The organism is Rhizobium sp. PP-F2F-G48 (assembly GCF_004342335.1).
Taxonomy (GTDB): Bacteria; Pseudomonadota; Alphaproteobacteria; order Rhizobiales; family Rhizobiaceae; genus Ferranicluibacter.
Window position 1 is genome coordinate 57,154 of the sequence record NZ_SLVH01000001.1, and the last position, 113,128, is coordinate 170,281.

106 protein-coding genes and 1 riboswitch (2 of these 107 running past the window's edge) are annotated in these 113,128 nt (G+C 63.8%); of the genes, 49 read left to right on the plus strand and 57 right to left on the minus strand.

Annotated elements, in window-relative coordinates; genetic code table 11:
* The 8 genes from C8J36_RS00255 to betA form a co-directional block, all read right to left on the minus strand.
* A protein-coding gene (locus tag C8J36_RS00255) for an amidohydrolase (RefSeq protein WP_132531315.1) crosses the window boundary here: on the minus strand, positions 1-621 show its 5' portion. It extends 537 nt beyond the left edge of the window; the window shows 621 of its 1,158 coding nt (coding positions 1-621); it begins with the start codon at positions 619-621; the stop codon falls past the left edge of the window.
* Positions 622-743: 122 nt separating this feature from the next.
* Entirely contained in the window at positions 744-1,190 is a 447-nt protein-coding gene (gene cueR / locus C8J36_RS00260) for a Cu(I)-responsive transcriptional regulator (RefSeq protein ID WP_132531318.1), read from the minus strand.
* Entirely contained in the window at positions 1,187-3,697 is a 2,511-nt protein-coding gene (locus tag C8J36_RS00265; protein ID WP_132531321.1) for a heavy metal translocating P-type ATPase, read from the minus strand. The genes cueR and C8J36_RS00265 overlap by 4 nt, the downstream gene beginning before the upstream one ends.
* Positions 3,698-3,858: 161 nt before the next feature.
* Positions 3,859-4,065, minus strand: a complete 207-nt coding sequence (locus tag C8J36_RS00270) for a heavy-metal-associated domain-containing protein (protein ID WP_132531324.1) — start codon at positions 4,063-4,065, stop codon at positions 3,859-3,861.
* Between the two features lie 84 nt (positions 4,066-4,149).
* Entirely contained in the window at positions 4,150-5,688 is a 1,539-nt protein-coding gene (cysN, locus tag C8J36_RS00275) for a sulfate adenylyltransferase subunit CysN (RefSeq protein ID WP_082476794.1), read from the minus strand.
* On the minus strand, positions 5,688-6,641 hold the full coding sequence (cysD, locus tag C8J36_RS00280; RefSeq protein WP_132531327.1) for a sulfate adenylyltransferase subunit CysD: 954 nt from the start codon (positions 6,639-6,641) through the stop codon (positions 5,688-5,690). Before cysD ends, cysN begins: the two co-directional genes overlap by 1 nt.
* 38 nt (positions 6,642-6,679) lie before the next feature.
* On the minus strand, positions 6,680-7,447 hold the full coding sequence (locus C8J36_RS00285; RefSeq protein WP_132531330.1) for a phosphoadenylyl-sulfate reductase: 768 nt from the start codon (positions 7,445-7,447) through the stop codon (positions 6,680-6,682).
* A 150-nt stretch (positions 7,448-7,597) separates the two neighbouring features.
* Positions 7,598-9,259 carry a choline dehydrogenase gene (gene betA / locus C8J36_RS00290; protein ID WP_132531333.1) on the minus strand — a complete coding sequence of 554 codons (1,662 nt, stop codon included), beginning with the start codon at positions 9,257-9,259 and terminating at the stop codon, positions 7,598-7,600.
* On the opposite strand from betA, the gene C8J36_RS00295 reads away from it, so the two are divergent.
* Both C8J36_RS00295 and C8J36_RS00300 read left to right on the plus strand, forming a co-directional pair.
* Positions 9,234-9,569, plus strand: coding sequence for a cytotoxic translational repressor of toxin-antitoxin stability system (locus C8J36_RS00295; RefSeq protein ID WP_245506410.1), 336 nt, complete (start codon positions 9,234-9,236; stop codon positions 9,567-9,569). The genes betA and C8J36_RS00295 overlap by 26 nt on opposite strands.
* A gap of 6 nt (positions 9,570-9,575) precedes the next feature.
* Complete coding sequence (locus C8J36_RS00300) at positions 9,576-9,944, plus strand: helix-turn-helix transcriptional regulator (RefSeq protein ID WP_132531336.1); 369 nt, start codon at positions 9,576-9,578, stop codon at positions 9,942-9,944.
* Here the strand turns inward: C8J36_RS00300 and betB are convergent.
* The 5 genes from betB to C8J36_RS00325 all read right to left on the minus strand — a co-directional run bounded on the left by betB (position 9,938) and on the right by C8J36_RS00325 (position 14,972).
* Positions 9,938-11,401 (minus strand): betaine-aldehyde dehydrogenase, encoded by a 1,464-nt coding sequence (gene betB, locus C8J36_RS00305; RefSeq protein ID WP_132531339.1) that lies wholly within the window; start codon positions 11,399-11,401, stop codon positions 9,938-9,940. The two genes, C8J36_RS00300 and betB, sit on opposite strands and share 7 nt — an antisense overlap.
* Positions 11,398-11,646, minus strand: coding sequence for a hypothetical protein (locus C8J36_RS00310; protein ID WP_132531342.1), 249 nt, complete (start codon positions 11,644-11,646; stop codon positions 11,398-11,400). The genes betB and C8J36_RS00310 overlap by 4 nt, the downstream gene beginning before the upstream one ends.
* 3 nt (positions 11,647-11,649) lie before the next feature.
* Entirely contained in the window at positions 11,650-13,191 is a 1,542-nt protein-coding gene (betC, locus tag C8J36_RS00315; protein WP_281029206.1) for a choline-sulfatase, read from the minus strand.
* Entirely contained in the window at positions 13,188-13,820 is a 633-nt protein-coding gene (gene betI / locus C8J36_RS00320) for a transcriptional regulator BetI (RefSeq protein WP_132531345.1), read from the minus strand. The genes betC and betI overlap by 4 nt, the downstream gene beginning before the upstream one ends.
* Positions 13,821-13,961: 141 nt before the next feature.
* Positions 13,962-14,972, minus strand: a complete 1,011-nt coding sequence (locus C8J36_RS00325; protein WP_132531348.1) for an asparaginase — start codon at positions 14,970-14,972, stop codon at positions 13,962-13,964.
* Between the two features lie 150 nt (positions 14,973-15,122).
* Here C8J36_RS00325 and C8J36_RS00330 point away from each other — a divergent pair, with 150 nt between their 5' ends.
* Positions 15,123-15,860 (plus strand): DUF3750 domain-containing protein, encoded by a 738-nt coding sequence (locus C8J36_RS00330; RefSeq protein WP_062591755.1) that lies wholly within the window; start codon positions 15,123-15,125, stop codon positions 15,858-15,860.
* 388 nt (positions 15,861-16,248) lie between these two features.
* Here C8J36_RS00330 and C8J36_RS00335 read toward each other — a convergent pair whose 3' ends face one another.
* The 3 genes from C8J36_RS00335 to C8J36_RS00345 form a co-directional block, all read right to left on the minus strand.
* Positions 16,249-17,247, minus strand: a complete 999-nt coding sequence (locus tag C8J36_RS00335) for an NAD(P)H-quinone oxidoreductase (RefSeq protein WP_165914904.1) — start codon at positions 17,245-17,247, stop codon at positions 16,249-16,251.
* A gap of 68 nt (positions 17,248-17,315) precedes the next feature.
* On the minus strand, positions 17,316-17,747 hold the full coding sequence (locus C8J36_RS00340; RefSeq protein WP_132531351.1) for an EamA family transporter: 432 nt from the start codon (positions 17,745-17,747) through the stop codon (positions 17,316-17,318).
* A 35-nt stretch (positions 17,748-17,782) separates the two neighbouring features.
* Positions 17,783-18,535 carry a DeoR/GlpR family DNA-binding transcription regulator gene (locus C8J36_RS00345; protein WP_132531354.1) on the minus strand — a complete coding sequence of 251 codons (753 nt, stop codon included), beginning with the start codon at positions 18,533-18,535 and terminating at the stop codon, positions 17,783-17,785.
* Between the two features lie 87 nt (positions 18,536-18,622).
* On the opposite strand from C8J36_RS00345, the gene C8J36_RS00350 reads away from it, so the two are divergent.
* Positions 18,623-18,988 carry a DUF4406 domain-containing protein gene (locus C8J36_RS00350; protein ID WP_132531357.1) on the plus strand — a complete coding sequence of 122 codons (366 nt, stop codon included), beginning with the start codon at positions 18,623-18,625 and terminating at the stop codon, positions 18,986-18,988.
* Between the two features lie 40 nt (positions 18,989-19,028).
* On the opposite strand, the gene C8J36_RS00355 is transcribed toward C8J36_RS00350, so the two are convergent.
* Positions 19,029-19,688 carry a glutathione S-transferase family protein gene (locus tag C8J36_RS00355; protein ID WP_132531360.1) on the minus strand — a complete coding sequence of 220 codons (660 nt, stop codon included), beginning with the start codon at positions 19,686-19,688 and terminating at the stop codon, positions 19,029-19,031.
* Between the two features lie 102 nt (positions 19,689-19,790).
* Positions 19,791-21,164, minus strand: a complete 1,374-nt coding sequence (locus tag C8J36_RS00360) for a TIGR03808 family TAT-translocated repetitive protein (RefSeq protein WP_132531363.1) — start codon at positions 21,162-21,164, stop codon at positions 19,791-19,793.
* Between the two features lie 139 nt (positions 21,165-21,303).
* On the opposite strand from C8J36_RS00360, the gene C8J36_RS00365 reads away from it, so the two are divergent.
* Both C8J36_RS00365 and C8J36_RS00370 read left to right on the plus strand, forming a co-directional pair.
* Positions 21,304-23,610: an EAL domain-containing protein gene (locus C8J36_RS00365; protein ID WP_132532924.1), complete on the plus strand. Its 2,307-nt coding sequence runs from the start codon at positions 21,304-21,306 to the stop codon at positions 23,608-23,610.
* A 290-nt stretch (positions 23,611-23,900) separates the two neighbouring features.
* Positions 23,901-24,680, plus strand: coding sequence for a L,D-transpeptidase (locus C8J36_RS00370; protein ID WP_062593256.1), 780 nt, complete (start codon positions 23,901-23,903; stop codon positions 24,678-24,680).
* Between the two features lie 85 nt (positions 24,681-24,765).
* Here C8J36_RS00370 and C8J36_RS00375 read toward each other — a convergent pair whose 3' ends face one another.
* The 3 genes from C8J36_RS00375 to C8J36_RS00385 form a co-directional block, all read right to left on the minus strand.
* A complete protein-coding gene (locus C8J36_RS00375; RefSeq protein WP_132531366.1) occupies positions 24,766-25,164 on the minus strand; it encodes a response regulator in 399 nt (132 codons plus the stop codon).
* Entirely contained in the window at positions 25,161-27,119 is a 1,959-nt protein-coding gene (locus C8J36_RS00380) for a PAS domain-containing sensor histidine kinase (protein ID WP_165914905.1), read from the minus strand. Before C8J36_RS00380 ends, C8J36_RS00375 begins: the two co-directional genes overlap by 4 nt.
* A 142-nt stretch (positions 27,120-27,261) precedes the next feature.
* Entirely contained in the window at positions 27,262-27,777 is a 516-nt protein-coding gene (locus tag C8J36_RS00385; RefSeq protein ID WP_082476798.1) for a MarR family transcriptional regulator, read from the minus strand.
* 139 nt (positions 27,778-27,916) lie between these two features.
* Here C8J36_RS00385 and C8J36_RS00390 point away from each other — a divergent pair, with 139 nt between their 5' ends.
* Together C8J36_RS00390 and C8J36_RS00395 are read left to right on the plus strand one after the other, a co-directional pair.
* A complete protein-coding gene (locus C8J36_RS00390; RefSeq protein WP_062476814.1) occupies positions 27,917-28,339 on the plus strand; it encodes an organic hydroperoxide resistance protein in 423 nt (140 codons plus the stop codon).
* 193 nt (positions 28,340-28,532) lie between these two features.
* Positions 28,533-29,321, plus strand: a complete 789-nt coding sequence (locus C8J36_RS00395) for a VOC family protein (RefSeq protein ID WP_132531372.1) — start codon at positions 28,533-28,535, stop codon at positions 29,319-29,321.
* 136 nt (positions 29,322-29,457) lie between these two features.
* On the opposite strand, the gene C8J36_RS00400 is transcribed toward C8J36_RS00395, so the two are convergent.
* Positions 29,458-30,090 carry a LysE family translocator gene (locus C8J36_RS00400; RefSeq protein ID WP_132531375.1) on the minus strand — a complete coding sequence of 211 codons (633 nt, stop codon included), beginning with the start codon at positions 30,088-30,090 and terminating at the stop codon, positions 29,458-29,460.
* A 123-nt stretch (positions 30,091-30,213) separates the two neighbouring features.
* On the opposite strand from C8J36_RS00400, the gene C8J36_RS00405 reads away from it, so the two are divergent.
* Positions 30,214-30,522, plus strand: coding sequence for a hypothetical protein (locus C8J36_RS00405; protein WP_132531378.1), 309 nt, complete (start codon positions 30,214-30,216; stop codon positions 30,520-30,522).
* Here the strand turns inward: C8J36_RS00405 and C8J36_RS00410 are convergent.
* From C8J36_RS00410 to C8J36_RS00420, 3 genes are all read right to left on the minus strand, one after another.
* Positions 30,500-31,255 carry an amino acid ABC transporter ATP-binding protein gene (locus C8J36_RS00410; RefSeq protein ID WP_062591780.1) on the minus strand — a complete coding sequence of 252 codons (756 nt, stop codon included), beginning with the start codon at positions 31,253-31,255 and terminating at the stop codon, positions 30,500-30,502. The two genes, C8J36_RS00405 and C8J36_RS00410, sit on opposite strands and share 23 nt — an antisense overlap.
* Positions 31,252-31,932: an amino acid ABC transporter permease gene (locus tag C8J36_RS00415; protein WP_132531381.1), complete on the minus strand. Its 681-nt coding sequence runs from the start codon at positions 31,930-31,932 to the stop codon at positions 31,252-31,254. Before C8J36_RS00415 ends, C8J36_RS00410 begins: the two co-directional genes overlap by 4 nt.
* Before the next feature lie 135 nt (positions 31,933-32,067).
* Entirely contained in the window at positions 32,068-32,841 is a 774-nt protein-coding gene (locus C8J36_RS00420) for an amino acid ABC transporter substrate-binding protein (protein ID WP_132531384.1), read from the minus strand.
* A gap of 270 nt (positions 32,842-33,111) precedes the next feature.
* On the opposite strand from C8J36_RS00420, the gene C8J36_RS00425 reads away from it, so the two are divergent.
* Together C8J36_RS00425 and C8J36_RS00435 are read left to right on the plus strand one after the other, a co-directional pair.
* Positions 33,112-34,848 (plus strand): PAS domain-containing methyl-accepting chemotaxis protein, encoded by a 1,737-nt coding sequence (locus C8J36_RS00425; protein WP_132531387.1) that lies wholly within the window; start codon positions 33,112-33,114, stop codon positions 34,846-34,848.
* A gap of 426 nt (positions 34,849-35,274) precedes the next feature.
* A complete protein-coding gene (locus C8J36_RS00435; RefSeq protein ID WP_207897449.1) occupies positions 35,275-36,042 on the plus strand; it encodes an IS5 family transposase in 768 nt (255 codons plus the stop codon).
* On the opposite strand, the gene C8J36_RS00440 is transcribed toward C8J36_RS00435, so the two are convergent.
* A complete protein-coding gene (locus C8J36_RS00440; protein ID WP_132531396.1) occupies positions 36,039-36,518 on the minus strand; it encodes a MaoC family dehydratase in 480 nt (159 codons plus the stop codon). The two genes, C8J36_RS00435 and C8J36_RS00440, sit on opposite strands and share 4 nt — an antisense overlap.
* A 142-nt stretch (positions 36,519-36,660) precedes the next feature.
* Positions 36,661-37,722 (minus strand): SDR family oxidoreductase, encoded by a 1,062-nt coding sequence (locus tag C8J36_RS00445; protein WP_132531399.1) that lies wholly within the window; start codon positions 37,720-37,722, stop codon positions 36,661-36,663.
* 219 nt (positions 37,723-37,941) lie between these two features.
* Here C8J36_RS00445 and C8J36_RS00450 point away from each other — a divergent pair, with 219 nt between their 5' ends.
* On the plus strand, positions 37,942-39,639 hold the full coding sequence (locus C8J36_RS00450; RefSeq protein ID WP_132531402.1) for an FAD/NAD(P)-binding protein: 1,698 nt from the start codon (positions 37,942-37,944) through the stop codon (positions 39,637-39,639).
* 21 nt (positions 39,640-39,660) lie between these two features.
* On the opposite strand, the gene C8J36_RS00455 is transcribed toward C8J36_RS00450, so the two are convergent.
* Positions 39,661-40,425 carry an MOSC domain-containing protein gene (locus C8J36_RS00455; RefSeq protein WP_165914906.1) on the minus strand — a complete coding sequence of 255 codons (765 nt, stop codon included), beginning with the start codon at positions 40,423-40,425 and terminating at the stop codon, positions 39,661-39,663.
* 311 nt (positions 40,426-40,736) lie between these two features.
* Between C8J36_RS00455 and C8J36_RS00460 the strand changes: the two genes are divergently transcribed.
* Entirely contained in the window at positions 40,737-42,842 is a 2,106-nt protein-coding gene (locus C8J36_RS00460; protein WP_132531408.1) for an EAL domain-containing protein, read from the plus strand.
* Here the strand turns inward: C8J36_RS00460 and C8J36_RS00465 are convergent.
* Positions 42,806-43,696, minus strand: a complete 891-nt coding sequence (locus C8J36_RS00465; RefSeq protein ID WP_132531411.1) for an SMP-30/gluconolactonase/LRE family protein — start codon at positions 43,694-43,696, stop codon at positions 42,806-42,808. The genes C8J36_RS00460 and C8J36_RS00465 overlap by 37 nt on opposite strands.
* A gap of 96 nt (positions 43,697-43,792) precedes the next feature.
* Between C8J36_RS00465 and C8J36_RS00470 the strand changes: the two genes are divergently transcribed.
* The 10 genes from C8J36_RS00470 to C8J36_RS00515 all read left to right on the plus strand — a co-directional run bounded on the left by C8J36_RS00470 (position 43,793) and on the right by C8J36_RS00515 (position 56,851).
* Positions 43,793-44,236: an ester cyclase gene (locus tag C8J36_RS00470; RefSeq protein ID WP_132531414.1), complete on the plus strand. Its 444-nt coding sequence runs from the start codon at positions 43,793-43,795 to the stop codon at positions 44,234-44,236.
* The gene (locus C8J36_RS00475) at positions 44,233-44,988 is read left to right on the plus strand and encodes an SDR family oxidoreductase (RefSeq protein ID WP_132531417.1); all 756 of its coding nucleotides are present in this window, start codon (positions 44,233-44,235) and stop codon (positions 44,986-44,988) included. Before C8J36_RS00470 ends, C8J36_RS00475 begins: the two co-directional genes overlap by 4 nt.
* 141 nt (positions 44,989-45,129) lie before the next feature.
* Positions 45,130-46,407: an efflux RND transporter periplasmic adaptor subunit gene (locus C8J36_RS00480; RefSeq protein WP_062591809.1), complete on the plus strand. Its 1,278-nt coding sequence runs from the start codon at positions 45,130-45,132 to the stop codon at positions 46,405-46,407.
* A gap of 9 nt (positions 46,408-46,416) precedes the next feature.
* Positions 46,417-49,554, plus strand: a complete 3,138-nt coding sequence (locus tag C8J36_RS00485; protein WP_132531420.1) for an efflux RND transporter permease subunit — start codon at positions 46,417-46,419, stop codon at positions 49,552-49,554.
* 260 nt (positions 49,555-49,814) lie between these two features.
* On the plus strand, positions 49,815-51,338 hold the full coding sequence (locus C8J36_RS00490; RefSeq protein WP_132531423.1) for an ABC transporter substrate-binding protein: 1,524 nt from the start codon (positions 49,815-49,817) through the stop codon (positions 51,336-51,338).
* 310 nt (positions 51,339-51,648) lie between these two features.
* Entirely contained in the window at positions 51,649-52,596 is a 948-nt protein-coding gene (locus C8J36_RS00495; protein ID WP_132531426.1) for an ABC transporter permease, read from the plus strand.
* Positions 52,593-53,471: an ABC transporter permease gene (locus C8J36_RS00500; protein WP_132531429.1), complete on the plus strand. Its 879-nt coding sequence runs from the start codon at positions 52,593-52,595 to the stop codon at positions 53,469-53,471. Before C8J36_RS00495 ends, C8J36_RS00500 begins: the two co-directional genes overlap by 4 nt.
* Positions 53,471-54,451 carry an ABC transporter ATP-binding protein gene (locus tag C8J36_RS00505; protein WP_132531432.1) on the plus strand — a complete coding sequence of 327 codons (981 nt, stop codon included), beginning with the start codon at positions 53,471-53,473 and terminating at the stop codon, positions 54,449-54,451. The genes C8J36_RS00500 and C8J36_RS00505 overlap by 1 nt, the downstream gene beginning before the upstream one ends.
* On the plus strand, positions 54,448-55,452 hold the full coding sequence (locus tag C8J36_RS00510) for an oligopeptide/dipeptide ABC transporter ATP-binding protein (protein WP_132531435.1): 1,005 nt from the start codon (positions 54,448-54,450) through the stop codon (positions 55,450-55,452). Before C8J36_RS00505 ends, C8J36_RS00510 begins: the two co-directional genes overlap by 4 nt.
* A 10-nt stretch (positions 55,453-55,462) precedes the next feature.
* Positions 55,463-56,851 carry an amidase gene (locus C8J36_RS00515; RefSeq protein ID WP_132531438.1) on the plus strand — a complete coding sequence of 463 codons (1,389 nt, stop codon included), beginning with the start codon at positions 55,463-55,465 and terminating at the stop codon, positions 56,849-56,851.
* Positions 56,852-56,856: 5 nt separating this feature from the next.
* Here C8J36_RS00515 and C8J36_RS00520 read toward each other — a convergent pair whose 3' ends face one another.
* The gene (locus C8J36_RS00520) at positions 56,857-57,675 is read right to left on the minus strand and encodes an inositol monophosphatase family protein (RefSeq protein ID WP_132531441.1); all 819 of its coding nucleotides are present in this window, start codon (positions 57,673-57,675) and stop codon (positions 56,857-56,859) included.
* A 203-nt stretch (positions 57,676-57,878) separates the two neighbouring features.
* Between C8J36_RS00520 and C8J36_RS00525 the strand changes: the two genes are divergently transcribed.
* Positions 57,879-58,073 carry a type II toxin-antitoxin system RelE/ParE family toxin gene (locus C8J36_RS00525; protein WP_132532926.1) on the plus strand — a complete coding sequence of 65 codons (195 nt, stop codon included), beginning with the start codon at positions 57,879-57,881 and terminating at the stop codon, positions 58,071-58,073.
* Positions 58,074-58,153: 80 nt separating this feature from the next.
* On the plus strand, positions 58,154-58,324 hold the full coding sequence (locus tag C8J36_RS00530; protein ID WP_245506412.1) for an addiction module antidote protein: 171 nt from the start codon (positions 58,154-58,156) through the stop codon (positions 58,322-58,324).
* A 421-nt stretch (positions 58,325-58,745) separates the two neighbouring features.
* Here C8J36_RS00530 and C8J36_RS00535 read toward each other — a convergent pair whose 3' ends face one another.
* From C8J36_RS00535 to C8J36_RS00555, 5 genes are all read right to left on the minus strand, one after another.
* Complete coding sequence (locus tag C8J36_RS00535) at positions 58,746-58,937, minus strand: hypothetical protein (RefSeq protein ID WP_132531447.1); 192 nt, start codon at positions 58,935-58,937, stop codon at positions 58,746-58,748.
* A gap of 317 nt (positions 58,938-59,254) precedes the next feature.
* Positions 59,255-59,911 (minus strand): hypothetical protein, encoded by a 657-nt coding sequence (locus C8J36_RS00540; protein WP_132531450.1) that lies wholly within the window; start codon positions 59,909-59,911, stop codon positions 59,255-59,257.
* Positions 59,912-59,945: 34 nt separating this feature from the next.
* A complete protein-coding gene (locus C8J36_RS00545) occupies positions 59,946-60,866 on the minus strand; it encodes a GIY-YIG nuclease family protein (protein ID WP_132531453.1) in 921 nt (306 codons plus the stop codon).
* A gap of 1,007 nt (positions 60,867-61,873) precedes the next feature.
* On the minus strand, positions 61,874-62,680 hold the full coding sequence (locus C8J36_RS00550; RefSeq protein ID WP_132531456.1) for a hypothetical protein: 807 nt from the start codon (positions 62,678-62,680) through the stop codon (positions 61,874-61,876).
* A gap of 688 nt (positions 62,681-63,368) precedes the next feature.
* Positions 63,369-63,947, minus strand: coding sequence for a recombinase family protein (locus C8J36_RS00555; RefSeq protein ID WP_132531459.1), 579 nt, complete (start codon positions 63,945-63,947; stop codon positions 63,369-63,371).
* 393 nt (positions 63,948-64,340) lie between these two features.
* On the opposite strand from C8J36_RS00555, the gene C8J36_RS00560 reads away from it, so the two are divergent.
* Positions 64,341-65,201, plus strand: coding sequence for an FRG domain-containing protein (locus C8J36_RS00560; protein ID WP_132532928.1), 861 nt, complete (start codon positions 64,341-64,343; stop codon positions 65,199-65,201).
* Between the two features lie 724 nt (positions 65,202-65,925).
* A complete protein-coding gene (locus C8J36_RS00570; RefSeq protein WP_132531462.1) occupies positions 65,926-66,180 on the plus strand; it encodes a hypothetical protein in 255 nt (84 codons plus the stop codon).
* 319 nt (positions 66,181-66,499) lie between these two features.
* Here the strand turns inward: C8J36_RS00570 and C8J36_RS00575 are convergent, their stop codons facing one another.
* The 6 genes from C8J36_RS00575 to C8J36_RS24710 form a co-directional block, all read right to left on the minus strand.
* On the minus strand, positions 66,500-66,772 hold the full coding sequence (locus tag C8J36_RS00575) for a hypothetical protein (protein WP_132531465.1): 273 nt from the start codon (positions 66,770-66,772) through the stop codon (positions 66,500-66,502).
* Positions 66,773-66,901: 129 nt separating this feature from the next.
* Positions 66,902-67,111, minus strand: a complete 210-nt coding sequence (locus C8J36_RS00580; RefSeq protein WP_132531468.1) for a hypothetical protein — start codon at positions 67,109-67,111, stop codon at positions 66,902-66,904.
* Positions 67,108-67,350, minus strand: a complete 243-nt coding sequence (locus C8J36_RS00585; protein WP_132531471.1) for a hypothetical protein — start codon at positions 67,348-67,350, stop codon at positions 67,108-67,110. The genes C8J36_RS00580 and C8J36_RS00585 overlap by 4 nt, the downstream gene beginning before the upstream one ends.
* Positions 67,351-67,783: 433 nt before the next feature.
* Positions 67,784-67,924: a hypothetical protein gene (locus tag C8J36_RS24705; protein WP_165914908.1), complete on the minus strand. Its 141-nt coding sequence runs from the start codon at positions 67,922-67,924 to the stop codon at positions 67,784-67,786.
* Positions 67,925-68,056: 132 nt separating this feature from the next.
* Complete coding sequence (locus C8J36_RS00590; RefSeq protein WP_132531474.1) at positions 68,057-69,262, minus strand: hypothetical protein; 1,206 nt, start codon at positions 69,260-69,262, stop codon at positions 68,057-68,059.
* 280 nt (positions 69,263-69,542) lie between these two features.
* Positions 69,543-69,710 (minus strand): hypothetical protein, encoded by a 168-nt coding sequence (locus tag C8J36_RS24710; RefSeq protein ID WP_165914909.1) that lies wholly within the window; start codon positions 69,708-69,710, stop codon positions 69,543-69,545.
* A riboswitch (TPP riboswitch) is annotated at positions 69,705-69,808 on the plus strand. Its footprint overlaps the gene before it by 6 nt.
* Before the next feature lie 117 nt (positions 69,809-69,925).
* On the opposite strand from C8J36_RS24710, the gene C8J36_RS00595 reads away from it, so the two are divergent.
* From C8J36_RS00595 to C8J36_RS00625, 7 genes are all read left to right on the plus strand, one after another.
* On the plus strand, positions 69,926-70,723 hold the full coding sequence (locus C8J36_RS00595; protein WP_132531477.1) for an ABC transporter permease: 798 nt from the start codon (positions 69,926-69,928) through the stop codon (positions 70,721-70,723).
* The gene (locus C8J36_RS00600; RefSeq protein WP_132531480.1) at positions 70,720-71,664 is read left to right on the plus strand and encodes an ABC transporter substrate-binding protein; all 945 of its coding nucleotides are present in this window, start codon (positions 70,720-70,722) and stop codon (positions 71,662-71,664) included. The genes C8J36_RS00595 and C8J36_RS00600 overlap by 4 nt, the downstream gene beginning before the upstream one ends.
* A complete protein-coding gene (locus C8J36_RS00605) occupies positions 71,661-72,404 on the plus strand; it encodes a hydroxyethylthiazole kinase (RefSeq protein ID WP_132531483.1) in 744 nt (247 codons plus the stop codon). Before C8J36_RS00600 ends, C8J36_RS00605 begins: the two co-directional genes overlap by 4 nt.
* Complete coding sequence (gene thiE, locus C8J36_RS00610; RefSeq protein ID WP_132531486.1) at positions 72,382-73,056, plus strand: thiamine phosphate synthase; 675 nt, start codon at positions 72,382-72,384, stop codon at positions 73,054-73,056. Before C8J36_RS00605 ends, thiE begins: the two co-directional genes overlap by 23 nt.
* Complete coding sequence (gene thiD / locus C8J36_RS00615; RefSeq protein WP_132531489.1) at positions 73,053-73,853, plus strand: bifunctional hydroxymethylpyrimidine kinase/phosphomethylpyrimidine kinase; 801 nt, start codon at positions 73,053-73,055, stop codon at positions 73,851-73,853. The genes thiE and thiD overlap by 4 nt, the downstream gene beginning before the upstream one ends.
* Positions 73,854-73,966: 113 nt before the next feature.
* Positions 73,967-75,751 (plus strand): TRAP transporter large permease subunit, encoded by a 1,785-nt coding sequence (locus C8J36_RS00620; protein WP_245506448.1) that lies wholly within the window; start codon positions 73,967-73,969, stop codon positions 75,749-75,751.
* A 13-nt stretch (positions 75,752-75,764) separates the two neighbouring features.
* On the plus strand, positions 75,765-76,757 hold the full coding sequence (locus C8J36_RS00625; protein ID WP_132531492.1) for a TRAP transporter substrate-binding protein: 993 nt from the start codon (positions 75,765-75,767) through the stop codon (positions 76,755-76,757).
* Between the two features lie 42 nt (positions 76,758-76,799).
* Here the strand turns inward: C8J36_RS00625 and C8J36_RS00630 are convergent, their stop codons facing one another.
* From C8J36_RS00630 to C8J36_RS00645, 4 genes are all read right to left on the minus strand, one after another.
* Positions 76,800-77,945 carry a Xaa-Pro peptidase family protein gene (locus tag C8J36_RS00630; RefSeq protein ID WP_132531495.1) on the minus strand — a complete coding sequence of 382 codons (1,146 nt, stop codon included), beginning with the start codon at positions 77,943-77,945 and terminating at the stop codon, positions 76,800-76,802.
* Between the two features lie 51 nt (positions 77,946-77,996).
* Entirely contained in the window at positions 77,997-78,707 is a 711-nt protein-coding gene (locus C8J36_RS00635) for a GntR family transcriptional regulator (RefSeq protein WP_132531498.1), read from the minus strand.
* A gap of 162 nt (positions 78,708-78,869) precedes the next feature.
* A complete protein-coding gene (locus C8J36_RS00640; RefSeq protein ID WP_132531501.1) occupies positions 78,870-79,349 on the minus strand; it encodes a pyridoxamine 5'-phosphate oxidase family protein in 480 nt (159 codons plus the stop codon).
* 95 nt (positions 79,350-79,444) lie between these two features.
* Positions 79,445-80,413 (minus strand): sugar-binding transcriptional regulator, encoded by a 969-nt coding sequence (locus tag C8J36_RS00645; protein WP_132531504.1) that lies wholly within the window; start codon positions 80,411-80,413, stop codon positions 79,445-79,447.
* A gap of 303 nt (positions 80,414-80,716) precedes the next feature.
* Here C8J36_RS00645 and tal point away from each other — a divergent pair, with 303 nt between their 5' ends.
* From tal to yjfF, 8 genes are all read left to right on the plus strand, one after another.
* Entirely contained in the window at positions 80,717-81,673 is a 957-nt protein-coding gene (tal, locus tag C8J36_RS00650; protein ID WP_132531507.1) for a transaldolase, read from the plus strand.
* Positions 81,674-82,103: 430 nt separating this feature from the next.
* Positions 82,104-83,765 (plus strand): ribulokinase, encoded by a 1,662-nt coding sequence (locus C8J36_RS00655; protein ID WP_132531510.1) that lies wholly within the window; start codon positions 82,104-82,106, stop codon positions 83,763-83,765.
* A gap of 51 nt (positions 83,766-83,816) precedes the next feature.
* Positions 83,817-85,325 (plus strand): L-arabinose isomerase, encoded by a 1,509-nt coding sequence (gene araA / locus C8J36_RS00660; RefSeq protein WP_132531513.1) that lies wholly within the window; start codon positions 83,817-83,819, stop codon positions 85,323-85,325.
* Positions 85,326-85,332: 7 nt separating this feature from the next.
* Positions 85,333-86,046, plus strand: coding sequence for an L-ribulose-5-phosphate 4-epimerase AraD (araD, locus tag C8J36_RS00665; RefSeq protein WP_132531516.1), 714 nt, complete (start codon positions 85,333-85,335; stop codon positions 86,044-86,046).
* Positions 86,047-86,239: 193 nt separating this feature from the next.
* Entirely contained in the window at positions 86,240-87,202 is a 963-nt protein-coding gene (ytfQ, locus tag C8J36_RS00670; RefSeq protein ID WP_132531519.1) for a galactofuranose ABC transporter, galactofuranose-binding protein YtfQ, read from the plus strand.
* Positions 87,203-87,449: 247 nt separating this feature from the next.
* Positions 87,450-89,012, plus strand: a complete 1,563-nt coding sequence (gene ytfR / locus C8J36_RS00675) for a galactofuranose ABC transporter, ATP-binding protein YtfR (RefSeq protein ID WP_132531522.1) — start codon at positions 87,450-87,452, stop codon at positions 89,010-89,012.
* Positions 89,012-90,034, plus strand: coding sequence for an ABC transporter permease (locus C8J36_RS00680; RefSeq protein ID WP_132531525.1), 1,023 nt, complete (start codon positions 89,012-89,014; stop codon positions 90,032-90,034). Before ytfR ends, C8J36_RS00680 begins: the two co-directional genes overlap by 1 nt.
* The gene (yjfF, locus tag C8J36_RS00685) at positions 90,031-90,999 is read left to right on the plus strand and encodes a galactofuranose ABC transporter, permease protein YjfF (protein ID WP_062591863.1); all 969 of its coding nucleotides are present in this window, start codon (positions 90,031-90,033) and stop codon (positions 90,997-90,999) included. Before C8J36_RS00680 ends, yjfF begins: the two co-directional genes overlap by 4 nt.
* A 54-nt stretch (positions 91,000-91,053) precedes the next feature.
* Here the strand turns inward: yjfF and C8J36_RS00690 are convergent, their stop codons facing one another.
* The 3 genes from C8J36_RS00690 to C8J36_RS00700 form a co-directional block, all read right to left on the minus strand.
* The gene (locus tag C8J36_RS00690; RefSeq protein WP_245506414.1) at positions 91,054-91,287 is read right to left on the minus strand and encodes a hypothetical protein; all 234 of its coding nucleotides are present in this window, start codon (positions 91,285-91,287) and stop codon (positions 91,054-91,056) included.
* 2 nt (positions 91,288-91,289) lie between these two features.
* Positions 91,290-91,490: a hypothetical protein gene (locus C8J36_RS00695; protein ID WP_132531528.1), complete on the minus strand. Its 201-nt coding sequence runs from the start codon at positions 91,488-91,490 to the stop codon at positions 91,290-91,292.
* A gap of 178 nt (positions 91,491-91,668) precedes the next feature.
* Positions 91,669-91,860 carry a hypothetical protein gene (locus tag C8J36_RS00700; protein WP_132531531.1) on the minus strand — a complete coding sequence of 64 codons (192 nt, stop codon included), beginning with the start codon at positions 91,858-91,860 and terminating at the stop codon, positions 91,669-91,671.
* Between the two features lie 237 nt (positions 91,861-92,097).
* Between C8J36_RS00700 and C8J36_RS00705 the strand changes: the two genes are divergently transcribed.
* A complete protein-coding gene (locus tag C8J36_RS00705) occupies positions 92,098-94,383 on the plus strand; it encodes an FdhF/YdeP family oxidoreductase (RefSeq protein ID WP_132531534.1) in 2,286 nt (761 codons plus the stop codon).
* A 131-nt stretch (positions 94,384-94,514) separates the two neighbouring features.
* On the opposite strand, the gene C8J36_RS00710 is transcribed toward C8J36_RS00705, so the two are convergent.
* The gene (locus C8J36_RS00710) at positions 94,515-95,276 is read right to left on the minus strand and encodes an SDR family oxidoreductase (RefSeq protein ID WP_132531537.1); all 762 of its coding nucleotides are present in this window, start codon (positions 95,274-95,276) and stop codon (positions 94,515-94,517) included.
* Positions 95,277-95,681: 405 nt separating this feature from the next.
* Here C8J36_RS00710 and C8J36_RS00715 point away from each other — a divergent pair, with 405 nt between their 5' ends.
* Both C8J36_RS00715 and ligD read left to right on the plus strand, forming a co-directional pair.
* Positions 95,682-96,533: a Ku protein gene (locus C8J36_RS00715; RefSeq protein ID WP_132531540.1), complete on the plus strand. Its 852-nt coding sequence runs from the start codon at positions 95,682-95,684 to the stop codon at positions 96,531-96,533.
* Between the two features lie 2 nt (positions 96,534-96,535).
* Positions 96,536-99,091, plus strand: coding sequence for a DNA ligase D (ligD, locus tag C8J36_RS00720; RefSeq protein ID WP_132531543.1), 2,556 nt, complete (start codon positions 96,536-96,538; stop codon positions 99,089-99,091).
* Between the two features lie 33 nt (positions 99,092-99,124).
* Here the strand turns inward: ligD and C8J36_RS00725 are convergent, their stop codons facing one another.
* Both C8J36_RS00725 and C8J36_RS00730 read right to left on the minus strand, forming a co-directional pair.
* Complete coding sequence (locus C8J36_RS00725) at positions 99,125-99,916, minus strand: Ku protein (protein ID WP_132531546.1); 792 nt, start codon at positions 99,914-99,916, stop codon at positions 99,125-99,127.
* A gap of 93 nt (positions 99,917-100,009) precedes the next feature.
* Positions 100,010-101,305 carry a PQQ-dependent sugar dehydrogenase gene (locus tag C8J36_RS00730; protein ID WP_132531549.1) on the minus strand — a complete coding sequence of 432 codons (1,296 nt, stop codon included), beginning with the start codon at positions 101,303-101,305 and terminating at the stop codon, positions 100,010-100,012.
* Positions 101,306-101,485: 180 nt separating this feature from the next.
* Here C8J36_RS00730 and C8J36_RS00735 point away from each other — a divergent pair, with 180 nt between their 5' ends.
* Together C8J36_RS00735 and C8J36_RS00740 are read left to right on the plus strand one after the other, a co-directional pair.
* Complete coding sequence (locus C8J36_RS00735; protein WP_132531552.1) at positions 101,486-102,586, plus strand: glycosyltransferase family 4 protein; 1,101 nt, start codon at positions 101,486-101,488, stop codon at positions 102,584-102,586.
* Positions 102,583-103,353: a polysaccharide deacetylase family protein gene (locus tag C8J36_RS00740; protein WP_132531555.1), complete on the plus strand. Its 771-nt coding sequence runs from the start codon at positions 102,583-102,585 to the stop codon at positions 103,351-103,353. The genes C8J36_RS00735 and C8J36_RS00740 overlap by 4 nt, the downstream gene beginning before the upstream one ends.
* Here C8J36_RS00740 and C8J36_RS00745 read toward each other — a convergent pair.
* A complete protein-coding gene (locus tag C8J36_RS00745) occupies positions 103,337-104,005 on the minus strand; it encodes an OmpW family outer membrane protein (protein WP_165914910.1) in 669 nt (222 codons plus the stop codon). The genes C8J36_RS00740 and C8J36_RS00745 overlap by 17 nt on opposite strands.
* 234 nt (positions 104,006-104,239) lie before the next feature.
* Here C8J36_RS00745 and C8J36_RS00750 point away from each other — a divergent pair, with 234 nt between their 5' ends.
* On the plus strand, positions 104,240-105,415 hold the full coding sequence (locus C8J36_RS00750) for a GGDEF domain-containing protein (protein WP_132531561.1): 1,176 nt from the start codon (positions 104,240-104,242) through the stop codon (positions 105,413-105,415).
* Between the two features lie 25 nt (positions 105,416-105,440).
* Here the strand turns inward: C8J36_RS00750 and C8J36_RS00755 are convergent, their stop codons facing one another.
* Positions 105,441-106,271: an MBL fold metallo-hydrolase gene (locus C8J36_RS00755; protein ID WP_062591892.1), complete on the minus strand. Its 831-nt coding sequence runs from the start codon at positions 106,269-106,271 to the stop codon at positions 105,441-105,443.
* Between the two features lie 227 nt (positions 106,272-106,498).
* On the opposite strand from C8J36_RS00755, the gene C8J36_RS00760 reads away from it, so the two are divergent.
* A complete protein-coding gene (locus C8J36_RS00760) occupies positions 106,499-108,229 on the plus strand; it encodes a metallophosphoesterase (protein ID WP_165914911.1) in 1,731 nt (576 codons plus the stop codon).
* 23 nt (positions 108,230-108,252) lie between these two features.
* On the opposite strand, the gene C8J36_RS00765 is transcribed toward C8J36_RS00760, so the two are convergent.
* The 4 genes from C8J36_RS00765 to C8J36_RS00780 form a co-directional block, all read right to left on the minus strand.
* Positions 108,253-108,714 carry a Crp/Fnr family transcriptional regulator gene (locus tag C8J36_RS00765; RefSeq protein ID WP_062476632.1) on the minus strand — a complete coding sequence of 154 codons (462 nt, stop codon included), beginning with the start codon at positions 108,712-108,714 and terminating at the stop codon, positions 108,253-108,255.
* A 108-nt stretch (positions 108,715-108,822) separates the two neighbouring features.
* Entirely contained in the window at positions 108,823-111,633 is a 2,811-nt protein-coding gene (locus tag C8J36_RS00770) for an ABC transporter ATP-binding protein (protein WP_132531570.1), read from the minus strand.
* A gap of 157 nt (positions 111,634-111,790) precedes the next feature.
* Positions 111,791-112,936: a glycosyltransferase gene (locus C8J36_RS00775; RefSeq protein WP_132531573.1), complete on the minus strand. Its 1,146-nt coding sequence runs from the start codon at positions 112,934-112,936 to the stop codon at positions 111,791-111,793.
* Positions 112,933-113,128 carry the final stretch of a glycosyltransferase family 4 protein gene (locus tag C8J36_RS00780; protein WP_132531576.1) on the minus strand. It continues 1,049 nt past the right edge of the window, so the window shows 196 of its 1,245 coding nt (coding positions 1,050-1,245); the start codon falls outside the window, past its right edge — the gene reads right to left on this strand; its stop codon occupies positions 112,933-112,935. Before C8J36_RS00780 ends, C8J36_RS00775 begins: the two co-directional genes overlap by 4 nt.

A 113,128-nucleotide genomic window follows, 5' to 3' on the forward strand; every position in this document is an offset into this window, starting at 1 on the left:
GGCGAGCATGGGCGAGATGCCCGTTTCCGGCATGGAGGCATGCGCCGTCTTGCCGTCGAGGATGACGCGCAGCCCGCGCGAGGCGCAGTTGACGGGACCGGAGGCAAGCGCGACATGTCCGAGCGGCAGGCCGGGCAGGTTGTGCAGCGAGAAGGATATGTCCGGGCGAATGTCTTCGAAAGCGGGATCGGCGATCACGGCGGCGGCCCCGGCGCCGGTTTCCTCGGCCGGCTGGAACATCAGCACCACGCGTCCGCGCAAGGGCCTCTTCCGGGCCAGGCCGCGACCGAGCGCCGCGACGATCGCCATATGCCCGTCATGCCCGCAGAGATGCCCCTTGCCGGGATATTCGGACCGGTGCGGCGCGTCGGAGATTTCCGGGATCGGCAGGGCATCGAGTTCGCAGCGAAACAGCAGCGTCGGCCCCGGTGCGCTGCCGGCAAACACCGCCGCCACGCCATGTCCGCCAAGGCCAGTGAGAACACGGTCCGGTTTCAGGGCTTCGAGATGCGCCTGCACCCGCGCTGCGGTTTCGCGCTCCTCGCCCGAAATTTCCGGGTGGCGGTGCAGGTCGTGCCGGAACGCCACGAGGGCGGCGAGGTCGTTCTGGTCGAGAAACATGCAGGCCCTTCCGCTCGATGCGGCGCCATCTTATCGCGGGAAAGCGACGCGACAATGCTTCCGCCTCGGGCATCCACCGTATTTTCCGGCGCGTCAGCCATCGCGCTTCTGCTGGTTATGCCCTAGCCGAGATTGGCGCGCCCGAAGCGGGCGGAGACCTCCGGCAGGTCCGTCTCGGGTGGGGCGTCGGCGAAATCGGCGAGGATCGGGCAATCCGGGCGATCGTCTCCGTGGCAGTTGCTTGCGAGATGCCGCAGCGTTGCCGTCATCGCCGCGATGGCGGCAGCCTTGCGGTCGAGTTCGGCGATATGCTCGAGCGCGATCGCCTTCACGTCGCCGCTGGCCCGCCCGCGATCGTGCCAGAGCGCCAGCAGCGTCTTCATCTGCTCGACCGAGAAGCCGAGATCGCGGGCGCGGCGGATAAAGCGCAGCGTATGAATGTCGGCGTCCTCATAGGTCCGGTACTGCGCCTCGCTGCGATGGGCGGGTGCGATCAGGCCGATCTGCTCGTAATAGCGAATCATCTTGGAGGATACGCCGGAGGCTTTTGCGGCTTGGCCGATGTTCACGATGCCATCCTTTCCAGGGGAGCGGAGGGGGAGATGCGGCGCAGGCGCAGCGCATTGCCGAGGACGAACACGCTGGAGAGGCTCATGGCGCCGGCCGCGAGGATCGGAGACAGGAGCGTGCCGTTCACGGGATAGAGGAGACCCGCGGCCACCGGCACGAGGCTGACATTATAGGCGAAGGCCCAGAACAGATTCTGGCGGATGTTGCGGATCGTCGCCCTGCTGATCGCGATCGCGCGGGGCACGCCGCCCAGATCGCCCGCGATCAGCACGATATCGGCGCTTTCCATGGCGATGTCGGTGCCGGTGCCGAGCGCGATGCCGATATCGGCTTCCGACAGCGCCGGCGCATCGTTGATGCCGTCACCGACAAAGGCAAGGCGGCCCTCGCGCCGCAGGGCCTGCACCGCCGCGACCTTGCCGCCGGGCAGGACATCGGCCACCACCGTGTCGATGCCGAGCACACGGGCGACGGCGTTCGCCGTGCGGCCGTTGTCGCCGGTGATCATCACGACCTTGAGGCCCGCGGCCTTCAATGCCGCGATGGCGGCGGCGCTGCCCGGCTTGACCGGATCCGTGACGGCGATCATGGCGGCGAGCCTGCCGGCAACGGCCGCATAGATCGGCGACGTCCCGGCATCGCCGAATGCGACCGCCTGCGGCGCAAATCCGGAAACGTCGATGCCGCTGTCGCGCATCGCGCGGTCGGAGCCGACCAGAACGGCTTCACCCTCGATCATGCCCCTGACGCCGGAACCGGGAAGGGCTTCGAAATCGGTGACATCCGCAAGCACGACCTCGTCTCCACGCGCTGCGGAGACGATGGTGGCGGCGATCGGATGCTCCGAGCGGGCTTCGAGGCTTGCGACACGGCGCAGGACATCCGCGCGTTCGAAGCCGGGCATCAGCACGAAAGCGGTCAGTTCCGGCTTGCCTTCCGTCAGCGTTCCCGTCTTGTCGAAGGCGACGATGTCGACATCGCGCAGGCCCTGCAAGGCATCGCCCTTGCGGAAGAGGATGCCGAGCTCGGCAGCGCGTCCGGTGCCGACCATGATGGAGGTCGGCGTTGCCAGACCCATGGCGCAGGGGCAGGCGATGATGAGAACGGCAACGGCATTGATCGTCGCGAGGCCGAGCGACGGCGTCGGCCCGAAGACGAGCCAGACCGCAAATGTCAGCAGGGCGGCGGCGAGAACAGCGGGCACGAAACGCGCGGTGATGCGATCGACCGTCGCCTGGATCGGCAGTTTCGCACCCTGTGCCGTCTCGACCATGCGGATGATCTGCGACAGAAGCGTCTCCGACCCCGTCTTCGTTACGACGACATTGAACGTGCCCGTGCCGTTGATCGTGCCGCCGACGACGGAGGCGCCTTTCGCGACGGAAACGGGCAGAGGTTCGCCGGTGATCATCGACTGATCGACCAGCGACCGGCCTTCCACGACCTCGCCATCGACCGGAATTTTCTCGCCGGGGCGGATGAGCACGCGATCGCCTTTTTTCACCGTGCCGATCGGAACCTCGACGATCCCCTCCGCCCGGATCACGCGCGCGGTCCTTGCCTGAAGACCCATCAGCCGGCGGATCGCCTGGCCGGTGCGGCCTTTCGCACGGGCTTCGAGCATCCGGCCAAGCAGGATCAGCGTGACGATGACGGCGGCCGCCTCGAAGTAGACGTTGTCGGTGCCCGGCGGCAGCGCGGACGGCAGGAAGGTCGAAAGGACGGAATAGGACCAGGCGGCCGAGGTGCCGAGCACGACGAGAGCATTCATGTCGGGCGCGAGCCGAAGCAGGTTCGGCACGCCTTTGCGGAAGAAGGTGAGGCCGGGACCGAAGAGGACCAGCGTTGCCAGCACGAATTGCAGGCGGCGGCTGCCCTCCATGCCGAGCGTCGAGATGATCCCGTCATGGATGGCCGGCACGAGGTGCGAGCCCATTTCGAGAAGGAAAAGCGGAAGGGTGAGCACGGCAGCCAGGCTGAAGGCGCGCGCAAGCCGTTTTGCCTCGCGCGATCGGCGATCGCCGGTCTCGTCGGCATCGCTTGCGGGTTCGCCCTCCGCCTCTGGTCTGACGCTGTAGCCGGCCTTGGCCACGGCCGCCTCGATCGTCGCGACATCCGTGCCGTCCAATCGTTGGACGGTCGCTGTCTCGCTCGCGAGGTTGACGCTTGCCTCGATGACGCCGGGCACGGCTGCAAGCGCCTTTTCCACCCGGGCGACACAGGAGGCGCAGCTCATGCCCTCGATCGGAAACGTCTGCGTGACGCGCCGTGGCGCATAGCCGGCGGCTTCGATCGCTGCGACAATCGCCCCGTTCTGAAGGTCTGCGGCATGGGTCACGGTGGCCCGCTCGGTCGCGAGATTGACGCTGGCATCGATGACGCCGGGGAGGGCGGCGAGCACCCTCTCGACCCGCCCCACGCAGGAGGCGCAGTTCATGCCGTCGACGGCAAGCGTCGTCGTCGCGGAGGCGGAATTGGGGGGCCGGAGAGGCGTATGCACGGTCATCGGGAAGCGTCCCTGTTGTCATCTGCCGGTAGAGATAGACCTTCCCATCATGGGAAGGTCAAGGGGCAAACCTGAATGGTCCGTGCGGGAGACCGGACATGCGCCTCGGACGCCTTGGCGGCCGGGCGGCCCGCGATCGGAACGGGGAGCCCACGTGGCGATCAGAGCGGCCGGCGGAGATGGGGCGTGTAGCCGGCCGCCGCGAGCGCCTCGGCGATCCTGTCGGCGCTTGCCTCGGTTTCCACATCGGCGGTCTTTGCGGCGAGGTCGATGCGGATCGCGGCGCGTGCATCCACCAGATGGATGGCGCTTTCCACCGTGCTATTGCAGTGGCAGCAGGTCATGTCGGGTATGTCGAACGCAATCATGGGGACGTTTCCTTTCAGAGACGTCCCCATGATAGGGCTTCCAACCGTGGGAAGGTCAAGGCGTCAGATGCGCCTGCAGCGGCATCAGCCGTCGAGCGTGTCGAGCAGATCCTGTGCGCGGGCGGCCGAGATGCGGCGAACTTCCAGTTCGTCGCGACGTCCGGCGAGGAGGTCGCTTGCTAGAATCCGGTCGGCCAGATCGGCGGGCAGGGACAGGAGGACGCGCGTTTCATCGGTGTGGATGCCACCGAGGGACGAGCGCTTGCCCGTGATCATGCCGCCGGCCACCGTGTTGTTGGTGTCGGGGTCGATCAGGATGAAGGCGCCCGTCGTGCGGTTCTGCTCGTAGGCGTCGAACATGGCCTGCTCGTCGAACGCGAGATGGACCTTGCCGATGGCGTTCATCGACAGCGCGTCGGACGGGCCCCATTTGCCGCTCTTCAGGTCGAGCTGGCTGACTGGTTCGACGCTGACGCGCTGGCGGCGCGAGCCGCTCTTCAGCCAGTAGCGCTTGTTCGGCTGGATGCCGTCCGGCTGCAAGGCGACGATCTGCGCGTCGAAGGCGACGCCGGTCTGGGGCTGGCTGTCGATGGCGACGATCATGTCGCCGCGCGAAACATCGACCTGACGATCGAGCACGAGCGTGATCGCGTCGCCGGTCACCGCTGCATTGCGGACGAGGTCGAAGGTGACGATCTTGGTGACGTTGGCCACCATGCCCGAGGGCAGGACGACGACGCTGTCGCCCGGCTTGACCGAACCGCCGGCCACGGTGCCCTGATAGCCGCGGAAGCTTTCGCCCGGGCGCGAGACGCGCTGGACCGGAAGACGGAAGCCGGTCGTCTGGCCGGAGCGGACGGTCGCCAGCTCCAGAACCTCGACCAGCGTCGGGCCCTCGTACCAGGGCATGGAAGCACGACCGTCATAGACGACGTTCTCGCCCTTCAGCGCCGAAACCGGGATGGCCGTGACCTGGCGGACGCCGAGCGACAGTGCCAGTTCCTTGAAGTCGTGGCTGATCGCGTCGAAGCGCGCGCGATCGTAGCCGGTCAGGTCGATCTTGTTGACCGCGAGCACGAACTGGCGAATGCCCATCAGCGTGGCGATCGTCGCATGGCGGCGCGTCTGTTCCAGAAGGCCGACGCGGGCATCGACCAGCAGGATGGCGAGATCGGCGGTGGAGGCGCCGGTCGCCATGTTGCGTGTGTACTGCTCGTGGCCGGGCGTGTCGGCGACGATGAAGGAGCGGTTCTCGGTCGCAAAATAGCGGTAGGCCACGTCGATGGTGATGCCCTGCTCGCGCTCGGCCTGGAGACCGTCGAGGAGGAGGGCGAAATCCGGCAGGCCGAGATCGTTCTGCTTGCCGCTCGAATCGCGGGCGAGCGTCGCCGCCTGGTCCTCTTTGACGGCCTTGGTATCCCAGAGCAGCCGGCCGATCAGCGTGGACTTGCCGTCATCCACGCTGCCGCAGGTGATGAGGCGCAAAGGGCGGCTGTCGCGCGGCGCGCGGGCTTCGGCTCCGGCAAAGGCCGTGACGTTGCCGGTCGGCGCCTTGATGTCGCCGGTCGTGCGGGCCGCCGTGTGCAAGGTCGTCTGGCTGCCGGTGGAAGCGGAAACGGTCATCAGAAATATCCTTCGCGTTTTTTCTTCTCCATCGAGCCGGACTGGTCCCGGTCGATGGCGCGGCCCTGACGTTCGGAGACGGTCGCGGTCTCAAGTTCCGTGATGATATCGTCGAGCGTGGTGGCGCTCGAGCGGATGGCGCCGGTCAGTGGGAAACAGCCGAGCGTGCGGAAGCGGATGCGCTCCTGACGCTTGGTCTCGCCGGGCTGCAGCTCCAGCCGTGGATCTTCGGCAAGGATCATCATGCCGTCGCGCTCGACGATCGGGCGGTCCGCTGCGAAATAGAGGGGCACGATCGGGATTTCCTCGGCCTGGATGTAGCGCCAGATATCGACTTCGGTCCAGTTGGAGAGCGGGAAGGCGCGCACGCTCTCGCCCTTGCGGATCATGCCGTTATAGACGTTCCAGAGCTCGGGGCGCTGGTTGCGCGGGTCCCAGCGGTGGTCGGGCGTGCGGAACGAGTAAATGCGCTCCTTGGCGCGGCTCGCCTCCTCGTCGCGGCGTGCGCCGCCGAAGGCCGCATCGAAGCCGCCGGCGTCCAGCGCCTGGCGCAGACCCTCGGTCTTCATAATGTCGGTGTAGAGCGCCGAGCCATGGGTGAACGGCGTGACGTTCTCGGCCGCACCACGCGGATTGATGTGTTCGATCAGGTCGAGGTCGTAGCGCTCGACGATCTCGTTGCGAAACGCGATCATCTCGGCGAACTTCCAGCCGGTGTTCACATGCAGCAGCGGAAAGGGGATGCGGCCGGGGTAGAACGCCTTGCGCGCGAGGTGCAGCAGGACGGAACTATCTTTGCCGACCGAGTAGAGCATGACGGGCTTTTCGAACTCGCCTGCCACTTCGCGGAAGATGTGGATGGCTTCGTTTTCGAGCGCCTTCAGATGCGGATCGAGCGGCGGGCGGGCGCTTTGCGGATTGTGAAGTTCCGTTTCCGGAAGCGTGAGGGACATCGGGTCGTCTCCAGTCTCGTTCTCGGGCGGGGCGCGCGTCAGGCGGCGCTGCCGGCCAAGGCCTTGGTGTCGGGTATCGGCTGTGAAGCGGCTTCCGCCACGTGCAGGCCGCATTCGCGGGTCTCGTCGTTCTCCCACCACCAGCGGCCGGCGCGCTCGGGCTCGCCAGGCTTGATGGCCCGCGTACAGGGCTCGCAGCCGATCGATGGGTAGCCGCGGGCATGCAGCGGATTGACGGGAATCGCTTCGGCCACGACATAGGCGCGGATGGTGTCGATATCCCAGTCCGCCAGCGGATTGATCTTGATCAGGCCGCGCTCGAGATCGGCTTCTGCAAAAGGCGTATCGGCACGGTTGCCGGACTGGCCGCGGCGTAGGCCGGTGACCCAGTAGGTGGCGCCGGCCAGCGCACGCGCCAGCGGCTTGACCTTGCGCACGCCGCAACAGGCATGGCGCGCCTCGATGCTCTCGTAGAAGCCGTTCAGGCCATAGGTCGCGGCATAGGCATCGATATCGGCCTGCTCGGGATGGAACCGCTTGATCAGGATGCCGTAGGCCTCCTCGGTCGCATCGATCAGCGCGACGGTCTCGTTGAACAGCCGTCCGGTTTCGAGCGTGGAGACCTCGATGCCGAGCTTTGCGGTGCCGATGGCAGCCGTAATGACCTGATCCTCGATACCGAGGCTGGTGGTGAACACGGCACGACCATCCAGCGAGGCGACCAGAGCCAGCCGCTCGCCAAGGGTGAGACATTCCAGCTGCCGGGCCAGCGCCGCAGCAGTTGTTTCAAGGGACATGGATGTCATGGGTTATCCTGTGTGATTACAGCCTTTATCGCAGCCCTTCGTCATGAAAGACAGAAAAACGGATTTCCAATGACAGGAGATCGGAGCAAATATCACTCCGATCCCGCGAGATGTGGGAAAAGGCTGTCGCGCGGCTCCGTCAGGCCGGTCTCAGGACCGACGGTCGCTAAAGGCGGCCTGTGGGTTGACCCAGGGTTCCTGGTTCGAGCGGGGCAAAGGCTGCTTGCCGAGGATATGATCGGCCGCTTTCTCGCCGGTCATGATCGAGGGACCGTTGAGGTTGCCATAGGTGACGTGCGGGAAAATCGAGCTGTCGGCGACGCGCAGGCCCTTAACGCCGATCACACGGGTCTCGGGATCCACGACCGCCATGGGATCGCTCGCATCGCCCATGCGGCAGGTGCCGCAGGGGTGATAGGCGCTTTCCAGATGCTCGCGCAGGAACGCGTCGATATCCTCGTCGCTGGTCACGGCCTCGCCCGGCTGGATTTCGGGTCCGCGATAGGTGTCGAAGGCCGGCTGGCGGAAGATCTCGCGGGTGAGACGGACGCAGTGGCGGAATTTCTCCCAGTCCTCGGGGTGGCTCATATAGTTGAAGCGGATGACGGGATCGGCTTTCGGGTCTGCGGATCTCAGGGTGACGGCGCCGCGCGATTTCGACAGGTTGTAGCCGACATGAACCTGAAAGCCGTGGCTCTTGGCGGCCGCCTTGCCGTCATAGGAGATGGCGACCGGCAGGAAATGATACTGGATGTCCGGCTGCTTCAGCCCCGGTGCGGAGCGCAGGAAGGCGCAGGCCTCGAACTGGTTGGAGCTGCCGAGCCCCGTCCGCGTCATCAGCCATTGCGCACCCGCGACCCCCTGCCAGAACCAGGGCAGCCAGGAATAGAGCGAGACGGGCTTGGTGGAGACCTGCTGGAAATAGAACTCCATATGGTCCTGGAGATTGGTGCCGACGCCGGGGCGATCCGCCTTGACCGCGATGCCCATCGACTGGAGATGCTCCGCCGGGCCGATGCCGGAGAGCATCAGCAATTTCGGCGAATTGAACGAGGAGGCGGAAACGATGACCTCGCGCTTCGCCCTGACGATCTCGATCGCGCCGCCGCGCTCGATCTCGACCCCGGTCGCCCGGCCGTTTTCGATGACGATGCGGCGTGCGAAGCCACGGACGAGCGAGACGTTGTCGCGCTTCATGGCCGGGCGGAGATAGGCATTGGCCGCCGACCAGCGGCGACCCTTGTGGATCGTCTGCTCCATCAGGCCGAAGCCCTCCTGCTTCGAGCCGTTATAGTCTTCCGTCATCTCGAAGCCGGTCTCGGCTCCGGCCTTGATGAAGGCGTGGAAGAGGGGGTTCCTGACCGGTCCGCGCCGCACATGCAGGGGGCCCTCCGTGCCCCGCCATCCCTCTTCGCCGCCATGGGAATGCTCCATCCGCTTGAAGTAGGGCAGCACGTCGGCATAGGCCCAGCCGCGGGCGCCGAGCGCTTCCCAGCGATTGAAGTCCTCGGCATGGCCGCGCACATAGACGAGCCCGTTGATCGAGGAGGAGCCGCCGAGCACCTTGCCGCGCGGGGCGCTGATGCGGCGATTGTTGAGGTTCGGCTCGGGCTCGGAATAATAGCCCCAATTGTATCGCTTCATGCTCATCGGCCACGCGAGCGCTGCCGGCATCTGGATGAACGGCCCGATATCCGAGCCTCCGGCCTCGATGACGATCACCGTGTTCCTGCCATCCTCGGACAGCCGATAGGCGAGCGCCGAGCCGGCGGAGCCGGAGCCGACGATGATGAAGTCTGCTTCTCTGATCATGTCAGTGCTGCTCCGCTCGGGCTGCATGCTTGTCTGCTTCATAGCTCTCGGCTATACTTTTCGGATGAAAACGGTGGTGATCTCGAAGCAGGCGGACAAAACGCTGCAAGCGATGCAGCCTAAACGCAGGACTGCGATCATCGAGAAAGTCAAAGCTTACGCGCGTGGCGAGCGGGTCGATATCAAGAAGCTGAAGGGCGAGGATTTGTACCGTATCCGCGTCGGCCAGGATCGTGTGATCGTCGACGATCAGGGACAGATCGTTCTTGTCGTCGGCGCCGGGCCAAGAGGCAGTGTCTACAGGGATTGAAACACGATGGGCGACATTCAGAAACTCACGATCGACGGCAAGGGCTACGTTCTTCTCAGTGAAGAAGACTACGAGGATCTGATCGACAGTCTGGAGGCGCAGATCGTTCTCGCCCGCATCGCCGCCGGCGAGGAAACGTGGCCGCTGGAGATCGTCGAGGCGCGCGCCAACGGCGAAAACGCCATTGGCGTCTTCCGCAAGTATCGTGGCCTCTCGGTCTCCGATCTTGCAGCGGCGGCCGGCATCTCGCAGCCTTATCTCTCGGAGATCGAGGGCGGCAAGAAGACCGGGTCGGTCGATGTGCTCAAGCGCATCGCCACGGCCTTGAAGGTCGATCTCGACGATCTCGTGGTGGAGCGCGAGGCCCATCAATAAGGCGCCTCGACTTTGCCCATCGCGACATAGACCGTCTTCAGCTCGGTATAATGCTGGAGCGCGGCCACCGAGTTCTCGCGGCCGAAGCCCGATTGCTTCGAGCCGCCGAAGGGGATTTCGACCGGGCAGAGATTGTACGTGTTGATCCACAGCGTCCCGGCTTCCAGCCGATCCACCACGCGATGGGCGCGGGCGATATCGCTCGTGAAGACACCGGCGGAGAGACCGAATTCGGTCGCATTGGCGCGCGCGATCACCTCGTCCTCGTCGTCGAAATCCAGCACACACATGACCGGGCCGAAAATCTCCTCGCGGGCGATCGTCATCGTATCGGTGACGTCGGCAAAGACGGTCGGCTGGATGTAGGTGCCCTCGGCCGGGACGTCGTTGGGGATCGCGCCGCCGGTGACGAGCGTTGCGCCTTCCCCCTTGCCGGTCTTGATATAGGCGAGCACCTTGTCGCGCTGGGGCCGGGAGACCATGGGTCCGAGCTGGGTCGCCTCGTCCATGGGGTCGCCGATCACGATTTTCTCCGTGCGGGCCTTGAGGCCCGACAGGAAGCGTTCCTTGACGCTCTTCTGGACGAAGACGCGCGTGCCGTTGGAGCAGACCTGGCCGGTGGAATAGAAATTGCCGAGCATCGCGCCACCGATGGCGCTGTCGAGGTCGGCATCCTCGAACACGATCAGCGGCGACTTGCCGCCGAGCTCCATGGTGACATGCTTCAGCTGGCCGGCGGCGGCGGCGGCAACCTTGCGCCCCGTCGGCACCGAGCCAGTCAGGGAGACCTTGCCGACATCGGGGTGGCCGACGAGCAGGGGACCTGTGTCCCGGTCGCCCTGGATGACGTTGAACAGCCCCTTGGGCAGGCCCGCCTCGATGAGGATCTCGGCAATCTTCAGGGCGCCGAGCGGCGTGTTTTCGGATGGCTTGAACACCATGGCATTGCCGGAGACGAGGGCGGGCGCCGCCTTCCAGCAGGCGATCTGCTGCGGGTAGTTCCAGGCGCCGATGCCGACGCAGACGCCGATGGGCACGCGTTTGGTGTAGGCGAAATCGGCTCCGAGCGGGATGTGCTCGCCGTTGAGCGCGGCCGCCGCCACCCCGCCGAAGAACTCGAAGCTGTCGGCGCCGGAGGTGGGGTCCGCGACGATCGTTTCCTGGATCGGCTTGCCGGTATCGAGCGTTTCCAGCTCCGACAGTTCCCGGTTGCGCGTCCGCATGATATCGGCCGCCTTCTTCAGAATGCGACCGCGCGCCGTCGGGCTCATCGCCGCCCATTCCGGCTGCGCGCGCTTCGCCGCGGCCACGGCCTGCTCGACGATGGCAGGCGTTGCGGCATGGAGCGTCGCGATGACCTCGCCGGTGGCGGGATAGAGGCTGTCGAACGGGGTGCCGGCGGTATCCTCGACATAGGCGCCATCGATGAAGTGGGAGGCTTTCGGCTGGGCTCTCATGGAGACGTGTCCTTCGTGGCGGTCTTGGATGGGGTGGCGTCGCTGTGGTCTCCCGCCGCGATCAGCGCGAGCCCGAGATTGTGCTGGGCGCGCATCCAGGGGCGTGTGCCGAGGAAACCCCACCAGCCGGCGTCGTTAACGACCTCGTCGGCCGGACTGTCGATGCCGGGACCGAACATGTCGTCGGAAAAGACGGCCTTGCGCATGCCGTTCGGTGTCCTTGCCTTGGATTTCGCTCGCGCCATGCCTCATTCCCCTCTTGGAAACCGCTTGGAGTCTTCGAGATTATCGAGGTTCATGTGGTTGCGCATGTAGCGTTCGGACGCTTTCTGCAGAGGCTGGTGGTCCCAGGGATAGTAGGCGCCGTTGCGCAGCGCCTCGTAGACCACCCAGCGGCGGGCCTGGCTTTCGCGGACGGCGCCGTCGAAACCTGCCATGTCCCAGCGGGCGTCGCGCATCTGGCGAAAGGCGTCCAGCGTGGCGGCGATCGCGGTGGTCGGCGGAGAGGCTGCGAGATTGTCACGTTCGAGCGGGTCGGCCTCCAGATCGTAGAGCTGGTCGGGATCGTCGGCGCAGTGGACGTATTTCCACTTGCCCTCGCGAACGGCGATGAGCGGGGAGATCGATCCTTCCGCCGCATATTCCATCAGCACGGGCGAGACGCGCTCGGTGCCGTCGATCACCGGCAGCAGGCTCTCGCCATCCGTCCACGGCATGATCTCGTCCATCGAGATGCCGGCGAGGTCGCAGAGCGTGGGGGTGACGTCGAGATTGGAGACGGGACGGACATGCAGGCCGGGCGTCACGCCGGGACCGGCGATCATCAGCGGCACGCGGGCGGAGCCCTCGAAAAAGTTCATCTTGAACCAGAGGCCGCGCTCGCCCAGCATGTCGCCATGGTCGGAGCAGAACAGGATCAGCGTGCTCTCCAGCTGGCGCGTCCGCTCCAGCGTATCGACAAGCCGGCCGACCTTCTCGTCGATATAGGAGATGTTGGCGAAATAGGCCTGACGCGAGCGCCTGACATCCGTCTCCGTGACAGTGGAGCTGGCATAGTCGCAGGCGGCGATCAGGCGTTCGGAATGCGGGTCCTGGGTGTCCAGCATGCCGACCTCGGGGAGGAGATGGTCGCAGTCGGTGTAGAGATCCCAGAACTGGCGGCGGGCCACATAGGGGTCGTGCGGATGGGTGAAGGATGCCGTGAGGCACCAGGGACGGCGATCCGCGCTGCCGATGTCGCGCGCGAGATGATAGATCTTCTGCTCGGCCAGGAAGGCGACCTCGTCGTCATATTCCATCTGGTTGGTAATCTCGGCGACGCCGGCACCGGTGACCGAGCCGAGATTGTGGTACCACCAGTCGATCCGCTCGCCGGGCTTTCGATAGTCGGGCGTCCAGCCGAAATCCGCGGGGTAGATATCCGTCGTCAGCCGTTCCTCGAAGCCGTGCAACTGATCCGGCCCGACGAAATGCATCTTGCCGGAGAGCGCCGTGTAGTAGCCGGCGCGGCGCAGATGATGGGCGAAGGTGGGGATGGAGGAGATGAATTCTGCCGCATTGTCATAGACGCCGGTACGGCTCGGCAATTGTCCCGCCATGAAGGACGCCCGGGCCGGCGCGCAGAGCGGCGACGAGGTGTAGTTGTTGGCGAAGCGGGCCGAGCGGGCGGCGAGCGCCTTGAGATGCGGGGCGTGCAGCCATTCCGCCGGCCCATCGGGAAAGAATTTTCCGTTGAGCTGGTCGACCATGATGATCAGGATGTTCGGCTTGCTGCTCTCGGCGGGGCTCACGCGGCGGCTCCTTCTTCTCGGCGAAACGCGATGCCTTCTCTGCGAAACGCGATGCGGGCAAGAGCCGCATCGACCGCGTCTTCCGCAAGCGCGATCGATCGCTCGGTCGTCAATGGTGCGGCGCCCAGGGCGCGACGGATGTAAAGCCCGTCGATCAGTGCGGCGGTCGCCTCCGCGATGCGGGCCGCCTCGGTCTTCGGGCAGAGCTGCGACAGGCTCGCCGACAAATTGGAGTGCAGGCGGCGGGCGTAAAGCACCAGCAATCGCCGGACGGCCTCCGAACGCTGTGCCTCGGTGTAGAAGGCGAGCCAGGCGGCGACCGTTTCCGGCGCGAACTGGCCGGCGTGAAAACTGACGCGGATGATGGCCGAAACGCGCGCGCGCGGATCACCGGCCCCGGCCAGCGCCGACACCGTATCGCGGCGCAGGTCGCGCAGCAGCGAACGCATCGTCTCGGTCAGCAACTGGTCCTTGCTGCCGAAATAATGATGGGCGAGAGCAGGCGAGACGCCGGCGCGGCGGGCAATGTCCGACATGGTCACGGAGAGCGTGCCCTGGTCTCCGATGGCGCTGATGGCGGCATCGACCAAAGCCTTTCGGCGCACCGGCTCCATTCCAACCTTCGGCATCCGCATCTCCCACCGTCGAGAGGCAGCTTAATTTTGATTGAGCCGTCAATCAAGAAAAAAGAGGATGCGATTTTTGGACGTCGATCTTGCCGATGACGCTCCGCCACCGACGACCCTGCTGACTGCCGACCTAAGTGGCCGTCAGCCCCGGCCGAAAGCCTCGGTCACCCTGACATCGCCGACAGGCATGCCGTTCCAGTTGTGCATGGAGGTCGTCGCTTCCGCCAGCAGCGCGGCCTCGATCTCCGGCGCGTCGCGGAAGAAGCGGGCGAGCGTGGCCGCGATCATGGCTTCGGCCGCGCGGGTGGTGCCGTCTTCGCATTTCAGCGCGATGGCGATGCCCTGCTCGGGAATGGCGGCACAGAAGACGCCTTCCGCGCCGGTCTTTGCGAAGATCCGGCCCGGGGCGATCTGCATGAGGCGGGTGCAGGCGCGCTTCGTTCCCGCGACATAGAAGGGCTCGGCCATGCAGGCGTCGATCAGGCGGCGAGACGCGTTCGCCCGCTCGGGTCCGAGGCCCGTTCCGGTCGCCATTCTGGCAAAGCCGTGGGCAAGACCTTTGAGCGGCACGGCATAGGTCGGGATGGCGCAGCCGTCGATGCCGCAAGTGTCGTGGCCGAGGGCCGCACCGGTCAGGCTTTCCATCGCGTCGCGGATCTCGCGCTGGATGAAGTGGTCGTAGCCGATATAGCCTTCCGGCTCGACGCCGGCATGGCAGGCGGCGCAGATGAAGCCGGAGTGCTTGCCGGAGCAGTTGTTGTGCAGCGCGTTCGGTCTGTCCATCGCGCGCACCTGATCGATCAGGACCGGCTGGGCAAAGGACCAGTGCGCGCCGCATTCGAGCGTCGAGACATCGCGACCGGCCCGCGCGAGCATCTCGGCGGCAAGGGCTGCATGTTCCGGCTCGCCATTGTGGGAGGAGCAGGCGAGGGCCAGCATCCGCTGATCGAGCCCGTAGGCGTCGGCGGCGCCGGTCTCGATGAGGGGCAGGGCCTGCATCGCCTTGCAGGCCGAGCGCGGGAAGATGGCGGCATCGACGTCGCCGAGGGAGAAGACGGTGCGGCCGTCGCCATCCACCGCGATCACCATGCCGCGATGGCGGCTTTCCACGAGCGCGCCGCGCGTCACCTCGACCAGTACCGGGTTCGTCATGTCCAAAACCTCTTGCCGTCGCTGCTCGTCATCACATTTCGGTGCGGGCCTTGCGAACCCTTTCCGTCACGACGATCTCTGTCCTGAAAGCCTGTGCCTTCCGTACCCTGCCATAACCGATCGCGCTTCCGCGTCAAACCCGGACATTGCATGAATCTGATCCGCATTCTCCTGCTCGCCATCCTCGTCGTCTATCTTCTTCCCGCACTTGCCTCTGCCGGGTTCTGGTACGTCAAGGAGCGGCCGGAAAGCTGGCGCAATGCCGACTGGTCGTCGTCCGGCGTGCTGCCCAAGGCGACGGCGGACCGGGAGGCTGCGGTCTATGTGCTCTCGGCGGCCACCGGCGGCCTGAAGGGTGCGGTGGCGAGCCATGCCTGGATCGTCACGAAGGGTGCGGGAGACCGGGTCTACAACCGCTATGACAAGGTCGGTTGGGGCACGCCCATTCGCCGCAACATGCGTGAGGCCGATGGCGCCTGGTATTCCAACCGGCCGAACATCGTCGTCGCCATAACCGGCGCGGAGGCAGAGCGGCTGATCCCGCAGGTCGAGGCGGCGATCCAAAGCTATCCCTACGCCCAGCCCGGCGCCTATCGCATCTGGCCGGGACCCAACTCCAACACCTTCGTCGCGCATGTGCTGCGCACCGTGCCGGATCTCGGTGCCGTGCTGCCGCCCGATGCGGTCGGGCGGGACTATCTGCCGGAGGGCAAGCTCTTTTCGATCGATGCCGATGGCCGCGATCTGCACGCGACGCTCTATGGCCTGCTCGGCATTTCCGCCGGCGTTCGAAGCGGGTTCGAGCTGCACTTCCTGGGGCTGGTCGCCGGCGTGGATTTCGCGCGGCCCGCACTCAAGATCCCCGCCTTCGGCCGCTTGGGTGTCTGATATCGAATTGACCGTTCGATCAGGGCCGGCGGGTCTCCGCGCATTGGCTCCCACAAAACCAGATCCCTGAAACGGAAAAAGGGCCGCGTTAGCGACCCTTTCCACGAAATACGGCCCGTAAACGGCCCGGACTGGCTGCTGGCTCAGTCCGTAGAAGGAAGGCTCAGAGCGAGGGCTGCCTCGTTTCCGCAACCATGCTTCCCTTGTCCGTTACGAGTACCGAAATCTCATTAGACATTGGACCACCTTCCTTTCACTACGTTGAACATGAGGAAAAGATAGGCGATTTTCGGGGAAGCGCAAGTCCTTCTCCGACAAAACGTCCGTCTTCCCGATCACGAAGAGTAACGTTCGATTGTTACGACGTGAGGGACGCCGGAGACGCTCTTCAGAGCGTCAGAACGATCTTGCCGATGTGATCGCTCTCCTCCATCAGCCGGTGGGCCTCTGCGACATTGGCGAAGGGCAGAACGGCGCTCATGACCGGGGCGACGGTGCCGTCGTCGAGCAGCGGCCAGACATTGTCCTCCAGATCGTCGCGGATGGCCTGCTTTTCCACCGCCGTGCGGGGACGCAGCGCCGAGCCCATGACGCGCAGGCGCTTGGAGAGGATCGGGGCGATATTGGCGCTCTCGACCTTTGCGCCGCCGAGGAACGCGATGATGGACAGCCGTCCGTCGGTGGCCAGGCACTGCAGATTGCGCTCGAAATAGGCGGCGCCGATCATGTCGAGGATGACATCGACGCCGCGCCCGCCGGTTTCCGACAGGATGACCTCCTTGAAGTCTTCCTGCCTGTAGTTGATGGCCCTGACCGCGCCGAGCGACAGGCAGGCCTCGCATTTGGGGCCGCTGCCGGCGGTGACGAAGACCTGCGCCCCGAAGGCGCCGGCGAGCTGGATCGCCGTGGTGCCGATGCCGCTCGATCCGCCATGGATGAGGATGGACTCGCCCTCCACCAGATCGGCCATCTGGAACACGTTCGCCCAGACGGTGAAGAAGGTTTCCGGCAGGGCGGCCGCCCGGGCCGCGTCGTAGCCGGTCGGCCAGCGCAGGGCCTGCGTCGCGGGTACGCTGCAATATTCGGCATAGCCGCCGCCATTGGAAAGCGCGGTCACCCGGTCTCCAACAACGAAGCCCTCCGCGCCGTCACCGATCGCGACGATCTCGCCGGCGACTTCCAGACCGAGGATCGGGCTTGCGCCGGATGGGGCGGGATAGAGGCCCTTGCGCTGCATGACATCCGGCCGGTTGATGCCGGCGGCCTCCACGCGCACGAGCAGGTGGCCGGCTTCGAGCTCCGGAAGAGGGCCCCTGGCGAGCACCATGGCTTCCGGCCCGCCGGGGGAGGGCAGGTCGATGAACGTCATTTCCGTGGGCAGCGGCATGGGAACTCCTGTGCTGGGTTGAGGCCAGAGCTAGTGCGTCCGACGGCCGGGTCAAAGGCCAAGGCCGCTCAGAGAACCAGAAGCACGCCGCCGATGGCGATCAGGCCGATGCCGAGCGTGTGCAGGGCCGACAGCTTTTCGCCGAGGAAGGCGACGGCAAAGAGGGCGACGAGGACGACGCTCATCTTGTCGACCGGTGCCACGCGCGCGGCGTCGCCGATCTTCAAGGCGCGAAAATAGCAGAGCCAGGACGCGCCGGTCGCAAGACCCGAGAGGACGAGGAACAGCCAGCTCTTCGGGGAGACCGTAGCCGGCGACTGCCAGTGTCCCGTCAGCGAAAGCAGGAGCCCGAGCGCCGCGAGGATAACCACGGTGCGCACGAAGGTGGCGAAGTCCGAATTGACGTTCTCGATGCCGATCTTGGCGAAGATGGCGGTCAGCGCCGCGAAGACGGCCGAGAGCAGGGCCCAGGCCTGCCAGGAGAGGAACAGGGATCGCATCGATAAGACCTTTCCGGCGCCGCGTGACATGGGGCTCAGGCCTGAAGGATTTCCAGCCCGGCTTCGCGATAGAGCGAGAGTGTCGTGTCCTCGATATCGGCGGAAACCACAAGACCGGTCAGTTGGGCAAGCGGCAGGATGCGGTGCGGCGAGACGGCGCCGAGCTTGTCGCCTGCGGCGAGAATGAAGGTTTCGGCGGACTGGCCCGCGATGGCGCGCTTGATCGCGGCCTCCTCGAAATCGCCCGTGGTGGCGCCGTGGGCCGGGTGAAGGGCGGTCGCGCCGAGAAAGAACAGGTCGAAGCGCATCGTCTCGATGGCGGCCAGGGCAGCCGATCCCGTCGCCACCATCGAATGCTTGTAGAGCCGCCCGCCGATCAGGATCACCTCGGCATCGTGGCCGGAAAGCGCTGCGGCGATGGTCGGGCTGTGCGTGGCGATGGTGATGCTGAGATCGCGCGGCAGGGCCCGGGCGAGCGCCTCGTTGGTGCTGCCGCCGTCGAGGAAGACGAGCTGTCCGGGCGCGATCCGCGCGACCGCCCGCAGCGCCAAGGCCTGTTTGGTCGCCTTGGCGATCTGCGTTCGCGCGCCGAGATCCGGGAGCGGCGGGGCGACCGGCAGGGCGCCGCCATGGACGCGCTGCAGCTTGCCGGCGCCCGCGAGCTCCCGGAGGTCGCGCCGGATCGTGTCCTCCGACAGGCCGAGCTCGCCGGCAAGGGCTGTCGCGACGAGCTGCCCGTCGCGGCGCAGGCGATCGAGAATGAGGGCGTGGCGCTGGCTGGTCAGCATCGAAATCTCCGTCTTGACTCTTCAGGATATTGCATGATCAAATGAGAATTATCAAGAAAATAACCGCAAAACCGTGAAGGAGTTCTCATGTTGATTCTGATTGCCGGCCCTTATCGTTCCGGCACGAATGACGATCCCGCGAAGATGGCAGCCAATCTGAAGGTGCTGGAGGCGCCGTCGCATGCTTTGTTCGAGGCAGGGCATGTGCCGATGATCGGGGAATGGGTGGCGCTGCCGATCTGGCATGCCGCCGGCGGAAAGACAGTCGGGGATGCGCTCTATGAAGAGATTTTCCACCCGGTCGCCGGCCGGCTGCTGGCGCTCTGCGACGCCGTCCTCCGCCTGCCCGGCGCCTCGAAGGGGGCCGACAACGATGTGCGGATCGCGCGCGAACGCGGCATTCCGGTCTATGACAGGCTGGAGGATGTGCCGGGCTGTAAAGCCTCGGCGTAGCGGGCGATACAGGCCGGATCGACGCTGCGGTGCCGGCCCGTCAGGCGGGCTCGGCTTCGCGCACCGTCATCATCTCGCGGAAGGCGGCGCGCGCTTGACAGCGTTCGATCCAGGCCTTGATGCCGGGATGCCTGTCGAACAGGTCCGTCTGGCTCTGGGCGTAGCGAAACACCTCCGCGAGATTGAGATCCGCCACCGTGAAGCGGTCGCCAACGATGTAGGCATGCTGCGACAGGCGACGTTCCAGCATGCCGAAACGCGTGTCCAGTGCCTGCGCTGCGGCATCCACGATCGCCCGGCCCCGCGCGGGACCGTTCGGCTCGGCGTCATAAGCCAGCACGATCTTGACCGCATGCGGCTCGATTTCGGTCGCGGCCCACAGTGTCCAGTCGAGGATCTCCGCCTCCTCAGCGGCATTCGCGGCTGCGAGCGGTCCGCCATGTTTGCGCGCGAGATAGAGGTTGTTGGCAAGCGATTCGGCCAGCACCAGCCCGTTATCCTCGATGGCGGGGATCATGCCTCTGGGGTTGATGGCGAGATAGGCGGGCGACTGGGTGTTGATCGGGGCCGTTTCCGACAGCGGGTCGATCAGCCGTCGCGCCTGCACCACAGGCACGGAGCGGAACGGGATGCCGAGTTCGCCGGCCATCCAGTAGTTGCGCGAGGCCCGCGATCGGTACACTCCGTAGATGGTCAGCATGGCGCTCTCCCGTGTTTGGTCTCGCGTCACGGTAAGCTTTTGGCCGGGCGAAGGAAGACGGGCGCGCTGATACGAACATGATTGTTGCTGATGGGTCGCGCCTCAGACCCGGCGGTTTCCCGAGAGCGTCAGATGCGGGAAGGTTTTGGCTGCCCCGTCCACCAGTTCCGCGCTGGCCTTCTCGGTCCAGCGATAGCCGAGGACGGCATCTCCGACGCTTTCGAACAGATTGTCGGCGATGAGCGCCGTGCCGGCGCCGTCCGCAACCGTGACGCCGCAGCCGAGCGGCGCGACACGGACGATGTTGCCGGTCACCGAGACATTGCGCAGGTAGGGCCCCCAGCCGATCATCAGCGCCCAGCGCGCCACCTTCTCGATGACGTTGCCGGTGATCACGGTGTCCGCCTCCGCCGAAATGCCGTAGCCGAAGCCGGCGCCGTCGGAGACGTAGGGGCCGATGCCGGTGATGTCGCGGATGATGTTCTGCCCGACGGTCGCGAGCCGGCCGCCGGCGTCGAAGTTGACGATCGCGATGCCGTTGGCGGCGGTGTCGACGACGTTGCCGGTCACGATGGCGCCCTCGAACCCGAATTCGGAATAGATCGCGGTTTCCCCGGAGCGCAGGCACTGGTTGGCCGAGATCAGCACATTGTTGGCCGCGTTGGCGCGAATGGCGGAGAGGGCGCAGTCGGACACGTGGTTGCCGGAGACGACGACGTCGCCTGCACGGAAGATGTTGATGCCGTTGCCAGTCTGCCCGGTGCCGCCAGCGAGCGACGCGATGCGCGCGACGCGGTTGCCCGAAACGAGCGTTCCGTCCGGACCTGTTTGCGACCGGTGGACGAGAATGCCGCCATTGCCGCAGTCGGCGACGGTATTGCCGGTGATCGACAGGCCGGTGCTGTCGGTGGCGAAGATGCCGACGCCCTGGGGGCCTGCGATATCGTTGTCGCGAATGCGCCCGCCGCAGCGTCGGAGGTTGAGGCCGTGACCGCGCGTGCGGCCCGAGATCGCACAATTGTCGATCGTCAGCCGCGCAATGCCGGCGAGGTCCACGAGGCCGCTGCCGGGGTCGCCCGACAGGTCTTCGGCTGCGATCGTCAATCCCGTCAGCGTCAGGCCCGTTAGCGTGAGGCGGGCGAGGTTCTCGGCGATCAGAACGGGGCCGGCCCCCGACGCGATCAGACGCGTGGCACCCGGCGTGCCGGCAAGCGTGAGGCCGTCCGGAAGCGTGATCCGGGAGAGCCGGTAGTCGCCCGGCGGCAGCAGGACGGGCAAGCGGCGCTCTGCGGCTTCGGCGAGAAGGGCCCGGAACGCCTTGGACTGGTCGGCGCGCCGGCCGGGCCGAACGCCGAAGTCGGTAGCATCGAGCGCGCCGCGAAAACCGTCGGGCAGCGAGGAAGCGCCCGCGCGCCGGCCTGCGAGCGCGACCGGCAGGCCGGCGAGAGCAAAAAACAGGGTGCGGCGGGTGGTCATGTCTCTCCGGAAGATCTAGCCTGTTACAGGGCTTGTTTAGGGAAGAATAACTTCTTTCCTTTAGCACTTCGTATCGACAGCGCGCGCCAATGACTGGCGGGAGATGGCCTTGACCAAAACGAACCTTCGCGGACGCGGCATGATCCCCGGAAGTCCTCCGGGTGACGAGGATACGCAGCGCCTGATCGAGGCGACGCGCCGGCTGGCCAATGAGGCGGCCCGTCTCTACGGCCCGCGCACCGACATCGCCGAACGCCATTACTGGCTGGAGACGATGGTCAACCATATTCCCGATTACATCTATGCCAAGGATCTGCAGGGCCGCTTTCTCATCGCCAACGAGGCGACCGTGCGCGACAACGGCTTTGCCGAGATGCACCAGATCGTGGGTCTCACCGATTTCGACCTGCACGCCGAAGACGTCGCGGCCCGGATCGCCGATGGCGAGCGGCAGGTTATCGCCAGCGGCGAGCCGATCATCGGCCTGGAGGAACGGGCAGCCGTCGACAAGGGCAACGAACGCTGGCTGATGACGTCGAAGGTGCCGCTGCGCGACAAGCTCGGCCGGACGATCGGCACCGTCGGCGTCTCCCGGGACATCACCGACCGCAAGCGGGCCGAGCAGCTGATGATCGGCCAGACGCGCGTTCTGGAGATGATCGCCAAGGACACGCCTCTCGAGGATCTCTTCCACGAACTGATCCTGATGATCGAAGCGCATGTGCCGGGCGTCCAGGGGTCCATCTACATGCTGACGGAGGACGGGCAGCGGCTGCTGAAGGGTGTCGCCCCGGGTCTCGACCCGGCCTATACGGCGGCGCTGGAAGGTTTTCCGATCGGTCCGAACAGCGGCTCCTGCGGCACGGCGGCCTATCGCGGCGAGCCGGTCTTCGTCGGCGATATCCTCACCGATCCGCTTTGGGCGCCCTATGTCGATTTCGTGCGGCCTTTCGCGTTCCGGGCCTGCTGGGCCGCGCCGCTCCTGTCCTTTCACGGCAAGGTGCTCGGCACCTTCGCGCTCTACTCCAAGACCGCCGGCTTGCCGGCAGACCCGGTTCGCGACCTGATCGCCATGGCCGCGCGCCTCGCGGCGATCGCCATCGAGCGGCGGGAGGCGGCCGAGCGCATCCATTTCATGGCGCATCACGACGCGCTCACCGGCCTGCCCAACCGCGTCATGCTCGACGGACAGATGGAACGGGCGATGCTGGATGCGCGCCAGAAGGGCGAGTGGGTCGCGCTGGCCTTCCTCGATCTCGACAATTTCAAGCTCGTCAATGACAGCCTCGGCCATACGGCCGGCGACGAGCTGCTGCGCACCGTCGCGCAGCGGATGAGCCTCTGCGTGCGCCAGGGCGACATGATCATCCGTGTCGGCGGCGACGAGTTCATCATTCTGCTCACCGGCCTGCAGGCCGACCGGGAGCTGGTTCTTGCGCGTTTCGAGGGTATTCGCGGCGCGATCGCCCGTCCGATGACGCTGGCCGGGCAGACCCTGCAGGTCACCTGCAGCATGGGCGTCGTGTGTTATCCGGAGCAGGGCGAGAGCACGGGCGAGCTGCTGGCCAATGCGGATGCCGCCATGTATCGGGCAAAAGCCTTCGGGCGAAACAACCTCAAGCTCTTCTCGTCGGAGATGGCGGATGCGGCGCTTGCGAAGCTGGTGCGCGTCGAAGCCCTGCGGCAGGCGCTGGAGCAAAGCGAATTCGTGCTGCACTACCAGCCGCAGCTCGATCTCGCCTCGGGCCGCATCTTTGCGGCCGAAGCGCTTCTGCGCTGGGACCATCCGGAACACGGCCTGATCTCGCCGGCCGAATTCGTGCCGCTGGCCGAGGAAACCGGGCTGATCGTCGAGATCGGCGAATGGGTTCTCGATGCCGCCTGTCGCCAGAACCGGGCCTGGCAGGATGCGGGGCTCCCAAACCTCATCGTCAGCGTCAACGTCTCGGCCCGCCAGTTCGCGGAAAAGGCCTGGGTCTCCCGCGTCGCCCGGACGCTGGCCGAAACCGGGCTCGACCCGCGATTTTTGGAGCTCGAGCTGACCGAAAGCCTGATCATGCAGGACGTGCCCCAGGCGATCGCCACCATGCACGAGCTGGAAGCGCTCGGCGTGCGTCTCGCCATCGACGATTTCGGCACCGGCTATTCCAGCCTCAGCGCGCTCAAGCGCTTTCCCGTCAGCCGCCTGAAGATCGATCGGTCCTTCGTGAAGGACATTCCCGACGACGAGGACGACATGGCGATCACGGCGGCGATCATCTCGCTCGCGCAGAAGCTCAAGCTCGACGTGATCGCCGAGGGCGTCGAAACGCAGGAGCAGCTCGATTTCCTGCGCGCTTCCGGCTGCAACGAAATCCAGGGCTACTGGGTCAGCCGGCCGCTGCCGCCGACCGCCTTCGTCTCGCAGCTTTGCCGGGACACGGCGCTGGAGGCTCCGAGCGTCTGATACGGCGAACTCGGTGTCTTCTAAGCTTCGCTTGGCAAGCCTCGCGCCAGCACCTCCCTGCCATAAAGGGCGACAACCGCCGGCAGCGGATGGATGCAAAGTTGCAACGGTCCTAAAAAACCCTGCAGGGCCTGCTGTTCCTCCGTTTGTCGCGCACTAGCTAGGCTGTTGTGCTCCTTGAAGCCGAAGGCACGGTTCCGTTCTCCCAGCGGTCCGGTGCGGTCGGCCAAACGGACCATGATCGTCGCGTCAACCGGAAGTCCGCCCCCATGAGCCCGCTCAAGCCTCCGATGTCCCCTCTGTCCCGCCGGCAGTTTCTGAACCTGAGCGGCGTGGCTGCTGCCACGGCTGCCCTGTCGGCCTGCAACTACACGTCCAACACCGCCAGCTTCAATGCCGAGACCCGGCCGTATTTCCGCAATCCGGAATTCGACAATCGTTTCGCTCCGGCCAATGGCGGCTATGCGACCTTCGGCCAGCCCCAGAATGCCGCCTATATGACGGGCCTGCCGCCGCAGTCCGCCTATGCCGCCAGCATCTACGGCCCCGTGGTCGATGACGGCTTCGCCATTCCCGCCGTGCCCTATCAGGAGATCGATCCGCGCTTCTACCGCCAGGAAGTGGCCGATCCCTTCGGCGAGGCGCCGGGCACGATCATCGTCGATACGCAGGATCGGTTTCTCTACCTGACCGAGCCGGGCGGACGGGCGATGCGCTACGGCGTCGGCATCGGGCGCGAGGGCTTTGCCTGGTCCGGCCGCGGCGTCATCCAGTGGAAGCAGAAATGGCCGCGCTGGAAGCCGCCGAACGAAATGGTCGCGCGCCAGCCGCATCTCGCCGCCTATTCGATCGAGAACGGCGGCATGGAGCCCGGCCTCTCCAATCCGCTGGGCGCGCGCGCCATGTACATCTTCAAGGATGGGCAGGATACGCTCTACCGCCTGCACGGCTCGCCGGAATGGCAGTCGATCGGCAAGGCCGTCTCGTCCGGCTGCGTTCGCCTGATCAACCAGGACGTCATCGATCTCTACGATCGCGTGCGGACGAAATCGCCGATCCTCGTCGTCTGATCGTCGGCGTCCGTCCGGATATTGTAAATTTCTCGACCTGGCACAAGACCGGCGGCTTCGCCGGTTTTTTCTTGGCGGCACGGCGTCAGGGCCGGCCTGTCTCGATGATGTCGGCCAGCGCCTTGAGATTGTCCGAGGTCAGCGGCTTTTCGAAATACCGCTTCACGAAGTCGTATTGCAGCGCCTTGTTCCGGTCCGTGCCGAGGTGAGAGCTGGTCAGCATCACCACGAGCGGTGCAGGGCCGTCGAGCCCTCGGGCGAAATCGCGCGCATAGGTCTCCAGAAACTCGAAACCGTTCATAACCGGCATGTTGATGTCGAGAATGATCGCGTCCGGCTGTTCCCGGCGCAGCATCTCCAGCCCCTCGCGGCCGTTGAGCGCCTGCACGACCTTGATCGTCGGGTCGAAGCGCTGGATCGTATAGCCGCAGATGAAGAGATCCGTCTCATCGTCGTCGATGATCAGGAGGGAGCCTATGGTCATGCGTCGTTCCTCTGGGGCAATCGTATGACAAATCGGCTGCCTTTGTCGAGCCGGACGTAGGCCACGGTGCCGCCGAGATGCTCGGCGCTCTTTCTGACGATGTAGAGGCCGAGACCGCTGCCGTCGGCGCGGGAGGGGTGGAAGCGCTTGAACATCTGGAACAGGCTCGTCTCGTCCCCGGGGTCAAGCCCGAGGCCGTTGTCGGAAATGCGCAGGTCCAGCCATCCGTCGCGCGCCATGGCGGCGTCGATCGCGACGCGGCGCGCGCTCTCGTCGGGGTCGGCATATTTGATGGCGTTCGAGATGAGATTGTCGAGGATCATGCGCAGGCGCGCAGGCTTGGTGCGGATGGTGAGGTCGTCTGCGACATCGACCGTAAACGACACCTGCCGGGCGGGATCGATGAAGCGCAGGCGCTCGATCGTTTCCTCGACGGCAGACAGCAGGGGAACCGCCGTCACGGGCTCGTCCAGCAGGCGGCTGCGCTTCAGCTGGATGATGTTCTCGATCAGTCCGTCGAGTTTCTGAAGGCCGCGCTCGATCCGCTCGATAACCGGCGTCATCTGTGCCGTCGGGGTCTTGAGGCCGATCATGTCGCGCATGATGGTGGTGAGGCCGATGGAGGAGGCGATCGGCGCCCGCAGATCGTGGGAAGTGCGGTAGGCGAATTCCTCAAGCTCGGCATTGGCTTCGAGGATTTCCTGTTCATGCCGTTTCCGCTGGGAGATATCGCGGATGATGCCGCTGTAGAGCACCGTGCGATCGAGCTCGATGCGGGCGACCGAAAGGTCGAGCGGGAAGCGGGTGCCGCTGCGGCGCGTGCCCTCGGTCTCCCGGGCGGAGCAGGCGATGTCGCTGCTCTCGACGTCGCCGCCTGATGCCGGCAGGAAGCCGGGAATGAGGGCGCGGACGTCATGGCCGAGCATGTCCTCGGTGCGATAGCCGAAGATCGTTTCCATGGCATGGTTGGTCGAGAGGATCTGGCCGCCTGCATCGATGGTGACGATCCCGTCTGCGGCGGTATCGATGATCGCGCTCAGGCGTTCCTGGCTTTCGCGCAGCTTCAGGGCGATGCCGCGATAGCTCTGCGCGTTGCGAAAGGCATAGACGATCAGGCCGGCATAGACGATGCCGGAAACGACCAGAAGCCCGGCGAGGATCGCCTGGGAGGCCGGTTTGCCCTGGGCATCGATGCTGATCGTCGCGCCCGTTCCCTCGAAGGCATCCTGCAGGTCGAGCAAGGTCAGAAGCAGGAGGAGGAGATAGCTCGCCGCGCCGAGCATGGCGGCGATGGTCGCGGCGTCGTAGTCGAGCTCCTCGACCCGCAGGAAGATCATGGGCAGGGCGAGGGCTGCAAAACAGAGCGCGGTGTGCGGCGACATATGGCCGTAGCGGGGCCAGTCGCTTTCGGTCACCAGCTGGAGCCCGTAGCCGAGCAGCGTCGCGGCAGCCGTCATGAAGACGGTCGCGGCGAAGACGATGCGCAGGAGCGTCGGCTTGCCGGTGAGGGCGCTGACGAGGATGCAGATGCCGAGAAGGGCGAAGGAGAGCGCCGTGCCGCTCGCCAGATGTCCGGGATAGGGCGATGTCTGGCGGAAGGGATCGAGCATCAGCCGATCGAGCGGGTGCCCCGTCAAGAGGATCGGCTCCAGCAGGAAGACGAGGCCGATGAGCACCACGACGATCGACAGGATGGCCGCAACCCGGCCCTTCTCGTGCAGGAGTGCGACAACGGCAAAGCCGATCAGAACGAAACTGACGGCGGTGTTGAACTGCATGCGGAAGAGAATGGGGAGGGTGTCGGCGAGGAAGCCGACCTTCAGGAGCCAGAGAGTGCCGATGCCGAGGCCGACGGCGACGCAGAACCAGGCTGCCGCCATCCCGGCCATGTGCCAGCCTCGCTTCCGCGGTGGCAGCGCGACGGGATCGACCGACGAGGACCGTTTCCGGTTCACGTCGCGGTCTTGCGCGCCAATCGGCCGCAACGACCCGTGCTCATCCATCGCGTGCGCGCGAACCATCCCCCCAGGTCACCCTCCGCTTTCCCTTGCACCACCAGAGATCACGGCGGGCGGGCGTCGTCAACGCATCCTTACTCTAAAGCGCGTCGTCGGCCGATATCGCGGGGTCGCTCGGCCGGGACAGGCGGTCGGTCAGCGCTTCCAGGACGGTTCGCAGCGCCTCGGCCTCGCCGGTGCTGCATCCGATCGCGCTGCCGATGGCCGTCTGCACATGGCCGGCCTCCGCCTGCAGGGCTTCACCCTTCCCGGTGAGCGCGATGTTGACCTGCCGCTCGTCCTTGCGGTCGCGCGTGCGGCTAACGAGGCCGGCGGCGTCGAGCCGCTTGAGGAGCGGGGACAGCGTGCCGGAATCGAGCCCCAGCTGCTCCCCGATCTGCTTCACCGTCATAACCCTGTGCTCCCACAATGCCAGAAGCACGAGATATTGCGGGTAGGTCAGGCCGAAGCGGTCGAGCAGCGGCTTGTAGGTCCGGTTGAAGGCGTGGGACAGCGAATAGACCGCGAAGCAAAGCTGGTCTTCGAGCGGCAAGGGAATGCTGAAAGACACCGCCTGTGCCGCCTTTTCCGTCCCGTCTGCCGTCCGCTTTTTCATGCCGTGAACCTACAGGAAGCGACGGAAAATTGCAATTTGCAAAATTGGATTGCGTGCAATTGAATTGTGCGTTATAAAGGCCGGGAAGACGGAAGTTCTTCTTCACGAAACGCGTCGAAAGCGACGACAGGAGACCCCAATGGCTATTCTCTACACCACCAAAGCTTCTGCGACCGGCGGCCGTGCAGGTCGCGCCGTGTCCGAAAACGGCGTGCTCGACGTCGTCCTGACCGTTCCGAAGGAACTCGGTGGCGATGGCGCCACGGGCACGAACCCCGAGCAGCTCTTCGCGGCCGGCTATTCCGCCTGCTTCCTCGGTGCTCTCAAGAATGTAGCGGGCAAGGAAAAGATCAAGGTTCCGGAAGAAACCAAGGTCACGGCGACGGTCGGCATCGGCCCGCGCGACGATGGTACCGGCTTCGGCATCGACGTCTCCCTGCTCGTCGACATCCCCGGCCTCGACCGCGAAACCGCGGAACGGCTGGTCGCTGCCGCCCACATCGTCTGCCCCTACAGCCATGCCATGCGCACATCGACGGAAGTGCCGGTCAAGGTGGCCTGACAGGCCGGCTGAGGCGAGCGCCGACAGGCGAGACCAGATCGAGAGGGTGGAGACGGCGCGTCCGTTTCCACCCTTTTTCGGTTTATACGTTCTGAATCACTTACATAATTCTCGTCCTGCGTGTGGATTTGATCGTGACACAGAAGGATGCCATCATGCCCGTGCGAAGCACGATGAATGCGAAGAGGGCAGAATGTCGGAAGAGCATGGAAAATTCATCTGGACGGAACTGATGACGAACGATCGGGAGGCGGCGGGTGCGTTCTACCGCACGGTCGTCGGCTGGACCACGGTCGAAATGTCGGATTATGATTACACGGTTTTCGAGGCGGCCCGGCCGGATGGCGATGGGCGGGCCGGCATTGCCGGCATGATGCGCATACCGCCGGAGCTGCTGGCGGAAAACGTTCCGCCGAACTGGACGGCCTATGTGTCCGTTTCCGACTGCGATGCCACGGTGGCGAAGGTTGCGGCGCTCGGTGGCACGATCCGGCGGCCACCGGAAGATATCCCCGAGATCGGGCGTTTCGCCGTCATCGCCGATCCGCACGGGGCCGTGCTCTGTATCATGACGCCGGTGCCGATGGACGTTCCGCCGCGGCCGATCCCGCCGACGTCGCCCGGGCAGTTCGGTTGGTACGAGCTCTATGCCGATGTTTGCGAAGCCGCCTTTGCCTTCTATGCGGAGGTCTTCGGCTGGACGGTCGATCACGACATGGATATGGGCGAGCTTGGCATCTACAGGATCTTTGCCCATGACGGGCAGGTCGTCGGCGGCATGATGACCCGCATGCCGCAAATGCAGAAGGCATTCTGGGCCTCCTATATCACCGTCGACAGGCTCGACGCGGCCGTCTCCCGCCTCGTGTCCGGCGGCGGCAGCGTCCTCAACGGACCGATGGAGGTTCCGGGCCCGGCTTATATCGTCAACGCCGTCGATCCGCAGGGCGCGTTCTTCTCGCTGGTGGCAGCCGAGCGGTAGACGACGCCGGCGTCCGCGATATCGCTCAGGAATGGGGTCCGGACGTCGTTCCGTTCGGGCCTTTGCGGCCCTCGTCCAGCAGGGCCTGCGAGCGCGGTTTGGAGAGCGACGTCGTCATAAGCGTTCCGGACGCAGCTCAGCGCCGGGCTTCGGTCGCCATGCGCACGGCGAGACCGGCCAGCACCGTTCCCATGATCCAGCGCTGGACGGTGGCGAAACCCGGCTTGGCGATGAGGAATTTCGAGATCGAGCCGGCGGAGAAGGACATCGTGGCGTTCACCGCAACGCTGACGACGATCTGCACCGATCCAAGGACAAGCGCCTGAACGAGCACGCTGCCATTGCCGGGATGAATGAATTGCGGCAGCAGCGAGAGGTACATGACGGCGATCTTCGGATTGAGAACGCTGGTGGCGAAGCCCATGAGAAAAAGCTTTCGCGGGCTGTCCTTCGGCAGGTTCCGGACCTGAAAAGGGGACCCTCCACCGGGACGCACGGCCTGCCATGCGAGCCAGAGCAGGTAGATGGCGCCGGCAAAGCGCAAGGCGTCATAGGCATAGGGCACGGCGAGCATCAGGGCCGTGAGGCCGAAAGCGGCGCAGAGGAGATAGACGACGAAGCCGAGCGCGACGCCGCCAAGCGAGATCAGGCCGGCCGCGGGGCCCTGGCAGATCGACCGGGAGACGAGATAGACCATGTTCGGCCCCGGCGTCAGAGCCATGCCCAGAGCGATGAGCGCGAAGCCGATCAGGCTGTTGATATCCGGCATGCGCGCCTCCATGAGAGATGGGTTGCGGGACCGTAGACGCCGCGCCTTGCGAAGGGAAGACCTCCCACCGGGCTCTGTCCGCGTGCTACCTTGGGCACGGGATGTACGGGAGACACGGGAAACATGCCTGCATTGGGCGCGCTTTGGCGGGGGGAGATCGACGCCGTCGAATTTCATGTCGATGGCGGCTACCGCTTCGTCGTGCATCGCAACGTGTTTCGAACGCTGCGCGGATCGTCTGCGGCCGGGGATGTCTGCGTCGCGTTCGCCGAGGCGCATGGGGATGCGTTTCTCGCGGCCGCCGCCGCGCGCATCGCGTCTGCGCCATCGGAAACGACCCGCGCATTCCATCTCAACAGCCGGCAGGTTCGACGCGCCATGGAGGGCGCGCCGGGCATGGATTCGGGTCTTACAGAACCTGGGCCGCGCTGATCGACGAGACGAACTGGCGGGTGCGCTGGTGTTGCGGCGTGTCGAAGACCGTCCGCGCCGGGCCCGCCTCGACGATATCGCCGGCCTGGAGGAAGATGACCTGATCGGCAAGCCGGGAGGCGAGGCGCAGATCATGCGTTGCCATGACCATGGTGGTGCCTTCGCGTGCCAGCGTTCCCAGCACGTCCACCACTTCGGCCGCAAGCTCCGGATCGAGTGCCGAGGTCGGCTCGTCGCAGAGCAGGACGCGCGGCGAGGGGGCGAGCGCCCGGGCGATCGCCACGCGCTGCTGTTGCCCGCCCGAAAGCGTGGCCGGCCAGGCCTCCGCCTTTTCCGCCATGCCGACTTTCGTCAGAAGCTCCATCGCGCGGGTGCGGGCTTTGTCGGCCGGCCATTTCAGCACGGTGGTCAGGCTCTCCATCACGTTTTCGATGGCGGTGCGATGCGGGAAGAGCTGGAAATTCTGGAACACCATGCCGGTCTGCTGGCGGATCTTCTGGATGTCGTGCCAGCCCGGCTTCTTGCCCTTTTCGAAACGCGTTTCCTCGCTGCCGATGCGAATGGCGCCGGCGCTCGGGATTTCGAGCAGGTTGATACAGCGCAGCAGGGTGCTCTTGCCGCCGCCCGAGGGGCCGATCAGCGCGGTCACGCTGCCTTCGGGGATCGTCAGGTTGATGTCCTTCAGGATCACGGCATCGCCGAAGCGCTTTTCGATGTGGCGAAGCTCGATCATCGGTTGGACTCCATCATGCCGCCATAGCGCGCGAACCGCCGCTCCAGCCGCACCTGCAGCGAGGACAGAACCGAACTCAGCGCGAGGTAGATCAGCGCCGCCTCGATATAGAGGATCAGGGGTTCGTAGGTCGTGGCGACGATCCGCTGGGCCGACTGGAACAGTTCGGGCACGGTGATCGCCGCCGCGAGAGAGGTGTCCTTGACCAGCGAAATGAACGTGTTCGACAGCGGCGGCACCGCCACGCGCGCCGCCTGCGGCAGGATGGTGCGACGCATCGCCTGGTTCCAGGTCATGCCGATCGAATAGGCCGCTTCCCACTGGCCCTTGGGAACCGAGGAGATGACAGCCCGGATGATTTCGGAACTATAGGCGCCGACATTCAGCGTGAAGCCGATCAGTGCTGCGGGAAAGGCATCGAGCAGGATGCCGATGCTTGGCAGGCCGTAGAAGATCACGAACAGCTGGACGAGGAGCGGCGTTCCCCGGATGACCCAGACATAGAAGCGGGCGATCAGGGCGAGCGGCGTCGGCGCGAACAGGCGCGTCACGGCCGTGATCAGCCCGAGGATCGCGCCGAGGAGAAAGGAAAGGAGGGTGAGGGGGACCGTAAACTTCGCACCCGCCCACAGAAGCGTGGGGAGCGAATCGATCATGAGTTGCAGCCAGTGCGGCACGTTATCTCCTCAACGGCGCCATGCCGAAACAAGCATGTCCGGCGAACCCCCAAGGGTTCGCCGGACATGCTTTCCGTGTGTAAGATCGCATTGCCGGCCGGCGAAGCAAAGAGGCTTTGCCGGAAAAGGCGGTGTTTAGCGCGAGACGTCCTGGCCGAAATATTTGTCGGAGATCGTCTTGTAGGTCCCGTCGGCCTTGATGTCGGCCAGGGCCTTGTTGATTGCGGCGAGAAGTTCCGGCTCGCCCTTGCGGATGATGATGCCGGAGTAATCGGCATTTTCCTGTTCCGCGGCAATCTTCACCGGCGCGTCCGGCTTCTGCTTCTTGAAGTCGAGGAAGGACAGGCTGTCATTGACCGTCGCGTCGGCCCGGCGCGTCAGCACCAGCTGGATCGACTGGTCGAAACCGTCGGTGCCGACCAGTTCGGCGCCGGCGCTCTGGGCGATCTTGCCAAAATTGCTGCTCAGCGACTGTGCCGAGGTCTTGCCCTTCAGGTCGGCGAAACCCTTGATGTCGTCATTGTCCTGACGGACGATCAGCACGGCCTTGGAGGCGATATAGGGCTCGGAGAAGTCGTACTTCTGCTTGCGCGCGTCGGTGATGCCGACCTGGTTGATGACGGTATCATAGCGCCCGGCGTCGATGCCGGCGATCAGCCCGTCCCATTTGCCTTCGATGAACTCCGCCTTGACGCCGAGCTTGGCGGCCACGGCCTCGCCGATCTCGACGTCGAAGCCCACAAGCTTGCCGCCGGCATCGTGGAAGGTGAAGGGCGCGTAGGTTCCTTCCGTGCCGATCTTCAGCACGCCGGCCGTCTTGATGGCCGAAAGGTTCTCGCCGGCCAGCGCCGGTGCAAGGGCAGCGGCCTGGAGAATGGCGGCGGTGGCGATGGTCTTGAGCCAGTTCATGGTGTCTTGCATCCTTCTGAAGCGATGTCGGTCGTCTCGGCACGATGGCCGGCCAAGCTCTCTCATCGCAGGAAATAGGCGCGATGGATTGAAAGAAAACTGCGAATGAAACGGGCAAATGCGAAAATCTTGCTCTTTCCACCGGCACAATGGGGCGGCAGGTAGCGAAGTTTCCCTATTCCGGTATGTTAGGCAAAGCTTTCTTTACGATTATGTCGGATTTTGACAATTCACCGCGCCGGTTTGGCCGGCAGCACTTCGGAGAAGCCCATGCGTCCCCTGTCCCAGTCTCTCGGCTTCGATGCGAAGTCGGTTCTTCATGCCATCAGCCAGTCGCAGGCGATCATCGAGTTCGACCTGACGGGCCGGATTCTGAGCGCGAACGACAATTTCTGCCAGGCGCTGGGCTATGGCCTCTCCGAGATCGTCGGCCGCCATCACAGCATGTTCGTCTCCCCGGAGGAAGCCGCGTCCGCCGCGTATCGGGACTTCTGGGCCGCGCTTGCCGGCGGGATGTTCCAGCGGCAGCAATACAAGCGCCTGGCCAAGGGCGGCCGCGAGGTCTGGATCGAGGCGTCGTACAATCCGGTCAAGCGGAACGGCAGGCCCTACAAGGTGGTGAAGATCGCGACCGAGATCACGGCATCCAAGATACAGAGCGCGGAGGATGGCGGCAAGCTCATGGCGCTGTCGCGGGCGCAGGCCATCATCGAATTCACGCCGCAGGGCGAGATCCTGCGCGCGAACGACAATTTCCTGTCCGCCCTCGGCTACGACCTGTCCGAGATCGCGGGGCGGCATCACGCGATGTTCTGCGATCCGGCCTATGCCGCATCGCCCGAATACAAGGCGTTCTGGGAGGACCTGCGCCGCGGCACCTTCGTGACGGACCAGTTCCTGCGCATCGGCAAGGGTGGCAAGCGGGTCTTCATTCAGGCCTCCTACAATCCGATCTTCGACGATGCCGGACGGGTCTTCAAGGTGGTGAAGTTCGCGATCGACGTCACGGACCGCATGCATGCCGTCGAGGAACTCGGCGCGGCGCTGGAGCGCCTGTCCCAGTGCAATATCCGCATCACGCTCGACGAGCCCTTCGTCGGCGAGTTCGACAGCCTGCGCCGCGACTTCAACACGTCGATCGGCGAGTTCCAGAAGACGCTGACGAACGTGCTCGGCCAGACCCGCGCGCTGAACGACAGCAGCCAGGAGATGCGCCAGGCGGCCGAGAGCCTTGCCGAGCGGTCGCAGCAGCAGGCGGCGGCCCTGGAAGAGACGTCGGCCGCGCTGGACGAGGTTACGGCAACGGTAAACTCCTCGACCGAGAATACGCAGGAGACGCGCACGCTGGTGCAGAATGCGCGCGTTTCGACCGGTGCGTCGGCGGCGGTGGTCGAGGAAACGGTGACGGCCATGCAGCGGATCGAGCAGGCCTCGCGCGAGATCAGCCAGATCATCGGCGTGATCGACGAGATCGCCTTCCAGACCAATCTTCTGGCGCTGAATGCCGGCGTCGAGGCAGCCCGCGCCGGCGAGGCCGGCAAGGGTTTTGCCGTCGTCGCTCAGGAGGTGCGCGAGCTTGCCCAGCGCTCGGCCAAGGCGGCCAAGGAGATCAAGGTGCTGATCACCAATTCCGGCAAGGAGGTGCTGGAAGGCGTCCGTCTCGTCGGCAAGACCGGCGACGCGCTGAAGGAGATCGACGTCTTCGTGCGCCGGATCGACCAGAATGTCGACGCGATCGCCACCGCGGCGAAGGAACAGTCGGTCGGCCTGCGCGAGATCAACAGGGCGGTCAACGATCTCGACCGGATGACGCAGGAAAATGCGGCCATGAGCGAGCGGACCACCGATATCAGCCGGGCCCTGGCCGACGGGGCCGACGCCCTGGCCGCGCTGGTGAGCGTCTTCAAGCTCAACCGACGCACCGCCCAGCGCGCGCCGGACGCATCGGACTTGTCGCGTCATCCGCAGACGGAGGCAAGGCCCGGGCAGAGGAGCTTTGCCGCTTAAGGCGCGATGTCACCATTGGGCAGGGGCAGGACGTGCCATCCCGCTCCGGCGAAGAAGAGCTAGGCCGTGAACTCATTAACCCGCTTTGCTATCGGTTTCTGGGAACCGTTTTCCCGTTGAATCGAAGTGTTGTGCGGTTGTGCTGTCGGTCACGTCGTAGATGTAGAGGGTTACGGGGCACCGGGCTTCGTTCGCCCAGTTGATGGCCTCTTGAACAGACACATTGTCTCGCCGGTCATAATCGATCACGGCAAGCGGGGATATCTCCTCCGCCTGATCGGCATCGATACAGCTATTATCGTGCTCTGTGGCTTCAATGATGGCGTTCACCCGCTTCCATCTATACGGGCGCGTCCGGTAATCGATAACATTCCAGATCATGAAATCTGCGCTTTGTGTCGCGCCAGTAAGATGATTCAACGAGGCATGAGCCGATATGACCTTACCGATTTTGAATGGCGAGCGATAGAGCCGATCCTGCCCAATAAACCGAGGGGTGTGCCTCGCGTTGATGATAGGCGTGTATTGAATGGGATTTTCTGGGTGTTGCGATCCGGTGTCCCTTGGCGCGATGTGCCAGAACGATATGGCCCCTATACCACCTGCTACAATCGCTTTCGACGCTGGATGAAGGCTGGAATCTGGGACAAGTTGATGGATGCGGTCACGAGCCCGCGAAATGATAGTATCAGGATGATCGACGGAACTTCGATTCGGGTTCATCATTTGGCGGCAACGCTGAAAGAGGATCATCAAGATCGCTGTCTTGGACGAAGTCGGGGTGGCCTTACAACGAAAATCCATGCCGTTACGGACGGCAAAGGACTGCCAATCAAGATTGCCATTACACCTGATCAGGCCCACGACCTAACGGTAGCTAGGGAGCTACTCAATGATATTCCCGCTGGCGGGATGCTGCTTGCTGACAAAGCCTATGATGCAGATTGGCTACGCGCAGAGTTGAGAAGCAGGCACTCTTGGGGAAACATTCCGCCAAAATCTAACCGAAAGAGACCAGTCGTCTTCAGCCCGTGGCTTTACAAAAAACGAAACCTTATCGAGCGCTTCTTCAATAAGCTGAAATGTTACCGACGGATCGCAACCCGCTATGACAAGTTAGGCGTCACCTTTCTTGCCATGGCCAAGCTGGCTTGTGTTCGCCTCACTCTTCGCCATAACGAGTCCACGGCCTAGTTCGTTTCCATATGCGTCTCCGTCGCCGGGCGGCGGAAGACGAGGAGGCTTGCCGTCAGGGTCTGCACGACACCACCATCCTGGTTCAGCGTCCGGCTGTGCGTGACGACGGTGCCGCGGTCGGGCTTCGAGCGGGACGGGGTGATCTCGACGATCTCGCCTTCGACGCGCAGCCGGTCGCCCGGGCGGGTCGGCAGCGGCCAGGCCAGCTCGCAGCGGGTGCCGATGAGGCCGCCGTCGAAGGGCAGGCTTTCCACGATGAGCCGCATGGTCAGCGCCGCTGTGTGCCAGCCGCTGGCGGCGAGACCGCCGAACAGCGTCAACCGCGCGGCCGCGTCATCCAGATGGAAGGGCTGCGGATCGAACTGGCCGGCAAAGCTGCGGATCTCCTCTGCCGTGACCGCGACGGTCTCGCTCGTAAACGCCATGCCGATCGCGAGATCGTCCAGAAAGAGACGCGGTTTCTGCTGGTTCATGTCGGTCCTCCCAGACCTCCGCCATCCCTCCATCAGGGATGCCTCATGTTTTCCCTAGCAGCACCGGGCGGCGCGGACAATGCTCGACGCCCGGTGCTGCCCTGGTGCTGCCCTGGTGCTGTTTGTCGAGCGTTCTGCGCGTTCAGGGGATCAGGCGCTCGCTGCGCAATTCGTCGAACAGGCTGACGAAGGCATCGTCCGTCGGCTGGTAGACGGTGAACCCCATGCGGCGGCTCTTCGACATGTCGGTGACGACCTCGATCGGCCGGCCGAGGTCGGCATCCGTGTGCCAGGGCGAAATCAGCCGGTCGATGTCGTGCTCCACGAGGTTCTCCCGCTCGGCGATCCTGCGCCAGATCGCCGCGTCATCGGCCATCTGCGTCTCCAGCGGTTGGACCGTGCCGTCGAACGGCGCGGCCTCGATGCCGAAGGAGCCGGCGATGCGCTGCCACATCCAGCTCCAGCGGAAGACGTCGCCGTTGACGACGTTGAAGGCCTCGTTAGCCGCTTCCGGCGTCGTGGAGGCCCAGAGCATGTGGCGGGCGAGCACGGTCGCGCTCGTCATGTCGGTGAGGCCGTTCCACTGGGTTTCCACGCCCGGGAAGCGGAACGGGCGCCCGGTCTCGCGGCAGATCGCGGCATAGACGGCCAGCGTCGTTCCCATGTTCATCGCATTGCCGACCGCTTTGCCGATGATGGTGTGGGGGCGGTGGACGCTCCAGTTGAAGCCGTCGCGGCCGGCGGCCGAAAACACCTCGTCCTCCTGCGCATAATAGAAGTTCTCGATATCGAGCCGGTCCTGCTCCTCTCGAAACGGCGTCTGCGGCAGCGTGCCTTTTCCATAGGCCTCGAACGGCCCGAGATAGTGCTTGAGCCCGGTGACGAGCGCGACGTGGCGCACGCTTTTTGCCGGCCGCACGGCATCGAGAAGGTTGCGCACCATGGCCGCGTTCATCCGGATGTTCTCGGCCTCCGTCGGCTGGCGCAGCCAGCTGGCGATGAAGACATGGGTCGGGGCGACATCGGCCAGAGCAGCAGCCAGCGAGGCCGGATCGAGAAGATCGGCGGCAAGCGGGGTGACGTTTTGCTGGCGGCCGGGTTTGCGGGCGAGCCCGGTGACCGTCCAGCCGGCCTCGGCCAGGACCTTCGCCGTGGCGCTTCCGACCACGCCGCTGGCGCCTACGATCAAAGCCTTGTTTTGCATGTGCAGTCTCCTTGCGTTCACGCCGGACATAGGCATCCCTTCCTTTCTGTCCACCCGCCCTATCTTGTGGAGGATGCGCACCGTACGGCAGGGCGCCACCTCTTCTGGAACATTCCCTGCGGCGTCTGGTTAGCTGTCGTCCCGGACCTCGGCCGTGACATCGGGCCTCATCGCCCGTCGGACGTCCTTCTTTCACAACCGTCGAGTTCCGGTGTTTTCATGACAATCAAAATTGCGATTATCGGGTCTGGGCCGACCGGCATCTACACGCTGCACGGCCTCGTCTCCTCCCTGCAGCCGCTCGACATCACGGTGTTCGAAAGCGAAGCCGATCCGGGCAAGGGGACGCCCTACCATCCCGATATCAACGACCAGGCGATGCTCGCCAATATCGCCAGCATCGAGCTGCCGCCGATCTACGAGACGCTCGTCACCTGGCTCCGCCGTCAGCCGGATGCGGAGCTCGAGCGCATGAACGTGACGCGCAGCGCCATCGCCGAACGTTCCTTCTATCCGCGCATCGTGCTCGGCGAGTTTTTCCAGGACCAGTTCCGTCAATGCGTGATCGAAGGCCGGAAGGCCGGACATGTCATCGAGATCAAGGCGCTGCATCGGGTCGATGATATCGATCTTCACCCCGCCGACATCGCCGTTACCGCCACCGGTCCGGAGGGCGAAAAGCACTATGCTTTCGACCATGTGGTGATGGCGACGGGCCATGACTGGCCGGAGACGACCGAAACGCGCCCCGGCTATTTCATGTCGCCCTGGCCGGCACCGGTGCTGAAGACCATTCCGCCGGGCCGGGTCGGCATTCTCGGCACGTCTTTGAGTGCTATCGATGCACTGATCTCGGTCGCAACCGCGCATGGGGCGTTCTATCTCGATGCCGCGGGATCGCTCGAATATTTCCCGTCGCCCGGAACGGAGGCGTTCGCCGCCGCGCTGATGTCGCGCAAGGGCGTGCTGCCGGAAGCGGATTTCTATTGTCCCTATCCGTATCTACCGCTGTCGATCTGCACGCCGGAGACGGTGGATGCGCTGGTTGCCAGCGGCCGGGGCGATCTGCTCGATCCGATCTTCGACCTTTTCCGTGCCGAGCTGCTCGCGGCCGATCCGGCCTATGCCGCGCGGATCGGACTGGGGATGCTGACGGTGGAGACGCTGGCGCCGGCCTATTTCGCAGACCGGGAGAGGGCCGACGCCTTCGTCTGGGCGGCCGCGAACCTTGCGGAAGCCGAGAAGAACGAGCTTGAACAGCACACGATCGGCTGGCGCTACGCGATCCTGCGGATGCATGAGGTCATCGCGCGGGCCGTGCCGCATTTCAACGAGGACGATCTGAAGCGCTTCCACAAGCACTTCAAGACCGTGTTCATCGACGATTACGCGACCGTGCCGCACCAGTCGATCCGGCGCTTGCTGGCGCTGCGGCGTGCCGGAAAGCTGGAGGTGCTTCGCCTCGGCCGGGACTCCGATATCGACAATGAAAGCGTCCAGCGCGGCGCCGTCGTTCTGTTCGACGGCCGCAGGGAGGTGTTCGATTCCTTCATCGATGCGACGGGGCAGCATACGCTTTCAGCCCGCGATATCCCGTTCCCGAGCCTCGTCCAGCACGGTTTCGTGCGCAAGGCGACGACGCCCGTTTCGTCCGTGCTGATCGACATGCCGGATGCACCGGCCGTGGTGCGCACGGGAGGGGTGGATCTCGACGATGTCTTCCGTCCGATCCTGGAGGCGCCTGTCAACCGCAACCTCTACTGCGTGTCGATCGCTTTCCTGCTGCACAAGCTGCCCTTCATTCAGGGCATCACCAGTGCTCACGAACTCGGTGGCATCGTCTCCACGGCCATCCTCAGTGACGTGAACGGCGAACGGTCGGGCGGCCTGATCGGGTTCGATATGAACGCGGCGTAGCGCGTCGACCGCGGACACGGCTCACGGGTCGATCCACACCTCGTCGCCGACGGTCACGCGACCGGGGGCGGCGATGTCGGCATAGACGCCGAGATTGCGCCGGTTGCCGCGCAGGATATGGCGCAGGACGTCCGGCTGTTCCGGCAGGCCGGGTTGGGAGACGAGCGTCATGCCGCACCGCTTCGTGCCTTCGCTCACGCGGATCTCCAGCGTGCCGATGACGACGCGGCGTCCGATCCAGTCGTTCTCGACGAAACCCGGTCCGGTCTCGGTGTCGATCAGGAGATCCGGCCGGAACCGGCGTGCGTCCAGCGCCAAGGCGGGATCGCTGGCGCGGATGGCGTCGATCGAGGCGGTGGTGAGGATGTGGAGCGGGCTTGCCGTGTAGCGCGGCGCGATGACGGGCCAGCTTCGGCCTGTGCCCCGCGTTTCCGCGAGACCGACGGAAAAGCCGAAATGGTCGGACAGGCGCTTGTCCATGTCCGGCGCATCGGCCGCCAGAAACGCGCCGTCGGGAAAACCGATTTCCGCCATGCCGTCCGGCCGCAGGCGCGAGACGAGGTGGAGGGCCTTGCGCCAGCGCGGGCTCGATTCCGGTGCCGCGGGCTCGCGGGTTTCCGGATCGAAGAGCAGGAAGGCGCGATTGCCGGCAACGCCAGCGGTCGGATGGTCGAGGCCGCCCGACGCATCGTCCGCCCCCGCGATGTCGAGACAGTCCACGCGCTCCCCGCCGAGCGAACTGACGGGATAGCGCCAGAGTTCGGCGATACGTCCAACGAAATGCAAAGGATGCGGTCTCCCGGCCATGGTGAGGGATGCAGAGCGAGCGAGATCTGCCGATGCGTCCGTCGAGGGAATGCGCCCGGCTGCCGCAGGTTCCCATGAGGAGCGGAGAAGCTTGCCAAGGCGATCTGGGATAATGTTTTTCCGTCCTGACCGCCGTTTCATGTTGAGGCAGAGATCGCTTTTGGGAGTCTTTTCTAATAATATGCACAAAATTGCGGCGTCTGCTTAATCCTTGGACTTTCTATCATTCTGTATTCATTCAGCTTTCACTGATATTTCTATCGTTTGACCACAAGGTTCGGGATATCTCGATGGTAAGCGTTTTGGGAGCATCTGCGCGACTGCCTGTGGAGACGGATGACTTTCGCATGTTGTTCCAGACACATCCTTCGCCGATGTGGATCTACGACCCGCGCACTTACCGGTTTCTCACCGTCAACGACGCGGCGGTCGCGCTCTACGGTTACGGCCGGCAGGCCTACGACCGGATGACCGTTCTCGACATCCGTCCCCCGTGGGAGCGCCAGCGGATGATCGAAGCCGTCACGGCGCGCAGCGACGTCGATCGGGCCGAACGGTGGACGCATCTGAAGGCCGACGGAACGGCGCTCGACGTGCTGACCTATGGCCGCGAATTGCAGTTCGAAGGGCGGCAGGCGATCCTCGCCATCGTCCAGGACCGCACGGAGGTGAATGCCGCCCGCCAGAAGACCGACGAAACGCGGACCCTGCTCGACAGCATCATCGAGAACCTGCCGGTTGCGGTCTTCGTCAAGGACATGGCGGATGACGGGCGTTACGTGCTCTTCAATGCGGCCTGCAGTGTCGCATTCGGCACGCCGCCCGAAGAGATCGCCGGGAAAACCGACCGCAGCATCTTTCCCGCGCGCCAGGTGGAGCTGTTTCGCGAACAGGACCGGCGGGCTTTCGAGACGGAGGGAACGCTGACCTTCGAGGAGACCATCGAGGATCTCGCCGGCACCACGCGCATTCTGCACACCGCCAAGCGCACCTTGCCCGCCAGCAACGGAGAGCGCCTGCGCTACGTGCTCGGCATTTCCCAGGATGTGACCGAAGAGCGCAAGATCGAAGCCCGGCTTGCCTTCATGGCGATGCACGATTCCCTGAGCGGCCTTGCGAACCGGGCCCATTTCAGCGATCACATCCGGCGTGCAGCCCGCCTTGCGACGGCGGACGCGCCGGTGGCGCTGCTCTATCTCGATATCGATCATTTCAAGAACATCAACGACAGCCGGGGACATGCCGCAGGCGATGCCCTGCTGTGCCAGGTCGCCGACCGATTGCTGTCCATCGTGCGGGCGGGCGATTTCGTGGCGCGGCTCGGCGGCGACGAGTTCGCCATCGTGCTGCAGCTTCAGGATGGCCGCTCGGCGGAGGAGGTGGCCGACCGGCTGCTGGCGGAGCTTCGTCGGCCGTTCGACCTCGACGGTATCGCCGAGCACGTCACCTGCAGCATCGGTATCGCCTGCGCGCCGGATCACTCGACCGACGACGACGGACTGATGCGGGATGCCGATCTCGCGCTCTATGCGGCCAAGGAAGGCGGGCGCTCGACCTTCCGTGTCTTTCGTCCCGAAATGCGGCTGAGAGCCGAGCGGCGTCACGAGATGACGCTGGCGCTGCATCGCGCGCTGGAGGAGGGGCAGTTCGAGCTTTACTACCAGCCGATCTACCGGATCGAGGGGACGGAGCTTGCCGGTTTCGAGGCGCTGATCCGCTGGAACCATCCGGAGCGGGGGCTGGTCGCGCCGCTCGACTTCATTCCCGTCGCCGAGGAAACCGGGCTGATCGTGCCGATCGGCGAATGGGTGCTGAACGAGGCGTGCCGCACGGCCGCGCTCTGGCCGGCCCATCTGCGGGTTGCGGTCAATCTTTCCGTTTCGCAGTTTCGCGACGCCTCTTTGCTGGAGACGATGCGCGCGGCGATCGACATCAGCGGCCTTGCGCCCGAGAGGCTGGAAATCGAGATCACGGAATCGGTGTTTCTGTCCGACGTCGGGCAAAGCCTGCCGCTCCTGCGCGCGATGAAGGCGCTGGGGTTGCGCATCGCCATCGACGATTTCGGCACCGGCTATTCCTCGCTTTCCTATCTGCGCGCTTTCGCCTTCGACAAGATCAAGCTCGACCAGAGCTTCGTGTCGAGCATCGAGACGGATGCCGGCAGCCTTGCCATCATCCGCGCCGTCGTCGGCATCGGCTCCGGCTTCAACGCCACGACGCTGGCCGAGGGCGTGGAGAGCGAAGAGCAGTTGCAGGCGCTCCGCCGCGAAGGATTCGGCGAAGTGCAGGGCTATTTCCTCGGCCGTCCCCGCCCGCGCGGCGAGACCGAGGCGGTGATCCGGGCATCTGAGGTGGATCGTCAGAGCGCGCCGTTGCGGTTGAGAGCGACGACGTAGAGGCTTGTCGTCGCCGTGATGAACAGGCGATGGCGCTCGCGGCCGCCGAAGCAGAGATTGGACGCCCGCTCCGGCAGGAGGATGCGGCCCATCAGATGCCCGTCCGGCGCGATGCAGTGTACGCCATCGCCGGCGGACGACCAGACATTGCCCTCGCTGTCGAGCCGGATGCCGTCCGCAGCCCCCGGCGAAATGACATGGAAGACCGCGCCGCCCGAGAGCCGGCCGTCCTCGGCGACATCGAAGGCGCGGATATGGCAGGGGTCGTCGCTGTGCGGCAGGCCGGTATCGGCGACGTAGAGCCGGCGTTCGTCCGGACTGAAGGCCAGGCCGTTCGGCGAGCGAAAATCGGTGAGCATCGCGCGGATCTCGCCCGAGGGATCGACCCGGTAGACGTTGCAGGGCAGTTCCTGCGCGCTGCGGTGGCCCTCGTAATCGCTGAAGATGCCGTAGATCGGATCGGTGAACCAGATGGCACCGTCGGAGGCGACGATGACGTCGTTCGGGGAGTTCAGGCGCTTTCCTTCGAACCGGTCGGCGATGACGGTGATCCCGCCGTCATATTCCGTTCGCGTCACCCGGCGCGTCCCGTGTTCGCAGGTGATCAGGCGGCCTTGGCGGTCGCGCGTCTGGCCGTTGGAGAAATTCGACGGCGCGCGGAAGGTGGACAGGCCGCCATCCGGCGACCAGCGCAGGATGCGGTCGTTGGGAATATCGGAAAACAACAGGCAATTGAGGTCGCCGAACCAGACCGGGCCCTCGACCCAGTCGAAGCCGGTTGCCAGCTGCTTCACCGGCCCATTGCCGAAGACATAGGTCGAAAACACGGGATCGATGGCTTCGAAAAACGACATGGTGCTCTAACTCCTCTCGCGCAAGCGCTCTCGCCGTGCCCCTCACGGGCTCTCCCGACCGCGCTCCCTCTCATCTGGGACATAGCGGAGATTGCCATGACGGGCACCGATCTTTCGAGACTGTATCGCGACTATATCGACTGTCTCAACCGGCAGGACTGGAACGCGCTGTCGCAGTTCGTCGGCGAGGACGTCCGGCACAATGGCCGGCCGCTCGGCCTTGCCGGTTACAGGACGATGCTGGAGACGGATTTTCGGGAGATCCCGGATCTCGCCTTCCGGATCGTCCAGCTGGTCGCCGATCCCCCCGTCATCGCCAGCCGGCTTGCGTTCGACTGCACGCCCATCGGCGCCTTCATGGGGCTGCCGGTGAACGGTCGGACCGTCCGGTTCACGGAACACGTCTTCTATGCCTATCGCGACGGCAGGATCGCGGAGGTCTGGTCGGTGATCGACACGGCGGAGATCGAGGCGCAGCTGTCCTCCGCTCCGGAAACAGTCCAGTCGCGTTCGACCCGTGAGACGGAGATCCAGTCATGAGCCTTGCCCTTTTCGATCTCACTGGACGTCGCGCGCTGGTCACCGGGTCTTCGCAAGGCATCGGGCTGGCGCTTGCGCGGGGGCTGCAGGCCGCCGGTGCGCAGGTGGTGCTCAACGGGCGCGATGCGGCAAAGCTGAAGGCTGCGGCTGCGGCCGTGCCAAAAGCCCTCAGCCTCGTCTTCGACGCGACCGATCACCATGCGGTGCGGGCGGCGATCGATGGGTTCGAGGCAGAGGTCGGGCCGATCGACATTCTCGTCAACAATGCCGGCATGCAGCATCGGGCGCCGCTCGAAGACTTTCCGCCGGAGGCCTTCGAGCGATTGCTGCAGACGAATATCGCCAGTGTCTTCCATGTGGGGCAGGCGGTGGCGCGGCATATGATCGCGCGTGGCGCCGGCAAGATCGTCAATATCGCCAGCGTGCAGAGCGCGCTCGCACGTCCCTCGATCGCGCCGTATACGGCGACGAAGGGGGCTGTGGCGAACCTCACCAAGGGCATGGCGACGGACTGGGCGCGCTACGGGCTCCAGTGCAATGCGATCGCGCCCGGCTATTTCGAGACGCCGCTGAACGCAGCCCTGGTCGCGGACCCGGACTTCTCGGCCTGGCTCGGCAAGCGCACGCCGGCCGGGCGATGGGGGCAGGTGGACGAACTGGTCGGCGCCTGCGTGTTCCTGTCGTCCGCCGCATCCTCTTTCGTCAACGGCCATGTTCTCTATGTCGATGGCGGCATCACCGCCTCCCTCTGAGACCTTCCGGCTGCGTGTTGGACGCGCCAAAACGCCTCAATCGAAAAAATATCAGGATCTGCTGAAGATTGCCGCAATCATGGGGATGTCTGGCGTGGGGTTCGGCCTATGTCCGTTCCGTCGCCTCCGGAGATTTCCCACGTGTCCCATATCCGCCATGTCCTGCCCGCGGTCCTGTTCGGTGCGCTCTTCGCCCTTGCCGGATGCAACGAGAAGACCGAGCAGAAGCCTGCGAACGCGCCGGCGGTGAAGCCCGAGGTCAGCGTGATGACGCTGCACCCGACCTCCGTCGCCATCACGGCGCTTCTGCCGGGACGCACGGCCGCATCGCTGATCGCCGAAGTCCGGCCGCAGGTCGGCGGGATCGTGCGCAAGCGCAATTTCCAGGAGGGCGGATCGGTCAAGGAAGGCGATGTGCTCTACGAGATCGACCCCGCGACCTATCAGGCGGCCTATGACAGCGCGGTCGCGGCCGTCGCCAAGGCGAACGGCGCGGTGCCGAGCGCGCAGGCGAAGGTCGATCGCTATAAGGGCCTCAGCCGCAGCGATGCGGTGAGTCAGCAGGATCTCGACGAGGCGCAGGGCGCCCTGGCGCAGGCCAATGCCGATGTCGCCTCGGCGAAGGCGGCGCTTGAGACGGCCCGCATCAACCTCGATTACACCAAGATCCGTGCGCCGATCGGCGGTCGCGTCGGGGCGTCCACGGTTACGGTCGGGGCACTGGTGACCGCCGACCAGACGACGTCGCTGACCACGATCCGCCAGATCGACCCGATCAATGTCGATGTGACCCAATCGAGCGCCAACCTCCTGAAGTTGCGGCGCGCCATCGAGGACGGGCGCCTGAAGACGACGGGCGCCAATGTCAGCGTCAAGCTGAAGCTGGAGGACGGCTCCGACTATGACCGGACCGGCCGGATCGAGTTTCTCGACGCGGCCGTCGAGGAGACCACGGGCTCGGTCACCGTCAGGGCGGAGTTTCCCAATCCCCAGCAACTGCTCCTGCCAGGCGTCTATGTCCGCGCCATGATTCAGGAGGGCATCCGTCAGAACAGCTATCTGGTGCCGCAGCGCGCCGTGTCGCGCAACACCAAGGGCGAGGCAACGGCCTTGTTCGTCTCCCCGGAGGGAAAGGTGGAGCAGCGCGTGCTGACGGTCGATCGCAGCATCGGCAACAGCTGGCTGGTCGCCGAGGGCATCAAGGACGGCGAGAACGTCGTGGTCGAGGGGGGCCAGCGCGTGCGTGCCGGCCAGGACGTGACGACATCGAACGTCATCGTCAACGACGCCACCGGCGAACTCGAACAGGCCCAGCAGACCGGAGGGCCGGCACCCGTCAAGGCCGAGGCCGGTTCGACGGCCGCCGCGCCGGCGAAAGAGGCCTCCGCTGCTCCCGTCCTGCCTGCTGCAAAGAATTGAGGTCGGCCCATGTCGCGTTTCTTCATCGACAGGCCGATCTTCGCCTGGGTCATTTCCATCTGCATCATGCTGGCGGGCGTCCTCGCCATCACCACGCTGTCGATCTCGCAATATCCGCAGATCGCCCCGACCTCGGTGCGCATCAGCGCCAACTATGCCGGGGCAGACGCGCAGACGGTCGAGAACTCGGTGACCAAGGTCATCGAGCAGGGGATGACCGGGATCGACAATCTCGACTATATGACCTCGACCTCGCAATCGACGGGTTCGGCGACGATCTCGCTCACCTTCACCAATGCCGCCGACCCGGATGTCGCGCAGATGCAGGTGCAGAACAAGCTCCAGCTCGTGGAATCGCAGCTGCCGCAAAGCGTGCAGTCGAGCGGCATCACGGTCGCCAAGGCCTCCACCGGCTTCCTGATGGTCGTCGCCCTGGTCTCCACCGATAACAGCCTCTCCTCGCTCGACCTGTCCGATTACATCGACAGCACGCTCAACGACACGATCAAGCGCGTGCCCGGCGTCGGCGACACGCGCATCTTCGGATCCGGCTATGCGATGCGCATCTGGCTCGATCCCGCCAAGCTGGTGAAGTACAGCCTGATGGCGAGCGACGTTTCGAGCGCCATCGAGGCGCAGAACACGCAGGTTTCGGCCGGGCAGCTCGGCGGCCTGCCGCAGCGCCAGGGCCAGCAACTGAATGCGACCGTGACCGCCAAGAGCCGGCTGCAGACACCCGAGCAGTTCGAGAACATCATTATCAAGAGCCTTCCCGACGGTTCGCTCGTCCGTCTGAACGACGTCGCCCGCGTCGAGCTCGGCGCCGAGAGCTACGACACGTCCGGCATGTACAATGGCAAGAACGCCTCCGGCCTCGGCATCTATCTCGCCGCCAACGCCAATGCGCTGGACACGGCAGAGGCCGTGACGACCGCCATCGACAATCTGCGCGAAACGCTGCCGCAGAATGTCGAGGTCGCCTATGCCAACGACACCACGCCCTTCGTCCGGCTGTCGATCAAGGATGTGATCAAGACGCTGATCGAGGCGATCGTGCTGGTCTTCGTGGTCATGCTGGTGTTTCTCCAGAGTCTTCGTGCCACGCTCATACCGACGCTCGCGGTGCCCGTCGTCCTGCTCGGCACGTTCGGGGTGCTCTCCGCCTTCGGCTACTCGATCAATACGCTCACCATGTTCGCCATGGTGCTGGCCATCGGGCTTCTGGTCGACGATGCCATCGTCGTCGTCGAGAATGTCGAGCGCATCATGGAGGAGGAGGGGCTGGAGCCGCGCGAGGCGACCATCAAGTCCATGAACGAGATCACGGGCGCGCTGGTCGGCATCGCCACGGTGCTGTCGGCCGTCTTCATTCCGATGGCGTTCTTCTCCGGCTCGGTCGGCATCATCTATCGGCAGTTCTCGGTGACGATCGTCTCGGCCATGGTCCTGTCCGTCGTCGTGGCGCTGACGCTGACGCCGGCGCTGTGCGCGACCCTTTTGAAGAAGCCGAAGGGGGGGGCGAAGAAAAAGGGGCTTTCCGGGGTCTTCAACCGGGGTTTCGACCGCACGACCAATGGCTATCAGCGCAGCATTTCCGGCATGATCCGCCGGCCATTCGCCTTCCTCCTCGTGTTCTTCCTCATCATCGGCGCCGTCGTCTATCTCTTCAACCGGCTGCCGAGCTCGTTCCTGCCGGAGGAAGACCAGGGCATCCTCATCACCAGCGTCCAGCTGCCGCCGGGCGCCACGCAGGACCGCACCATCAAGGTCATGCGGCAGGTGACGGATTACTACCTCAATCAGGAGAAGGCCTATGTCGACGGCGTGTTCGGTGCTGCGGGCTTCGGCTTCGGCGGACAAGGACAGAATGTCGGCCTCACCTTCGTGCGGCTGAAGGGTTTCGATCAGCGGAGCGATCCCAATGGCAGTGCGTCCGCCATCGTCGCCCGGGCGCGAAAAGCCTTCTCGAAAATCCAGGACGGGTCCGTTACCGCGCTTGCGCCACCCGCCATTCCGGGCTTCGGCAACTCCGGCGGCTTCGACGTCTATCTCCAGGACATCAACGGCGAAGGGCATGAGGCGCTGATCGCGATGCGCAACAAGCTGCTGGCCGCCGCCGGGCAGAGCCCGCTCTTGCAGGGAACCCGGCCGAACGGGCAGGAGGACCAGACGCAATATCAGGTGAACATCGACCAGGAAAAGGCAAGCGCCCTCAATCTCGGCCTGTCCGATATCGATACGACCTTGTCCACGGCCTGGGGCGGGAAATACATCAACGATTTCATCGATCGCGGACGGGTGAAGCCGGTCTATCTGCAAGGTGACCAGAATTTCCGCATGCAGCCGGAAGACTTCGACACCTGGTATGTCCGCAACTCCGACAACGGCATGGTGCCGTTCTCCGCCTTTGCGAGCGGCAGCTGGTCGTTCGGCTCGCCGCGTCTCGAGCGCTATAACGGCTCGTCCGCGGTGGAGATCCAGGGCTCGGCCGCACCCGGCGTCAGTTCCGGCGACGCCATGAATGTCATCGATACGATCATGGCGGAGCAGGGCGCGGGCTTTGCCCATGAATGGACCGGGCTCTCGGCGCAGGAGCGGCTGTCGGGCAGTCAGGCAACGCAATTGTACCTGATCTCCGGCCTCGTCGTGTTCCTCGCGCTCGCCGCGCTCTACGAGAGCTGGTCTATTCCCTTCGCCGTCATGCTCGCCGTGCCGATCGGCATTTTCGGGGCGCTGTTTGCCGCCACCATCATGGGGGAATCCAACGACGTCTATTTCAAGGTCGGTCTTCTGACGACCATAGGGCTCGCGGCGAAGAATGCGATCCTGATCGTCGAATTCGCCATGGAGGAGCAGGCCCAGGGCAAGGATCTCGTCTCGGCGACGATGGAAGCGTCCCGCCAGCGCCTTCGACCGATCCTGATGACCTCGCTCGCCTTCATCCTCGGCGTGACGCCGCTGGCGATTGCGAGCGGCGCCGGTTCGGGCGCGCAGAACTCGATCGGCATCGGTGTCATGGGCGGCATGATCGCGGCGACCTTTATCGGGATCTTCTTCATTCCGCTGCTGTTCGTCACCGTGCGCCGCATCTTCAAGGGCCGCCAGCCCAAGCCCGGCGCGGAAGCGCCGGCGCCGGCCGCGACGTAGTGTCCCAAGCCGCGCGTCGCAGGGCATCAAGCGCGTTGGCGAAAAGCAGGCGGCTGGCCGCCGACGGACCGATAGATCCGCATGCGGGACATCCTGCCGCTGCGGCCTTGCGCAAAGTCGGAATGGCGCGAAGACGGAATGGCGCGTACATAAGCGCGGCGTGAATTGTGCAGTGCCGCATGATTTCCGTTGTGTCGTGCCGATCCGGATGCCACACTTCTGTCATGCTGGTTTCAGCAAGCATGAAACGAGGGACGAGCATGATGCCTTTCGACGTGAGCCCCGCCCGGAGGATCCGCGCGATCCTTGCAAGTGCTGCCCTTTCCACGGCGCTGCTTTTCTCATTTCACGGCGCTTTTGCCGCCAAGACATCGCTTGTTCTCGGCATGACGATCGAGCCGCAGGGGCTCGATCCGACCGCGGCTGCACCCGTCGCCATCGGCCAGGTGACCTGGCAGAACGTGTTCGAGGGGCTGGTCGCCATCGACCGTGAGGGCAAGATCGTGCCGCAGCTCGCCAAAAGCTGGGAGATCTCGCCCGACGGGCTGACCTATACGTTCAAGCTGCAGGACGGCGTGACCTTCCATGATGGCGAGGCCTTCGACAGTTCGGTCGCCAAATTCTCGCTCGACCGCGCCCGTGGGCCGGATTCGACCAACGGGCAGAAGCGGTTCTTTGCCGCCATCGACACGATCGAAACGCCTGATAAGGCGACGCTGGTGCTGAAGCTGAAGAAACCTCAGGGAAGCCTGCTCTACTGGCTCGGCTGGCCGGCCTCGGTCATGGTCGGCACGAAAAGTGCGGCCGACGACAAGACCAAGCCCATTGGCACCGGCCCCTTCACCTTCGTCAGCTGGACCAAGGGCGACCGCGTGGAGCTGGCCGCCAATCCGAACTACTGGAACAAGGCCGTCAAGGTTCGTCTGGAGACGGTAACCTTCCGCTTCATCGCCGATGCGCAGGCGCAGGCCGCGGCGGTGACCACCGGCGGCGTCGATGCCTTTCCCGAATTTGCCGCGCCCGAGCTGATGGACAGCTTCAAGGACAATGCCGACCTCGTGACGGTGATCGGCAACACCGAGCTCAAGGTCGTCGCCGGCATGAACAATGCCCGCAAGCCTTTCGACGACAAGCGCGTGCGCCAGGCGCTGATGATGGCGATCGACCGGCAGACCGTGATCGATGGCGCCTGGTCCGGCCTCGGCACCGCGATCGGCAGCCACTACACCCCGAACGATCGGGCCTATGTCGATCTCACGGCGAAGCTCCCCTATGATGTCGAGAAGGCCAAGGCGCTTCTCGCGGAAGCGGGCTATCCCGATGGTTTCGCCTTCACGATCAAGACGCCGCAGATGGCCTACGCGCCGCGCAGCGCCGAGGTGATGCAGGCGATGCTGGCGGAAATCGGCGTGACCATGACCATCGAGCCGACCGAGTTTCCGGCAAAATGGGTGCAGGACGTGCTGAAGGGCGCCGATTACGACATGACCATCGTCGCCCATGCCGAGCCGATGGACATCGATATCTACGCCCGCGATCCCTACTACTTCAACTACAAGAACCCGGCCTTTTCCGAGATCATCAACAAGATCGAGGCGACGGCCGACCCGGCGGCACAGGACGCGCTCTATCAGGATGCGCAGACGATTCTTGCCGAGGACGTGCCGGCCCTGTTCCTTTTCGTCATGCCCAAGCTCGGCGTGTGGAACGCCAAGCTCAAGGGTCTCTGGGAAAACGAGCCGATCCCGTCGAATGTGCTGAGCGAGGTTTACTGGGAGGAATGAAAGCGAGCAGTCCCTGTGTGATGGCCGCTGTGGAGGTGAGGGGGGCAGGTGCCATGCGGACCCACGGCACACTCCGACCTCCGCGGCAGCCCCTCACCCTAACCCTCTCCCCGCCTGCGGGGAGAGGGGACGCGTCGTGCGCTGCGATCCTGGATTTGACGGGCGCTCGCCCCGGGTCCCGTATCACGATTTCTACGGGGAGCCCGATGGGACGAAACGGGCGGCAGCCGGATGAGGGGCCGGCCACGGGCCCTGCGGTTGCGGCGGCGCTGAGGCTGTCATGTGACCGCCTCCGGTGTCGGAACCTCGCATGACCGGCCTGCTTCTCCGCCGCATTGCCAGCCTCGTCCTGACGCTCCTTGCCGTCTCCGCGCTGATCTTCCTCGTCATGGACGTGCTGCCGGGCGACCCCGCGGCGATCATGCTGGGGACGTCGGCGACGCCGGAAACGCTGGAGGCGCTGCGGCGGGAGCTCGGCCTCGATCAGCCGCTGGTGCTGCGCTATCTCTCCTGGCTCGCCGGCGTGGCGACCGGCGATCTGGGCATGTCCTATACCTACGGCGTGCCCGTGGCCGGGCTGATCGCCGAGCGGCTGGTGGTGACGCTGCCGCTGGCCGTCTTCGCCATCTTGCTGTCCGTTACCATCGCCCTTCCGCTCGGGGTTCTCTCGGCCGCCCGGCGCAATGGCGTGGTCGATACCGCGGTCGGCCTGGTGTCGCAGATGTTCATTGCCGTACCCGGTTTCTGGGTGGGGCTGCTGCTGGTGCTGGTCTTCTCCGTCTCGTTCGGCTGGGTTCCCTCCGGCGGCTTTCCCGGCTGGCAGGCGGGGGTCCTGCCGGCGCTGGGCGCGCTGGTTCTGCCGGCCATCGCGCTGGCGCTGCCGCAGGCGGGCGTGCTGACCCGGGTCACGCGTTCGGCGGTGATCGAGGTGATGAACGAGGATTTCGTGCGCACGGCGCGCGCCAAGGGACTGTCCCGGCGCAAAGCGCTGTGGCGGCATGCGGTGCCCAATGCACTGGTGCCGGTCGTCACCATTCTCGGGCTGCAGTTCACCTTCCTGATCGCCGGCGCGGTGCTGGTCGAAAACGTCTTCAACCTGCCGGGCCTCGGACGTCTTGCCTTGCAGGCCCTGTCGCAGCGCGACATCATCGTGATGCAGGATGTCGTCCTGTTCTTCGCCGCGCTGGTCATCGTCATGAATTTTCTGGTCGATCTCTCCTATCTCGCGCTCGACCCGCGCCTGCGGGGTCGCACATGAGCGCGGTCGCACCGTCCGCGCCGCCGCGCCGGGGCAGGACTTTCGCCGCGGCCCTGCGGCGGGGTCTGGCGCATGGCAAGCTCTGGACCGGCGGTCTCGTGATCGGCTTCATCGGTGCGATCGCGCTTTTGTCGCTCGTCTGGACGCCGCTGCCGCCGGCCAAGCTGCAGATCGTGCAGAAGCTGAAACCGCCTTTGGCGCAGGGGCTGCTCGGAACCGATCACCTCGGCCGCGACGTCGCCTCGATGCTGATGGTCGGCGCCTGGAACTCGCTGTCGATCGCGGTGCTGGCGGTCGTCATGGGTGCGCTCGCCGGCACGCTTCTCGGCGTCGCGGTCGCGGCCCGGCGCGGCTGGTTCGAGGCGATCATGATGCGCGCGAACGACGTGATCTTCGCGGTTCCGCCCATTCTCTCGGCCATGATGCTCGGGGCGTTGCTCGGCACCGGCCGCCCCACCGCCATCATCGCCATCGCCGTGTTCATGGTGCCGGTCTTTGCCCGGGTGACGGCCAGCGCCGCGCTGCAGGTCTGGTCGCGGGATTATGTTCAGGCCGCGCGCGGGGCGGGCAAGGGCGGCATCCGCATCACGATCGATCATGTCCTGCCCAATATCGCCAACCAGATCATCGTGCAGGCGACGATCCAGCTCGGTCTTGCCATCCTGACCGAAGCAGGCCTCAGTTTTCTCGGTCTCGGCATGGCGCCGCCGGCGCCGACCTGGGGGCGGATGCTGGCCGACGCGCAGACCTATCTCGGCCGCGCGCCGTGGCTCGCCATCCTGCCGGGTCTCGCCATCGCAATGACGGTGCTGGGCTTCAACATGCTCGGCGACGGCCTGCGCGACCTTCTCGATCCGCGTGAGAGGGGCCGCTGATGACGCAACCGCTGCTCCGGATCGAAAATCTCGCCATCGCCATCGATCGCCCCGACGGCGCACGGCCGCCGATCGTCACCGATATCTCCCTGACGCTGGAGGCCGGGGAAACGCTCGGCATCGTCGGGGAGAGCGGGTCGGGAAAATCGCTCCTGGCGCTTGCCGTGATGGGTCTTCTTCCCCCGGTCGCGCGCCCGACGGGGCGCATCCTGCTGGAGGGGCGCGATCTCCTGGCCATGGACGACGAGACGCTCTGTTCCGTGCGGGGCCGCCGCATCGGCCTGATCTTTCAGGAGCCGCTGACGGCGCTCAATCCGGCGATGACGGTCGGCGACCAGATCGCCGAGGGGATGGTCATCCAGGAGGGACTTTCCTGGCGCGCGGCGCGCCGGGAGGCAATCACGCTGCTCGACCGCGTGCGCATGCCGGAGGCCGCGCGTCTGTCGCGCTCCTATCCGCATGCGCTGTCCGGCGGTCAGCGGCAGCGGGTCGGCATCGCCATCGCGCTCGCCATGAAGCCCGCCCTCATGATCGCGGACGAGCCGACGACGGCGCTCGACGTTACGGTGCAGGCCGAGGTCCTCGACATCCTCGACGATCTGACGCGCGATGCCGGCATGGCGCTCATCCTCGTCAGCCACGATCTCGGCGTCATCGCCCGCATGTGCGCGCGCACCCTCGTTCTCTATGCCGGCCGGCGTCTGGAAGAGGGGCTGACGCGCGATGTGCTGACGATGCCGCTCAACCCCTACACGCGCGGCCTGCTGCGGGCCGTCCCCCGGCGCCAGCCCCAGGCTGGTCGGCTGCAGACGATCCCCGGCACCGTGCCGTCTTTTGCCGCCCTTCCGCCCGGCTGCGTCTTTTCCGACCGCTGTCCCGAGCGCGTCGACGCCTGTCATGCCGCAGAGCCCCGCTGGACATATCCGGTGCCCGGCCGCGGCGTCCGCTGCATCCGCGCGCCCGGGGAGGCGATACCATGATCGAGCCACCGCTTGTCGATATCCGCCATCTGTCGCGGGATTATGCCAGCGGCGGGCTCTTCGCCGGCAGGCATGTGACCCGTGCGCTCAACGATGTGAGCATGACGGTTCATCGCGGAACGATCCATGGGATCGTCGGCGAGTCCGGTTGTGGAAAGTCGACGCTGGCGCGCCTCGTCATGGCGCTCGACCGGCCGACATCCGGCAGCGTCCTGTTCGAGGGCGAGGACCTGTTCGGCGTCTCGGCGCGCGAACTGAAGCGCAAGCGGCGCGATTTCCAGATGGTGTTCCAGGATCCGTTCGGCTCGCTCGATCCGCGCCAGACGGTCGGTCGCATCGTGGCCGAGCCGCTGCACGTGCTGGACGGCAAGCCGGGACGGGCCGAGCGGCGGGACAAGGTGGCGGCGATGCTCGAGGCGGTCGGCCTGTCGCCGGATCATGCGGCACGCTACCCGCATGCGTTTTCCGGCGGGCAGCGCCAGCGCATCGCCATCGCGCGGGCGCTGATCACCGAGCCGAAGCTGGTCGTGGCCGACGAGGCGGTGTCCGCGCTCGACCTGTCGGTGCAGGCGCAGGTGCTCAACCTGCTGATGGACCTGCGCGACCGGCGCGGCGTGACCGTGCTGTTCATCACGCACAATCTTGCGGTCGTGGATGCCGTGGCCGACCGGGTGGGCGTGATGTATCGCGGGCGCCTGGTGGAAAGCGGGCCGGCGCAGGCCGTCTTCGCGCGCCCGCTGCACCCCTATACGCGGCTGCTCGCCGATGCCGAGCCGGACGTGACTCGTTTCGGCCGGCCGGACCGCCCGCCGCTCTCCGTTTCGGCATCGATCGATGTCGGTGTCGGCTGCAGTTTCCGCAATCGCTGTCCGCTGGCCGTCGCACGCTGCGCGACGGAGCGGCCGGAGCTGCGCAGCCTCGGTGACGGGCCGGACATGCGCGACCGGCAGACCGCCTGTCACCGGGCGGAGGTGCTGCTGGACGCCGAGACTTCGGAATGATGGAGACCATATGACCGACCTTCTCGACGCCACCATTCCGCTATTGCGCGCGCGCTTCGCGAACCGTTCCCTGTCGCCGTCCGAATATTGGCAGGCGGTCGAGGCCCGCATCGCGGCGTTCGAACCTTCGATCGCAGCGCTTTATGCCTATGATCCGGAGGCCGCGCGCGCCCAGGCCGCAGCCTCCACCGCGCGCTGGCAGAGGGGCGAACCGCTCGGGCTGCTCGACGGCATCCCGGTGACGCTGAAGGAATTGATCGCCACCAAGGGGACCCCCGTGCCGCTCGGCACCGCGGCCACCATCCTGACGCCGGCTGCGGCGGACGCGCCGGTCGCCGCGCGGCTGCGGGAGGATGGCGCGGTTATCTTCGCCAAGACCACCTGTCCGGATTACGGCATGCTCTCCTCCGGCCTGTCGAGTTTCCACCCCTTGAGCCGCAATCCCTGGAACACGGCGATGAACCCCGGCGGATCGAGCGCGGGTGCGGCTGCGGCCGGTGCCGCCGGCTACGGGCCGCTGCACATCGGCACCGATATCGGCGGCTCGGTTCGCCTTCCCGCCGGCTGGACGGGGCTCTTCGGTTTCAAGCCCAGCAATGGCCGCATCCCGATCGACCCCTATTATGTCGGTCGCTGCGCCGGGCCGATGACGCGCACCGTCGAGGACGCGGCCTTTGCGATGGCCACGCTCTCGCGGCCCGACGGGCGGGATGCCACGAGCCTGCCGCCCGTCGCCATCGACTGGATGGATCTCGACATCGACATCAAGGGCCTGCGGATCGGACTGATGCTGGATGCCGGCTGCGGTCTTGAGGCCGAGCCGGAGGTGAAGGCGGCGATCCTGGCCGGTGCCCGGCACTTCGAGGCGGCCGGCGCCGAGATCGTCGAGGTTGGACCCGTCCTGACGCGGGCGATGCTGGATGGTCTCGACCATTTCTGGCGGGCGAAATTCTGGGGTGACATCCGCGATCTCCCGCCCGAGCGCCGGGCGGCGATCCTTCCCTATATCTACGCCTGGGCCGAAAAGGGCGCCGATGTCACCGGTGTGCAGGCCGTCGCGGGGTTCGGGCAGACGATGGAGATGCGCAAGGCCGCGGCCATCCTGTTCTCGACCGTGGATGCCGTGATCTCGCCCACCAATCCGATCGTCTCCTATCCTGCCGACTGGGCCTCGCCGACCAACGATCCGGAGCGGCCCTTCGAACACATCGCCTTCACCGTGCCGTGGAACATGTCGGAGCAGCCGGCGGCTTCGATCAATGCGGGCTTCTCTGCCTCCGGCCTGCCGATCGGCCTGCAGATCGTGGGCCCACGCTTTGCGGACCTTGCGGTGCTCAAGCTTTCCAAACTGTTCGAGACGATGACCGGCGGCATCGGAAACTGGCCGCGCCCGAACTGAGCGGGCTATTCGGCGGCGACGATCGCAGGGTGGTCGAGCGGAACCGCGATGTGCGGCCAGAGCGGCTCGGTATCGGCGATCAGGGCCGTCGTGCCGGCGGCGATCCAGGGGATGTCGGGGCCATTGCCGGTCTTCGGCCGCGTCCCGATGCGCACCTCCAGCCCGGCCTCGCGCGCGATGACGGCGCCGCCGGCGATGTCCCACATCGTCGTGTACATCTGCAGATGCCCGTCATAGGTGCCGCGCGCGGCAAAGAGCAGGCCGATGGAGGTGGAGCGGATCGACTGGACGACCCAGCCGGCATGGCGCAGGCCGACCGTGAGGGCGGCGACCTCGTCGGCCTCGTTCGGCGAGGCGTCGCCGAGCGACATCACCCGCACATCTTCGAACGGCACGGTGCGGATGAAGGGCCGGCCGTTGCGCATCAGCCCGGTGCCGTCGGCCGCGGCATAGATCTCACGGAACACCGGCATGGCGACGACGCCGAGATCGGGCCGGCCATGGGTGACGTGGCCGAGCGAGATGCCCCAGAGCGGCGAGCCGCGCAGGAAGTTCGCGGTGCCGTCGATCGGGTCGATGATCCAGTAGGCATCGCCGCCCACGCCGCCCATCTCCTCGCCGACCACGGCCTCGCCCGGAAACGCCTCCGCCAGCCGTTCGCGCACGAGGCGCTCGACGCTGGTGTCGGCTTCGGTGACGAAATCCTGAAAACCCTTGCTGCCCGTGGCGATCGTCGCGCGCGTCTCGAAGAAGCCGAGCGCCATCTCCATCGCCGCCTCGATCACGGCCACGGCCTTTTCAAGCCGTGTTTGCGTCGTCGTCATGCCGGATATCCCTCGATGTTTCAGGTGATGCAACCCGTCGCCATCCATCGTCTCTATCGCGGGTTTTGTGCACTGCGCAAGAGGGCTCGCACGTTTGTTTCGACTCTTCTAATATCCCGACGCACACGCCTTGAAATGGCGCCGAAACGCAGGATGCTGCCTTGGTTGACAAGACTGAATCCGTTAACGGCCGTTAACAGACGATCGACGTCCGCCAAACCCCTGTCTTTGCCAAATGGGCGAGCGAGCTTCGCGATGACAACGCCGCAGCAAGGATCGTCATGCGCATTCGCCGGCTTGAAACCGGCAATTTCGGTGACGTGAAGCCGGTCGGTGAGGGTATCAGCGCGTTGCGGATAAGCTACGGTCCCGGTGATCGCGTCTCCTTCGCCCAGTAAGGGCGTCAGCTTGTCATCCTCCTATTGGGCTGGCTCCTCTCCAAGCCGCGCTGGAAGAAGGCGCTGCGAAATCTGTCGCGGTGGCGCTGGGCGACATCGCCCGTGCGAAGGGCATGTCGGTGGTCGCCAAGGATAGCGGTCTGACCCGGGAAGCGCTGTACAAGGCGCTCAGCGAGAAGGGCGACCCGAAGCTTTGGACGCTCTTCAGTGTCGTCAAGGCTCTGGGCCTGAAGGTTTCCATGACCGCATAGGCGAGAGGGATCGCTCGGCTGTCCGAACGCGTTCGTGCGGAAGATGCGCTTGAGCGGCCAAAGCCTGGCGGCGGGGGAAAACGAGCAATTCGAGCGGCTCAGCCGTTGCATGATGGCGGCGTGCGAAAGGGTGTTGACAAAAACATCCAGACCTCAATAGGTTGGCGACATTCCGAGGGGGGCACCGAACGGTGCTGAGATGGGCGTTGAGCCCGGACCCTTGAACCTGATCCGGGTTGCCGTCAAGCTGGATTTCGTTGATTTTGTTGGATAATTTCGACAGCAAAATGAGCAGTAAAATGAGCAGTAGGCGTTACTTGCTGTCTCCATAAACATTATTCAAAAACACCGAGCAAGCTGCCTGACCCACAAAAAAGACCGCCCATTTCGGAGCGGTCTGTATGGTCATCAATCGTCTCGCTCATTCCACCGAGAAAGTGCCGAACTCCGGTATGGTGCTGGCGCTGAGAACCGAATCGTCTTCCGGGTCCGGGTCTTCCTCATAAGCAATCGCTTTCGCAGCGGCGACCTTGGCAAGCGCCTTGAAGATGGTCCGCGTATCCCATCCGGCTTGAACCGCGTCTTCGATTAGCTCTTGCACATGAAGGTCCAAGACTTCTTCACATTCCAGTTCATAGCGGGATGGTCCTTAGCAAACGTCGGGCTGAAAATCTCTTCCATGACGAGTCTCCCTTTCGGGTGGACAACCATCACAGGGGTCGGTCGTTCCAGATGTCAGCTAATCGACCGGGAGAGTGCCAACTACTGTGCGACAACGCCACGTACAGCGCCCGCCTGTTCGTCCGACAGGCTCTTGCGGGGATCGTGCGGGGAGGTTTCGTAATGCCATCTGGTGACGCTCTGTGAGACTCAGTGTGCAGTCGTATAGGAAGCGAGCTCCGCGGATGTGTCAGGCACAAAGCGGTCGGATCATGTCAGCCTTGCAAAAAGTTTATCCAATGGCTCTTTGCACGCAGCCCGTGTCATTATCCGAAATCGAGATAGGTGAGGGACGGCTATCAGCTGTTGCTCACCGTTTCTACCATAGATACCGGTAAGATCGCCCCATCCAACGCGTATCCTTGTGTGGGTCGAGATACTTAAGACCTTGGCTATCCGCTCGCCCGTATCGATCCCAATCGCAAAGATGATCGACGGTCGGACCGCTTGAAGAACTTCATCCCAAAGCTTGGTTCCGAACTGCAGCGCGCCACGCCTGTCTACCAGCGCCTCGTCGTTCTGTGAGCGCCACAGAAGGAGGTTTCCCGCCAGCACCTCACGCGGCTCTACCGAAAGCCGTTTGCAAACCGCTTTAACTTGAAGCTGGAGAGGTGCCTGACCTCGTCCGTAGAAGGTGCCGTTACTCTTCTTCCAGTCCTCATCGGCATATGCGGACTTACCGACAGGCATATCAAACTGCCCGTGTCCTTCGACCTGCTCGATCCCGCCCGGATTCCAGCCGATGATAGCAACCGATGCTGTTTTGAGCACAGATCGGTTGCTGTAGAGGAAGCGCCAGCCTTGGTTATTTCCCGAGGCCTGATAGGCAGCTTCGATTTCGTCATGCAGTTTTGTGATGTCGATCATCTTGTACCCCTTAGGTCGTGTTTGAGCATGCCCTTCACGAGGGGTCGATGACTTTCTCCAACGACGCGTCCTGCCAGTCCTTCAGGGACTGCCCGGAATTTGCGAGCTTCCAAGAAGTCCGTCCGTTTGTGTTACGATTTTTGATGACCGCCGCCGCCGCGCTCGGACTGGCGAAAGCTACATCTTCGGCGAACTCCACAAATCTTGGGTCATCGGTAACTACCAAACGCCCTTCTTTAAGCAGTTGTTCTCGGAGTGCTCCGTAGATGTTTGTGCTGAAGGTTGCGGTACTGCCACGTGATCCCTTAAGCACGGTAATTTCCCCATCGACCTCAACAGCTTTCGCCGCGAATCCATACTTCTCGCTGTTCATGACGAGATCCAAACGATTTGAGGTAGATGCATAGGCTTCTGTCAAAGCGGAAACTAACTGTGCTGTGACGCGCGGTCGAAGAAAGTCAAAGCCGACCACAGGTAGAATGACCTGCACCTGCTCGATGAAAAACTCCATGTCGGCAATATCGCTTTCGGGTAGGTTTTTAAGCGCAGGTTCGTTTCCATTTGCTACAATGGCACGGTCAGCAAACCTAATGAGCTGGACAAAACGACTTTCCAAATATCGGACATGGGCCTTTGTAAGGTTGAAATCTTTCGATGTGACCAGACAAGCTCGGGTCCAAAAGTCCTTCGATACGTCTTTCGAATGAGACTTCAAACGGTCAATCACGCTGTCGCCTTCACCCACATACACCCGATCTTTCGTTGGCTGATCAGGGTCATCCCCTACCAGAAAATATAAGCCTGTTCGGGTAGCCTCCGGACGCTGCAGAGCATTCGGAAGTTTTGATCGGGGTGTCACCAACACATGCCCGGTCCAATTCATGATTTCTGCAGTGAGGATACCCGTAGGCGTGCCCTCGACCAAATAGAGGCGAACGCTGCGTCCTTGAGTCATTCTGATGTTTTATCCGAGTTGCGCATGTAGGCGGACCCTATGTCGTTCTGCACTACATTGTCGAGACCGGATGCCGTCTATCAAAACTCGGGCGAAACCGAGGAAAAGTATCGCCTCGATAGCAAGGATGAGGTCCTGACGCTGATCGATGCCGTCGCTGCTGATGCTCGTGAGGATTACGATTTCATCGAGACGCTTGAGTCTTCGAGCGAACTATGCCTCCTATGACTGATGGAAACCAAAAGATAATAGAAAGATACGACAATCGAAGAGAACGCTAAACCTGTATTGGAACTTTGACGAATAACTGTTGATTCGCTAAGAGAATACAACGGGTTGAATATTGTACAATTGTCGCTGCCAGCTAACGGATAGTAGACGTAGGAAACGACAAACGTTCCCAAAATACAAAAGGCGCCGGTTCCCAGAATGAACCAGTTACTTACACGCTTCACCTTGAAGACTGTCTTCGAGACGACTGAAAGGCGGACCAGTAGAGCGGCAGACATATAATACGCGCACAAAAACGAGGTCCAAAAAAAATCGGCAATATATGAGTTGACGAACGTGTTCGCTACCTTTGCATCGCCTGCGGCTATGTACTGATAATCGCATAACCAGCGAGGATATATGTACGACAGGAGAGAGGTATCGAGCATGACGCCATTCCGTCCAATACGCAATAAATGCATCGCTGGAGGGATGATGATCAGTAGAGCGGCTGCATACCACATCGCGTTGACTGTTAAAGTGAACGCGACGGCTTTGCGAAAGCTGGACATGTGGGATACCGGGAATCTAATTTCTCAGATTTATGCCTCATGGCTTAAAGAACGTCCACACGTTCAATTCAAACTTCAGAGCGGTCCCAATCGATGCCCCAGTCGATGACTGGTCTGGGTGCATCAAGCAAAGCTGAGACCTCATAAGTGGCGGTCTCATCGTCGCCGCGCCGACCCGCCAGCGTGCTTACTCGGAAGTAGGCACGTGGCGGATCTGCTGTCATTTCAAATGGTGGGGTGCCGAGGCGTTTTTCCGCTTCCATTGCGCCCGATGCCGCGACGGATACGATGAGGGATGTTTTCCAAGACCCGAAGCCGTTCGATTCCATTTTCCGCTTTCTGCACTACGGCTTTCACATGCCCCGCAGCGTCATCCACCATGCTTAGGTGCTTCCAGAATGGGTAGCTGGCTGACGATGCTGGATAGAAATTGTACGGCTGACCGTTGGTCTGATTGCTCTTCAGCTTAACGGCGAACTTGAGGGAGTAATCGATGAAGCGTGCAAGATCTGCGACCGAGGGTAGGCGCCGAAACTCGATTTGAGCAATGCCGGGCGTCGGGTTGTTGATCTTGTACGATCCGTCTTCCTGTAGGAATTGCTTGTTCGCCTGCGTGAAATTGTAGACCGTTGCCTCATGAAACATGACTGCTCCATGACCGTGGGGGCTTTCGGTCTGTACGTCAAAGCTATTGTACCGCGTGCCTTCGATATCAAACGACAGGAAGCAGAGTGGTGCGTATTTCAGATTTCGGGCATCTAATTTGTCACGGTCCATTAGTTTTGGTCCAAGGTGCCTTATGAGATAGTGGTTAAATTCCCTTTGGAGCTTTTCCTGTCCAAACCTTATGTCGGTCAGCGCAGAGTTCTTTAGGATTACGGTGACAGAATATGTGCTATCGCTTACATAGTCAGTCGTCATCTTGTTATTGTTGATTCGATATTTCAGGTTTAGTTCATATTCTGCTTTTTTGCAGAATATCTGCACTACCCATTTTGTAAGTTCTTTTTGATGTTGCTTTGTTGATTTCATTATCGTTATTGCCATTTAGGCATAATATTCCAACTGCACGATCTCAGTGAGATGTACAGCACGGGAAATGGTTGAATGGAGAAGCTTTCAATCGATCACTGATCGGCTTGTGAGCGCGGATGATCCCATTCCCTTTTGCACCATCTGTCGGGTTGCCCCTACAGCTTGTGTTCGCGTCTGTCGCGAGAAGACGACGCGGAGTCTCACGCTACTGAAGAGCAGGGATGCCAACAGCGAAGCGTTCAGGGCTATTTAGGATGTGGTATTAAGCAGTTGAAAATACTGACCTAATACCAGAATTATATAACATTTCGCGGAAGGCTTCAAGTGAAATTTTAAAGATTTTAAATTCTTTTAAATGAGAGTTGTGCTTGTTCTGCAGTGTCTGGTCCGCTGCGCCTTGTCAGGACGCTCCGCATCCATTCAGTACGCCGACCGTTTGCGAAATTCAGTGACCACCAACCGACGAGCCCAACGCGGTCATGGAGCCCGATGTCTTCGAGCCTTGGATATTCTTACGGTCTTTGATGATCCACGCACACAGTAAGCCCGCACCCCAAATAGGCGATGAGACTACGACAAGACCGACAACCTGTCTGATGATGACTGCAAACATTGGATGTCCTCCACTCCGCTATGAATATGTGTGAGGTCGATGTGAGCGGCAAGGCATTCACCGCCATTCTGATCAGATCGCTTCGCACGCCCGCATGATGGTCGCATGGCTGCATCCCATCGCCTTGGCGACAGATCGATACGAGTGCCCTTGCTCGACCATCTGGCGAGCATCCTTCTTCTGTTGATCGGTAAGGGCAACGGGACGACCAAGCACCTTGCCCTTAGCCCGTGCATTGGCAACACCAGCCTTCGTGCGTTCGGCTATCAACTCCCGTTCGAACTGAGCGACAGCTGCAAGAACCTGCATTACCATTCCACCGATAGCCGAACCGAGATCAAACCCGGCAAGCGCAAGGCAATGCACCTCGACACCCATCGCTGTCAGCTTCTTCAATGTCGTCTGCACATCAATGCTGTCGCGACCAAGCCTGTCGAGCTTTGTCACAACGAGGCGGTCACCTTCGTCAAGCTTGCCCATCAGTGTCGCGAAGCCGGGTCGGTCCATTGCCGGTGTCGAGCCTGAAACCACATCGCGAATGATATGGCGCTCTTTGACATCGAAGCCCTTGCCCGTGATTTCGGCAAGCTGGTTGTCGTTGTCCTGTCCTTCAGTCGAGACCCGAAGGTATGCCCATGTACGGCTCATCATGCACATCCATCTGTAACAATATCGTGTCACAAAATAGTATTGGTTCAAAAGGTTGTCAATCACACTTATGAACCATCTGTTCGATCCGGTTCAGAAAGGTGCAAAATCGAACGATTATGAACCGGAAGAATGGCGCATGAGGATAGGCAAGAGGACGGTGTGACCGGGCAGGGAAGGGAAGGCGCACGACCATACAGCCATGAGCAACGGCTAATAAACTACCGATCCAGTAGACTATGCTGAAATATTGTTGATTTGTAACATAGTTGTCAGTTTCGGGCGGAATTCTGGCGAGGCAGGCAGCGCCCGGGCAGAACGTGGTCAACATTGCAAGTCTAAGCTATAGGTCATTGCAATTGTCAGACGAGCAACCTTTCGGAGCGCCTTTTGTCGATGATACCCTTAAACAAACATGGTGCTGTGACCGTCACATCGTTTTTGGAGAACATATTCGAGCGTCCGGAGCCTCCAGCGGTTAGATGTTACCGTGGACAGTCGGATGCCACTTGGAAGCTCCAACCCTCAGTCATGCGGGGCATGAAACCTGAAGCTGAAAGTGAAATGTTCAGCGAGTTGATGTCTGAGTCGCCGTCTGAGTTCAGCAGCGACCGTTCGATGTTCGATAAGCTCGTGCGAGCCCAACACTACAATTTGCCCACGCGGCTGCTTGACGTGTCATTGAACCCGCTGGTTGGGCTTTACTTTGCTTGCGATGAGACGAAGTACCATACCGTTACTGGGTCGGTGCAGATATTTACCTTCCATGAAGGTTTTACAAAATTTCCGGATAGCGATACCGTGAGTTTGATCTGTAATCTTGCACGTCTCTCTGACTATGAGAGAGAACTGATCATCACGGCTTACTTAGAAATCATTGATGACGCTGATCCCGGCGAACTTGAGCTTTTCCGTGAACTTCCGGCGATGAAACGACTGTGTCAATTTGTCCGCGTTGAGAAGCCGTATTTCTTGGACATTGCCCAGCCCATCGATCTGTTTACATATTTCTTTGTGCATTCAGCAAAAAACAACAGACGCGTGATTGCGCAATCCGGAGCATTTATCGCTACTGGACTACTTGAATACTCTCTTAGGAGACGGACGGGCTCGTTTATAAAAGACGAACTGCTTATTCCAGCAGCAGATAAACCGGGGATTTTACGTGAATTAGACCTTTTGAATATTAATTCACGGACAATGTTTCCAGAAGTGGAATTTGTCTCTCGTTATATTAGAGATAAGTGGAAGAAGTAATTGCCGGATCGGTTGTCACTCCGGCTTCTCATGAGCCATTCGTCCTTCCGCATTTTTCCACCAGCGCTTTAGCGAACCACCATTTGCGTTCTGCGCAATGTTGTACAGATTGCTAAAGTCTGATGTGTCAGATATAGCTGCTCGATTTCCTTCAGTTCGCCAACGTCCGCAAACTGGAGGACTTCGAATTGGAGATCGTTGTTGCTGGAGAAATCACTTTGAAGGGGTTTGTTCGTGTGTCTGCCGCGTGAAAGCGCACTCAAGTGACTTCTATATCTACTCTCAAGGTTCTTGCTCGACCCGATATACTGACGCCCGGTCACGACGTTGGTCAGCGCATAGACGCCGCTATTATGTGTATTAATCTGCGTGCGTAGTGTTCTCTTGATGTCCTTTCTGTTGGGGAAGCTGGCATTATACCACAAAATGTGAGGGAAATCAATGTGATAAGGCGATATCGGTTATTATATAAGCCAAATTAAATACACTATTTAAATCGGGTTATACATTGGCGAGAACGTACCAAACTACCACTTTGTGAAATATTGCGTTTTTGCTGCCTCAGAAAGCCACCTTTTCCAGGCTTTCTGGCACCATAGATTGAGATAAATCACCCTACCTCCATCGTATTCCACACCGCATTTCGACGTCCGCATTGACTCCGCACCGCCATGAGATCACAAAGCTACGTTCTTGCTTCGTTCTCATTAGGAGAGTCCACGCCATGAACGCCGCTGTCCCCAAGATTGCCAATACCGAGACTGCACCTGAAGCCCTCCCGGTAACTGCCGACGTCCTCGCTCGACATATCATCCAAGAGCATGACGGGGACGCTTTCGAAGCGATCAAGACTCTCGTGCTGGAATTGGATTTTGCCCGCGATCAGTTGCACATCGCATCAAGCCTGTTGTCGCGGGGAATGGGTCGCGGCTGGCTTCCATCCTTCACACGCCTTCCGGATACCGCTCCAGAGGCCTGACGGCGATGAAACACCGCAAGAGCATCGATCTGCGAAGCGACAGGCCCGTGAGGACGCGTTACGCGCAATTCGAGCTTCATAAGGCGCTGAAAGACCTGTCCTCTTGGGAAATGCTTGGTGCAGAGTGCGACGTCTGCCAGCGCCAGTCGTGGTTCGACTCTGGCGCAATTATGCGTTGGGTCGGGGCTGACATGACCCTGTTCGCCCTGCAACCGCGTTTGAAGTGCCAGTGCGGGAACCGCGATGGAAATAAGCTCATGATCGGTCTCATGCGACGAGACTGATCACTATCGAAGATGATGAAATGACCGAGATCACATTAAGCGAAAGAAGGGCAGAGCCGGCAAGGACATAAGTCAATCTTAATATTGATGACTGCCCGAAGCGGGATGACGAACAGGGGATGTTCTGGCGTCTGAACCTCTATCGTCTGATCAGCGATAAGGTCGCCACTACGGACTTTTTCCATGACCAACTCACGAGCCGCCAATATCGCTTCATGCTTTGCCTGACCATCATCGGGAAGCTCAATACCATCCTCGTCAATGAACGTTTCATCGAAGTCGTGAACGTTGAAGAAATAGCGCGGCATGGCGGAGCCCTATCTTTATGCGAAGGGCTGAACGGACATGCGCTTGCAATGTTCCGGAAGTGTTCGCTCTTTGACTTAATTATAAACGAAAATGACACCGCCATCTCTGACAGTGCCTATTCAATCGTCCTACTCTATCGAGCCTTGAGCCGTGACAGCCTTTGTCGCCCACATTACCGCTTCTTCCACCTTGGTCTTTGCCAGACTGGTTTCACGACCGGGTCCAATACCGTCGATGATCTCGATGAGTTCCTGACCACACGACTTCACCGTTGCCATCTGCTCCTTCTGGAGATCGGTGAGGGGCTTGTAGGTGGCGCGTACGGTGTCCGTGCTCATGCGGACCTCCGCACATACGCACGTCTGGCAGCGCCAGCAATGATGCCGTTTACTTCTGCCGACATCAGCCTTGCTCGCTCATCTGTGCTCAGAATGCTGTCCGCTGGCGCTGGAGCAGCCGTCAGTTCAGCGATGTCAGCAGCAAATCGTTCATCAGACAGTTCGTTGATGTAGGCTGCTGAAAATCCTTTTCCTTGCATGATGGATAGGACGACGTCGTGTAGGGTGCTGTTGGTCATATGGTGGGTCTCTCTCTGTTGATTGTTCTATTATTTAGAGAGATGCCGATCTGCGGACCTGATGACCTATGATGCATTAACCCATTGAAATCATACGATTTTACTTGACATTGATCGTCAAAGGTAGTATAATAGCGTTATCGCTTATGAATAATACAGAGAAGCTGTTGAGTTCTTAAGCATAATATCATATTCAGATATGGAGTTGAGGCGAAGCCTCGTGCCGTAGGCACTGATAGAGATATTATCTACACATCAGATACACCAATGCCGCCAACGCTTTAGGATGGCGGCATTTGGGTTTGGTGTATTAGCGAAAGAGTAGTGCTATGTTGACTGGAGTGTAGCAGGTTCGCAAAGGATTATTTCACGAGCTTACCGGCAGTACGGGGATACCCAAGACTGCATGGTTCATTTTGCCTATTTCTCTCCGTCAATACTCGTCCAGCATTGACAATTCATTTTCCAGCTCTTTGAGCTTCTTTGCCCATGAAGTCGCTGACGCGGTAAATCCTTTTTCCTTCAGTGCGGCAATAAACCGCTTCATGTCATTGACGAATTCGCGTCTTACCACCGGGTCGTTCCGGATCGCTGTTGAATTTAGTTGCAATTTTGTTTCTCATGTCTGTTATCTTTCAGTTTTCCATAATATATGTCAAATAACGCCCGTTCTTCTGAGCGTCACTTCTGTTCGTTCGCATGTCTTTCATGCTGCCGGTCGAGACATCCGGCGTTCTTTATCTCGTTTCTTCGCTGCTCCTTCCGTCAATGCTTTCTCCAATATTTCCTTGATATCAAGGATATCGCGATTGGTGCCGTAAAATTCACTCATGCCCTTGGTGGAGTGCCCTTTGATCTCGGATCGAACGCCACCGTCGATTCTCACCGCTTTCAGGCAATCCTCAATTCGGTGACGGTTCGAATACATCGACTTTCCGGGCGTCACGCGCTTGAAGAAGTCGGACAGATTCCTGTTCAGGCGTTGCCACCCTCTATCGTCTTGGTAAGAGGTGAAGCCATTCGGGTATCGCTGAAAGACCTCCAGCATCGCGCCAAACAGGGGCAAGGTGCGCGGACGGCTATCCGTCTTCAACTGACGAATTCTGTTTGGTCGGATGATGATGTGGGGAAGCTCGGCATCAACGAAAATGTCTTCCGGCAAGAGCCCGCCGATTTCCGACGCAATTGCCCCGGTCATCTGTGCAACCGTGATCACGCCCTTTGCCTCATCGCTAAGGTTCGCGGTCAGAAGTTCGGCGTTGACCTTATCGATTTCGATTTCCGTGAAGGGTTGATGCTTGGAACCGTCCTTGAGGTCGATGGGCTTGACCTTCATGAACGGGTTTTCACGCTCTGGAAACTCGTTATCATAAACCTCTCGGATGATCTCCCGAAGCTTGGAAATACGCCACGTCGCCTGTTCGGATTTCAACTCCTTTGCGACACACGCCGCAATAAGCTTTGCCCGATACTCGTTGCAGTCCTTTAGCTTCAGCTTCAGAATATCGACATCACCCATTCGCTCGATGAAGTCGGTGACGGGTTTGCGGTCCCGGTTCTTCTTCAACTTAGCCTTATATTCAGTGACCCCGACAAAACGCTCCGGTGTCAGCGACCAGTACCGTTCGAGGGCTTCCATGAAGGTCAGCGGTGCGACGACTTCACCGGACAAAGCCGCCAGATCGAGGTCACCAAGCGCCTTCAGCTTCGTGAAGACGTTCCTGCGCTTGACTGCCATATCAAGGAATTCGTCGGTATCAAGTGCGCGTATTTCCTTATGGTCCATGTAGCTTAGATCATTTTTGTTTGCCGACTGAGCAGCCATCTGAAGTGTCAATTTTGTTCCTTTCCGAATATTTCCGACTGTTTTGTTGTCAACGTAGAGTTCGATGAGGGGAATCGCCTTCTTCATCGCTTAGGCATAGCTCCGTGTCTTGAGAGATTGCCTTTTTTGAGAAGGCGTGCCCGGTTCACGAAGCTCTTTTGGTAAGTTGTAGATAAACTCGTAAATTCCAGATGATTTCTTCTGAGTGATGTATGATCGGTACGTCATTTCTAATCCTTTCGGTGTCGGCTTTTAACAGGGAAATTTTAGTTGTCGAGTCTTTTGTCATGTATATCGAGAGAAAATGAGCATTTTGTTTCTGTCAAGAAAAATATTCAATGGTGAATGTGCCGAGCGTTATTCGAAATCATTTGGAATTATTGTCGATGACTGTTTTTAAGCTTGATACAAGGCGTTCGGGCGAGAGCAAAATGAGCAGTAAAATGAGCAGTTTCAGACTGATGAATGGAGGGGAAAGGCAATCGAGCAGGAGGGTGTTGACAAAAAGCCCTTTGTTTTCATAGGTTAGCGGCATTCCGACGGGTGTCCTTCAAGGGGCTGAGATGGCGAAAGCCGAACCGTTATGAACCTGATCCGGGTCATACCGGCGTAGGAACGGAAAACAGGTGTCCGCCCACGGCCCTTTCTCTCTTCTCCGCTCGCCTGGATCTCCGTCGCCAATGTGTGGAGATCGCTCATGCCGTTCGTTTCTCGTCCGCTTTTCCCGCCGCGCGTTTTCGGCGGCTAGCCGTGCGTGCTTTTCATGCGGCGCTGGGGCTTGGCGGCTTGATCCTGCTGTGGCAGGCCGGGACGGCCGTGTTTTCGCCGCCGGCCTATCTGCTGCCGTCGCCGCTCGTTGTCGCCATGGTGTTTCGGGACCAGTGGGATTTCCTTCTGGCGCAGAGCCTCGTCACCCTGTCGGAAATCCTCATCGGGCTTGGGGCCGGCGCGGTCCTCGGTGCGGCCACGGCGTTTGCGCTTGCGGCGCATCCGCGCATCGGGCCTTTCGTCTGGCCGACGATCCTGGTTCTCCAGGCGCTGCCGGTCTTCGTGCTGGCGCCGATCCTCGTCGTCTGGCTCGGCTTCGGCATGGCCTCCAAGGTGGCGATGACGGTGCTGATCATCTTCTTTCCCGTCGCCTCCGCCTTTGCGGACGGGCTGAACCGGACGGAGCGGGACATCGTGGACGCGGTCTCGCTGACGCAGGCCTCCCACTGGCAGGCCCTGGTGTCCGTGCGCGCGCCGCTGGCGCTACCGAGCCTTGTTTCCGGCCTGCGGGTTGCAGCGCCGCTCGCGCCGCTCGGGGCCGTCGTCGGCGAGTGGGTGGGTGCGTCGGCCGGCCTCGGCTTCGTCATGGTGCAGGCCAATGCCCGCATGCAGACGGCCACCGTCTTTGCCGCCATGGCCGTGCTCGCCGCCATGACCCTCATCCTGCGCCTGCTGGTCGATCTCCTCACCGCCCGTCTCGCGCCCTGGGCGCGCGAGGGCAATCGCCCGGATTCCGGTCGCAGACCATCTCAAACCGCCTCAACCTGGAGATCTCCATGATCCGTCTTCTCATCGCGACGATGCTTGCCGTCACGAGCCTTTTCGCGACCACCTCTGCCCACGCTGCCGACAAGCTGACCGTGCTGCTCGAATGGTTCGTCAATCCCGACCACGCGCCCATGGTGATCGCACAGGAGAAAGGCCTGTTTGCCAAGGCCGGGCTCGATGTCACGCTGGTGCCGCCGGCCGACCCCTCCGTCGTGCCGCGGCTGGTTGCGGCCAAGCAGGCGGATATCGGCATTCACTACCAGCCCAATCTCTATCGTGACCACGAAGCGGGCCTGCCGCTCGTGCGCTTCGGCACTCTGGTGGAAACGCCGCTGAACACGGTGACGGTTCTCGCGGACGGGCCGATCAAGAGCCTGAAGGATCTGAAGGGCCGGAAGATCGGCTATTCCGTCTCGGGCTTCGAGGATGTGCTGCTGCAGCGCATGCTGGCCGCCGAAGGGCTGGGAAAGGGCGACGTCGAGCTCGTCAACGTCAATTTCTCCCTGTCGCCCTCGCTCATTTCGGGCGCGGTCGACGCGACGATCGGCGGCTATCGCAATTTCGAGCTGACCCAGATGAAGATCGAGGGGCATCCGGGCCGCGCCTTCTTCCTGGAGGAGCACGGCATCCCCGTTTATGACGAGCTGGTTTTCGTCACGCATCGGGATCTGATCGGGGACGACCGGCTGCCGCGTTTTCTCTCGGCCGTGGAGGATGCCGCGATCTTCCTCACCAATCATCCGGACGAGGCCTGGGCGCTGTTTGCCAAGGCCTATCCGAACCTGAACGACGAGCTGAACCGCACCGCCTTTTTCGACACGCTGCCGCGGTTCGCCAAGCGTCCCGCCGCGCTCGATACCGGCCGTTATGCCCGCTTCGGCGCCTTCATGAAGGACGAGGGGCTGATCGCGAAGGCGCCTGATGTCGCCGAGATCGCCGTGGAGCTGAAATGAGCAGGGTCACGGCAGAGACCGTTGGCAGTCTGCTGGCGCGGGTGCGGAAGGCAAGGCCGCGCGTGCATTGCCTCATGAACAGCGTGGTGCAGAAGTTCACGGCCGACGGCATCACGGTCATCGGCGGGCTGCCCTCGATGACCGGATCGCTCGAAGAGGTGGAAAGCTTCGTCGGACGGGCCGATGCGCTAACCGTCAATCTCGGCACACTGGACGCGGAACGGCGGGAGGCCATCCGGCTCGGCGTCGCGGTGGCGCGGGATCAGGGCAAGCCGTGGATCGTCGATCCCGTCCATTGCGATTACTCGCCATCCCGGCTCGCCTTCGCGCGGGAGCTGATCGCGCTGCAGCCGACCGTCATGCGCGGCAATCGCGCCGAAATGGCCTTGATCGGGGAGACGCCCGGCATCCTGCGGATCGTCACCGGTCCGGTCGATCTGCTCCAGGTCGACGGCGTCTCCGTCGAGATCGGCAACGGGCATCCCTTCATGGCGCAGGTGACGGGCACCGGCTGCCTCTCGGGCGGCGTCATCGCCGCCTTTCTCGCCATCGAGCCGGATGCGCTCTGCGCGGCGGCGGCGGCCCTGACGGTCACCGGCGTTGCGGCCGAACGCGCGGCATCCGCGGCGCAGGGGCCCGGCACCTTCGCGCCGCTCTTTCTCGACGCGCTCGCCACCATCGGCGACGCCGACATTCTTCATCTTGCAAGGATACGACATGACCGTCACGAGACCGCCTAAGGTCGACGATCGCCTCAACGCGATCGTCGATGCATCGCTCGCGGAGATCGCGCCTCTCCCGGATCTGGCGCTTGCCGCCGCCCGGAACGGGGCGACGCTGATCCAGTATCGCGACAAGGCGGCGTCGACCCGCATCATGATCGAGCGTGCCCGCGCCATCCTGGAGGCCCTTGCCGGCACCGGCGTCGGTTTCGTCGTCAACGACCGGGTGGATGTGGCGCTGGCGGCGGGTGCGCATGGGGTGCATCTCGGGGCAGACGACATGGATGCGGAGACCGCGCGGCGTCTGCTCGGCGACGGCGCGATCATCGGGCTCACCGTGAAAACGGCCGCGGATGCGGAGCGGGCGGGCCGTGCGCCGGTGGATTACGCCTGCATCGGCGGGGTGTTTCAAACCCTTTCCAAGGTCAATCCGGATCCGCCGGTCGGGCTCGAGGGCCTGCGCGCGCTGCGGGAAACCATCCGCACGCGTCGCCCGGATATGCCCGTCAGCGCCATCGCCGGGATCGACCTGCCGCGCGTGTCCCAGGTGATTGCGGCCGGCGCCGATGGCGTCGCCGTGATCTCGGCGATCTTTCGCGCGCACGATATCGGGGAGGCGACCCGGGCGTTCCGCTCTGCCGTGGATGCGGCGCTGGAGAGCCGGGCATGACCGCGATCGCCTTGACCATTGCCGGCTCCGACAGCGGCGGCGGTGCCGGCATCCAGGCCGATATCAAGACGTTCTCCGCGCTCGAGACCTTTGCCACCAGCGTCATCACCGCCGTGACGGCGCAGAACACGATGGGCGTGACGGCGGTCGAGGACATCTCCTGCGCCACGATCGCCGCGCAGATGGCGGCGGTCTTCGGCGACATGGATGTCCGGGCGCTGAAGATCGGCATGGTGTCGCGGGCCGAGACCATCGAGACGATCGCCACAGGCCTTGCCGGCTTTGCCGGGCCGGTCGTGCTCGATCCCGTCATGGTCGCGACCTCGGGCGACCGGCTGCTGCGGGAAGAGGCGATCGACGCGCTGCGCAGTCTGCTGGTGCCGCGCGCCGCCATCGTCACGCCGAACCTGCCGGAAGCCGCGCTTTTGACGGGAATGCCGATCGCGCAGGACCGCGCGGGCATGACGAAGCAGGCCGAGGCGATCGTGAAAGCCGGTGCCAGAACCGTGCTGATCAAAGGCGGGCACGGGGATGGGCCTGATAGCACCGACCTCCTGTTCGACGGCGAGAGCGTGCGGACCTTCGCCGCACCGCGGATCGCGACGCGCAACGATCACGGCACGGGCTGCACGCTGGCGGCCGCCATCACGGCGCATCTTGCGCGCGGCTACGCGGTGGTCGAGGCGATCAGCCTGTCGAAGACCTTTCTGCATCAGGCGCTGGAAGCCGGGCGTGGCCTGTCGATCGGCAAGGGACGGGGTCCCGTGCACCATTTCTATCGGTGGTGGACCGCGTGACGGCCGTGCGCGACCGGGAGGAAGCCGAAGCCGGCCTTCGCGAGACGCGTGGGCGAGGGGACATTGGCGGGCAAGGAGAGTTTGGCGAAAGCGGTCTCGGTGCGTCCGCGCGGATCGCCGGCGCCCTCCTGCGCGTGGCCGACCGCCTTCTCGGGACGCTGGCCGGGCTCGTGCTTGCGGTCATGCTCTGCGTCGTCATTTCGGGCGTCGTGCTGCGCTACGGGTTCGGGTCCGGGCTGATGGGCGCGGAAGATCTCGGGATCTGGCTGCACATCGCTCTCATCTCCCTCGGCGCGCCGCTGGCCTTGAGCGGGCCGCTGGCCATGCGGCTCGACAGTCTGGTGTTGCGGCTGCCGCCCCTGCCGCAGCGGGTCGCTCTCATCGGCGCGGATGCGGTCTCGGTGCTGGCCGGCCTGGTCCTCGTCTTCGGCGGATGGGCGGTCGTCGGCATGGTCGGCGGCATGTCGCCAATGCTCGGCGTTCCCGAGGCGCTGCGGTTCGCTCTGCCGCTCTTCGGTGGCGGTGCCCTGCTGGTGATGCTGTTTCTCACCCGGATTGCCCAAGGGGACATGTTGAGGGCGCTGGCGGGGCCCCTTTTGGGCGTGACGCTCCATCTTCTCGCGGGCCGGTTCGTCATCGACACATCCTGGCCGGCAAGCGTCTGGCTGGCGCTGGTCGCGGGGCTCGGGCTCCTTCTGTCGGCGCCGCTCTCGCACGCGTTCCTTGCGGCCGCTGCGGTGGCAATCGCCTTCGGCAGCAGCCTGCCGGAGCCGGCCGTTCTGTCGACCACGGTTGCCGGCCTGTCCAAATTCCTGTTGCTCGCCGTGCCGTTCTTCCTGCTCACGGGCGCGCTTCTCACCGCGTCGGGTTCAGCCGACCGGCTGGTACGGTTTGCCGCAAGCCTCGTCGGGCACCGCCGCGCGGGCCTCGCGCAGACCGTGCTTCTCACCGGCGTGCTGTTTTCGGGTGCCTCCGGTTCGTCGGTGGCCAACGCCGCCTTCGGGGCCGCGACCTTCCAGCCGGAGCTGGTGCGGCATGGCTATCCGCCGGCACAGGCCGGCGCCATCGTCGCCGCGACCTCCGTGCTCGACAATGTCATTCCGCCCTCCATCGCCTTCCTGCTCCTTGCGGCTGCCACCAATCTGTCGATCGGCGCGCTGCTGACCGGCGGCTTCGTTGCGGGCGGGCTGATGGCGTTCTGCCTTGCGGTCGCCATCGCGCTCACGGCCGGCGATCACGGGCGCATGCCGCGCGTCGGGCGCGGCGTGCAGGCGCGCGCGGCCCTCTCGGCCATTCCCGCCTTCGGGCTCGGGCTCATCGTCGTCTTCGGCATCCGCGTCGGCATCGTCACGACCACGGAGGCGGCGGCCCTCGCGGCCGTCTACACGTTCGTCCTCGCTCTGGTGGCGCAGCGCGGCGTCCAGCGTATCGCCGGCGTGTTCCGGCAGGCGGCCGTCGAGGCGTCCGCCATCGGTCTCCTCATCGGGACGGCCGCGCCCTTCGCTTTTCTGCTGGCGGTCGATGATATCGCCGGGGTCATGCAGTCCGTCGTGACATTGCTCGGCGGCAGCGCGCTCGCGGTCCTTCTGCTTTCCAATCTCGTTCTGCTGGCGCTGGGGCTCATCCTCGATATCGGTGCGGCGATCCTGCTGATCGGTCCCGTGCTGCTCCCGGCGGCCGTTGCGGCCGGCCTCGATCCTGTCCATTTCGGGGTGATCCTCGTGGTCAACCTGATGATTCACGGGCTGACGCCGCCGCTCGGCCTGCTCGTCTATGTCGTGTCCGGCGTCACCGGCGTTCCGGCCTCCGCCCTGTTTCGTGCCGTGCTTCCCTATCTCGCAGCGCTTCTCGTCTCGTTGTTCATCCTGTCCGCCCTCGCGCTCATCTTCCGTCCTTGAGGATCCCAAACCCATGTCCATGACCACCCGCCGTACCTTCCTGACGTCCACCCTGGCCGCGGGCCTGTTCGCGCCCGCTTTTATCCGACCGGCCTCGGCGAAAACCACGAGCATCACGGTCGCCTCGCTGCTGGGCGAGGACAAGCCGGAAACCAGGATCTGGCGGCATATCGCCGAGCAGGTGGAAAGCCGCATGCCCGGACGCTTCCGCTTCAACATCGTCGCCAATGGCGCGCTCGGCGGGGAGAAAGAGGTGGCCGAAGCGACGCGGCTCGGCGCCGTGCAGGCAAGCCTTTCCACGGCATCCTCGCTCTCCGGCTGGGTGCCGGAGCTGCAGATCCTCGACCTGCCGTTTCTCTACCGGGATGCGGCGCATGTCGCGCGGGTGGTCGATGGTGCGATCGGGGCCGACCTTCAGGACAGGCTCGAGGCCCAGAACTTCATCGCCACCGGCTTCATCGATTACGGCGCGCGGCATCTGCTTGCCAAGGAGGCGATCCTGCGGCCGGAGGAGATGGTCGGGCGGAAGATCCGCGTGATCCAGAGCCCGCTCCATACGAAACTCTGGTCGGGCTTCGGCGCCGTGCCGGTCGGCATTCCGATCACGGAGACCTACAACGCGCTCGCCACCGGCGTCGCCGACGCGATGGATCTGACGAAATCTGCCTATGCCGGCTTCAAGCTTTATGAGGTCGTTCCGGTGATGATGCTGACCGGGCATATCCGCGCCTCCGGCGTCGTCTATTTCGCCGGCAGCTTCTGGAACGGGCTTTCGCCGGAGGAGCAGCAGGTGTTGCGCGACGCCTCCACGCAAGGTGCTGCATATTTCAACGGGCTGATCGTCGCCGACGAGGAGACGAGCGTGGCGACCGCGCTGTCGCATGGCGGGCAGGTGCTGGAAGTGCCGGATATCGCCGCATGGCGGCAGGGGGCCCGTGGCGTCTGGGAGGCGTTCGCGCCCGTCGTCGGCGGTCAGGCGCGGATCGATGCGGTGGCGGCGGTCTGAAGCCGGCGAGGGCAAGCCGTCCGGTTCGCCCGCCGCCGACCCTTACGCCACCGGCCGGGTCGGTCCCGGTGCCGGTTCGGTGAACCATTTCGGGCCTGTCTCGGTCATGTAGATGTGATCCTCCAGGCGAACGCCGAAGCGGTCGGGGAAGACGACCATCGGCTCGTTGGAAAACACCATGCCGGCGCGCAGCGGCAGCGTGTTGCCGCGCACGATATAGGGATGCTCGTGGATTTCGAGCCCCAGACCGTGCCCGGCGCGATGGGGCAGGCCGGGAAGCGTGTAGTCCGGGCCGAGGCCGTGGCGCACCAGCACCGCCCGGGCGGCATCGTCGAGGCTGTGGCAGGGTGCGCCGAGGCGGGCGGCGTCGAACACGGCCTGCTGCGCCTCCCGCTCGATGCTCCAGGCGCGCGAAAACTCCGGCGTCGCGTCGCCCAACATATAGGTGCGGGTGAGATCCGAGTGATAACCGTCGATCCGCGTGCCGGTATCGACCAGGATCGCATCGCCTTCGGCCAGAACCTGATCGCCGTCCGCGCCGTGGGGCAGGGCGGTCGCGGTGCCGAAGGAGACGATGCAGAAGGTGGAGCCGGACCCGGCCAGCGCCCGGTGCTCGCGGTCGATGAAGCGGACGATGTCGGAGGCCCGCACGCCCGGCGCCATCTGCGCATGCGCCCGCCTGTGCACTTCGAGCGTGAGGGTCATGGCGTGCTGGATGATGGCGATCTCGGCGGCCGATTTAACGATCCGGATGTCGCGGATGACCGGCCCGCCATCCACGAGACGTTCCGCGCCGAAGGCCGTCGCCAGCGGGTGATAGATCGCGAGCGGCAGGGCGTCGTCGAGCGCGAGCGTGCCCGTCGCGCCGAGGATGCGGCGGATGAGGTCGGCCGGGCTTTCCTCCTCCTGCCAGACGGCGATGTCGCCCGGCAGATGCGGCAGGGTCTCGACGCGGCTCTGCTCGAAACCGGGAACGATGTAGTGCAGTGCGGTCGGGGTCACCAGAGCGCCGAGCAGGCGCTCGCTCGCATGCCAGTGAAGGCCGGTGAAATATTGCAGGCTTTTCGAAGACCCGAGCAGGAGGCCGGCAAGGCCTTGGGCGTCGAGGCTCGCGCGCAGCCTGTCGAGACGCTGCTGCCGCTCGGCATCGGAAATGAACGTGGGAAGGCCGAAATCGGGATGGGGCATGACAGGCTTTCTGTGTGTCTGACGATGAGCGGGGTGACGCCGTCCCGCTTCCTAGAGGTTTTGGATGGCCGTCGCCTTGCCCATGTCGCGGGCGACATATTCTTGGATCTGCCGCACGATCTGCGCGGCATGGGCGATGGCCAGCCGGTCGCATTCCTCCACGTCGCCCGCCTCGATCGCGGAAATGAAGGCCTCGTGTTCCTCGACATATTGGCGGGGAAGGCGGTCGTCGAAGGTCGAATAATAGAGCCGCAGGATGCGCCGACCCTCGTCCAGCAGGCGGCTGAAGAAGGTGACGTAATAGGGATTGCCGCCGAGCACGGCGATGGCGACATGGAACTCGCGATTGGCCTCGATCATGCCATAGGCATCATGCGCCTCGACCGCCTCGGCGAACGCCTGCTGATGCCGTCGGATCTCCGCCATCTGCACGGCATCGCGGCGCGCGGCAGCGGCGCGGGTCGTGACGCGGTACATGAGCGTGAGCGCGTCGAAATAGGGCGGCAAGGCGGCGAAATCGATGGTGGCGACGATGGTGTTGCGGTTCGGCAGCGTCGTCACCAGACCATCGGCGGACAGGCGCAGCAGCGCTTCGCGAATGGGCGTGCGCGACATGCCGAAGCGTTCCGACAGGCGGACCTCGTCGAGCGGACTGCCGGGCGACAGCGTCATGGAGAGGATTTCGGCCCGCAAGGCCGCGTAGACGCTCTGCGTTCCCGAGCCGCGGGCGCGAACCGCTTCCGGCGATACCGCTTCCGTCATGAGACCCCCTTGCATCCGATGCCGGCCCTCTGATCGCGGGGGCCACACGCGTGTCTAACATGGGGTAATACAGGTTGTCGACATTGACGCATCGGCGACACGACGAAAGACGGCGCGGCTGGGAGGCCGCGCCGTTGGACATGATCGGTCACGGGAGACCGATCAGAGATTGACCTTGGCGTTCTCGCCCATGTCGGGCCTCGTGTTGGACACGGCGGCGGCGGCCATCTTGATATAGCTGATGACGGTGCCGGGGCTGTCCCAGTATTCGGCGAACGACGGGGTGACGCGCAGGATGCGGATCTTCGGATCATCCGGGCTGTCCCACCAGGCCTTGGCCGGCGTGCCCCAAAGTTCCTTGATCTTCTCGCGGTCGTTCTCGACGGACGCGGTGCCGGAGAGCGAGACGTATTTTTGCCCCTTCGAGTCGGCGAAGGCCAGGCACACGTTCGGGTGGGCTTCGACTTCCTCGTCCTTGTGGCTGTCTGCATCCGTCAGGAAGTAGACGGAATTTTCCATGCGCTCGACATAGGCCGCCATCGGACGCGCGCGGATGTCGTTGCCGCTTTCGGTTGCCAGCATGCAGAAGCCGATCTTGTCGATCAGGTCCCAGACCTTCGCGGTGTCATCGGTATGCGCCATGTGTGTCTCCTTGGGTTCGTTTCCCGAAGACAACAGCTCAGACCGGCTTTCTGTTCCCCCGTTGTCGCATGTTCCGCACACACGCAGGCACGCTCTCAGGCCGTTTCGAGCAGACCCCGTGCCGCGGCTTCGTCGGTGATGAGCGTGTGGCAGCCGGTGCGGGCCATGGTGGCGCGGATGGCCGCGACGCGCTTGCGGCCGCCCGAGGCAATGACGACGTGTCGGGCCTTGGCGACGGCGGAGAGGCCGACGGACATGACGCGCCGGTTGAGCGGGTGATCGACGCTGTTTCCCGCCGCGTCGAGAAAATGACAGAGCGTATCGCAGACCGTGCCGGCCGCGAGCAGCGCCTTCAGATCTTCCGGCAGCAGAAAGCCAGGCGAGAGGGAGGAGCCGTGGGCGCTGAAATCGCCGCAGCTGACGACGGCGATGTCGAGCATCTCGGCTGTGGCAAACAGCCGGTCCAGTCCGCAGCGCTCGATCAGGCGCGCCTTGGTTTCCTCGCTGTCCACGATCAGGGGCGCCAACATCAGCATGCAATCCGCTCCGAGCGCGCTTGCCAGACGCCAGGAGTAATCGACCGGATTGAGGGTGGAGGTCTCGATCAGTCCGCCAAGCAGCGACACGATCTTGGCGTTCTCCATGCGCGGCGGGCGAAACGTCTGCAGCGAGGCGCTGAGCGTCCGGCCCCAGCCGACGCCGACCACATTGCCATCGCGGATGACCTCCGACAGGAAGGTGCCGAGCGCCGCCCCGACATCCCGCGCCGTTTCAACCACGTCGCCTTCGCCCGGCACGACGATCGCCTCGTCCAGCCCGAGCTTTTCCTCGAGCCGCAGCGCAAGGCCGGTGCAGTCCTCCGGCGTCTCGTTGATCCAGATCTGCACTTCGGCCCGCTTCACCGCCTCGTCCAGCATGCGGATCACGGTCGCGCGGCTGATGCCGAGGTTTTCGGCGATGTCCTTCTGCGTCAATCCTCTGTTGTAATAGAGCCAGGCCGCCCGCAGGCGCAGGGAGCGCGTGTCGAGCAGGATGTTGTGATGGGTCCGGTCCAGTCTGGCCAAGGCGTCTATCCCTCCGCGTCAGCGGTTGCCGCGTCAGCGTCGTCGCGCAAGCGGGCTGAAGTTTCGTGGCCGTCCGAATGACACCGTAGATAGGGGGTCGACCGCACAACTTTTGAATAAACGATTTGACAAAAGTCATCAAGCTCCTCATATCCAGACGAGCCGAAAATGGAACCGGTTGCCCGTTTTCCCCGTTCGGTGTCACCCAGCGTCGCACAGCGGCGAAGTCCTATCGAGGGCAGCATGCACGCGCCGCTGAGGCCGCATTCCGCACCTCCCGACGAAAGAAGACGAAAGGCGAAGATGATGTCCAAGCTGGAACAATTACGCGGCATCACGACCGTCGTGGCCGACACCGGTGATATCGAGGCCGTTGCCCGCCTCAAGCCGGTGGATTGCACGACCAACCCGACCATCGTGCTGAAGGCGCTGGGAACACCGCTGTTCGACGAGATCAATGCCGAAGCCGTGACCTGGGCAAAGAGCCAGTCGACCTCGGGCGATGCGCTGGTCAGCGCCGTTGCCGACCGTCTGGCCGTGTCCGTGGGGGCTGAGCTGTCCAAGCTCGTTCCCGGCCGCGTCTCGACCGAAGTCGATGCCGACCTGTCCTTCGACACCGAAGGCTCGATCGCCAAGGGCCGCGCCATCATCGCCGCCTACAAGGAGCGCGGCATCGAACGCGACCGCATCCTGATCAAGCTCGCCTCCACCTGGGAAGGCATCCGTGCCGCCGAAGTGCTGCAGAAGGAAGGCATCGACTGCAACCTGACGCTGCTCTTCAGCATGGCCCAGGCCGTCGCCTGCGCCGATGCCAAGGCCTTCCTCATCTCCCCCTTCGTCGGCCGTATCCTCGACTGGTACGTCAAGTCCACGGGCGAGAAGTACACGTCCGAAACCGATCCGGGCGTGGTCTCGGTCCGCGAGATCTACAACTACTACAAGGCCAACGACATCAAGACCGTCGTCATGGGCGCCTCGTTCCGCAATATCGGCGAGATCGAAGCGCTTGCCGGCTGCGACCGCCTGACCATCAGCCCGGCGCTCCTCGAAGACCTGTCCAAGGACGAGGGCAAGCTGGAGCGCAAGCTTTCGCCCGACAACGTCACGCCGGTGGACAAGATCCACATGGACGAGAAGACGTTCCGCTGGATGCTGAACGAAGATGCCATGGCGACCGAGAAGCTTTCCGAAGGCATCCGCGCCTTCGCCAAGGATCTGAACGCGCTTCGCGGCCAGGTTTCCAAGCGTCTGGCCGTCTGAGCGGTCAGAGACGCTGATCACCATCCAAAAGGCCGGTGCATGTCGATGCATCGGCCTTTTCGCTGTCACACTCCCGTGCCAATCTGCACGGACTTGCGCAGGCGATATTCTGTCCATGCGGAAAAGCGCAGGTTCCCTGTTTACAAAAGTATTACAATATGATTTTTCTGTCCGCGCCGGTGACGAAACGGCATTTTCGGGAGGAGAATCGGGCTTCGGGAGGGGAATCGGCATCTGGGTGCATGCGGAATCGGCGGGCTGCAAGGCCTCGCGGGTCGTCCTGCATGCTGGACGTTGCCGATCCAGAGGAGGTCCACAACCGTTCCCGAATTCTCCGCTGCGATCCCAGCGCGTGTCTCGATCACGCGTTGCGGTCGCCGCGGTTCGTGACGTTTCGACAGGCTGACATTCGCATTTTTCTGGAGCTTTCATGTTCACTCTCGGTATCGACTACGGCACCAATTCGGTTCGCGCCCTCATCGTGCGCGCGTCCGACGGCAAGGAATACGGCACGGGGGTCGTGAATTATCCGAGCGGGACGCAAGGGGTGCTGCTCGATCCGCGCGACCACAATGTCGCGCGCCAGAGCCCGGCCGATTATCTCTACGGCCTGGAGGAAAGCGTGTCGCGTGCTTTGAAACAGGCTGTGACCCAGCCGGATTTCGACGTGTCCAAGGTCGCCGGCATCGGCGTGGACAGCACGGGTTCGAGCCCGCTGCCGGTGGATGCGACCAACCAGGCGCTCGGCATGCTGCCGGAATTCCAGTCGAACCCCAACGCGCAGTGCTGGCTGTGGAAGGACCATACGAGCTGGCGGGAGGCCGCACGCATTACCGAGATCGCCGGCGAACATCGTCCCCAGTACATCGCCATGGTCGGCTCGACCTATTCGTCGGAATGGTGGTGGTCGAAGATCTGGCGTTGCCTGACGGTTGCCCCGGACGTGTTCGCCGCCGCCCATTCCTGGGTCGAGCTCGCCGACTGGGTCCCGTCGGTTCTCGCGGGCGTGAAGAACCCGCGCGACATCGTGCGCGGCGTCTGCGCGGCCGGCCACAAGGCGCTTTACAACAAGGCGTGGAACGGGCTGCCGGACAAGGAATTCCTGGCCATGCTCGATCCTGAGATCGCCGACCTGCGCGACCGGCTCTATGACAAGGCCTATGACGCGGCGACCCCGGCCGGTGGACTGTCGGCCGAATGGGCCGACAAGCTCGGCCTGCCCGCCGGCATCCCGATCGCCGTCGGCGCCTTTGACGTCCACTACGGCGCGATCGGCTGCGGCGTCGAGGAGGGGACGCTGGTCAAGGTCATCGGCACCTCCACCTGCGACTGCGCCGTCGTGCCGGTCAAGACGCAGCCGGGCGACATTCCCGGCATCTGCGGCATCGTGGAAGGCTCGATCCTTCCCGGCTTCTTCGGCGTCGAGGCCGGACAGTCGGCCGTGGGCGACATCTTCAAATGGTGGGTCGAGGGCGTCTGCGGCGGCTCCGGCGCGCTGCACGGCGAACTGACGGCGGAAGCCGAGCAGTTGAAGCCCGGCCAGAGCGGCCTCCTGGCGCTCGACTGGAACAATGGCAACCGGACCATCCTCGTCGACCAGCGCCTCTCGGGCCTGATCCTCGGGCAGACGCTCTACACGACCCGCGCCGAGATTTATCGCGCGCTGGTCGAGGCGACGGCCTTCGGTGCCCGCGCCATCATCGAGCGCATCCGGGACTATGGCGTCGCGGTCGATCGCGTCGTCTGCACCGGCGGCATTGCCGAGAAGAACCCGATGCTGATGCAGATCTATGCCGACGTCACCGGCTGCACCATGCTGGTTGCCGGCTCCAGCCAGACCTGCGCGCTGGGCGGCGCCATCGCCGCCTCGGTTCTGGCCGGCGCGCACACGGATTTCGAGGCCGCGCAATCGGCGATGACCTCGCTGCGCGAAGAGCGCTACACGCCGGTCGCGGACAACCAGACGGTCTATAACGACCTCTACGCGCTCTACCGCGACCTCCATGACAGCTTCGGCGGTCTCAACAAGCAGGCCGATCTCTCCGGCCTGATGAAGAGCCTGATCGACATCAAATACGCCGCCAACAGCTGATGATTCCGCACCCTCCACGGTGCGACAGGATAGACAACAAGGACTGATACGATGTTTGGTTTGAAGCCCGCTAAAATCTGGTTCGTCTGCGGCTCGCAGCACCTCTATGGCCCGGAAGCCCTGCAGCAGGTCACCGCGCATGCCGAGGAGATCGCCAAGGCCCTCGACGATACCGGCAATTTCCCGCTCGAAATCGTCTGCCGTCCGATCGTGACCACGCCGGAACAGGCCGCCGAGCTCTGCATCGAAGCGAATGCCGATGCGGAATGCGCCGGTCTCATCCTCTGGATGCATACCTTCTCGCCGGCCAAGATGTGGATCCGCGGGCTGGCGCAGCTGAACAAGCCGTTCCTGCACCTCCACACCCAGTACGATCGCGAACTGCCCTGGGCGACGATCGACATGGACTATATGAACCTCAACCAGTCGGCGCATGGCGACCGCGAAGCGGGCTTCCTGCACACGCGCCTGCGCCTCGGCCGCAAGGTCGTCGTCGGTCACTGGACCGACCCGGAAGTCCACCAGCGCATCGACGCCTGGATCCGCGCCGTTCGCGCCTGGCATGACTGGCAGGGCGCCCGCTTCTGCCGCTTCGGCGACAATATGCGCTTCGTTTCCGTCACCGATGGCGACAAGGTTTCGGCCGAAATGGCGTTCGGCTTCTCGGTCAACACCTATGGCATCGGCGATCTCGCCGCCCGGATGAACGCCGTCAGCGACGCAGACGTCAAGGCGCTCGCCGCCGAATATGTCAAGCTCTACAAGGTCGTGCCGGAGCTTGCCGAAGGCGGCGCCCGTCATGAATCGCTGCTCTACAACGCCCGCCAGGAACTCGGCATCCGCGCCTTCCTCGAAGAAGGCGGCTTCAAGGGCTTCACCACGACGTTCGAAGACCTGCACGGCCTGACGCAGCTGCCGGGCATGGCGCCGCAGCGCCTGATGGCCGATGGCTACGGCTTTGCCGGCGAAGGCGACTGGAAGACGTCGGCTCTGCTGCGCGCCCTGAAGGTCATGGGCGAAGGCCTGACCGGCGCGACCTCTTTCATGGAAGACTACACCTACCACATGGCCCCCGGCTCCGAGCAGGTGCTCGGCTCGCACATGCTGGAAATCTGCCCGACGATCGCCAGCGGCACGCCGTCGGTCGAGATCCATGCGCTCGGCATCGGCGGCAAGGACGATCCGGTCCGCCTCGTGTTCGACGCCGTCAAGGGCCCGGCGCTGAACGCATCGCTGATCGATCTGGGCAACCGCTTCCGCCTGCTGGTCAACGAAGTCACGTCCGTCGAGCATCCCGACCTGCCGAAGCTGCCGGTCGCGCGCGCCGTCTGGGAATGCAAGCCGGACTTCAAGACCGCCTGCACCTCCTGGATTCTCGCCGGTGGCGCACACCACACGGTCTACAGCTACGACGTGACCACCGAAATGCTGGAAGACTTCGCCACCATCGCCGGCATCGAGCTCGCGCTCATCAACGACGACACGACGCTGCCGACCTTCAAGCAGGATCTGCGCAACAACGAGGTGTACTACCACTTCGCCCGCGGCATCCGGGGCTGAGGGCGCCATGTCGGTCTATACGGAACTGAAGCGCGAAGCCTATGAGGCGAACGTCTCGCTGCCGCGCCACGGCCTGATCAACCTGACCTTCGGCAATGCGAGCGCGGTGGACCGCGCCCGCGGCGTCTTTGCGATCAAGCCGAGCGGCGTGGACTATACGGCGATGACGGTCGAGGACATGGTGGTCGTCGATTTCGACGGCAAGCGGGTAGAGGGGACGCTCAACCCGTCCTCCGACACGCCGACGCATCGCCGCCTGCTGATGGCCTTCGAGGAGATCGGCGGCGTCGTGCACACGCATTCCTCGCACGCGACGGCCTTCGCCCAGGCCGGCCTGTCGATCCCGATCTTCGGGACGACGCATGCCGACTACTTCAACGGCGATATTCCCGTGACCCGCAAGATGACGGCCGAGGAGATCGGCACGGCCTATGAATGGGAAACGGGCAACGTCATCGTCGAGTGCCTGGGCAATGCCGATCCGCTCGATTTTCCGGGCGTGCTCGTCAATCGCCATGCCCCGTTCACCTGGGGCAAGACGGTGGCGAAGGCGGTCGAGGTCGCCGTCGCCGTCGAGTGTATCGCCCATATGGCGATGATGTCGCTGCAGCTCGCGCCGAAGCTGCCGCAGATCGAGCCGGAACTGCTCGCCAAGCACTTTAAGCGCAAGCATGGTCCCGGCGCCTATTACGGCCAGAGCAACCCGGCATCGAAGTCCTAAGTCCTTGAAAACGAAGCACCCGCGCCGCCGGCGCGGGTGCTTTCGCACGCGCTGTAAAGAGCGGTCGTTGGACCGCAGAATGTGCGTGAAAAATATCAAAAGGTGGGAATTTCGCCCGACGATCCACTTTACTAAAGTCATATTGTATGACTATATACCGCCATCGCTGAGGAGCGATTTTTGGGAGGAAATCATGAAGTTTGTTAAGGCACTTAGCTGTGCAACGGTTCTCGCTGGCTGCGTTTTCTCGAGCGCATCCGCTGCCGACATGACGGTCGGCTTTTCGCAGATCGGCTCCGAGTCCGGCTGGCGTGCGGCCGAAACCACGGTCACGAAGCAGGAAGCCGAAAAGCGCGGCATCGACCTGAAGTTCGCCGATGCCCAGCAGAAGCAGGAAAACCAGATCAAGGCACTGCGCTCGTTCATCGCGCAGGGCGTCGATGCGATCTTCGTCGCGCCGGTCGTTGCGACGGGCTGGGACGAAGTGCTCGGCGAAGCCAAGGATGCGAACATTCCGGTCATCCTTCTCGACCGCACGGTCGATGCCGACAAGAGCCTCTACATGACCGCCGTCACGTCGGACCTCGTGCATGAAGGCAATGTCGCCGGCAAGTGGCTGGTCGATAACACGGCCGGCAAGCCGTGCAACGTCGTCGAGCTCCAGGGCACGACCGGCTCCTCGCCGGCCATCGACCGCAAGAAGGGCTTCGAAGAGGCGCTGAAGGGCCACGACAATCTCAAGATCGTCCGCTCGCAGACCGGCGACTTCACCCGCACCAAGGGCAAGGAAGTCATGGAAAGCTTCCTGAAGGCAGAGAACGGCGGCAAGAACATCTGCGCCCTCTACGCCCATAACGACGACATGGCCGTCGGCGCGATCCAGGCCATCAAGGAAGCCGGCCTGAAGCCGGGCAAGGACATCCTCGTCGTCTCCATCGACGCCGTTCCGGATATCTTCCAGGCCATGGCGGCGGGCGAAGCCAATGCGACGGTCGAACTGACCCCGAACATGGCCGGCCCGGCCTTCGACGCCCTCGCTGCCTTCAAGAAGGACGGCAAGGAGCCGCCGAAGTGGATCCAGACGGAATCCAAGCTCTACACCCAGGCCGACGAACCGCAGAAGGTGTACGAAGCCAAGAAGGGCCTCGGCTACTAAGAGCAACCTTGCCGCACCTCTCTCCGGATCGGTGCGGCACACCGACGGTCGGTTCCGGTCGACCGTTGCCGGCATTCAGCGGCGGCCCCGCTCTCTCCGTCATCCCGGCCTGAACGGCCTGCGGGGCGGCGAGAGTGGGTGCCTGCTCCTGTCCAGTGCCGAAACGGCGGTCCGCTGCCGAAACGGTCTGCGCGAGGCGATCGACCGGCGCCCTTCATCGGCCTCACTGACATATGGAATGGGGATCATGCAGCAAGACGTCGGCACCGTTCTCTCCGCCAGCCGCATCGACAAGGTCTTTCCGGGTGCCAAGGCACTGAACCAGGTCGATTTCTCGCTCCGGCGCGGCGAGGTGCATGCGCTTCTCGGCGAAAACGGCGCGGGCAAGTCCACGCTGGTGAAGTGCCTGACGGGCGCCTATCACCGCGATGGCGGCACGATCCTGCTCGACGGCGCCGAGATCGATCCGCGCGACACGCTCGACGCGCAGCGCCTCGGCATCGGCACGGTCTATCAGGAGGTCAACCTCCTTCCCAATCTGAGCGTCGCCGAAAACCTTTTTCTCGGGCGCCAGCCGCGCCGCTTCGGCCTGATCGATACGGGCGCCGTCAATCGCAAGGCGCGCGCGCTGCTCGCCGAATACGAACTCGACATCGATGTGACCGCCGGTCTCGACAGCTTCTCGGTCGCGATCCAGCAGGTGATCGCCATCGCCCGTGCCGTCGATGTCTCCGGCAAGGTGCTGATCCTCGACGAGCCCACCGCGAGCCTCGATGCCCATGAGGTCGCGATGCTGTTCCGCGTCGTGCGGCGGCTGAAGGCGCGGGGTCTCGGCATCATCTTCATCACCCATTTTCTCGAACAGGTCTATGAGATCACCGACCGCGTCACGATCCTGCGCAACGGCCAACTGGTCGGCACGCGCGACACGGCAAGCCTCGAGCGGCGTGATCTGATCGCCATGATGCTCGGCCGCGAGCTGGCGGCGGAAGTGCATGACGAGGCGGGCACCGCGAAGGTCGCCGACGGTCCGGTTCGCTTCCAGTTCCGCGATTTCGGCCGCAAGGGGCGCATCAACCCGTTCAATCTGGACGTCAAGGCCGGCGAGGTCATCGGCATTGCCGGTCTGCTCGGCTCCGGCCGTACGGAAACGGCCGAGGTCATGTTCGGCGCCCGCCGCGCCGATAGCGGCACCGCGACGATCGACGGCAAGGCGGCGGATCTGTCGTCGCCGCGCGCCGCCATTCGCCAGAAATTCGGCTTCTGCCCCGAGGATCGCAAGACGGACGGCATCATCGGCGACCTTTCGGTGCGCGAGAACATCGCGCTCGCGCTGCAGGCCCGGCGCGGTTGGGCCAGACCCATTCCGCGCGCCGAACAGGACCGGCTGGCCGCCGAATACATCAAGGCGCTCGACATCCGCACCACGGATGCGGAAAAGCCGATCCGGCTGCTTTCGGGCGGCAACCAGCAGAAGGCGATCCTTGCCCGCTGGCTGGCGACCAATCCGGACTTCCTCATTCTCGACGAGCCGACGCGCGGCATCGATGTGGGGGCGCATGCCGAGATCATCCGGCTCATCGAAACGCTCTGCGAAAAAGGCATGTCGCTCATCGTGATCTCATCGGAAATCGAGGAACTCGTGGTCTACAGCCACCGCGTCATCGTGCTGCGCGATCACGAGCACGTGGCCGAACTCACAGGCGCCGACATCACCACCGAGAGCATCGTCAACACGATTGCCGGCACGGCGAAGACGCCCGCCCAGCTATCGGCCGCCGCCGGGGCGGCGGCAGGGGAGATCGCGTAATGTCCATGCTCGGCCTCTACGGCAAGCGGCTCCTGCCGCAGTTCATCGCGCTCGCGATCATCCTCGGCCTCGTGTCGATCGCCTTTCCCGGCTTCTTCAACCTGCAGGTCCAAAACGGTCGCCTTTATGGTTCGCTGATCGACATTCTCAACCGCGGCGCGCCGGTGGCGCTGCTTGCCATCGGCATGACCGTGGTCATCGCCACCAAGGGCATCGATCTCTCCGTTGGCGCCGTCATGGCGATCTGCGGGGCGGTCGCGGCCTCCGCCATCACCTCCGGCTATTCGCTGCCGGCCACGCTGCTGATCACGGTCGGCGTCGGTGTTCTCTGCGGCTTGTGGAACGGCATCCTCGTCGCCATCCTCGACATCCAGCCGATCATCGCCACACTGGTGCTGATGGTGGCCGGGCGCGGCATCGCGCAGATGGTGACGAACGGCGCCATCCTCACCTTCAACGATGAAGGCCTGATCTTCATCGGCAGCGGCTCGCTCTTCGGCATGCCCATGCCCGTGGTGATCTGGATCACGGCCGGCATTCTCGTCGCGCTCCTGGTGCGGCGCACCGCGCTCGGCATGCTCATCGAGGCCGTCGGCGTCAATCGCCGGGCGAGCACGCTGTCGGGCGTTTCCACGCCGGTGCTGCTCATCGCCGCCTATGTCCTCTCGGGTCTCTGCGCCTCCGTTGCGGGCATCATCGCGGCCGCCGATATTCGCGGTGCGGACGCCAACAATGCCGGGCTCTGGCTCGAACTCGATGCGATCCTCGCGGTCGTGATCGGCGGCACGTCGTTGCTCGGCGGACGCTTTTCGATTGCGGCCTCGCTGCTCGGCGCGATGATCATCCAGTCGATCAATACCGGCATTCTGCTGTCGGGCTTCCCGCCCGAGTTCAACCTGATCATCAAGGCGGCCATCATCGTCTTCATCCTCGTGCTGCAATCGCCGAAGCTGCAAGGCACGCTTGCCTTCTTCTCAAGGGCGAATGCCACGGCCAAGCCTGCGGAGAGCAAAGCGAAATGAAAGCCAAACATCTCCCGCTGGCGGCGACGATCCTGATCTTCGTCCTGTCCTATGCGCTCTGCGCCTTCCAGTTCCCCAACATCCTATCGACGCGGGTCATCGGCAACCTTCTGACGGACAACGCCTTTCTCGGCATTGCGGCGGTCGGCATGACCTTCGTCATCCTGTCGGGCGGCATCGACCTGTCGATCGGCTCTGTCATCGCCTTCACCGGCGTCTTTCTCGCGGTCATGATGGAGAACACCGCGATCCATCCGCTGGCCGCCTTCGTTCTGGTGCTGATCATCACCACCAGCTTCGGCGCGCTGATGGGCGCGATCATCCATCACCTGGAAATGCCCGCCTTCATCGTGACGCTCGCCGGCATGTTCCTCGCGCGCGGCATGGCCTTCGTGCTCTCGATCGACAGTATCCCGATCCGCCATCCGTTCTATGCGACGATGAAGAGCTTCTACCTGAAGCTCCCCGGCGGCGGGCGGTTGACGCTGATCGGCGGGGTCATGCTTCTGGTCTTCGCGCTCGGCATCCTGATCGCGCATCGCACCCGCTTCGGCACCAATGTCTATGCGCTCGGCGGCGGCGCGCAGACGGCGCGGCTGATGGGCGTTCCCACGGGCACCACGACGATCATGATCTATGCGCTTTCGGGCCTGCTGGCCGGCCTGTCGGGCATCGTCTTCTCGCTCTACACCTCGGCCGGCTATTCGCTGGCGACCGTCGGCGTCGAGCTGGATGCGATCGCGGCGGTGGTGATCGGGGGAACGCTGCTGTCCGGAGGGTCGGGCTTCGTCGCGGGAACGCTGATCGGCATTCTCATCCAGGGGCTGATCCAGACCTACATCACCTTTGACGGGTCGCTTTCGAGCTGGTGGACGAAGATCCTCATCGGCTTCCTCCTCTTCGCCTTCATCCTGCTGCAGAAGGGCATTCTCTATCTGTCGCGCAACAACCGCGCCTTGGCCTGATACGACACGGCTCCGCCAAAGACGGGGCCGTTCGACGTCAAAGGGAATGGCCCTTCAGGAGGCCTTGCCGGGTTCGCCGTCGCTCGCGTCGCGCGCCTTGTAGTTGAGGTCGAAGTCCTTTCCCTCGCGCTTTTCGCCGTTCGGGCCGCTGTGGACGGTGCTATCGTCCGAGCCCGTGATCACGGTCGGCTTCGCGCTTGTCACGCCATTGTTGTCGCGCCCGATCGTCGGGCGCACGAAGGCGCCTTTCGCATCGGTTTCTGCTGCGGGTTTGGAATCGTCCGTCATTTTCAGTCTCCCTTCACCTTGCCGGCATCCGTGGCCTTTGCCCGCTCGGGCTCGGCCAGCGTCTCGCCATTGGCGTCGGGCTGGCGGTCCGGGTCGTCCTTGGCCGGGAGATAGCCGCTCCGGCGGCTCTCTTCGGGGCCTTCCCAGCGCGGCTTCTGGTCGATCGTGCCGGCAGCGCCGGTGCTCTTGAATGCGTCTGCCATGTCGGTCTCCTGTTCAGATCTGCAAGGTCAACCAGCGGCGTGCCCCGATGTTCCCGTTCCCGCCCTCCGTCATGCAGGTCAGGATCGCGACAGCCAGGTCTCGGTATCGAGGATCAGCCGCGGGACGGAAAATCGGTTGGACAGAACCCGCAACGTCGCATCATCCGGGCGGTTTATCTCAGACGATGTGGTCTGTGGTCTGCCAGCGTTCGGCGATGTCGATGAAGGCCGCCTTGATCTCGTCGCGGCTCCAGCCGGCATGCATGGCGGCTTCCGTCACCTGCTGCACCTTGGCACCGATCGCCTCGCGGCAGTCGAGCGCGCGCTCGGCATAGTCGTCCTTTTCCCGTGGTTCCTTGATCGGCTGCATGGCCATTCCTCCGTTTGTGCTCAGGCAAGCGCCGTCGTCGCGACGGACGGCTGCCCTTGCGTCGGCGCCCTTTGGGCCGACCCTCCCAAGAGAACCGCGGGCTGCGGCGAAGGTTCCTGCCAGCGCGTTTCGCCCGATCCGGCTTTTACCCGGCAGAGGGCGGTCGAAGTTGCTGTCGATGCGGAACCGGGGTGGCCTCCGGTCGTTTCTGATGCTCCTGCCTCTGGAGCCTGCATCATGTCCAACGTGCCCAAGATCACCACCTACACTGCGCCTGCCGGCGGATGGGGGTCGGTGAAGTCGCTGATGCGCCAGGCGCGACAGAGCAAACGGCCGGTCTCGATCCTGCCGGGGCTCGCCAAGCAGAACAAGCCGGACGGCTTTGCCTGCGTCAGCTGCGCCTGGGCAAAGCCCGCCAAGCCGCATCCGGCCGAATTCTGCGAGAACGGCGCCAAGGCGACCTTCTGGGAGCTGACGGCCGACCGTGCCACCCCGGCGCTCTTTGCCCGGCACACCGTCACCGAAATGCGCAGCTGGGACGATTTCCAGCTCGAATCCACCGGACGGCTGACGCACCCCATGCGCTACGACGCCGCCACCGACCATTATGTCGAAACGACGTGGGAAGAGGCCTATGCCGCGATCGGCGCGGAGATGAAGGCGATCCAGGCGGACGATCCGAAGCGCACCGTGTTCTATGCGTCTGGCCGTGCCTCGCTCGAAACGTCCTACATGTATGGGCTGCTGGCGCGGCTCTACGGCAACAACAATCTGCCGGACAGTTCAAATATGTGCCACGAGTCCACCTCCGTCGGCCTGCTGGAAAGCATCGGGCAGCCGGTCGGCAGCGTGCGGCTGGAGGATTTCGACACGGCGGACGCGATGTTCTTCTTCGGGCAGAACCCGGGATCGAACAGCCCGCGCATGCTGCACCAGCTGCAGGAGGCCGTGCAGCGCGGCGCGCGGATCGTCACCTTCAACCCGCTGAAGGAGCGGGGGCTCGAACGGTTCGTCAATCCGCAGGACCCGGTCCAGATGCTGACGCAGCATGCGACCGAGATTTCCTGCCAGTATCACCAGGTGAAGGCCGGCGGCGATATCGCCGTCCTCGTCGGCATGGCGAAGGCCCTGCTGGAGGCTGACGACGCCGATCTGCAGCGTGGCGGCAAGGGCGTGCTCGACCGCGAGTTCCTGGCCGAGCACACGACTGGCGCCGAGGACTTCATCGCCTATGTCAGGGCGCAGGACTGGCTGGCGTTGGAGCGGGAATCGGGCCTTGGCCGCACCGCGATCACGCAGGCCGCGGGCGTCTATATGAGCGCGAAAAGCGTGATGGGCATTTACGGCATGGGTCTCACCCAGCACAAGCTCGGCGTCCAGACGGTTCAGGTTCTGGTGAACCTGTTGCTCCTGCGCGGCAATTTCGGTCGGCCGGGCGCCGGCATCTGTCCTGTGCGGGGCCATTCCAACGTGCAGGGCCAGCGCACCGTCGGCATATCGGAAAAGCCCGAACTGGTGCCGCTCGACAGGCTCAAGGAGCTCTACGGCTTCGAACCGCCGCGCGAGGAAGGGCTTGCGACCGTCGATGCGTGCAAGGGGATCATCGAGGGCACGGTCGACGCCTTCATCGGTCTCGGCGGCAATTTTCTGCGCGCTGTGCCGGAACAGGGGCTGATGGAGGAAGCGTGGCCGCGCATGCGCCTGACCGTGCAGATCGCGACCAAGCTCAATCGCGGTCACCTCTTCAACGGCCGTGTCGCCTACCTCCTGCCGTGTCTCGGGCGAACCGAGATCGACCGGCAGGCCAGCGGCCCGCAGACCGTGACGATGGAGGACAGCACGTCCTGCTTCCACGGATCGAAGGGTTTTCATGCGCCGGCCGCCGACACGCTGCAATCGGAAATCCGCATCGTGGCCGAACTCGCAAAAGCCTCGCTCGCACCCAATCCGCGCGTGCCCTGGGACCGCTGGGTGGACGATTACGCGACCGTGCGGGACGCGATCGAGGCGACCTATCCCGATCTCTTCAGCGATTTCAACGCGCGCATGCACACGCCCGGCGGCATGGAAAAACCGCTGCCGGTGCGGGACCGGATCTGGCGGACGGAAAGCGGCAAGGCGGAGTTCAAGCTGCCGAAATCGCTGTCGGCGAGCTTCGCCCCGGACGGGCCGGACGTGTTGCGGCTGATGACGCTTCGCTCCAACGACCAGTTCAACACCACCGTCTACGGCTATGACGACCGTTTTCGCGGCGTCGATGGCACCCGCATGGTGCTGTTCCTCAACAAGAAGGAGATGGCGCGGATCGGGGCGCGGGCTGGCGAGACGATCGCGCTCGAAACCGTGGCCGACGATGGTGTCGCGCGCCGCATCGACGGGTTGCAGATCGTGCCCTACGACATCCCGGACGGATGTTGCGGGGCCTATTATCCCGAGTGCAACGTGCTGATTCCGCTTTGGCAGCATGCCGAGCGAAGCAAGGTGCCGGCGGCAAAGTCGGTGCCGGTGCGCATCGTCCGGTAGGGCGGCCGATGCTGACGGAGAAGTGCCCGCGTGCCGGATCGGCAGGCGGGCTGTTTCGGGTGGAGGATGGGGTGTCTGGATGACCCTGCTCCGACCGCAATCGGCGAAGAGCCGGATCGTCATGCTCAGGCCTACTGCGGCGGCTGGCCGTTCGATGCGGAGAGGCCACCGTCGACGGCGATGTTCGCGCCGGTGATGAAGCTCGCATCCCGGCTTGCCAGGAAGGCGATGACGGCGGCGACCTCTTCGGGCTCGCAGACGCGACCGAGCGGAATACGCTCGTAGAAGGTCTCGAGCAGCGGCCCATCGTCCATCATGTCCTCGGTCATGCCGGTGCGGGTGAGGCTCGGGCAGACGGCGTTGACGCGGATACCACGCTTGCCGAGATCCATGGCGAGCGCCCGGGTGAAGTTGACGACGGCCCCCTTGGCGGCGTTGTACGGGCTCATGCCCCAATCGCCGCCCATGCCGGAGACGGAGGCCGTATTGACGATCGCCCCTCCGGTCTTTTCGAGATGCGGAATCGCCGCACGGCATCCGTAGAAGACGCCGTCCGCATCCGTCGCCATGACCTTGCGCCATGCCTCGTCGGTGATGTCCTCCGGCCTGCCATTCTCGGCCGTTCCCGCATTGTTGACGAGCACGTCGATCTGGCCGAAGCGATGGACGGCGGTTTCCACCAGCGCATCGACGGAGGTGGATTGTGAGACGTCCGCCACCTGCACCAGAGTGCGGTCTTTCGGAAAGCTCTGCGCCGTGTTGGTCAGCGTCTCGCCGTCCCTGTCCACCATGACGACGCGGGCGCCTTCCTCGGAGAAACGGCGGGCTGTTGCCGCACCGATGCCGGAGGCCGCGCCCGTGACGATGACGACCTTGTCTTCGAAGCGATTCATGCAAATGTCCTTATTCCAGTCTCTGCCGCAGCGCCGAGAGGCTGCGGCTCACGTTTGGCCGTCCCTGCCGCCTTATTCGGCGGCGATCGGACAGCGGGCACCCGGCTTGCGCACGGGCACAGGATTGCGCTCGGAGCGAAAGGCGGCGGATGTGTCGGAGGCCCCGTGATCCAGGAGGCGACGTTCAGCGGCTCCTGTTTTCCGTTCAACATGATCGCGATCGGGATGGCCCTATGGTCGGTCTCGGCATGAAGCATGGGAAAACCATTCTGGCTCAAAACGGGATCGGCCTCAATCTGAGATGGCGGTCAACGGAATGCGGGTGGGAATGTTCCGGCCGGAACCTCTCCCCCGCCACTCCGTTTGGGTCGCATAGAGGGCGACGAGGTAGCGAGGACGCGACGGATGGCACGACGGGCGAGCTGGAAAGGCCAGTTGAAAATGCGGGATCTGACGTGCGCGGTCGGCCTCTACACCGCGATATCCGCGTCGGAGAAGATCTCGTTCAACATCATCAACCGCAAGACCGGCCACCGCGTCGAACGGCAGTTCGTGGACAGCGAAACCGGCAAGCCGGTCGAGCGTGACGATCAGATCAAGGGCTATCCGCTCGACAATGGCGATTACATCGCGATCGAGGGCGACGACCTTGCTGCCTTGATGCCCGACAGCGACAAGGTGCTGAACGTGACGCGCTTCATCGCGCTCGACGAGATCGATACGCTCTATTTCGACAGGCCCTACCATCTCGCCCCCGTCGAGGACCACGACGCGGAAACGCTGGCGCTTCTGGCGCGCACCATGCGGGAGGAGAAGGTCGCGGCCATTGCCGAGGCCATTCTCTTCCGGCGCAACCGCACCGTGCTCATCCGCCCGCAGGACGATACGCTGATCGCGACGACGCTCAATTTCGATTACGAGGTTCGCTCGGCCAAGACCGCCTTCAAGTCGATTCCCGAGATCGACTTCGACGAGGAGATGCTGGAGCTTGCCGGCCATATCATCGGCACCAAGTCGGGCAGTTTCGATCCCGAGACCTACAGCGACCGCTACAATGATGCGCTGGCCGATCTGGTCAAGGCGAAGATCGAGGGACGGTCGATCGAGAAGAAGACGCCGCCGAAGCCCGATAACGTTGTTGATCTCAAGGAAGCCCTTCGCCAGAGCCTTGAGGGCGGGGGCTCCAAGGCGAAAGCAGGCGGCAAGGGCACGGGCGAGGGCAAGGCTTCGGGCTCCCGGCAGAAGAAGGCGAGCTGACCATGAGCCTCGACACCTACAACGCCAAGCGGCGCTTCGATGCGACGCCCGAGCCGAAGGGCGAAGCCGGAAAGGCCGGCGGGAAAAAAGCAGCTGACGGAAGTGCGCGCTTTGTCATCCAGAAGCACGATGCGACACGGCTTCATTACGACTTCCGGCTGGAAATGGACGGCGTGCTGAAGAGCTGGGCCGTAACCAAGGGGCCGAGCCTCAACCCCGAGGACAAGCGGCTTGCGGTCCATGTCGAGGATCATCCGCTCGCCTATGGCGATTTCGAGGGCGTGATCCCGAAAGGCCAATATGGCGGCGGGACCGTGATCGTCTGGGATCGCGGCATCTGGACGCCGATCGGGGATCTGGCCAAGGCCTATCGAAAGGGCCATCTGGAATTTTCGCTTGAGGGCGAGAAGCTTCAGGGGCGTTGGCATCTGGTGCGGATGCACGGCAAGCCGGGCGAGACGCGCGAGAACTGGCTGCTGATCAAGAGCGAAGACGAGGCGGCGCGGGACGCAGATTTCGACATTCTCACGGAGCGACCGGAGTCGGTGACGTCGGGACGCGACCTGAAAGAGGTGGCCAAGAGCCCCGACGATACCTGGAATTCCAAGAGCGCGTCGAAGGGCAAGGGCATCCGATCGAAGGCGGCCGTTCCGAAGCCGGCCAAGGTGACGACGGCGGCCGTGGGGCAGGCGCATGCCTGGCCGAAGGGCGCGAAGACGGCGGCGCTTCCGGATTTCGTGGCGCCGGCGCTGGCGACGCTGAAGCCAAAGGCGCCTTCGGGCGACCGCTGGGTGCACGAGATCAAGTTCGACGGCTATCGCCTTCAGGCGCGCATCGACAAGGGACAGGTGCGCCTGCTGACGCGCAGCGGGCTCGACTGGACGGAGCGGTTCGGCGATCAAGTGGCCGCGGCATTCGCCGGCCTGCCGGTGGAGACCGCGTCGATCGACGGCGAGATCGTCGTGCACAAGGACAATGGCGCCTCCGATTTCTCCGCCCTGCAGGAGGATCTGAGCCTCGGCCGGAGCGACCGGTTCATCTATTACGCCTTCGATATCCTGCATCTCGACGGGCATGATCTGACGAATGCGGCACTAATCGACCGCAAGACCCTGCTGCAGAAGCTCATTCTCGCCGACAGCCCGACGGTCCGGTTCAGCGAGCATTTCGAGGACAATGGCGATCTCGTTCTGACGCATGCCTGCCGATTGAGCCTGGAAGGCGTGGTGTCCAAGGAGCGATCCGGAAAATACGTCTCGGGGCGCAACGGCAGCTGGATCAAGTCGAAATGCTCGGAGCGGCAGGAGTTCGTGATCGGCGGCTTTTCGCCATCCTCGACCTCGGACCATTCGATCGGCGCGCTGGCGCTCGGCGTCTACGAGGATGGCGAATTGCGGCACGTCGGCCGCGTCGGCACCGGTTTCAGCCATGCGACGGCCGACATGCTGTTTGAGGCCCTGTCGGCGATCGAGCGCAAGGACAGTCCGTTCCGCGACAAGCTGACGGCGGATGCCCGGCGCGGCCTGCATTATGTCGAGCCGAAGCTCGTTGCCGAGGTCGAGTTCCGCGCCTGGTCCGCAGACGGCAATCTGCGGCATGCGTCGTTCCGTGGCCTGCGGGAGGACAAGCCGGCGGGCGCGGTGCGGCAGGAAAGTCCGGCGGCGGAGAAGGGTCGCAAGCCTGCGCCGCTGCCCAAGGCGGCCGTCACGCTCACACATCCCGACCGGCTCTACTGGCCGAAGGAGGGCGTGACGAAACAGGGGCTCGCCGAATATTACGCGCAGGTCTGGCCGTTCATGGCGCCCTATGTCGTCGATCGGCCGCTGTCGCTGCTGCGCTGTCCGGATGGCATCGACGGCAAGCAGCGCTTCTTCCAGAAGCATGCCTGGCGCGGCATCAACAAGGCGATCGACCAGATCAAGGATCCGAAAGACAAGGCCGCAGAGCCGTCGCTGCGCATCACCGACTTCGACGGGCTGATCGCGCTCGTCCAGTCGGCGGCGCTTGAGATCCACCCCTGGGGCGCAACGACACGGGCCTGGGAAAAGCCGGATATGATCACCATGGACCTCGACCCCGGCGAGGATGTGACCTGGGCGGACATCATCGATGCGGCTCTGATGCTTAAGGGCGAGATCGAGGCGAAGGGGCTTTCGGCTTTCGTCAAGACATCGGGCGGCAAGGGCCTGCATGTGGTCGTTCCCCTGAAACCTTCCGCCGGCTGGGCGCCGGTCAAGGCCTTTGCCAAATCGCTGGCGACGAACGCCGCAAGACAGGATCCCGACCGCTACCTCGCGGTTGCCACCAAGGCGAAGCGGCGCGGCCGCATCTTCATCGATTATCTCCGCAACGGCCGCGGGGCGACGGCGGTCGCGCCCTATTCCACACGCGCGCGGCCGGGTGCGGCCGTGTCCGCACCGCTCGAATGGTCGGAACTGTCGGATGCGATCGGAGCCGACTATTTCACGGTCGAGACCATGCCGGCGCGACTGGCGGCGCTGAAGACGGACCCCTGGGACGGGTTCTTTGCGGCCGCCAAGGTGCTTCCGAAGCCATAAGGCCTGGGGTGAGCGAAGCCGGAGCAGGGCGGCTCAGCCGCTCTTTTCCTGCTGCAGGCTCTTCTTCAGGGCGTCCATGATGTTGATGACGTTGCCGGAGGATTTAACGGGCGCGCGTGCCTTCGTCGCCGGCTTGCCGTCCTTCTTCTGACGGCTCTTGATGAAGGCCTTGATCTTCTTCTGGACGGGGTCCTGGACCAGTGTCGGGCTCCAGGCGCCCTTATCCTTCTCGACCCGCTTTGCGATCGCCGCCAGTTCCGCCTTGTCGCCCTTCGCCGTCATGTCGAGCTCGGCCATCGCCTCGCGAACCTCCTCGCCATAATGCAGGGTCCACAGCACGATGCCCTTGCCGTTCGGCACGAGCAGGACGGCCCGCTCGCGGCGATAGAGGACAAGCCGGGCGATGCCGACGACGTTTTTACGGCTCATCGCCTCGCGGATGACACAGAAGGCTTCAGCCCCGACCTTGTCCTCGGGCACGAGGAAATGCGGCTTGTCGTACCAGATCCAGTCGATCGCATCGCGCGGCACGAAGGTGGAAATGTCGATCGTGCGCGTGCTCTCCAGACCGACGCCCTCGATCTCGTCGTCCTCGAGCAGCACATACTCGTCCTCGCCCTTCGGAAAACCCTTCACCTGATCCTTCTCGGCGACCTTCTTGTGCGTCACGCTGTCGATATACCGACTTTCGACCCGGTTCTTGGTGGCGCGGTTGAGAACGTGGAAGCGCACCTTCTCGCTTTCCGTCGTCGCGGGCGTTAGCGAGACCGACGCGGTGACGAGGGAGAGACGGAGATAGCCTTTCCAGAAGCTGTTGCGGGCCATGGCGGGGTCTCGTCCTTGGATGGGATGGCGGATCATCGACCCGCCACCGATCAACCCGCCACCGATCAAAAGGTTGCCGATGGGCTCGGCCGATCAGCCCTCCCGCGTCACCTTCAGGATGGCCGAGGTTCCCTCTTTCGGGTTTTCGGTCACCGCATAAATCGCCCCGTCGGGGCCGATCTTCACGTCGCGGATGCGGGCGTCGAGCGGCACGCGCTCCTCGTGGCTGACCTTGTCGCCCTCCATGTGGAGAATGACGAGGCCGGTGGAGACGAGGCCGCCGATGACGGCAGCGCCTTCCCATTCCGGAAACTCCGATCCGCTGTAGAACAGCATGCCGGACGGGCCGACGACCGGATCCCAGTAATAGACCGGCTGTTCCATGCCGTCCTTGGCGGTGATGCCATCGCCGATGGGCGAACCGCTGTAATCGACGCCATAGGTGATGACCGGCCAGCCGTAGTTGCGTCCGGCCTGCGGCATGTTCAGCTCGTCGCCGCCCTTCGGACCATGTTCGACGGTCCAGAGCCGGCCCTTGGCGTCGAGGGCCGCCGATTGCAGGTTGCGGTGCCCATAGCTCCAGATTTCCGGCTTCGCATCGCCTTTCCCGGCAAAGGGATTGTCGGCGAGCGCCTTGCCTGCGGTGTCGATGCGGAAGACCTTGCCGAAGCCGCTCTTCAGGTCCTGCGCGAAGACGCGGGTCTCGCGGTCGGAACGCTCGCCGACCGTGACGTAGAGTTCGCCATTGCTGCCGAAGACGAGGCGGGAGCCGTAATGCTTGGTGTTGTCGTAGCTGGGCGTCTGGCGAAAGATGACGGCGACCTCTTCGAGCGCTGCACCGCCCGTGTCGTCCGCGACCAGCCGGGCGGAGGCAACCGATGTTCCGTTTCCGTCGGCCCTGGGCTCGGAGAACGAGAAGAAGATGCGGTTCGAGGTGGCGAAATCCGGCGCGACGGCGACGTCCAGCAGGCCGGCCTGTCCGTCGGAGATCACGGCGGGAACGCCCTTCAATGCGGTGCTCGGCTTGCCGTCCGCGCCGACGATGTGCATGGAGCCTTTCTTCGCGGCCACCAGCATGCGGCCGTCCGGCAGGAATTCCATCGACCAGAGCTGCGGCAGGCCTTCGGCGATTGCCTGATGCGTCACCGTGGGCATCTTGTCCGGCTGCGGCGCGCGCGTCTGGTTCTCGAAGGCGGGCTTCTGGTCGGGGGCGTTCGCTTCTTCCGTCTCGACGGGCTTTCCGGCCGCTTTCGTTTCGCCGGTGGCTGGCGGCTGGCCCTCGACCTGGTCGATCGGCGATGTGTCGCCCGTCGATTGCGCCATCAGGGGGCTCGCGCCAAGGAGGGCTGTCAGGACGGTTCCGGCAAGGAGGCAAGCACGCGTTTTCATGGATGTTCCTGTCGTGATGACGGCGTCGGACGACGCATTGACGATGGAAAGCATGTAGAGCCTTGGTTACGGATTGCTCATCGCGCGGCGTTCAAGAATACTTTATCGCCGGTTCACCATGGCCTCTCTTCCGGCAGAAGCATTTGAAAGCGGGGGCGGCGATGGTGTAGATCAGGGCGCATGAAGATCGCATTCTACGCTCCCCTCAAGTCTCCCCGGCACCCGACCCCGTCCGGCGACCGGCTGATGTCGCGGCTGATGATGGAGGCGCTGGCGTGCGCCGGGCATCAGGTGAGCCTCGTTTCCGAGTTGCGCAGCTTCCTGCGCAGTCCTCAGGATATCGATGATCTCCGGGTTGCGGCGGATGCGGAGCGGGAGCGCATCGAAGCCGACTGGCGGACGGAGGGCGTGCCCGACTGCTGGTTCTGCTATCACCCCTATTACAAGGCGCCGGACCTTCTCGGGCCGCCGCTCGCGCATGGCCATGGCATCGGCTATGTCACGGCCGAGGCCTCCTATTCGGCGCGGCGGGACGGACAGGGCTGGGCCGCGGCGCAGGCCGCGCTTTTGGACACGCTGACGGCCGCATCCGTCAATATCTCGATGACGGAGCGCGACAGGATCGGCATTCTCGAAGGGGCACCGGCCGCCCGTGTCGAGCGCCTGCAGCCGTTCATCGACCCCACGCTCTTCCTGGCGAACGAACCGGCACCGCATCCCGGCCGGCTGGTGACCGTGGCGATGATGCGTCCGGGCGACAAGATGGACAGTTACCGGATGCTGGCGGCGGCGCTCTCGCGGCTGCTGCATCTGCCGTTCACGCTGACGATCGTCGGGGACGGCAAGGCGCGGGGCGAGGTCGAGGCCCTGTTCGCGCCGCTCGGGCCCGGTCGGGTCGTCTGGGCCGGCGAGCGCAGTGCGGAGGAGGTGGCCGCCTTGCTGTCGACCTCCTCGCTCTATGTCTGGCCCGGCTGCGGCGAAGCCTATGGGCTTGCCTATCTGGAGGCGCAGGCCGCCGGCCTGCCGGTGGTGGCGCAGGCCATCGCCGGCGTTCCCGAAGTGGTGCAGCACGGGCGGACCGGTGCGCTGACGCCGGCGGGCGACGTCGAGGCCTATGCCGGGGCGATCGCCGCTTTTCTGGCGGATGAGACGCGACGACAGGCGATGGGGGCGGAGGCTCGGCTGTTTGCGGGGAGGGAGCGCGCGCTTGCACCGGCCGCAGTCCGGCTCGCCGACATCCTCGATGGTCATGTGCCGGCGAAGAGCGGAGCGCCCTTATGAGCGGGGCTCAGAGCACGAACGGTTTGGACGATATCATCGCCGTCCTCGACCGTTTTCAGGCGGCGGGTCGTGTGGCGCGCTTCTGGCTGCGCGACGACGATGCGATCGAGCCGACGCCCGCGCTCGATCGCCTCCTGTCCTTGACCGAAAGCCATGGCGTGCCGCTGGCGCTCGCGGTTATCCCCGAGCCGACAGGCGAGGCTCTTGCCGCGCGGCTCGCGCGTTCGCCGCTGGTTCACGTGACGGTGCATGGCTGGCGCCATGCCAATCATGCGGCCGAGCGAGCGAAGCGGGCGGAACTCGGCGCCGACCGTCCGGCCGATGTCGTTCTCGAAGAGCTTTCGGCGGGCTTTGCCAAGCTTTCGGCCCTGCATCGGGAACGGTTTCTGCCGGTGCTGGTACCGCCATGGAACCGGATCGACATGACGCTCGCGGCGCGCCTGCCCGATCTCGGATTTCGGGCCCTGTCGGTCTACGGGCCGGAGAAATCCGGCGCATTGCCGATGGTCAACACGCATGTGGACGTGATGGACTGGCACGGCACGCGCGGCTGCCGCGACCGGGGGGATCTTCGGCGCGAGATTGCGGCGCGTCTGACGACGTGCCTCGATACGGGGGGAAGCGTCGGGCTCCTGACGCATCATCTCGTTCACGACGCGGCGGTCTGGGGCTTTCTCGGCGATCTCTTCGCAGGCGTGGAACCGCATCCCGCCTGCCGGTGGGTGACGCTTTCCGAACTGGTCGAGGATGTCAGAACCGGTAGCTGACGCCGACGCCGAGCGAGAGGCTCTTCACGTCCGTGCGGGCCGTCACGCCGGAATTGGTCAGCACCTGCGTCGGGGGCAGGACGAGGCGCATTTCCGTGTTGGCGAACCACTTCTCCGTCATCCGGACATCCATGCCGATGCGGACCATGGGAGAGATCTGGCGCTCGACGCTGAAGCTTTTCACCAGCGGGCTTGCGGGTTTTGCGCCTGTGTACCAGGTCGCCACGGCGCCGACGCCGAGATAGGGGTTGAAGCGCGCGTCCGGCAGGAAGTGATAGTCGGCCGACAGGGCGAGCGGGATCGTCAAGATGGAGCCCACATCGATATCGCCGACAAGGCTGCCCTTGATCCGGAAGCGCGTCTTCAGCACGCCCGTCTGACCCGTGACGGCGATGTGATCGGTGAGGAAATAGCTGACATCGACATCCGGCAGCACCATGCGATCCACCTGCACCGCGCCGCCGATCAGGTCGATCCGTGATCGCAGGTCGTAGGGCAGCACGCCGGTAATACGGGCGCGAATGAGGAGATCGCCGGCACCGAGCCCGGACGAGGGCGGTGACCCGCCGCTTTCGGGATCTTGCGCGAGCGCCGGTGCTGTCGATGCGAGGAAGGCCGATGCGAGCAAAGCCAAGGCGAGCAAGGCAGGCACGGACGCCATCCGACGAAAGCAATTGCCTGCCGCACAGGTCGGCAACCGGACGTTCATGCCGGACGCCATCGGAATCGGATCGTTTCGCTCTCTCGTCATCGACAACCCCGTCACTGGCTCTCAAATAACCGATTGAGCAGCATGCTCGTATGCTATTAAACTTATTTTTGTATGCGTAATATAGCGTGTTTTTATATGTAGATTCTGGGGGTCGTTCCCCGTCGGGGAGTATCGATGGTTGAGGTGCAGACCCTGCTGGTCTCGGGCGTTTTGGCACGAGCGGGTTTTCTGATTATTTTTATTCTCTACAGTTTCCGGCCCGGCGCGGTGACTGCGTATCGTTTCTGGACGCTCAGCATCATCTGTTCGGCTGCGGGGCTCTGGCTGACCTATCAGGATGCCAATTACCCGAACTTCAGTCCGGAGAACGGCGCGCTCATCTATTTTATCGTCACGATCAGCATCGTTTCGGTGCGGACGGGCGCAAAGTCGTTTTTCGGCGTCCCTCTCGACCCTTTCAGCTTTCTGGTGACGTCGATCGTGCCGGCGCTTGTCCACTGGAGCACGTCGACCGCGGGCCTGTCGACGCGCTACGTGCTGGCGCTGACCATGGTCGTGCTGGTCTACACGCTGGCGACGGCCTCCTGGAGTTTCCTCAAACGTCGTCGGCAGACACGTCTTCCGTCGCAGATCCTGATCGGCTCGGCGCTGGCCGTCTATGCCGTGACGCTTGGGGCGACGGCGGTTTCGCTCGTCGTCGGGGAAGTTCTCGGCTATGGAGGGATCGGTCCGAGCAGCGACTATGTCTTCGTTTCGGTGTTCATCGACCAGACCTTCAGCGTCCTTATCTATGTCGGCCTCGTGGCGATGACGCTCGAGGAGGCGCAGCGGCATATGCGGGTGACGGCGACGACGGATCCCCTCACGGGTCTTGCCAATCGCCGGGGACTGGAGGAGCGGACGCTCGCGATCATCGGCGCCGGGCGCCGCCAGCAGCGGCCGATGGCCGTCCTGATCGCGGATATCGATCACTTCAAGTCGATCAACGACCGCTACGGCCATGCGTCCGGGGATATCGTCCTGAAACAATTTGCCGAGCGACTGCAGAACCACCTCAAACGACAGCAGGATGTGCTTGCACGCTGGGGCGGAGAGGAATTCGTCGCCGTGCTTCACGACGCCTCTCTGGAGGATGCGGTGCGACTTGCCGAACTGCTCTGTCGGGTGATCGAGGCGACGCCCTTCGAGGTGGGCAACGAGACCATCCCGGTGACCGCGAGCATCGGTGTTGCGCTCTTCCGGGATGAAGAACCCCTTTTGGAACAGGCGATCCATATCGCGGATGCCGGGCTTTACGAAGCCAAGCGCACGGGACGCAACCGGGTCTGCGTCGGCGAGGTTCAGGGATAAGGCTCTGTTCGCCGTCCGCCTTCGATCAGAGATCGATGACCTGGCCGTCATAGGCCGGGAAGGCGCCGGGGAAGAGGATCTTTGCCTTCTTCCCCACGGCATCGAGGGCATCGTCCGTGCGGAAGGGGGCGTGATGCATGAAGGCGACGCGCTTGGCGCCGGCCGCCTTGGCCAGACGGATGCCCTGTTCCCACGAGGAATGGCCATAGCCGACATGCCGTTCCATCTCGGCATCGTCATACATGGCGTCGTAGATGAAAAGGTCGCAGCCTTCAATCAGTTCGAGAACGGCGGGATCGAGCACGCCGGGATGGTGTTCCGTATCGGTGATGAGCGCGCAGGCCCGTCCACCCCATTCGACGCGGTAGCCGACGGCGCCGCCGGGATGGTTGAGGCTGCCGGTGCGGATCTCGATGCCGGAAACCGGGGCGAGGCGGTCGCCCGATCGGAAATCCCGCGCGTCGAGCGCGGCGCGGCAGATATCGGGCTCGACCGGGAACCAGGGCGGCCGCATGAACTCGCCGATCATCTGGCGCGTCGACATGCGCCCGGCGAGATGGCCGGACCAGATCGTGACGTCGGCCGAGTGATCGTAGAGGGGCGGGAAGAACGGCAGGCCGATGATGTGGTCGTAGTGGCAGTGGGTGAAGAACAGGTTGAACGCGGAGACGCCTTCGGCCTTCAGGGCCATGCCGGCCGGCATCAGTCCGGACCCTGCGTCGAAGATCAGGCGTTCGTTTCCGCATTGCATCTCGATGCAGACGGTCCGGCCGCCATAGCGCTGGAATTCGGCCCCCGATACCGGCAGGCTTCCTCGAACGCCCCAGAAACGTACGCGAAACACATGATCGTTCACAGTTTGCTTCCAGTTTCGACCCGCCACCATCACATGGCTTGCCGCGACTGTCCCTCTCTCTTGCGCGGGTCAGGATCGACCCTGCCGGCTTCTGTGTCCGGCCGTATTTTTGACATGTTATCCAAACTGTCCATATGAAGCGAGACAGGCATTCGCTTTTTCTCGCGTCCCGTGCCAGAGACAGGGTCACGCTATCCGATCCCGATTTCGAAACCGTTGCCGTTGCCATGCCTTTTGAGGTTTTTCCGCCGATCGCCGTGATCGCAGACGCCCATGTCCACGATCCCGCCGCCGATTTCGGTTTTCCCGGCGCTGCGCAGACCGGGGGCCTGTCCGTGCGGCCCCTGGCGGAGGCGGCCCGATCGACCCGGGTGTTCAACGAGAGCCTCCAGGCCTTCCGCACTGCGCTCGACGATGTCGCCGCCCGCGGCATCCGGCATGTGGTTCTCCTCGGCGACTACACCGATGACGGCCAGATCGCGACGACGGCAGCGGTTGCGGCCATCCTCGAGGACTACGGCACGCGGCACGGCATCGCCTTCTTCGCCTTGCCCGGAAACCACGACATCTTCGGCGATGCCGGTCGGCACCGGACGAAACGGTTTCTGGACGCCGACGGATCGAGCGCCGTGGTGACGAGCCATCCGGTTACCGACGTGCACGATCCCTTGCCGGCCGGCATTCCGCGCGACCTCCCGGTCACCGTGTCGCCTTCCATGTTCTGCCCCGGCTATCCCGACGGGCTGATACCGCTCCGGGAGCACGGCTATTTTCCGCAGAACGGCTATCTCCACTGGGAAACGCCGTTCGGGCCACGGGGCGAAACCCATGAGCGGATGTTCATCGCGGTCTCGGACAGCGGGGAAACATGCCGGCCGCTGATGGAGGCCTCCTATCTGGTCGAGCCTGTCGAAGGCCTGTGGCTGCTGATGATCGACGCGAATGTTTTCGTGCCCCTCGACGGATCGGACGACTGGGTCGACAGCACATCGGCCGGATGGAATGCGATGCTGGTGCACAAACGCCATGTGATCTCCTGGATGAAGGATGTCGGCGCGCGGGCGGCGCGGCGCGGCAAGCGTCTCGTCGCGTTCTCCCACTATCCCGCGCTCGATCCGCTGGATGGAACGCGGGCCGCCGAGATCGCGCTTCTGGGGCCGACGGCGACGTCCGGCCGCATTCCGGACGATGCTGTCGGAGAGGCCTTCATCGAGGCGGGGATATCGCTGCATTTCAGCGGCCATCTCCATGTCAACGACACGGCGCGGATGCGGCGCGGCGAGCGGGCTTTCGTCAACGTGGCCGTGCCCTCGCTTGCCGGTTTCCCCCCGGCCTACAAGATCCTGACGCTGCGTGCCGGTGCGGCCGAGATCGAGACGGTTTCGCTCGGGGATATGCCGATGGATGCCGCGATCGGGGCGCTCTACGCCGCGGAAGTGCGCCGGACCAATGTCCAGACCGGCGGCATGGCCGAGGCGACGCGCTATGGGGCGTTTCTCTCGGCGCATATCGGGCATCTCGCCTGGCGCAGGCACCTGAAGCGCGAGTGGCCGGCAGCGCTCGCGGCGCTGTTGCGGGCCGCCACGCTCGGCGATCTCGCGCGGCTCGCCGTCCGGCCCGTGGTGCCAATGGACGTCGCCGTCGCGATGCTTGCCGTGGCGCCCGGACCGCCGCGATCTCAGGAGACGAACGGCCCCGAAGCCTTGTCGGCCATCGCCTTCCTCGGCGACTGGTACCGGCTGCGCATGGGAAGCGATCTCGGAGCGACCGCCATCAGCCCGCAGCGCATGCGCTTCTACGACCGGCTCTCAGCGCTCTATCTGGCGCAGGCCTGGCCGGACGGTTCCGCCCAGAGCGGCATCGCCGCGATGCTGTCGATGTTCGAGGCCTACCGCAGTGGACTGCCCGCGATCGATTTCCGGATCGACCTTTTGAGCGGCGAGATCACCGAGATGTAAGACGCGTTCTTGCGATCCGGGGCCTATTCGAGTTCCCGAACGCGGCTGCGGGCTTCGGTCAGCTCGCTCGTCGTGTGGCTCAGCCGGTCGGCCAGCACACGCATGATCTCGATGGTGATTTCCGGAAAGTCGGTGAGCAGCTTGATGAAATGGTCCTTGCGTATGCGCAGGGCCTCGACGGTCGTCGTCGTCTTCACGGTTGCCGTTCTCGACACGTCGCAGAGGATGGCGATTTCACCGACGATCGAGTTGCGCTCGACTTCGGCCACGCGGATCGGGCCGGTTGCCGAGTCGACCAGGATCTCCGCCTTGCCGTCGAGCACGACATAGGCCGCATCGCCGGCATCGCCCTGGTGGAAGAGCGTTTCGCCGACGCCATAGCTCACCCGATCCGAGGTGAAGGCCAGCAGCTTCAGCTTGCCCGCTTCGACGCCGGAAAAGAGCGGCACCCGCCGCAGCATCTGCACTTCGTCCTTCAGCAACATCAGCTCGTCAACTCCCATATTCGGCGGTACATGCCCTGAACGTTCCGGGTGCGGCAGCAATGCCCGCCCGTCGTCTGGTGCCTGCCAATCTTCCGGTCCCCGTAGGTATCACGAGGTTACCAACTGTTTAAAGACGCCGTCATTGTTGAACAGATTGGCGTGCGTGTCATCCTCGACCAGCGCGCCGCGATCAAATACCAGAACGCGCTCGAACAGTTTCGTCAGGCCGTTGTTCGACAGGACCCAGATCACGGCGGGGTTGGCGCCGTTGCGGGTCAGAAGCTTCATCACGTCGCGGACGATTTCGTCCTGCAGCCGGTGATCGAGGCTGGGAAGAGGCCTGTTGAAGACATAATAGTCCGAGCGGCGGATGATGGCGCGGGCCAGATTGAGCTTCTGCCGCTGGACGGCGGTCAGCCGCTTGCCGCCGGCGCCCAGATTGAAGTCGAGACCGATATCCAGCACCTGCTCGATCAGGCCTTGCGAGTTCAGGAGCGAGGAGACGATGGCGCGGATGCGCTTGGAACCGTCTGTGTGCTTGTGGCTGATACGGCCAAACAGCACGTTGTCCATCAGGCTGGCCGAGGCGAGGTACTTCTCCGGATCGTAGCGCTCGATGTCGTGGGTGAGGTCTTCCGGCATGTTCGCGTGGAACTGACGGCGAACCTCGACGATCTGCGCCATCAGGTCGTCGGTCAGGAGACCGAAGCGGTGGCGGGGCTCGACGTAGTTGAAGCTCAGACGGATGATCTGGTAGCGATCGTCCTCGCTGGCGGTCTCCAGACCCTTGCCGGCATATTTCTGCAGCAGAAGCTGGTAGGCCGGAATATCGTCCGCCGTCATGAAGGTCAGCTGCTGGAAGAAGGGATGATCCGGCGGCAGGTCGGCGAAAAGCTCGACCGCGTTCTCGGCAATCTGGTAGCCCATGTCGAACAGCACGCTGTCGATCCCGGTTTCCGAGACGACCTTGCGGAAGTAGGGGTTCTTGGCGATGGCGCGGCCGGCAACGCTCGGGGCGGTCGCCGTGCCGAACAGCAGGTTTTCGCCGACGGTCGCTTCCATATTGTATTCGCCGGGCTCGAAATAGGCGATCAGCCCGTTGAGGCCGGCTTCTTCCAGTTCCTCGCGCAGGGCCTGGCGCATTTCCACGATGCTGGCCGCAAATTCCGGCCGGTCGGCGGGATCGATATTGGTGCGCAGAGCGAGGTCGAGAATGTCCTTCGACAATTGCACCGTGTCGAGCACGGCGAGGATCGAGGGGAACAGGTCCTCGGCATGCGTCGCGCCGGCGGCGACATAGTCGATCCAGTCGCCATTGACGTCGTAGTCGGGATTTCCGGCGAGCTTGGCTTCCGTCACTTCCCATTTGCGGTGGGCCGCAAGGCTGCCCTCATAGGTCGCGGCGGCCAGCGGCGCATGTTTCAGGCCGTAGAGCAGGTTGTCGCGCAGCGAGCCGTAGAAGAAGAACGTGTCCGACGAGGCGTAGGTGATGCTGCGGCCGACGACCGATTCCGGCATGTGCAGCAGATCTTCGCCGCCGAGCGTGATCTTGCCGCCCTCCGGCCAGATCAGGCGGCCGAAAGCCTCGGCCAAAACGTCGCCGCCGCTGGCCGCCCCGCCGATGATGGCCACCTTTTCGCCCGGCTTGATCTCGACCGACACATGCTCCAGCAGGCGCGCGCCGCTGTCGTCGGCCAGCGTGAGACCGGATGCGGCCAGCGAACCCGTCTTCTTGCAGGGCTCGCCATTGTCAGCACTTGAACGGCCCATGCCCGCAGCCGCCATGCCGGCACCGACCGCAACGGCTCCGGCCGCACCGGCCGCGCCGGCCGCGCCGATTGTGGAGACGGCCTGGATCTTCGGATCGATCAGCGAATCGACCGTGAACTGCTCGACCACCTGGACATATTTCACCTGCACGTCCTGGCGCAGCTGATCCCAGTCGATCAGCTCCTTCAGCGGGCCCGGCAGGTCCTTGTAGGCGCTGATGACGGCGACGAGCTGGCCGATGTCGAGCTGGCCGCGCAGAGCGAGATAGCCGCCGATGCAGTAGAACAGGAAGGGCGTCAGCTGTGCGAGGAAGTTGTTGATGAACTTCACCATGAACTTCCACTGGTAGAGATCGTAACGGATCTTGTAGATCCGCCCCAGCCGCGCGGCCACGTCGGCGCGCTCGTAGTTCGAGGTGTCGTAGGCGTGGATGGTGCCGATGCCGTCCACGATCTCGCTCACGCGGCCGGCAAGTTCGCGCGCCGTGATCTGGCGCTCGCGGCCGAGCACGAGAAGGCGGCGGCGCATGCGCGGGATGATCGTCGCCTGGATGCCGACCATGAAGGCGGCGATGAAGCCGAGCCACATGTTTTGCATGAAGATGAAGGCGAGGGCGGTCAGCGCCTGTCCGCCGAGCAGAGCCGGCGAGACGAAGGCATCGCCGGTGAACCCGCCAAGCGGCTCCACCTCGTCCTTGACCATGGAGGAGACTTCCGCCCCCTTCATCCGCTTGAACTGGGTGGGGGGGAAGCGAAGGATGCGATCGACGAGTTCGAAGCGGATGCGGCGCAGCAGGCGTTCGCCGAGCCGGCCCTTATAGGTGTTGATGTAGAGCTTGAAGAGGCCGTTGACGATGACGAGCAGGAGGAAGATCACGCTCAGCGCGTAGAGCGTTTCCATCCGCGTCAGGTCGAGGCCGTCGAACAGGGTGACATCCCCGATCCAGGGCAGCGAAAAGGAGACGTCGAAGAACCGCTGGGTGGCGCCGGGCTGCTCGAAACCCTTCCCCTGGATCGGGCCGTTGACGATCTGCTTGGGCAGGTCGAACGATAGGAAATACGGGATCATCGAGATGGCGACGATCATGAGGATCCACATTTGCTGCTTGCGCGTGTGGGTCCAGATGTAACGGGTAAGGCGGATATCCATGAAGGGCTGCCATCGAGACGAAGCGGAGACGACGCGGGGAACCAGGTGCTCGTCTGTCTCCTCCGTTCAGACGGAATCTATAGCACTCATAGCCGGAAAACCACCCGCAAACGCGTTGTTCTCAGCGTCTCCCCCGACGCTTGCGCGGTCGCCCGTCCTACAGCATGTCGCGCAGGATATCGGCCGTCCGGTCTGCGCCTTCCAGGTCGATCGACAGGTCTCCTTCGGGGAAGGCCGAGGCATCGAGACCGGCGCGGATCGCGGCGGCCATCCGCTCGGCCGAGAGGTCGGCATCCCCGAGCGTCGAGACGAGGCCGAGGCGTTCCAGCCGTTCGGCGCGGGCCGCCTGTTCCGTTTCGCCACCCGTGGTGAAGGGCACGACGATCGCCCGGCAGCGTGCCCGCAGGATGTCGCAGACGGTGTTGTAGCCGGCCTGCGACACCGAGAGACGGGCGACGGACAGGAGGCTGGCAAAGTCCGGTCGGAACCGGAAGACCTTGACGTTGCCGACCACACCGGCGGCGATCGCATCATGATCGGCCTGGGCGAGGTTCGGGCCCGTGATCAGCGCCCAGGGCTTTTCCGGGCGGATGATGGCGGTTGCCCCGACGACCGCATGCAGAACGTGCCGGCCGACCGCCCCGCCGCCGGCGGAAACGACGACTTCGAACCTGTCTGCGGGTGGCTCCGGCTGCGGCGGGGCGACGAGGCCGGTATAGACCACCTTGTCGGCGATCTCGTCGGCATGCGGAAAGGTCTCCTCGAGGCGGGCGAAGGTCGGATCGCCATGGATGAGGATGCGGTCGAAGTAGCGGTCAATGTAGTCGACCGTTTCCCGGTCGCGCTCCGGCTTGGGGCGCTTCTGCAGGATATCGCGGACCGATGCGAAAATCTTCGGCGGCTCCGGCATGGCGCGGGCGGCGTCGAGGAAAAGCAGGAGCTCGAAGCGCATCTGCCGCCGGCCGAAAGGAAAGGCCTCGGTGAGGATGGCGTGCGGCCGGGTTTCGTGGAGGATGGCGAGCAGGCGATCGCGGCGCATGTCGCGAAACGCGTCGTCCACCGGGTTGCCGTCCATGTCCTGCAGCGCGGAAAAACCTTCGTCGCTGGAGACGACGGGCGGCAGCGCGATGTGGCGGACGGCCGGGCCGGGAAAGCCGGAGACGGGCTTGCCGCCGGTCACGACCGTCACGTCGAAGCCCCGCACCGCGAGCGCATTGGCGATCCGGCTCGCCCGGGTGAGGTGGCCGATGCCGAGCAGGTGCTGGACGTAGAAGAGAACGCGTTTCGGTTCCGGATCGGTCATGGTGCGGTCCGCCATTCGGTTTCAAAGAGATTGCGTAGCTGGGTGATGCTGGTGTGGTAGTCGAAATCGCGCCGGACGCGCCGTTCGGCGGCGTCTCCCAGGGTTTTGCGCAGGGCAGGATCGCGGATGGCGCGCTCCAGGGCCTCTGCAATCGCCTGGGGGTCTTCGGGCGGCACGAGCAGGCCGGTTTCA

Excerpts from the sequence above, each read along its gene's own strand:
- C8J36_RS00265 (WP_132531321.1), bottom strand. The coding sequence starts at position 3,697 with ATGACCGTGCATACGCCTCTCCGGCCCCCCAATTCCGCCTCCGCGACG.
- C8J36_RS00270 (WP_132531324.1), bottom strand. The coding sequence starts at position 4,065 with ATGATTGCGTTCGACATACCCGACATGACCTGCTGCCACTGCAATAGC.
- cysN (WP_082476794.1), bottom strand. The coding sequence starts at position 5,688 with ATGACCGTTTCCGCTTCCACCGGCAGCCAGACGACCTTGCACACGGCG.
- cysD (WP_132531327.1), bottom strand. The coding sequence starts at position 6,641 with ATGTCCCTCACGCTTCCGGAAACGGAACTTCACAATCCGCAAAGCGCC.
- C8J36_RS00285 (WP_132531330.1), bottom strand. The coding sequence starts at position 7,447 with ATGACATCCATGTCCCTTGAAACAACTGCTGCGGCGCTGGCCCGGCAG.
- C8J36_RS00295 (WP_245506410.1), top strand. The coding sequence starts at position 9,234 with ATGATGAAGTCTGCTTCTCTGATCATGTCAGTGCTGCTCCGCTCGGGC.
- betA (WP_132531333.1), bottom strand. The coding sequence starts at position 9,259 with ATGATCAGAGAAGCAGACTTCATCATCGTCGGCTCCGGCTCCGCCGGC.
- C8J36_RS00300 (WP_132531336.1), top strand. The coding sequence starts at position 9,576 with ATGGGCGACATTCAGAAACTCACGATCGACGGCAAGGGCTACGTTCTT.
- betB (WP_132531339.1), bottom strand. The coding sequence starts at position 11,401 with ATGAGAGCCCAGCCGAAAGCCTCCCACTTCATCGATGGCGCCTATGTC.
- C8J36_RS00310 (WP_132531342.1), bottom strand. The coding sequence starts at position 11,646 with ATGGCGCGAGCGAAATCCAAGGCAAGGACACCGAACGGCATGCGCAAG.
- betI (WP_132531345.1), bottom strand. The coding sequence starts at position 13,820 with ATGCCGAAGGTTGGAATGGAGCCGGTGCGCCGAAAGGCTTTGGTCGAT.
- C8J36_RS00325 (WP_132531348.1), bottom strand. The coding sequence starts at position 14,972 with ATGACGAACCCGGTACTGGTCGAGGTGACGCGCGGCGCGCTCGTGGAA.
- C8J36_RS00330 (WP_062591755.1), top strand. The coding sequence starts at position 15,123 with ATGAATCTGATCCGCATTCTCCTGCTCGCCATCCTCGTCGTCTATCTT.
- C8J36_RS00335 (WP_165914904.1), bottom strand. The coding sequence starts at position 17,247 with ATGCCGCTGCCCACGGAAATGACGTTCATCGACCTGCCCTCCCCCGGC.
- C8J36_RS00340 (WP_132531351.1), bottom strand. The coding sequence starts at position 17,747 with ATGCGATCCCTGTTCCTCTCCTGGCAGGCCTGGGCCCTGCTCTCGGCC.
- C8J36_RS00345 (WP_132531354.1), bottom strand. The coding sequence starts at position 18,535 with ATGCTGACCAGCCAGCGCCACGCCCTCATTCTCGATCGCCTGCGCCGC.
- C8J36_RS00350 (WP_132531357.1), top strand. The coding sequence starts at position 18,623 with ATGTTGATTCTGATTGCCGGCCCTTATCGTTCCGGCACGAATGACGAT.
- C8J36_RS00355 (WP_132531360.1), bottom strand. The coding sequence starts at position 19,688 with ATGCTGACCATCTACGGAGTGTACCGATCGCGGGCCTCGCGCAACTAC.
- C8J36_RS00360 (WP_132531363.1), bottom strand. The coding sequence starts at position 21,164 with ATGACCACCCGCCGCACCCTGTTTTTTGCTCTCGCCGGCCTGCCGGTC.
- C8J36_RS00365 (WP_132532924.1), top strand. The coding sequence starts at position 21,304 with ATGATCCCCGGAAGTCCTCCGGGTGACGAGGATACGCAGCGCCTGATC.
- C8J36_RS00370 (WP_062593256.1), top strand. The coding sequence starts at position 23,901 with ATGTCCCCTCTGTCCCGCCGGCAGTTTCTGAACCTGAGCGGCGTGGCT.
- C8J36_RS00375 (WP_132531366.1), bottom strand. The coding sequence starts at position 25,164 with ATGACCATAGGCTCCCTCCTGATCATCGACGACGATGAGACGGATCTC.
- C8J36_RS00385 (WP_082476798.1), bottom strand. The coding sequence starts at position 27,777 with ATGAAAAAGCGGACGGCAGACGGGACGGAAAAGGCGGCACAGGCGGTG.
- C8J36_RS00390 (WP_062476814.1), top strand. The coding sequence starts at position 27,917 with ATGGCTATTCTCTACACCACCAAAGCTTCTGCGACCGGCGGCCGTGCA.
- C8J36_RS00395 (WP_132531372.1), top strand. The coding sequence starts at position 28,533 with ATGTCGGAAGAGCATGGAAAATTCATCTGGACGGAACTGATGACGAAC.
- C8J36_RS00400 (WP_132531375.1), bottom strand. The coding sequence starts at position 30,090 with ATGCCGGATATCAACAGCCTGATCGGCTTCGCGCTCATCGCTCTGGGC.
- C8J36_RS00405 (WP_132531378.1), top strand. The coding sequence starts at position 30,214 with ATGCCTGCATTGGGCGCGCTTTGGCGGGGGGAGATCGACGCCGTCGAA.
- C8J36_RS00410 (WP_062591780.1), bottom strand. The coding sequence starts at position 31,255 with ATGATCGAGCTTCGCCACATCGAAAAGCGCTTCGGCGATGCCGTGATC.
- C8J36_RS00420 (WP_132531384.1), bottom strand. The coding sequence starts at position 32,841 with ATGAACTGGCTCAAGACCATCGCCACCGCCGCCATTCTCCAGGCCGCT.
- C8J36_RS00425 (WP_132531387.1), top strand. The coding sequence starts at position 33,112 with ATGCGTCCCCTGTCCCAGTCTCTCGGCTTCGATGCGAAGTCGGTTCTT.
- C8J36_RS00435 (WP_207897449.1), top strand. The coding sequence starts at position 35,275 with ATGAGCCGATATGACCTTACCGATTTTGAATGGCGAGCGATAGAGCCG.
- C8J36_RS00440 (WP_132531396.1), bottom strand. The coding sequence starts at position 36,518 with ATGAACCAGCAGAAACCGCGTCTCTTTCTGGACGATCTCGCGATCGGC.
- C8J36_RS00445 (WP_132531399.1), bottom strand. The coding sequence starts at position 37,722 with ATGCAAAACAAGGCTTTGATCGTAGGCGCCAGCGGCGTGGTCGGAAGC.
- C8J36_RS00450 (WP_132531402.1), top strand. The coding sequence starts at position 37,942 with ATGACAATCAAAATTGCGATTATCGGGTCTGGGCCGACCGGCATCTAC.
- C8J36_RS00460 (WP_132531408.1), top strand. The coding sequence starts at position 40,737 with ATGGTAAGCGTTTTGGGAGCATCTGCGCGACTGCCTGTGGAGACGGAT.
- C8J36_RS00465 (WP_132531411.1), bottom strand. The coding sequence starts at position 43,696 with ATGTCGTTTTTCGAAGCCATCGATCCCGTGTTTTCGACCTATGTCTTC.
- C8J36_RS00470 (WP_132531414.1), top strand. The coding sequence starts at position 43,793 with ATGACGGGCACCGATCTTTCGAGACTGTATCGCGACTATATCGACTGT.
- C8J36_RS00475 (WP_132531417.1), top strand. The coding sequence starts at position 44,233 with ATGAGCCTTGCCCTTTTCGATCTCACTGGACGTCGCGCGCTGGTCACC.
- C8J36_RS00485 (WP_132531420.1), top strand. The coding sequence starts at position 46,417 with ATGTCGCGTTTCTTCATCGACAGGCCGATCTTCGCCTGGGTCATTTCC.
- C8J36_RS00490 (WP_132531423.1), top strand. The coding sequence starts at position 49,815 with ATGATGCCTTTCGACGTGAGCCCCGCCCGGAGGATCCGCGCGATCCTT.
- C8J36_RS00495 (WP_132531426.1), top strand. The coding sequence starts at position 51,649 with ATGACCGGCCTGCTTCTCCGCCGCATTGCCAGCCTCGTCCTGACGCTC.
- C8J36_RS00500 (WP_132531429.1), top strand. The coding sequence starts at position 52,593 with ATGAGCGCGGTCGCACCGTCCGCGCCGCCGCGCCGGGGCAGGACTTTC.
- C8J36_RS00505 (WP_132531432.1), top strand. The coding sequence starts at position 53,471 with ATGACGCAACCGCTGCTCCGGATCGAAAATCTCGCCATCGCCATCGAT.
- C8J36_RS00510 (WP_132531435.1), top strand. The coding sequence starts at position 54,448 with ATGATCGAGCCACCGCTTGTCGATATCCGCCATCTGTCGCGGGATTAT.
- C8J36_RS00515 (WP_132531438.1), top strand. The coding sequence starts at position 55,463 with ATGACCGACCTTCTCGACGCCACCATTCCGCTATTGCGCGCGCGCTTC.
- C8J36_RS00520 (WP_132531441.1), bottom strand. The coding sequence starts at position 57,675 with ATGACGACGACGCAAACACGGCTTGAAAAGGCCGTGGCCGTGATCGAG.
- C8J36_RS00540 (WP_132531450.1), bottom strand. The coding sequence starts at position 59,911 with ATGATCGACATCACAAAACTGCATGACGAAATCGAAGCTGCCTATCAG.
- C8J36_RS00545 (WP_132531453.1), bottom strand. The coding sequence starts at position 60,866 with ATGACTCAAGGACGCAGCGTTCGCCTCTATTTGGTCGAGGGCACGCCT.
- C8J36_RS00550 (WP_132531456.1), bottom strand. The coding sequence starts at position 62,680 with ATGAAATCAACAAAGCAACATCAAAAAGAACTTACAAAATGGGTAGTG.
- C8J36_RS00555 (WP_132531459.1), bottom strand. The coding sequence starts at position 63,947 with ATGATGAGCCGTACATGGGCATACCTTCGGGTCTCGACTGAAGGACAG.
- C8J36_RS00560 (WP_132532928.1), top strand. The coding sequence starts at position 64,341 with ATGATACCCTTAAACAAACATGGTGCTGTGACCGTCACATCGTTTTTG.
- C8J36_RS00570 (WP_132531462.1), top strand. The coding sequence starts at position 65,926 with ATGAACGCCGCTGTCCCCAAGATTGCCAATACCGAGACTGCACCTGAA.
- C8J36_RS00575 (WP_132531465.1), bottom strand. The coding sequence starts at position 66,772 with ATGCCGCGCTATTTCTTCAACGTTCACGACTTCGATGAAACGTTCATT.
- C8J36_RS00580 (WP_132531468.1), bottom strand. The coding sequence starts at position 67,111 with ATGAGCACGGACACCGTACGCGCCACCTACAAGCCCCTCACCGATCTC.
- C8J36_RS00585 (WP_132531471.1), bottom strand. The coding sequence starts at position 67,350 with ATGACCAACAGCACCCTACACGACGTCGTCCTATCCATCATGCAAGGA.
- C8J36_RS00590 (WP_132531474.1), bottom strand. The coding sequence starts at position 69,262 with ATGAAGAAGGCGATTCCCCTCATCGAACTCTACGTTGACAACAAAACA.
- C8J36_RS24710 (WP_165914909.1), bottom strand. The coding sequence starts at position 69,710 with ATGCCGCTAACCTATGAAAACAAAGGGCTTTTTGTCAACACCCTCCTG.
- C8J36_RS00600 (WP_132531480.1), top strand. The coding sequence starts at position 70,720 with ATGATCCGTCTTCTCATCGCGACGATGCTTGCCGTCACGAGCCTTTTC.
- C8J36_RS00605 (WP_132531483.1), top strand. The coding sequence starts at position 71,661 with ATGAGCAGGGTCACGGCAGAGACCGTTGGCAGTCTGCTGGCGCGGGTG.
- thiE (WP_132531486.1), top strand. The coding sequence starts at position 72,382 with ATGACCGTCACGAGACCGCCTAAGGTCGACGATCGCCTCAACGCGATC.
- thiD (WP_132531489.1), top strand. The coding sequence starts at position 73,053 with ATGACCGCGATCGCCTTGACCATTGCCGGCTCCGACAGCGGCGGCGGT.
- C8J36_RS00625 (WP_132531492.1), top strand. The coding sequence starts at position 75,765 with ATGTCCATGACCACCCGCCGTACCTTCCTGACGTCCACCCTGGCCGCG.
- C8J36_RS00630 (WP_132531495.1), bottom strand. The coding sequence starts at position 77,945 with ATGCCCCATCCCGATTTCGGCCTTCCCACGTTCATTTCCGATGCCGAG.
- C8J36_RS00635 (WP_132531498.1), bottom strand. The coding sequence starts at position 78,707 with ATGACGGAAGCGGTATCGCCGGAAGCGGTTCGCGCCCGCGGCTCGGGA.
- C8J36_RS00640 (WP_132531501.1), bottom strand. The coding sequence starts at position 79,349 with ATGGCGCATACCGATGACACCGCGAAGGTCTGGGACCTGATCGACAAG.
- tal (WP_132531507.1), top strand. The coding sequence starts at position 80,717 with ATGATGTCCAAGCTGGAACAATTACGCGGCATCACGACCGTCGTGGCC.
- C8J36_RS00655 (WP_132531510.1), top strand. The coding sequence starts at position 82,104 with ATGTTCACTCTCGGTATCGACTACGGCACCAATTCGGTTCGCGCCCTC.
- araA (WP_132531513.1), top strand. The coding sequence starts at position 83,817 with ATGTTTGGTTTGAAGCCCGCTAAAATCTGGTTCGTCTGCGGCTCGCAG.
- araD (WP_132531516.1), top strand. The coding sequence starts at position 85,333 with ATGTCGGTCTATACGGAACTGAAGCGCGAAGCCTATGAGGCGAACGTC.
- ytfQ (WP_132531519.1), top strand. The coding sequence starts at position 86,240 with ATGAAGTTTGTTAAGGCACTTAGCTGTGCAACGGTTCTCGCTGGCTGC.
- ytfR (WP_132531522.1), top strand. The coding sequence starts at position 87,450 with ATGCAGCAAGACGTCGGCACCGTTCTCTCCGCCAGCCGCATCGACAAG.
- C8J36_RS00680 (WP_132531525.1), top strand. The coding sequence starts at position 89,012 with ATGTCCATGCTCGGCCTCTACGGCAAGCGGCTCCTGCCGCAGTTCATC.
- yjfF (WP_062591863.1), top strand. The coding sequence starts at position 90,031 with ATGAAAGCCAAACATCTCCCGCTGGCGGCGACGATCCTGATCTTCGTC.
- C8J36_RS00690 (WP_245506414.1), bottom strand. The coding sequence starts at position 91,287 with ATGACGGACGATTCCAAACCCGCAGCAGAAACCGATGCGAAAGGCGCC.
- C8J36_RS00695 (WP_132531528.1), bottom strand. The coding sequence starts at position 91,490 with ATGGCAGACGCATTCAAGAGCACCGGCGCTGCCGGCACGATCGACCAG.
- C8J36_RS00700 (WP_132531531.1), bottom strand. The coding sequence starts at position 91,860 with ATGCAGCCGATCAAGGAACCACGGGAAAAGGACGACTATGCCGAGCGC.
- C8J36_RS00705 (WP_132531534.1), top strand. The coding sequence starts at position 92,098 with ATGTCCAACGTGCCCAAGATCACCACCTACACTGCGCCTGCCGGCGGA.
- C8J36_RS00710 (WP_132531537.1), bottom strand. The coding sequence starts at position 95,276 with ATGAATCGCTTCGAAGACAAGGTCGTCATCGTCACGGGCGCGGCCTCC.
- C8J36_RS00715 (WP_132531540.1), top strand. The coding sequence starts at position 95,682 with ATGGCACGACGGGCGAGCTGGAAAGGCCAGTTGAAAATGCGGGATCTG.
- ligD (WP_132531543.1), top strand. The coding sequence starts at position 96,536 with ATGAGCCTCGACACCTACAACGCCAAGCGGCGCTTCGATGCGACGCCC.
- C8J36_RS00725 (WP_132531546.1), bottom strand. The coding sequence starts at position 99,916 with ATGGCCCGCAACAGCTTCTGGAAAGGCTATCTCCGTCTCTCCCTCGTC.
- C8J36_RS00730 (WP_132531549.1), bottom strand. The coding sequence starts at position 101,305 with ATGAAAACGCGTGCTTGCCTCCTTGCCGGAACCGTCCTGACAGCCCTC.
- C8J36_RS00735 (WP_132531552.1), top strand. The coding sequence starts at position 101,486 with ATGAAGATCGCATTCTACGCTCCCCTCAAGTCTCCCCGGCACCCGACC.
- C8J36_RS00740 (WP_132531555.1), top strand. The coding sequence starts at position 102,583 with ATGAGCGGGGCTCAGAGCACGAACGGTTTGGACGATATCATCGCCGTC.
- C8J36_RS00750 (WP_132531561.1), top strand. The coding sequence starts at position 104,240 with ATGGTTGAGGTGCAGACCCTGCTGGTCTCGGGCGTTTTGGCACGAGCG.
- C8J36_RS00760 (WP_165914911.1), top strand. The coding sequence starts at position 106,499 with ATGCCTTTTGAGGTTTTTCCGCCGATCGCCGTGATCGCAGACGCCCAT.
- C8J36_RS00765 (WP_062476632.1), bottom strand. The coding sequence starts at position 108,714 with ATGTTGCTGAAGGACGAAGTGCAGATGCTGCGGCGGGTGCCGCTCTTT.
- C8J36_RS00770 (WP_132531570.1), bottom strand. The coding sequence starts at position 111,633 with ATGGATATCCGCCTTACCCGTTACATCTGGACCCACACGCGCAAGCAG.
- C8J36_RS00775 (WP_132531573.1), bottom strand. The coding sequence starts at position 112,936 with ATGACCGATCCGGAACCGAAACGCGTTCTCTTCTACGTCCAGCACCTG.